Genomic DNA, 112,635 nt, shown 5'->3' on the forward strand with positions numbered 1-112,635 from the left:
CGGCAAGAACAAGTCCGTGGGGACGCTGACCTTCCGTCAGTGACCCCGGGGGCCGGTCCGGGCGACCAGTCGCCCTACGCTGGATTCATGGCGATTCTGGTGACTGGTGGGGCCGGCTACATCGGTGCGCACGTCGTTCGGGCGCTCGAACGGGCGGGCCTGGACTCGGTCGTCGTCGACGACCTGTCCAGCGGGCATCGCGACTTCGTCCGGCCCGAGGTGCCCTTCATCGACCTCTCGATCCTCGACACGAAGGGCCTCGTCGAGCAGCTCTCGCGGCACCGCATCGACGCCGTCATCCACCTGGCCGGCTTCAAGTACGCAGGGGTGTCGGTCGAGCGGCCGGTGCACACCTGGCAGCAGAACGTCGGGGGCACGCTGAGCCTCCTGGAGGCGATGGCCGAGCTGGGCATCGGGGCGATCGTGTTCTCCAGCTCCGCGGCGGTCTACGGCACGACCGACATCGATCTGGTCACCGAGGACACGCCGACCGGCCCGGAGTCGCCCTACGGCGAGTCGAAGCTGGTGGGGGAGTGGATGATCCGCGACCAGGCGGTGGCCACCGGTCTGCGCCACACGTCGCTGCGGTACTTCAACGTCGTCGGCTCCGGTGAGCCGGACCTGTACGACTCGAGCCCGCACAACCTGTTCCCGCTGGTCATCCGTGCGCTGAGTCGGGGCGAGCGACCGCGGATCAACGGCACCGACTACCCGACGCCCGACGGCACGTGCGTGCGTGACTACGTGCACGTCGCCGACCTGGCGGAGGCGCACGTCACCGCAGTGCGGCGGTTGCTGGACGGCGACGAGCTGGAGCCGGTCTACAACCTGGGCAGCGGCGACGGCGTCTCGGTCCGTCAGATCATGCAGGCCGTCGCGACCGCGACCGGTGTGGACTTCGAGCCCGAGGAGGCGGACCGCCGCCCCGGGGACCCGGCGCGCATCGTCGCGTCGGGGGAGCGCGCCACGCGCGACCTGGACTGGAAGATGCGGCACACGCTCGACGACATGGTGGCCAGCGCCTGGCGGGCGCGGCCCGGCGACGCGACGGCCTGACCCGCCCCGTCAGACCCGGCGCAGGACTGCGGTGACCTTGCCGATGATCTGGGCGTCGGTGCCGTCGATCGGGTCGTAGGCAGGGTTCTGCGGCAGCAGCCAGACCTGGCCGTCGCGACGGCTGAGCGTCTTGACCGTCGCCTCGCCGTCGATCATGGCGGCGACCATCTCGCCGTTCTCGGCGACCTGCTGCTGGCGGATCACGACGTAGTCGCCGTCGCAGATCGCGGCGTCGATCATCGAGTCGCCCTTGACCTCGAGCAGGAAGAGCGTGCCGTCGCCGACCAGCGAGCGCGGGAGCGGCATGACCTCCTCGACGCGCTGCTCGGCCAGGATCGGACCGCCGGCCGCGATCCGACCGACCATGGGCACGTAGGCCGGCTCGGGAGCCGCGTCGCCGCTGTCGGTCTCATCGTGGTCGGCCGGGCGGGCGCGCATCGCCGGCTTGGAGTCGGGCAGGTAGATCTCCAGGGCCCGCGGGCGGTGGGGATCGCGGCGGATGAACCCCTTGCGCTCGAGCATCCGCAACTGGTGCGAGACCGAGGACGTGCTGGCCAGGTCACAGGCGGCGCCGACCTCGCGCATGCTGGGCGGGTACCCCTGGGCCTCGATGTGCTCCTTGAGGAACACCAGGATGCGACGTTGGCGCTTGGTCAGTCCGGTCAGGTCGACCGGTTCGTCCAGGTTCTCGCTCATGGGACGACCGTAGCCGGGGCGGGCGGTGGGATCAAACAGGTGTTCGATACGGCGTGTCCCGGTGGTGGCCTAGGGTGAGGAACGTGAGCTACGTGGTGGTGGGGACCCGTTCCGGTCAGCAGTGGAACGTCGAGGTGTCGGGCGTCGGATCGGCCATGGCCGCCGAGCTCGGCCAGATCGAGGCGGTCGCGCGCGACGTCCTGCGCGAGCACGCGGTCGCCGACTTCGCGACGGTCGACCTGCAGCTGTTGCTGCCGGACTTCGAGGTCGACCTGCAGCAGCAGGGCGTACCGCGCCACAGTCTCGGCCCGGTCGAGCTGGTCAGCGGCCTCATCGCGCTGGTGGTCGTGGTCGGCGCGATCGCGTTCCTCGTGGGTCGCGCGCTGGGCTGAGCCGGGTTCAGCGGGGGTCCACGCGACCCCGCGGCTCGCCGGATTCCTCGGCCGCGACGGCCAGCCTGGCGCGAGTGGCACGCTCCCGGGCGAGCCTCGCCTCCTGTGCGATCGTCTCGTCGCTGACGATGTGCTGGCGGGTGGCCTCGACGCACGCACCGAACAAGATGGCCCACATCCCGATCCACAGCCACAGCAGCAGCACGACGACGCCGGCCAGCGCGCCGTACGTGCGGGCGTAGGTGCCGAAGGTCTCGACGTAGATCGAGAAGCCGACCGAGCTCAGGAGCCAGATCGCGGCGGCCAGGACCACACCCCGGCTGATGAGCGGGCCGGTCGGGGGTCGCTGGGGAGCCTGGCGGTAGAGCACGCCGATGGCCACGAGGACGGCGCCGGCCAGCACGAGCCAGCGGATGACGTGCGCGATCACACGCGTGACGGCGCCGGCGCCGGTCAGGTCCAGCACCACCGGGACCACCGCCACCACCGAGACGGAGAGGACGCCGAACGCCAGGGCCGCGACGGTCAGGGCCAGTCCGGACAGGCGGCGCACGACGTACCACCCGCGCGGAGGCAGACCGTACAGCTGGTTGATGGCCGTGACGAGGTGGAAGATCCCGCTCGACGCGGAGTACAGGGCCAGTGCGACGGCGACGACGGCGCTCACGCCCAGCGAGCCGGCGCCCGCCGCCGTGAGCTGGTCCATCTGGTCGGTGATGAAGGATGCGGCCTCGGGCGGCAAGGCGGCGGTCAGTCGGTCCGCCTGGTCCGCGATGGTGTCCGGATCGGCCACCAGCCCGTAGACGGACACCATGGCGATGAGGGCCGGGAACAGGGACGTGAACAGGAAGAACGCGACGCCGGCGGCCAGCAGCGACGCCTGCTTGGCCGATGCCTGCCGCCACGCGGTGACCAGCGTCTGCAGCGGGGACATGGCCCGACGGTAGCGGGCTCCGCCGGGGGAGCGCCCGTCGCTCCGGCCGGAACGACACGCCCGTTCGAACAAGATTTCGACAATGCTCGATTTTGTCGGAGGCCACCCGTACAGTCGTTCATGTGTTCGATAGAACACGTGATCGAATCGAACAGCCGCACTTCCCCGGAGGCCATCATGAGCATCACCCTCGACCACAGCTCCTTCCCGGTCATCGACCTGCCGCGTCGCCCGCTGGTGACCCGCACGACGTACCGGGCCGCCGGCGCCGCTCCCGCCGCGCCGCTGCGCCTGACCGGTCGTGGCCGGATCGCCCTGGTGGCCGTCGCCCTCGCCGTGATCAGCGCGCTGGTGATCGTCTTCGGGTCCGCCGTGGTCGCCTCGGACTCCGCCGCCGAGCCGGGGATCGTCACCACGGTGACGGTCCAGCCGGGTCAGACTCTCTGGAGCATCGCCGCCGAGGCACGTCCCGACGCCGACATCCGGTCCACCGTGGACGAGATCGTCAAGCTCAACGCCCTTGAGGACGGGGTCGCGCTCCCCATCGGCACCACGCTGGCCGTGCCGACCACCGACTGACCGTTCACTCCCGAGCCCGCGCGCGGCGCCCATCGATGCCCTGGGGAAGGGGCGGTGGGCGCCGCGTCGCGTTGTGTCAGGGTTCGACACGCGTTCATCGCCGACTCGTTCCCTTGTCGCTGTCCGCGGCGTAGCGTGCAGTGAGGACATCGACTTCAGGAGGTCCGCATGACGATCGCCGCTCCTGGCCATCACCACCACATCCACGTGATGACCCGGTACCGGGGGCAGGTGCTGTGTCGCGCCGCCGTCCTGCTGACGGCCAGTGCAGCGACCTGGGTGCTGCCGGGGCGCGAGGGCACGCACGGTGTCGATGCTCCGGCGCGCTGGCTCGGCAGTGCCGTGACCGAGGCACACCCGGCCGTCGGCGTCGTCGTCCTGCTGGCGCTCGTGGCCGCGGGCTACGCGTGGCAGCGGGTGCGTCCGGCCGACATGGGCGCGCTGGCCTGGGTCGTGGCCGGGGGAGCACTGGCCTTCGTGTCCGTCGCGCTGGTCGTGACGGCGGGCTCGGGTGAAGGGCCGGTCTATTGGTGGCTCGGCGTCGGCGTGGTCGTCACCTCGATGACGTTGCAGGTCCTGGCGGCGCTGGCCGGACACGGACTGGCCGTGCTCGCGGCGCGGCGGGGCGAGGTCCCGGCGGTCTGACCGGCACTCCGGCCCCGGCTGCCACCGAAGGACGGACGAACGCCCCGGTCGAAGGACCGGGGCGTTCTCGTGTTCAGGGTGCGGGCGTCAGCTCTTGAGCTGTCCGCCTGCGCTCTCGAGGTGGGCTCGCACGAACCAGTGGAACAGCTCGAGCGTCTTGATCTGCCCGATGATCATGTCCTCGGTCACCGGGTCGAGGTCCTCGACGGCAGCCTGCGCCTTGCGGTGGTCGTCGATGAGGCCGGTGTAGACGGCATCGAGCGCCTTGAGGTGCTCGGTGGTCGTCGCCCGGCCCAGCGGGTAGTCCTCCCACGAGCGTCCGTCGACGATCGCCTTCGGGGTGCCCAGGGGGACGGCGCCCAGGGTCGCGATGCGCTCCGCGGTCTCGTCGACCATGTCGCGAACCTCGACCACGTGAGGATCGATCATCTCGTGCACCGCGATGAAGTGGGGACCCACGACGTTCCAGTGCACGTGCTTGAGGGTGAGCATCAGGTCGTTGAGTGCGTTCAACCGATCCTGCAGCGTCTTCGCCAGGCTCTCGCCGTCGGCGATGCTGAGACCGGGAACCGTGTACTTGGGTTTGGTGGCCATGCCTCCACCGTAGAGCGATCAACCGATGTCGCAACCGCAGCGAGTGTGACGTCCTCAGCCCTCGAGAGCGCCCCGCAACCGGGCGTGCTCACGTGCACTGCGCACCCGGGCGACCGCAGCGGTCCAAGCGCGGTCGGCCTCCTCGTGGTGGCCCAGCCGGGCCAGCAGATCGGCCCGCGTGGCGTGGTAGAGGTGACTGTCGAGGTCGAAGCCCTCGACCAGCTCGAGCGCCACGTCGGCGCCGCGAACCTCCGCGAGCGAGGTGGCGCGGCTCAGGGCGACGAGATCGGACGGCGCCAGGATCATGAGCTGGTCGTGCAGGGCCAGGATCCGGTCCCAGTCGGTGTCCGCGGCACTCGCGGCGGTGACGTGCTCGGCCTGGATGGTGGCGCGGACCTGGTAGGGCCCCGTGGGGTTCTGACGCCGGCTGGCGCGCAGCAGGAACAGCCCTTCGTCGATCTCGTCGCGGTGCCAGCGGCTGCGGTCCTGCTCCCCGAACGGGATGAGCGAGCCGTCGGGGGCCACCCGGGCGTCGCGGCGCGCGCGGGTCAACAGCATGATGGCCAGCGCGGCCCGCGGCTCGGGCTCGGCCGGGAACTGCTCCACGAGGACCCGCATCGTCTCGACGGCCTCATAGGGCAGGTCCAGGTGGCAGTGGGGGTGGACGATGCCGTCGTCGAAGACCAGCATCAGCACGTCGAGCACACAGTTGAGGTGCTGGGCGGTGAGCTCCGGGGGGACGGGCTGCCCGAGCAGGCCGCGGGCGCGATCTTGCGACCAGGCGAGCCGGCGGGCCATGGTCGCGTCGGAAACGGCGAAGCTGCGCGCGATCTCGTCGGTGGGGAAGCCGCCGGCGACGGCGAGCATGAGGGCGATCCGGGCGGCCATCGGCAAGGAGGAGTGGGAGCAGGCCGAGAGCACGGTGAGCACGGCCGACGCGTCGTCCTCGGGGACGTGGGGCACCGGGTCCGTCCGGCCGGCGCTGGCCCAGGCCTGCTCCAGCAACGAGTCGGCCGAGGGCCGATCATGGCGCACTGCGGCGACCACGTCGTCCACGGCGTCCAGGGCCTCCCCGAGGTCGCCGACGTGGACGGCGAGCACCCCCAGTGCGCGCAGGCGTGCTGAGCGAAGTTCTCGGGGGAGGGAGACGGAGTGGGTCATGTCGGTGTCGCGGTGTCCAAGGTGCGCAAGGGACAAGGCGACTCCTCTCGTTCCGTGCTGCCGGTCGTGATGGACGGGGAAACTCGATGCGACCCCTCGATGGTCGCCGACACGCCCGTGATCCGCGAGTCGACCGGCCCCGACCCCGGGCTGACCTGCGCAAACGTCGTCCTTACGAACATCGCGTCCAATTCTGTCGGACTTCTTTGCGAAGTTGTTGCTTACCGGTGACACGCCACGTAGAGTAACCACTACATCTAGTAGTTACACAGATGTGATTCTCCACATATAGGTCCACAGGTTCAGCCCTGTTACCCACATCACATGTGAAGATGTCCACACTCCGTCCCCAGGTTCATCCACCGGGAGCGGAATTCGGTCCGATGCGAGGAGGAAACGATGCACTGCCCGTTCTGCAAGCACACCGACACGCGCGTGCTCGACTCGCGCGTGGCCGATGAGGGCGGCTCCATTCGCCGTCGCCGGGCCTGCTCGCGATGCGAGAAGCGCTTCACCACGATCGAGCAGATGCAGCTCATGGTCGTGAAGCGCTCGGGGGCCACCGAGCCGTTCGTCCGCGAGAAGGCCGTCGCCGGCGTCGCCAAGGCCTGCAAGGGCCGACCCGTGTCCACCGACGACCTGGCCTGCCTGGGCCAGCAGGTCGAGGACGCCCTGCGCGCCTCCGGCCAGGCCGAGATCAACACGCAGGACATCGGGATGGCCATCCTCGAACCCCTGCGCGCCCTCGACGAGGTGGCGTACCTGCGCTTCGCGTCGGTCTACAAGTCCTTCGACTCCGCCGACGACTTCGTCGCCGAGATCGCCGGGCTCATGGCCGACCAGGCCGACATCGCCCACGTGCTCGACCGCGCCGCCGAGGCCTCCTCGCCGAAGCACCCCGACTCCGGGTCCTGACCGACCCGCAGTCCCCAGACGACACACATCCACGCTGCACACCACGACAGGAGCACCACATGACCGAAACGGTCGGCGGGACCTCGGGATCCGCCCCTCGCACCAGCCGCAAGTCCGCGAAGAACGGCTTGAAGATCGAGCGAGTCCACACCACCGAGGGCGTGCACCCGTACGACGCGGTCACCTGGGAGCGGCGTGACGTCGTCCAGACCAACTGGAAGACCGGCGAGACCGTTTTCGAGCAGCGCGGCGTGGAGTTCCCCGACTTCTGGAGCCTCAACGCCTCGACCATCGTCACCACGAAGTACTTCCGTGGCGCCGTGGGCAGCCCCGAGCGTGAGTCGAGCCTGCGCCAGCTGCTCGACCGTGTCGTCCTGACCTACGTCAAGGCCGGCAAGGACTTCGGCTACTTCGCCACCGACGCCGACGCCGAGATCTTCGAGCACGAGCTGACGTACATGCTCCTGCACCAGATCTTCAGCTTCAACAGCCCCGTGTGGTTCAACGTGGGCACCTCCAGCCCTCAGCAGGTCAGCGCGTGCTTCATCCTGGCCGTCGACGACTCGATGGACTCGATCCTGAACTGGTACCGCGAGGAGGGCCTGATCTTCAAGGGCGGCTCCGGCGCCGGCCTGAACCTGTCGCGCATCCGCTCCAGCAAGGAGCTGCTGCGCTCGTCCGGTGGCACCGCCTCGGGCCCCGTCTCCTTCATGCGCGGCGCCGACGCGTCCGCCGGCACGATCAAGTCCGGTGGCGCCACCCGTCGCGCCGCCAAGATGGTCGTGCTCGACGTCGACCACCCCGACATCGTCGAGTTCGTCGAGACCAAGGAGCGCGAGGAGGAGAAGATCCGCGTGCTGCGTGACGCGGGCTTCGACATGGATCTGGGCGGCTCGGACATCACCAGCGTCCAGTACCAGAACGCCAACAACTCGGTGCGCGTCAACGACGAGTTCATGGAGGCCGTCGAGGAGGGCACCTCCTTCGGTCTGCGCGCCCGCACCAGCGGCGAGGTCATCGAGGAGATCGACGCCCGCGAGCTGTGGGGCAAGATGGCCCACGCCGCGTGGGCGTGCGCCGACCCGGGCATCCAGTACGACTCGACCATCAACGACTGGCACACCACGCCGGAGTCGGGCCGGATCACCGCCTCGAACCCGTGCAGCGAGTACATGCACCTGGACAACTCCAGCTGCAACCTGGCCAGCCTGAACCTGCTGAAGTTCCTCACCGCCGAGGGCACGTTCGACACCCAGAAGTTCGTCAAGAGCGTCGAGTTCATCATCACCGCGATGGACATCTCGATCTGCTTCGCCGACTTCCCGACCGAGGCCATCGGCGACACGACGCGCAAGTTCCGTCAGCTGGGCATCGGCTACGCCAACCTCGGCGCGCTGCTCATGGCCTCGGGTCTGGCGTACGACTCCGAGGGTGGCCGGGCGCTGGCCGCGGGTATCACCTCGCTGATGACCGGCACGTCCTACCGCCGCAGCGCCGAGCTCGCCGGCGTCGTGGGCCCCTACGAGGGCTACGCCGCCAACGTCGACGGCCACCAGCGCGTCATGCGCAAGCACCAGGCCGCCAACGACGAGATCCGCACCAAGCACGCGATCGACATCGCCGTGCAGAAGGAGGCCACCAAGCAGTGGGCGGCCAACCTGAAGATCGGTGAGAAGAACGGCTGGCGCAACTCCCAGGCCTCCGTCCTGGCGCCCACCGGCACGATCGGCTTCATGATGGACTGCGACACGACCGGCATCGAGCCGGACTTCTCGCTGGTCAAGTTCAAGAAGCTCGTCGGCGGCGGCTCGATGCAGGTCGTCAACCAGACGGTCCCCGCGGCGCTCGAGAAGCTGGGCTACACCGGCGAGACCATCGAGGCGATCGTCGAGTTCATCGCCGAGAACGGCCACGTCATCGATGCCCCGGGCCTGCGCCCGGAGCACTACGAGGTCTTCGACTGCGCCGTGGGCGAGCGGGCCATCAAGCCGATGGGCCACGTCCGGATGATGGCGGCCTGCCAGCCGTTCCTGTCCGGCGCCATCAGCAAGACGGTCAACATGCCCGAGACCGCGACGGTCGAGGAGATCGCCGACGTGTACTTCCAGGGCTGGAAGCTCGGCCTGAAGGCTCTGGCGGTCTACCGCGACAACTGCAAGGTCGGCCAGCCGCTGTCCAGCCAGAAGACGCAGGACAAGGCGACCAGCGGTCAGGCCGCGGCCGAGACCGAGGTCAAGATCGTCGAGAAGATCGTCGAGAAGCCGATCCGTCGCCGTCTGCCCAAGTCGCGCGCTGCGATCACGACCAGCTTCAGCGTCGGTGGCGCCGAGGGCTACATGACCTCCGGTGCCCACGACGACGGCACGCTGGGCGAGATCTTCCTCAAGCTCGGCAAGCAGGGCTCGACCCTGGCCGGCGTGATGGACGCGTTCAGCATCGCCGTCTCGATCGGCCTGCAGTACGGCGTGCCGCTGGAGACGTTCGTCAGCAAGTTCACGAACCTCAAGTTCGAGCCGGCCGGTCTGACCGACGACCCGGACGTGCGGATGGCGCAGTCGATCATGGACTACGTCTTCCGTCGCCTGGCGCTGGACTACATCGACTTCGACACCCGGTCGGCCATGTCGATCTTCTCGGTCGACGAGCGTCAGCGGTACCTGGACACGGGCTCCTACGAGCCGGTCAAGGGTGACGGCTCGACCGCGGCCGAGCTGGTCACCGACGAGGCGGCGGGTCCCTCGCCCGAGGCGGCTGCCGAGATCAGGGCCGAGGCGCAGATCGCCGACGCCGAAGCGGTGGCGATCCAGGTCGAGACCGCGCGTCCGGCCTCGGGTCGGGCCCACACCTCGGCCGAGCTCCTCGAGGAGATCACCGGGTCCGCGGTCGACAGCCCGCTGTGCATGACCTGCGGCACGAAGATGCGTCCCGCCGGCTCCTGCCACGTGTGCGAGGGCTGCGGCAGCACCAGCGGCTGCAGCTGATCACGAGGCGGCGGCAGGTGCAGCCGCCCCTCGTTCCGGCCCGGACTCTCCTCGCGGAGGGTCCGGGCCGGCCCGCGTCCGGAGGGGATCAGTCCCGAGTCCACTCCTGCGTCTGGGTCAGTCGGAACAGGTAGGCCAGTGGCGGCACGACCAGCACGGCGGCCAGTCCCACCACGACGAGCAGGCCGACGAGCGTGGCGTCCGCGCCGGCGCCGTCGGCGATGCGGACCTGGTCGACCAGCAGCCACGGGTACTGCCCGACGCCCCAGCCGGTGATGACCGACGCCACGGCGACGACCGCGGTCACCCGCGCCGGGCTGTAGAGCCGGCGGAACAGCAACGCCAGCGTCCCGGCACCGGCCAGCGCGGAGGCCACGATGAGCGGGGCGGCACGTCCCTCGAGGCCCGCGGCCAGGGTGGGGGAGTCCTCGGCGATGGGCACGAGCGCGGCGAACACCACGACTCCGGTGCCGACACCGACCACCATCGTGCGCCGGCGCAGGCTCTCGGCCAGAGCGGTGCGGCCGCCGCGGTCGGCATCGGCGGTGAGGAAGACCCCGCCGAGGAAGGCGCAGGTCCCGACGGCGATGATCCCGCCGAGGATCGACGTCGGGTTGAGCCACGAGGTCCACAGGTCGCCGCGGCCCTCGGCGGGAACCCGTCCGGAGGCGATCGCACCGGCGACCGTCCCGAGGAAGAAGGGCGTGATGAGCGAGGAGCCGGCGAACACCGCGCCGTAGAGACGAGCCTGGCTCATGGTCGGCGCGAACTTGCGGAACGCGAACGCCGAGCCGCGCAGGACGATGCCGAGCAACGCGAAGAGCATCGGCAGGATGAGGGTGTTCATCGCGGCCGCGAACGACTCGGGGAAGCCGGTCCACCACATCACCAGGACGTAGATCAGCCACACGTGGTTGGCCTCCCAGACCGGACCGATGCTGTGGTCCACCAGGGTGCGCAGCTCGGCGCCGCGCCGCGAGCCGCCCGCCGTCAGGTCGTAGAAGCCCGAGCCGAAGTCCGCTCCGCCGAACAGGGCGTACGCGACGACGCCGACGAACAGCGCAGCGGCGACCGCCGTCTGGAGGGTCACGAGCCCACCGGGCGCTCGTCGACGCCCGGCCTTCGAGCTGGGGTCCGTACGGACTGGGCAGGTCCTCCTCGCCCGCGCGCCACCGCCGAGACATTGATCTCAGCACGGTGATCGCCCCGACGGTGAGGGCGGTGTACAAGATGGTGGTCGCGACCAGCAGCATCCACAGGTCGGGGTTGTCCCCGGCCGCGTCCGGGGTCCTGAGCACGTTCTGCACCACCCACGGCTGGCGCCCGACCTCCGTCGCGATCCAGCCGGCCTCGAGGGCGATCACCGCCAGCGGTCCGGCCACCACCGCGGCCCGCAGCGTCCACCGGTTGGCCAGCAGGTCGCGCCCGCGCCACCGGACGAACCAGTACACGACGACGGCGACGAACAGCAGCGTCCCGATCCCGACCATGGTCTGGAAGGCGAGGTGCGTGATGTTGATCGGCGGCTGGTCCGCGACCGGGATCTCCTCGAGGCCCACGACCGGCTTGGTGAAGGAGTTCCTGGCGATGATCGAGCCCAGGTACGGGATGTCCAGGGCGTAACGGACCTCACCGTCGATCAGCAGCCCGCCGAGACGCAACGGCGACGGGCTCTCGGTCTCGGTGGCCAGCTCGAAGGCGGCCAGCTTCGCGGGCTGCCGGGTGGCGATGCGCAGACCCAGCAGGTGCCCGACGAAGGGTTGGATGATGGCGGCGACGCTCGCGAAGGCGAACGCCATCGTGAATCCCAGGCGGTGGTGCCGGTCGCGCCGTCCGCGCAGCATCCCCGCGGCGTAGACGCCGGCGACCAGGAACCCCACGACCATGTACGCCGCGACCCACATGTGCGCGAACTGCAGCACGGCGCCCGGGTTGAACAGCACCGCCCACGGCCGGATGTCGACGACGGCGCCGTCCTCGATGGCGAAGCCGACCGGCATGTTCATCCACGCGTTGACCGCGACGACGCAGTAGGTCCCCACGACCCCGGCGACGGCCATCGGCAGGATCATCAGCAGGTGCAGCCGCGGGGGCATGCGTCCCCACCCGTACAGGTAGATCCCCAGGAAGATCGCCTCGGTGAAGAACGAGAGCCCCTCGAACGCGAACGGCAGGCCCAGGACGTCGCCGAAGGGACCCATCAGCCCCGGCCACAGCAGGCCCATCTCGAAGCTCAGGACGGTCCCGGACACCGCACCGATCGCGAACAGGACCGCCGAGACCTTGGCCCACCGCTTGGCCAGGGTCAGGGCGTTGGCGTCGTCGCGGTACACGCCGCGCCAGTGCGCGACGAAGATCATCGCGGGGAAGGCGACCCCGAAGGAGGCGAGGATGATGTGCCACCCCAGGGACAGGGCCATCTGCTGGCGGGCGGGCAGCAATCCCGCCGGATCGTCTCCGGCGAGGACAACCTGGACCAGGTCGAGGACCGCCATGTGAGCCAACGTAACCCCGGCCTCGCGTGCCCACCTCCCGGCTGCGTGCGGGCCACGGGGTTGCGCGGTGCAGTGTGCGGCGCAGCATGGAGGAATGGAGAGTCTGGTGATCGTCGGGGCGGGCCTGGCCGCTGCGAAGGCGGTCGAGCGGCTCCGGGACGAGGGCTACGAGGGGTCGATCACCGTCGTGGGCGCCGAGCCTCACGCGCCCTACGAGCGCCCGCCGCTGTCGAAGGACCTGCTGCTCGGCCGGGAGACGGACCCGGTCGTGCTGGACCCGCGCTGGTGGGCGGAGCACGACGTCCGGCTGGTGACCGGGGACCGCGCGACCTCGTTGGACCGCGACGGGCGGCGGGTCACCCTGGACTCGGGGGAGCGGCTGTCGTACGACCTGCTGGTCCTGGCGACGGGCGCCCAGCCCCGCGTCCCCGACCTGCCGGGTGCGGACACCGCGCTGTACCTGCGGACCCGCGAGGACTCGGCGCAGGTGCTGGCGGCGCTGGAGGCCGGCGGCCGGTTGGTGATCATCGGCGCGGGCTGGATCGGTCTGGAGGTGGCGGCCGCCGCGCGTCAGCACGGGGTCGACGTCGTGGTCCTCGAGCAGGCGGACGTGCCGCTGGCCGGTGTCCTGGGGGTGGAGTTGGCCGAGCACCTGGCCGCGCTGCACCGGTCGCACGGCGTCGACCTGCGCACCGGCGTCACGGTGGAGGAGGTGACGGTCCGGTCGGGACGTCCGACGGGGGTGCGCACGTCGCAGGGCATCCTCGAGGCCGATCACGTCCTGGTCGCCGTCGGCGCCGTCCCCGATGTCGTCCTGGCGGAGGACTCCGGTCTCGAGGTCGACGGCGGCATCGTGGTCGACGAGTGGTTCCAGACCCACGACGAGCGGGTCATGGCGATCGGGGACGTCGCCAACGCTTGGAACGTGACGCTGGACGACCGGCTGCGGGTCGAGCACTGGGACAACGCGATCCGCCAGGGCAGGGCGGCCGCGGACGTGCTGCTGGGCCGGGACACGCCCTATGACTGGCTGCCGTACTTCTTCACCGATCAGTTCGAGTTCTCGATGGAGTACGTGGGCCGGTCGGCGCCCGATGACCGGCTCGAGATCCACGGCGACCTGGCGGCGAACCGTTGCATCGCGTGCTGGTTCGACCGGCAGGGGCTGTTGACCGCCGCGATGAACGTCGGCATCTGGGAGGTGAGCGACACCCTGCGCGCGATGGTGGGGCGTCGCGTCGACCCGGCGGAGGTGGCGGCGCTGGGTTGACCGGGAGGGTGGACCGGGCCCCGGGGGATGCACCGCCCCCGGGACCCGATCTCTCGTGTCCGCAGAACCCTGGAGGTCTACTGCGACCCTTCGACCGTAGGTGAGCAAGGACACGGCTGCAATCTGAGGAGACGAGCCATTGCAGCCGTGCAAACGTTGCACGAGTGCATAGACTGCATAGGTGCAAACAGACTCCGTCAACTCCCTGGTGGCCGAGCGTCAGCGGCAGACGTGGACGGCCATCCATCACGCCGCCGCGGGGGCCACGCTCGAGCAGGGTCCCGACGAGGTCACCGTCGCCCAGATCGCCGGCGCGGCCGGGATCTCGACGCGGACCTTCTTCAACTACTTCGACTCCAAGGAGGACGCGATCCTCGGCGTCCGCACCCCGCGCATCACCGAGGAGGCGATCGCGATGCTGCGTGACTCGTCCGACGAGCCGGCCCTGCTGCGGGTCAGCAAGCTCGTGACCGAGGTCGCGGCGAGCACCATCGGCCCCGGCGTCGATCTCGTGCAGCGCCGCTCGATCGCCGCTGCGCACCCACGACTGCGCGTCCGCCTCACGCAGGTGTTCACCGACAGTCGCAAGCTGGTCAACGCCCGCATGGTCGAGGACGCCGAGCCGCGATGGATGGGCGTCGAGGGCCTGCCCACCGATCCGCTCGAGGCTCGCGCGCTCGTCCTGCTGGCCGGAGCGGTCGTGACACTCGCCTGGACAGGCGACCCCGAGTTCTTCAACGACGACCGAGACCCCGCTCTCGCCGCCGCCATCGACACTTTCAGAAAGGTCACCTCCACCGCACTATGACCACGACGACTCCCTCCACCCACACGTCCGACAAGCGCACCGTCCTGCTCGTCTTCGCGGCCCTCATGCTCGTCATGCTGCTGGCCTCGCTGAGCCAGACGGTGCTGTCGACCGCGTTGCCGACGATCGTCGGCTCCCTCGACGGTGCCGACCACATCGCCTGGGTCATGACCGCGTACCTGCTGGGCATGACCGTCACGATGCCGATCTACGGCCGCCTCGGTGACCGGCTCGGCCGCAAGCCGCTGCTGTTGATCGCCATCGTCCTGTTCACCGTCGGCTCGCTGTTGGGCGCGATCGCGCAGGACATGAGCCTGCTGATCGCGGCCCGTGCCGTGCAGGGCCTGGGCGGCGGTGGCCTCATGGTGCTGTCGCAGGCTGCGATCGCCGACGTCGTGCCCGCGCGCGAGCGCGGCAAGTACATGGGCATCCTCGGTGCCGTCTTCGGCCTGTCCTCGGTCGCCGGCCCCCTGCTGGGCGGGTGGTTCACCGAGGGGCCCGGTTGGCGCTGGACCTTCTGGATCAACGTCCCGCTGGGCGTGCTGGCCTTCGTCGCGGTCGTCCTGCTGCTTCAGAAGCCGACCGTCGAGCGCGCCAGGACGCGCGTGGACCACCTCGGCATGGCACTGCTGGCCATCGCCACCAGCGCCCTGATCCTCGGCGCGACCTGGGGCGGCCACCAGTACGCCTGGACCAGCCCGCAGATCATCGCCCTGGGCGTCGTCACCGTCGCGGCCGCGTTCGCGTTCGTCGCGGTCGAGCGCCGGGCCGAGGAGCCCGTCATGCCGTTGGGTCTGTTCCGCGACCGCAACTTCAACCTGACCACGGTGGGCGTCATCATCCTGGGCGTGTGCATGTTCGGCTCGCTGTCGTACCTGCCCACCTACCTGCAGATGTCCGTCGGCGTCAACGCCACCAAGGCCGGCCTCATGATGATCCCGATGATGGGCGGCATGCTCGTCACGTCGATCGTCGTCGGTCAGGCCGTCAGCCGCACGGGCCGCTACCGCTGGTACCCGATCGCGGGCGCCGTGGTGACGGGCCTGGGTCTGTTCCTGCTGTCGACGATCGAGATCGGCGACGCCCGCTGGCACATCGAGGGCGCGTTGCTGGTCCTGGGCGTCGGCATCGGTCTGGGCATGCAGGTGCTCACGCTGATCGTGCAGAACTCGTTCTCGCACCGGATCGTCGGCACGGCGACCGCGGCGAACAACTTCTTCCGTCAGGTCGGTGGCACCCTGGGCGCCGCGGCGGTCGGCTCGATCTTCACGACCCGGCTGACCGACTCCCTCGCGAAGGAGCTGCCCGAGTCCGGCGCCGGCGGCGGATCCTCGTCGCTGACCCCCGACGCGGTCGCGGACCTGCCGCCCGCGCTCCACGACGTCGTGGTGGGCGCCTACAACGACGCGCTCATGCCGATCTTCCTGTGGCTGGTCCCGTTCGCGGCGGTGTCGGCGGCGGTCCTGTGGTTCGTCCACGAGAAGCCGCTGCACCACACCATCGAGGTGGCGAAGACGGACGAGTCGCTGGGCGAGCAGACGCTCGATGCGGCCGGGGCGGTGAGCGGCGCCGAGCGCTGATTCAGCGCGCTGCCGGCTGACGGGCGGCGAGTCGTTCCGCGATCCCACTGGATCGGGCGACTCGCCGCCCGATCGCCGTTCTGATGTCGTCGGTCGTGCCGATCACCGTCACGGCGTCGACGGCACGCGTGATCGCGGTGTAGAGCAGCTCGCGGGTCATCGCCCGTGAGTCGGCGTCGGGCAGCAGCACGGTGACCTGGGCGAACTCGCTGCCCTGGCTGCGATGGATCGTCATCGCGTAGCCGGTCTGGACGTCGGGCAGACGCGACGTGGCGAACTCGCGCACGGGCTCGCCGTCGACGGCCACCACCAGCTGGCCCTCGCGCTCGACGACCACCCCGGCGTCGCCGTTGAACACGCCCAGCTGGGCGTCGTTGCGGGTCACCAGGACGGGCCGTCCGGGGTACCAGTCGCCGTAGCCGACGTCGTGACGCAGGCCGGACGTGACGCGCTCGTTCCAGGTCGCGGCTCCGTACGGTCCGTCACGGTGAGCGCACAGCAGACGGTGCTCGCCGAGCCGTCGCAGCGCGGTGTCCGCGTCGTCGCGGCGTCCGGCGGCGACGAGGTCGCGGGCGATCGGCAGGAGGGTCGACTCCACGAGTGACACGCCCTGGTCGGGCTGCACGAGTCGGATCGCCGGGTCGCCGGCGGTGAGCAGCTCGACCGCGGTGTCGGCGTCACCGTCGCGGACCGCCGCTGCGAGGCGGCCGATCCCCGCCCCGAACCGATGACTGCGGGTGAGCCGGACGACGTGCTCGTCGGACCACCCGGCGACGACGTCGTGCAGGACAGCCCCGGCCTCGACCGAGGCCAGCTGGTCGGCGTCGCCGACCAGGATGAGCCGGGTGTCGGGCCGGAGCGCCTCGAGCAGCCGGGCGACGTGCTCGAGGGAGGCCATCGAGGTCTCGTCGACCACGACCACGTCGTGCGGCAGGCGGCGCAGGCGGTCGTGCCGGAAGCGCGTGTGGTTGTCGGGCCGCCAGCCGAGCAGCCGGTGCATGGTCGAGGACGGGAGGGCGGTCAGCCATGTCCGCTCGTCGTCGGTCAGGGCCAGCCGGCTCGCGGTGGCCGCGACGGCCTCGCGCATGCGGGCGGCGGCCTTGCCCGTCGGTGCCGTCAGGGCCACCCGCAGCGAGCGTCCGTGCATGGCCAGCGACTGCGCCTGCAGGATCGCCAGGACGCCGGCGACCGTCGTGGTCTTGCCCGTGCCGGGGCCGCCGGTCAGCACGATCGTGCCGACCCGGGCGGCGCGCTCGGCCGCGGCGCGCTGGTCGGCGTGCTCGGCGTCGGGGAAGAGCCGGTCCAGGTCCTCGGTGAGGCGATCCTCGTCGAGCGGGGGCGCCGAGAGAGTCGCCCGTGCAGTGAGGTCCTCGCAGAGCGCCACCTCCAGTCGCCGGTAGCGATCCAGATAGAGCAGCCCGTGCTCGACGACGAGCACCCGGCCCAGGGCGCTGCCCTCGACGGCGCGCAACCAGGCGTCCGGTTCGGGCCAGGTCAGGCCGGGGACCTCGGGATCGTGGCGCGGGTCGAAGCAGGTCGACCCGTGCCGGACGGCCCGGACCGCGAACGCCAGCGCGAGCAGGGGCAGGTCCGCCGACTCGCCGGTGATCCGGCCCAGTCGCGCCGTCACCAGTGCGTCACCGGGGGTGAGGACCTCGGCGGCGACGAAGTCGTCGATCCTGGCGTGCGTCGTCATCGGTTCGCTCCGGTTCCGTCGAGCAGCTCGGACAGGGCGACGACGAGGGCGGCCGGCGGGCGCCACGAGAAGACGCCGTACGGCACGTCCGCCTGGCGCGGCGCATCCGGCCCGGCCATGCCGCGCAGGTACAGGTACAGCACGCCTCCCAGATGCCGCTGCGGGTCGTAGTCGCGCACCCGCCACCGCAGGAAGCGGTGCAGGACCACGGAGTAGAGCAGGGCCTGCAGCGGGTAGGTGCCGGCGTTCATCGCCTCGGCCAGCGTGTCGGGGCGGTAGCCGGCGATCGTCAGTGGCACGTCGGTGGGACCCAGCCAGTTGGTCTTGTGGTCGACCACCAGGAACCCTCCGGTGGGCAGCCGCAGCACCAGGTCGATCGAGCCGGTCAGGTAGCCCCGCAGCGACTGGTCGGCCAACCCCGGGGACCTCAGGCGTGCTGCGAACGGGCGCAGGGGGTCGTCGATCGGCAGGTGGGACTCCAACACATCGGCGAGATCGCCCAACCGTGCCAGCCCGGCCACCGGGTGGTCGCCGCCGCCCATCGGGATCTCGAAATCGAGCTCCTTCAGCTGGCGCTCGCTCAGCAGGGAGAGCAGGTCGAGGTCTCCGGCGAGCGGACCCAGGGGCGTGGTGAGGATGGCCTCGAACGCGCGCACGGCGGTGGCGACGTCCATCTCGACCGGCCACAGGTCGAGCTGCTCGCGGACCCGCGCCTCGATCTCGGCGGGCAGGTCCTCGGCGGTGACGTCGACCTCCTCGAGGACGGCGTGGACGAGACTGCCGAAGGTGGCGCCCTTCGGCAGCTCGGCCATGGGGGAGGGACGGGTGTCCGCCGCGTCCGTCACGACCGCCGGGAGCGACTCGTCCTCGTCCGTCGTGCCCTCGGCCTCGGGCTCACTGCCGACGTGGGGCGCGTCCTGCTCGGCGCGGATGAGACCCGAGTACGACGTGCGGCGCCACGCGGTGTCGAGCTCGCGGTCGAACGGACGTACCGCGAGGTCGCCGGGGCTCTCGGTGAGCGGCACGTCGGCGACGGCGCGGGGGACCACGCGCTCGAGCGAGGGTCCGCCACGGTCCTGCCAGCCCCGCAGCACCGAGAGCGCCGTGGCGTCGTCGGGGACGGGAGCCACCTCGGGAACGTCCGGCCGAGCGGGGTCGGGGCGGAACAGCAACCGGTGCAGGCCGGAGTTGCGGGCGTCGCGGGTCGGGGCCCACCACGCGACGAGTTGGGACTTCGCCCGTGTCATCGCGACGTAGGCCAACCGCAGCACCTCACCGGCGTCCTCGGCCTGGGCGGCGCGCGAGTGCTCGCCGAAGGCAGGGTGCCCCGAGCCGCCGACGTCGAGGAACCGCTGCCCCGAGGCGTCGTGGAAGCGAGGTCGCTCCTCGCGGTCGGGACGCCAGCGGTTGAACAGGAAGGGCAGGTAGACGATCGGGAACTCCAGGCCCTTGCTGGCGTGGATGGTCAGCACCTGGACCGCCTTGGCGTCGCTGTCGAGCCGGCGGGTGAGCTCGGCGGAGTCGCCGCTCTCGCTGCGCTGGCGTCGCAGCCACTGCACGAGCCCGGACAGTCCGAGGTGCTCACGCAGGGCGACCTCGTGCAGCAGGTGCGCGACGTGACGCAGGTCGGTCATCCGCCGGTAGCCGTCGGGCCGGGCGAGGATGCGGGCGGCGAACGCCTCGTCGGTGAGGGACTCGACCACGGCGGCCACTCCGTGGGCGGCGAGCAGGTCGGCGAGGTCGCGGACGCGCGTGGCGATCCGGTCGGTGAGCTCGTCCCCGCCGACGACGAGGGTCGTGGGGTCCTGGCCGAGCAGGTCCGTGAGGCCGGCCGCCCGGACGAGGCCGGAGCGTTGTGGCGACTCCATGGCCTCGAGCAGGGTGAGCCAGTCGTCGGCGGCGCTGCTGCGCAGGACGTTGCTGCCACCGCCGAGGACGGCCGGGATGCCATGGCGCGCGAAGGTGCGCCGGACCAGGTCGGCCTCGACACCGGTGGCGACCAGCACGGCGATGTCGCCCGCCGCGACGGGACGGACTCCGTCGGCGCCACTGTCGAAGGTGGCGCCGGAGCCGATCACCTCGGCGACGTCGACCGCCAGGTCGTCGGCGATCGTGCTGCGTGCTGCCGCGACGGCGAGCTCGCGGTGAGGCTCGTCGGCCCCGTCGCGGTCCATCACCCGGAGCCGGAATGCCGCCGGTCGGGGCAGGTCGCGCAGTCGGCTCCGGGCGTGCTGGGCCCGGACGGGGCGCACGGCGATGTCGGGGTGGCCGAGCTGGGCGCCGGCGAACGTCGCGCCGAGCGCGTCGACCAAGGGGGCGTCGCTGCGCCAGTTGACCGGCAGGGTCCGTCGCTCGGTGGCGGTGGCCGCGGCCCGCAGGTAGGTGTGGACGTCGCCACCGCGGAAGGCGTAGATCGCCTGCTTCGGATCGCCGATCAGCACGAGCGTGGCGACGCCCCCGAAGGCGCGGTCGAGGACGTTCCACTGGACCGGGTCGGTGTCCTGGAACTCGTCGACCAGCACGACGCGCCAGCGATCGCGCATCAGCGCACGGGCGGGGGAGTCGGGTTCCTCGAGCACGGACTCGAGCCGGCGGAGGAGGTCGTCGTAGTCCAACAGCCCCAGTTCGCGCTTGCGCTGGTCGAGGCGGCGCCGCACGACCTCGGCGAACCGGACCCGCACGCCCGCGGAGGAGTCGGGGTCGGCGTCGACGGGCACGAGTGCGGCGTGGGGGTCGGCCACGACCGCGTGCGCCAGGGCCCGGGCCTGGCCGTGCGACAGGGCCGGGTCGTCCTCGCGGGCGTACTTGGCGACGTAGAGGTCGTCGACGATCTGGTCGACCAGCTCGGTCAGGTCGTCGGTGAGCTCAGCCGAGCCGTCGGAGTCGCCGGCGGTGCCCAGGCTGCGCAGGACCGTCTGGCAGAACTGGTGCGTGGTGGCGATGGTGGCGCCGTCGAAGTCGGCCAGCGCGGCGCGCACCCGCGCTCGGCGGGCGGCGACCTCGGCGTCGGGCACGGCGGTCAGCAGCCGCAGCAGCGGGTCGACGCCGTCACGGTGCGTGGCGGGCTCGGCCAGGGCCGCCTCGGCGGCGACGAGCTGGTCCCGGACACGCTCGCGCATCTCGCGACTGGCGGCGCGGCCGAACGTGATGACGAGCAGCTCGGGCAGGGTGACGACGCCCTCGGCGACGTAGCGGGTGACGAGCGCACCGATCGTCCAGGTCTTGCCGGTGCCGGCACTGGCCTCGAGCAGGGCCGTGCCCGACGGCAGCGGGTCGGTGATGTCGAACGACTGCAGGTCCAGGTCGGTCACAGGGCCGCCTCGCGTTGGTGATCGAGGGCGCCGTCCCACAGCCGCGGCGCCAGCGTCGTGAAGCCGTCGTCGACCAGTGCCGAGAACGGGGCCTGGGCGCCCCAGACCCGGACGATCTCGTCGGCGTCGCGGTCGGGCGGAGGGCCGAACGCCTTGGCGTCGCGCTGCCACTCGCGGGTTGCGATCCGCGCGGCGGCCTCGGGCCCCCGGGAGCGCAGTTGGGTCGTGTAGGTCAGGGCCAGCTCGACCGGCAACGGCAGGGGCCGCAGCAGGCCCGCGTCACGCAGGTCGACCAGGTCGGCCAGCAGCCCGAGGGCCGCATCGGGGTCGGACGGCAGACCCGTGACGATCTGGGCCGAGCCTCGCCCCACCTTGCCCGCGGTGTGGGCGACCCAGTGGACGTCGGGACGCTGAACGGCCAGGGCGAGCAGCCGGACCCAGTCACGCAGCCGGTGGCGGCCGTGGACGGTGGAGTAGGAGACGGTGACGAGCCGGTCGTCGTGAACCCCTTCGACGGTGCCCAGCAGGCGCCGGCCGTCGGGCAGGGCCACGTCGATGTCGACGGTGGTGGCGTCGCCGGACCTGAGCGCGGCGGTGCCGGCGACGAGGGTCGCGACCCGGGTGCCGACGGTCGCGCCGACGGCCGTGCCGAGGCGTCCGGGCGGAAGCATCCCGGCGCGCCACACCGCGGACCACGCGTCGTCCGCGCCGACTCCGCGCACGGCGTCGTCGAGCAGCCGCTGGCCGATGTGCCACTGCTGGAGCCCGTCGAGCGTGATCGGCAGGTCCTCGTCGAGCAGGTCGTCGTCACCGGTCAGGGAGACGTCGAGTCGCTGGCGCCAGAACGACCGGATCGGGTTCTGGACGAACGCCACCAGGTCGCTCAGCGCCAGGTCTTCGCGCGGGGGCGCCGGCAGGGGAGCGGGCAGGAACGGGCCGGGCTCCCGGCGCGGCCCGAGACTGGCGCGGGCGCCGGCGAGTGCCGCCGGGTCGAAGCTGAAGGGACGGTCGTCGGGGACGACGGCGCCGGGCAGCAGGTTGCGCGGGTCGAACGGCTGGAGCGGGTGGTGGGTGACGACGTCGACCCCGTCACCGGCGGTGCGCCGGACCTGGTCGAGCAACTCGCCCAAGGGGACGGCGGGAGGGCGCGGCTGGCCGCGGTGCTCGTCGGCGCCGGTGTACGTGACGACGAGTGTCTCGGTGGCCGACATGACGGCGTCGAGCAGCAGCTGCCGGTCCTCGGCCCGGGCGTCCCGCTCGCCGGTGAGGGGCCGGCGGGCGAGGACGTCGTCGCCGTCGGTGTGGGTCGCGCGCGGGAAGGTGCCGTCGTCGAGACCGACCAGGCACACCACCCGGTGCGGGACGGAGCGCATGGGGACCATCGTGCACACCGTGAGGCTGCCGGTCCGGAAGTTGGCCCGGGACGGACGTCCGGCCCAGCGGTCTCGGACCATCGAGAGGACCTCGCCGGGGCGCAGCACCGTGGCGTCGTCGTCGAGCCGCTCGAGCTCGCGGTCGACCTGCTGGCGCTGCCAGGCCAGCGAGTGCGGGACGTCGGCCACGTCGGTGAGCAGGGCGTCGATGCGACGCGCCCACTGCGCCATCGTGGCGTCGCGGCCGAAGGCGTCGACCGCCCGCTCGAGGGCGTCGACGAAGGTGACGAGGCGGCCGACCAGGTCGACGTCGCCGCTGGGCACGTCGTCGAGCGGCAGGACCTCGGCCACGGGCCGGGCGGGGTCCTCGGTGGCCGCCACGCCGCAGACGAGTCGATCCAGGCCCGCGCGCCAGGTGTTCTGCTCCAGCGGCAGTCCGAAGCGACGCCGGTGCTCGGCGTCGAAGCCCCACCGCACCCCGCTGGTCTCGACCCACTGGGTGATCCGCTCGATCGCGGCGTCGTCGAGATCGAACTTCTGCCGGACGGGGGCCGTGGCCAGCAGGTCGAGGACCTCGGCGTTCGTGGCACGCCCGCGCCGGGCGAGCTCGAGCACCGCGACCGTCAGCGCCAGCAGAGGATTGGTGCGCGACGCCGCACGGTCGGCGAGCATCACCTGCAGGCGGTGGCCGGGGTGGTGGCGCCCTCGGTCGATGCTCTCGGCCTGTCCGAAGGCGGCATGGAACAGCGGTGCGTACGCCTCGATGTCGGGCACCATCACGAGGATGTCGCGCGGCTCGAGGGTGGGGTCGTCCTGGAGCAGGCCGACGATCACGTCGCGCAGGACGTCGACCTGCCGGGCGCGGCCGTGGCAGGCGTGGACCTGGATCGTGCGGTCGGCTGCGGCCGGTGGCGTCGACCCGGCGCCGGCGCGGTCGGCGGCCACGTCGGACTGCACCCGCCCCAGCAGGGTGTCGGGCCGCGGGACGGCGATCGGGGGATGCACCTGCAGATCGGGGGCCACGGCGGCGATCGAGCGCTGCAGCTCTCGGACGTCACGGCCGAGGGCGGCCAGGAGGGGGTTGCCGAGCAGCTCGGCCGAGGTGTCCTGCTCGCGGGGGACGATCGCGTCGACCGCCGTGAGGCGGTCCCAGGCCGTGGGCGAGGGATGGGGGAGCCACAAGTGGACGTCGCGGTGCTCGGCCAGGGCCGCCAGCACCTGCAACTCGCCCAGCGGCAGCCGGTTGTGACCGAACAGGCTGACCCGCGGCGGCAGGTCGACGGCCTCGGGCGAACGCCGGAGCGCGGCGGCGGTCGAGGCGATGCGCTCGTCCGGGGACGGGGCATCGATCAGGGCACGGACGCGCCGCCAGACCTCGGCCTGCCAGCGGACGTCGGCCGGCAGGACCCCGCCGGTGCCGTCCTCGTCGCGACCGTCGGTCCAGGCGGCGGTCATGGCCGGACGCTGACGGGCGTACGCGTGGAGCCGCCCGGCCAGGTGACGGGCCACCCCGAGCCGGCGGTCGCGACGCAGCGCGCGCTCGGGACCCTCGTGGTGCTGACCCAGGTGGCGCGCGACCGTGTCGAGCCACGGCTCGGCCAGGCCGGTCTCGAGCACCTCGAGCACCCGCCAGGTGAGCGCGTCGGGGCGCCACGGGTCCTGGTCGTCCTCGCCCAGCAGCTCGGCCACGATCGACTGCGGGCGCGCGAACCGGATCCCGGCGGTCACGCCGTCGCCCCCGTGCGCCGAGGCGCCGAGGCGATGGCTGAGGCGCTGGGACAGCCAGCGCTCGGTGCCCAGGGCCGCGACCACCACCAGCTCGGTGGCGAACGGGTCGTCCGACGGCTCGGCCAGCAGGCCGGCCAGGGCGTCGGCGAGCACGTCGGTGCGCTCGGCGCGGTGCAGGTGGAAGGTCATGTCGGGCCCAAGTCTGCCGTGTGGGTCCGACATCGGGACCCGCGGCGGGAAACAACTGCACCGGACCCGCGTCATGGACGAGTGAGACCTACGTCTCATGAGCATGAGTCGACGGAACGTGCGCAGCGTGGACCCGCTGTCGCGCCCCCGGTTGAGGGTCGTGCGGGGTGAGGCCCCCGAGCCCACCGAGGCGCCGCCCGAGCGCTCCGACGCGACCGACGTCCTCGCCGGGACCCTCATCGACGCGTTCGGTGACCGGGTGCTGTTCCTGTTCCACCGACGTCTGGCCGGACAGACCGGCGACCTGCCGATCATCGCGGTGACCGCGGCCGGCGTCCACCTGGTCGAGCCCCGTTCGTACCCGGGCAAGAAGGTCCGGGCGTCCCGGGACGGCAGCACCTTCGTGATCGGCGGCGTCCGGCACACCCGGATCGCCGAGCAGATGCAGCAGCACGCCGAGGCGCTGCAGGCCACGGTCTCGACCGGTCCGATCGCGGACGCGACCGTCCACACGAGCTACTGCTTCGTCGACGGCGATCTTCCCCTGCGTCCGTTGGAGGTCGCCGGCGTGCGCGTCCTCTCGGTCCGCTCGACCCTGCGGCGGCTGCGCGCCGGGGGGTCCCTCGACGAGCGACAGGTCGAGGCGCTGCACCGCGACCTGTCGCGTCGGTTGGTGCGTTCCTGACGCACGACGAGAACGACGATGGGACGGCCTCTCGGGGCCGCCCCATCGTCGTCTCACCCACGCGTCAGGTCAGTGGCTGATCGCCCGGCCCTCGGCGCCGGCGCCGGTGAGCGAGCGAACCTCCATCTCCGCCGCCTTGTTCTCGAGGTGCTCCTTGCTGCTGAGTGTGCCCAGGATTCCCAGCAGGAACGACGCCGGGATCGAGACCAAGCCCGGGTTCGCCAGCGGGAACCAGGACCAGTCGTGGTCGGGGAACATCGCCGTCTCGGAACCGGACACCGCCGGGCTGAAGACGATCAGACCCACGGTGATGATCAGGCCGCCGTAGATGCTCCACAGGCAGCCGCGGGTGTTGAACCGCTTCCAGAACAGCGAGTACAGGATCGTCGGCAGGTTGGCCGAGGCCGCCACCGCGAACGCGAGCGCCACGAGGAACGCGATGTTCTGGCCGTTGGCGGCGATGCCGCCGACGATCGCGACGGCACCGATCACCAGGGCCGCGATGCGGGCCACCTTGACCTCACGGCCGTCGGGCGCCTTCCCGCGATGGATCACGTTCGTGTAGATGTCGTGCGCGAACGAGGCCGATGCGGTGATGGTGAGTCCGGCGACGACCGCCAGGATCGTCGCGAACGCCACCGCCGACACGACGCCCAACAGCAGGGTGCCGCCGAGCTCGTACGCCAGCAACGGCGCTGCCGAGTTGGCCGCACCCGGCGCCGCCGCGATCCGCTCCGGTCCGACCAGTGCCGCGGCACCGTAGCCCAGCGTCAGCGTGAACAGGTAGAACAGGCCGATCAGCCAGATCGCCCAGACCACGGACTTGCGGGCCTCCTTGGCCGTGGGCACCGTGTAGAACCGCATCAGGATGTGCGGCAGGCCGGCGGTGCCCAGCACCAGTGCCACCGACAGCGAGATGAAGTCGATCTTGGTCACGCCGTCGAGGCCGTACTTCTTGCCCGGCTCCAGGGCGGCCCCGGCTGCGGCACCGTCGCCGAGCAGGTCCGAGAAGTTCATCCCGTACTGCGCCAGGACCCACACGGTCATGAGCAGCGCGGCACCGATCAGCAGGATCGCCTTGATGATCTGGACGTACGTGGTGCCCTTCATGCCGCCCACGAGGACGTAGACGATCATGAGCGCGCCGACCCCCGCGATGACCAGGGCCTGACCGAACTCGTCGTTGATGTTGAGCAGCAGTGCCACGAGGCCACCGGCGCCGGCCATCTGGGCCAGCAGGTAGAAGAAGCTCACCACGAGCGTCGACACGGCGGCGGCCGTGCGCACCGGGCGCTCCTGCATCCGGAAGCTGAGCACGTCGGCCATCGTGAACCGGCCGGTGTTGCGCAGCAGCTCGGCGACCAGCAGCAGGGCGATGACCCAAGCCACGAGGAAGCCGATGCTGTAGAGGAATCCGTCGTAGCCGGTCAAGGCGATCGCGCCGGCGATGCCCAGGAAGGACGCCGCCGACAGGTAGTCGCCGGAGATGGCGATGCCGTTCTGGCGCCCGGTGAAGGACGATCCGGCGGTGTACATCTGGTCGGTGCTCTTGTTCGTCCGGCTGGCGCGGATCACGAAGACCAGCGTCAGGACGACGAACCCCGCGAAGATCGAGATGTTCAGCGCGGTGTTGCCGATCTGCTCGGACTCGGCGGCCAGCGGCAGTGCGGTCGCGATCATGCGAGGCCCTCGGCTTCCATCTCTTCACGGATCTTCGACGAGCGGGGGTCCAGCTCGCGATCGGCATACCGCACGTAGGCCATCGTCACCGCGAAGGTGGCGACGAACTGCAGCAGGCCGAAGATCAGCCCGACGTTGACGTTCCCGATGACAGGACGGCTCATGAAGTCCACCGCGTAGGTCGACATCAGGACATAGACGAAGTAGAAGGCCAGGCCGGCGAGCGTGGCCGGGATGACCCAGCTGCGGTACTTGTGGCGCAGCTCTTGGAACTCAGGTGACGCCAGGACGCGCAGGTACGCGGCCTCGCGCCCCGTCGGCGCCGGGGACGCCGGATCGGATTCGGTCGGATGGCTCACAGCAACACCTCCACGGTGGCGGGCGGATTCGTGACGGCCATCAAAGTGATGGGCGTCACATCGCACGGTAGAGCCAGCGATTCCGCGAGGTCAGGGGCCGCCGCGCGGGATGCGACGAACGACCGTTTTCTGCGACGAACGGTCGCCCGCGGGGGCGGCGGGCACGCCGGGTGGGCCCGGTGCGCGTGCTCAGGGGTGCGGGATCCGGGCCCGGAGCTCGGTTTCGAGGTCGTCGACGACACCGGGTCCGAGCCGGGCGACGTGGTGGCCGGCGTGCATCAGGTAGCGGGCGTGGACCCGAAGGGCCGCCGGCATCGGCGGGAGGTCGCGCTCGGCCTCGCCGAGGGCGCCGGCGGCGTCGGCGCCCATGCGATCGGCGGCGATGGCTCCGTCGCGAGCGTCGACGATCCCGATCCCGGCTCCGGCCTGCGCGGCGCTGCGGAGCAGTTGCACGACGTGCGGGAGGTCGGTGGGGGAGGAGTCGACCGCCAGCAGGGGCAGCAGTCGCGCCGTCAACAGGTCGGCGATCTCGTGGGCCCGGGGGGTGAACGCGGCGTCCGTCCCGAGTCGGTGGATCGTGCTGGCGCCGAAGCCGTGGCGGGCCGCGGGATCGGCCGGCGGCCAGGTGTCGCCGTCCGGCGTGGGCAGGGCGAGCGCGACGCTGCGCTCGCGCGCCCGGGGTCGTGTGAGCCAGTTCACACCTGCAGCGTACGCTGTGGCGCAAAAGTGACACATGAAAGAAATGTGACGCAGATAGCGTCATGTGGCGGTGTGGGGACCGTCTCACCCGCACAACAGCCCGGACTCGGACGGCGCACGAAGGGAGGACGGTGCAGTGAAGGTCGAACGCATCTGGTGGCGTGACATCGGTCCGGAGGACTTCTTCGCGATGGAGCGGTCTGGTCGGACCCTGCGTGGCCGCACGGCCGTCGAGATCGCCCAGGTCCCGGCCCTGCTGGAGTTCATCGGCGTCGACCGGAACCTGCCGCACGACAAGTGGCAGGACGCGCGCATCGTCCCGCGGGTCATCGGCGCCCCCGAGGTCGAGGCGGCCCTGGTCTTCCGGCCCGCCCGCCGCCACCACGTGTACGAGCTGCACTCCCAGAACCGCCACGACGAGCGCCACGAGCGTCACCCGGCCTGGCTGCCCGGTCACGGCTGGCCGGACCTGCGGACGCCGCAGTCCGTCGACGACGCCAAGACGATCCTGGCCGACATCGGTGGGCTCCACGTCTACGTCGCCCGCACCCAGTCCGGTGCGTACTTCGCCGGGTCCACGACCGGCACCGAGCTGCCGGAGGGATGGCCCTCCTCCTGCGAGCCGCTGTTCACCGGCGTCGACTCCGGCGTGATCACGGTCGGCAGCGGCTCCCTGCAGAACCTGACGCCGCTGGCCCGCAAGATCCTCGAGGCCTTCCGCGACCGCAAGAGCGTCCTGGTCTACGGCCCTCCGGCCACCGGCAAGACGCACGCGGTCGCCCAGGTCCGCCAGATCCTCGACGAGGCGTGGACCGCCGGCGAGGCCATCGACATCGACCCGCAGCGGGCCGACCATCCCTTCACCTCGGGCTTCGAGTCCTCGCCGATCGCGCCGCCGGTCATCACCGACTGGGTCACGTTCCACCAGGAGTACGGCTACGAGGACTTCATCGTCGGCCTGCGGCCCACGGGCGAGGGCATCCGGCTCGCGCCGTTCGCCGGCCGGCTGCTGGACCTGGCGATCCGGCTGGACCGTCAGGGCAAGGGCTCGTCGCTGCTCGTGATCGACGAGATCAACCGCGGCAACGTGCCCAAGATCCTGGGCGACTTCATGACCTACATGGACGACTCGTACCGGGTCGCCCCCGACGGCGACACCCGCTCGGCCATCCCGGTCAACCTGCCCAAGGTGCAGCGCAGTCCCACCGGTGACCCGGTCACCGAGCCGATCTGGTTGATCTCGGGCGACTCCTACATGCTGCCGCAGCCGTGGTTCTTCCCTCACGACCTGCACATCCTGGCCACGATGAACTCGGTCGACCGCGCCGTGGCGCCGCTCGACTCCGCCATCGGGCGACGCTTCGAGCGCATCGACGCGTACGCCGACCTGGACTTCCTGGCCCAGCACCTGGGGGTCAGCCTCGAGGTGGCGACGTCGCCCGACGTCGACGCCGAGCACTGGACGCCGCAGGCGGCGGCCGTGGCGTTGCTGGCGTACCTCAACGACGAGATCACCGAGCGACTCGGCCAGGACTACGAGCTGGGACACCTGTACTTCTGGAAGATCGCGACGTGGGCCGACCTCAAGCGCGTCTGGGACCACGACGTGTGGCCGCAGATCCGCGATCGTTTCGGCGCTCGTCCCGACCAGCTGGCCGACCTGCTGCGAGTGAACTCGCGCCATGCCCCGGCGGACTACCCGTTCCGCACGCGCACCCTCACCGGACGCGCGCTGGCCGTCGACCCGCTGATGGGCCGGTCCGACGAGGACGCCGCGATCACCTTCGACTTCCTGGTGCGCGGATGACGCCCGGGTACACCCTCATCGAGGGCGGCCCCGCCCAGCCGTTCACGGGCACCGCGTCCGACCTGGCCGAGCTGCGTCTGCGGTCGACCGAGCTGGCCACCCGGCTGGGACTGGCGGAGGAGCCGTTCGTCATCGATGAGGACGCCGGCACGATCCAGGTCCGCGGCCTGACCGGCTACCTGGCGCTGGGCGACTCGACGCTCGAGATCATGCCGCACTTTCTGCGCCACGATCCGGGCTGGCGGGTCTCGCTGCTGACGATGCTCACGACGATCCACCACCTCGAGTGGATCCCGCAGGTCGACCGCGGCACGCGCCACGCGGGCCTGGCCGACCTGCTGGGGATGATCGTCGCCGGCGCCATGTCCCGGGCCTCCTCGGAGGGCATGCCGCGCACCTACGTCGAGCGGCGTGCGGTCACCTCCTCGATCCGTGGACAGGTCGATGCCGCGAAGATGTGGCGCCGCGTCGTCGACCCCTACAGCGTCGACTGCCGGTTCTCGGAGTTCGTCGCCGACGGGCCGGTCACCTCGGCCCTGAAGTGGGCCTGCCGCGAGCTGGCCGGTGCGGTGCAGCAACCGTGGCTGGAGTCCGAGCTGATGAACTACGCCGAGCTCTTCCCGGAGGCCTCGCCGGAGCTGCCGCCGCCCGGGATCATGGACGGCCTGCAGCTGACGCCGCAGTTCGGTTTCCTCGCCGACGCGCTCGACATCGCCCGAGTGGTGGCGATGGGTCCGCACAACGGTGTCAGCGGCCGGCCCGACGGCCCGACCCGCGCCTTCGTGTGGAGCACGTCGAAGGTCTTCGGCGACTTCGTGCAGGTGCTGGCCGAGCGGGCCGCCCGCGAGGCCGGGTTCACGGCCTACCGCGGCACCCGCGCCCGGCGCCTCAACGACGTCGCCTCGGCCGCCGCCGCGGTGGACACGGTCGTGGAGTCCACCAGCGAGCTCGTGGCGATGTCGGTGTGCCCGCAGGACCACACCGAGGACCTGGTCGACGAGCTGGTCGGCCCGTTGATCGCCGCCGGCCGTGGCCTGAGCGCCTCGGACATCGCGATCGTCTTCCCGGCGACCATGGGACTGCGACCCGGCACGCAGATGAGGATCCGCGAGCCCGGTGGGCCCTCGCTGCTGCACCTGCTGACGGTCGATCCGTCGGGTCTGGGCGAGACCGGCGGGATGAACCGCGTCGTGCGCGAGTTCGAGCTCGACCTGACCCAGGTGCTGACGATCGCTCAGCGCCGCCCGGCAGGATCGCGGCGCATCGGCGGCACCGGGGCCTGAGCCCCGGCGCCGGTCAGTGGCGCAGCTGGACCAGGACCTCGAGCTCGGAGTCGGTCAGCTCGGTCAGCGCGGTCTCGCCGGCGTTGACGACCGCGTCGGCCAGGGCACGCTTGGAGCTGATCAGCTCGGCGATCGACTCCTCGATCGTGCCCTCGGCGACCAGGCGGTGGACCTGCACGTTGCGGGTCTGCCCGATGCGGTGGGCACGGTCGGTGGCCTGGTCCTCGACGGCCGGGTTCCACCAGCGGTCGTAGTGCACGACGTGGTCGGCCCGGGTCAGGTTGAGGCCGGTGCCGGCCGCCTTGAGGGACAGCACGAACACGTCCGTCTCGCCGTCCTGGAACGCGCGCACCATCTTCTCGCGCCGCGCGACGGGGGTGCCGCCGTGCAGGAAGTCGTGGCGGACCTTGCGCTCGCCGAGTCGCCGCGCCAGCAGCCGGCCCATCTGGGCGTACTGCGTGAAGACCAGGGCCGCCCCGTCCTCGTCGATGATCTCCTCGACCAGCGAGTCGAAGGTCTCGAGCTTGCCGGAGCGGCCGGCCAGGCGCGCCTCGGGCTCGTGCAGGAACTGCGCGGGGTGGTTGCAGATCTGCTTCAGCTGGGTGAGCAGCTTCACCACGAGACCGCGCCGGCGGATGCCGCTGGAGTCGGCGATCTCGGACATGGTGCGCTGCACGACCGCCTCGTAGAGCCCCACCTGCTCGCGGCTCAGCGGGACCCGGTGGTCGGTCTCGATCTTCGGCGGCAGCTCGGGTGCGATGCCCGGGTCGGACTTGCGCCGGCGCAGCACGAACGGGCGGATCAGCTGCGACAGCCCGGCGGCGCGCTCGGCGTCGTGGTCGCGTTCGATCTGGCGTGACCACTCGCGACGGAACTGCTCACGGGTGCCGAGCAGACCGGGGGTCGTCCAGTCCAACAGCGCCCACAGCTCGCCGAGGTGGTTCTCGACGGGGGTGCCGGTCAGCGCCATCCGTGCGTCGGAATCGATCCGGCGCAGAGCCTGGGCGGCGCCGCTCCCGGGGTTCTTCACGTGCTGCGCCTCGTCGGCCACCACGAGGTTCCAGCGGTGCGCGGCCAGCTCCTCGACGCTCGAGCGCATCGTCGCGTAGGTGGTGACGACGAAACCCGACTTCGCGTCGGACAGGCTGCGCCGAGGGCCGTGGTAGCGGGACACGGGCACGCCCGGTGCGAAGCGGGTGATCTCGCGCTCCCACGTGGCCAGCACCGACGCCGGGCACACGACGAGCGTCGGCTCGGGGGAGTCCAGGTGCAGGTGCAACGCGATCAGCATGAGGGTCTTGCCCAGGCCCATGTCGTCGGCCAGGATCCCGCCGAGGCCGAGGTCGACCAGCTGGCTCATCCAGCGCAGTCCCCGCAGCTGGTACTCGCGCAGCTGGCCGTCCAGGGCCCCGGGCTGCGCCGCGGGGGTGATGTCGGAGTCCTGCTCGGCCAGCCGTCGCCGAACGTCCTCGAGCCACCCCACGGTGTCGACCTCGGTCTCGTACCCGTCGATCTCGAGGCTGCCGGTGATCGCGGCACGCAGCGCCTCCGACGGGTCCAGGGTGCGGCCGTGGCCGGCCAGGACGCGCTCGACCTGCTGCTGGTCGACCATGACCCACCGGTCGCGCAGGTGGAGCATGCCCGACTGCGACGCGGCCAGCTGCTCGACCTCGGCCCGGCTCAGGTGCTCGCCGCCGACCGAGACGCTCCAGTCGAAGCGGAAGAGCTGGTCGGCCGTGAACGCCCGAGGGCGGTCGTGCTCGCGGTCCAGCGGCGACTCGTCGGTGTCGATGCGGCTGATCACGCCGGTGGCGCGGACGTCGTGCCGCAGGCCCTCGGGCCACTCGATCTCGATGCGGTTGGCGAGCGCCGACACGAGCGGGCGGCCCTGGCCCAGCAGGCCGAGCTCCTCGGGGGTCACCCGGGCGCGGCCCTCGTCCGCGAGCCGCTCGGCGGGCGGCCAGGCGGCGGCGAGCCGTTCGAGCATCGCGCGCAGCGCAGGCTTGGCGGCGGGGCCGAGGTGGTGGTCGTCGCGGGTCAGCACGGTCGGCGCCGGGACGGACGCGCGGTTCATCGCCTGGGGGCGGACGTGCACCTCGACGTCGGCCATCGCGTCAGCGTCGCCACTGAGGGTCACGACGAGCCGGTACGAGAAGCTCGTCGGGCGCTCGATGGTGGGCCGGGGCTGCTCGGTCTCGCGGCGTCGCTGCGGTGTCGTCGCGACCGCGGGAGCCGCGGCGACCAGGGCGGCGAGGAACGCGCGGATGGCGGTCTGGCCCTCGGCCTCGGTGGGCCCGACCGCACGGGCGGAGTTCAGCATCTGCTGCAGCTGCGACGGGTCCGGGGAGGCCAGCGTCCCGGTGGCCATGAGGCGCAGGGCGATGATCGCCGGCGTCGCCCAGGCGCGGGCACTGGCATCGGCCGAGAGGGCGCGGATGCCTCCGCTCAGCGGCCCGACCGCCTCGTTCGCGGTGGCCTCGAGGGGCCCACGGGGCGTGTCGAAGACGAACCGTGAACGGCTGGGGTCGTCCGGGTCGGACACGAATCGGACCGGGTGCCGCAGCGCGATCTGCAGCTCGGTCGGGGTCGGCATCCCTCCATTGTCACGCACGCCGGCAAATGCTCGTCGTCTGGTATAGTTGAATCGTCAACTACAAGGAGACGACATGAACCCCCGCCCGGAGACCGTACCCACCCATCGGCTGTCCGACTTGACCAACCGGCTGGTGCCGAGTCCGCGGATGCCGGTCCTGTTCGTCGGTCACGGCAACCCCATGAACGCCCTTGCGGACAACACGTTCACGCGCGAATGGCAGCGGGTCGGCGCCGGCCTGCCGGACGCCCAGGCGATCGTCGTCATCAGCGCCCACTGGCTCACGCCCGGGGGCACCCACATCACGGACGCGCCGCGCAACCCCGTCATCCACGACTTCGGCGGCTTCCCCGACGAGCTCTACCGGGTGCAGTACGAGTCCCACGGCGACGAGCGCGTCGCCCGGCTGCTGGCCCAGCACCTGGTCGAGTACGAGGCGCGCCTCGACAGCCAGTGGGGACTGGACCACGGCACCTGGAGCGTCCTGAAGTTCCTCGCCCCGGCCCCGCAGGTGCCCGTCCTGCAGATCAGCATCGACTACTCGATGCCCCTGCCGAAGCTGTACGAGTTGTTCTCGCGGTTGCGGGACCTGCGCCGGCGCGGTGTCGTCTTCATCGGCAGCGGCAACATCGTGCATGCCCTGAACCGCGTGCGGTGGGGCGGCGGTCCGGCCTGGGACTGGGCGATCGAGTTCGACTCCCAGACCGCCGACGCGATCTCCACCGGCGACGTCACCCGGCTGCTGGACCCGTACCGATCGTGGTCCGCCGCGCGCGTCGCCGTGCCGACGGACGACCACTACCGCCCGATGGTCGCCTCGCTCGGCCTGTTGGAGCCCGACGAGGAGGTCGGGTTCTTCAACACCGAGATCGACATGGGGTCGGTCGGCATGCGGTCGTTCATCACGGCTGCGTGATCCCGAGCCCCTCGAGCACCGCTGCCGTGAAGCCGTCGATCGTCAGGTCGTCGGGGCCGGAGGGCTTCGGGCCCAGCCGCACGGCGACGGTGTCCGCCGACGGCACGACGGCGACCAGCTGGTTTCCCCAACCGAGCGCCCAGAACGCGTCCGCGGGAGCGGCCGGAGCCAGGCGGCCGCGGTACGGCTCACGGTCCTGGTCGAACCCCGCGGCGCGCCGCACCTCCTGCACGCGACCCGACGCGTTGGTCCACCACAGCAGTCCGTAGGCGGCGTTGAGCTCCGAGCTCGGCGTGGTCAGCTCGGCCACCGCCGCCGCGGGCAGTACCTGCCGGCCCTCGAAGCGACCCTCGTCGCGCATCATGACGCCCAGGCGCGCCAGATCGGCGCACGACGAGACGATCCCGGCGTAGGTCGTGATGGTGCCGGCCCGGTCGCGCGACCACGACGTGTCGGTCAGCCCCAGCGGGGCGAACAGCCGGTCGTCGGCGTAGGCCTCGAGGTCACCGACGGCCGAGGTCAGGACGGCCGAGAGCACCTGGCTGGCCAGGTTGTCGTACTGCCATGCGGTGCCGGGCGCGTCCTGCTGTCCCGTCGCGAGCGCCGCCGCGGTCTGGTCGGCCGACCGGATCATGGCGGCGTCCAGCGCCTCGGTCCACGCTCGTCCCGACGTCATCGACATGAGGTGGCGGATCGTGACGTCCCCGGACTCCGCGGGCCACCGCGGCACGTGACGTGACACCGGGTCGTCGAGGCTCAACGCGTTCTCGGAGGCCGCGATGGCCAGCAGCACACCGACGACCGACTTGGTGATCGAGTAGACCCGGCGCGTGGCGTGACGCGACCCGGCCGGATGCTCGTGCACGACCTCGTCACCGCGCAGCACGACGGTGCACGTCGATCCGCTGGCGTCGACCAGGCGGTCGAGTGCCGTGAAGTCGGGCGGGGGAGTCGTCGTGGTCGCGGGCGACCGCGACGGGGTCGGCAGGCTGGCGTCGGACATGGCGGACCTTCCGGCGGGCGGGGTGGACGTGCAGGCGGCGAGCAACAGCCCGGCGACCAGGAGGCAGGCTGTCGCGCGTGCGCTCACATGCGCCCGGTGTCGAGGTACCGCTGGTGCCACGACAGGGCCTCGGAGAGCAGGTGCGGCGTGTGCCGGGCATCGGGGCGAGCGGCGACGGCTCGCTCGAGGTAGTCGCGCAACTGCGGCCGGAAGCGCGGGTGGGCGCAGTGCGCGATGATCCGCTCCGCCCGCTCGCGTGGCGAGAGGCCACGCAGGTCGGCCAGGCCGTGCTCGGTGACGATCACGTGCACGTCGTGCTCGGTGTGGTCGACGTGGCTGACCATCGGCACGATCGTCGAGATCGCACCGTCCTTGGCGGTCGACGGGGTCAGGAAGAAGTTCAGGTAGGCGTTGCGGGCGAAGTCACCGCTGCCGCCGATGCCGTTCATCACGGCACTGCCCATGACGTGCGTCGAGTTCACGTTGCCGTAGATGTCGGCCTCGATCATGCCGTTCATGGCGATGATGCCCAGGCGGCGGATGATCTCGGGGTGGTTCGAGATCTCCTCGCTGCGCATGAGGATCCGGCCCTTGTACCCGTCGATCCCCGCCCGGAAGTGCTCCATGCCCTCGCGCGAGAGACCGAACGAGGCCGTCGACGCGGCGCGGAGCGTGCCCGAGTCCAGCAGCGTCAGCATGCTGTCCTGGAGGACCTCGGTGTACGCCACCAGGCTCGTGAACTCGCTGCCGTCCAGGCCCTGCAGGACCGCGTTGGCCACGTTGCCGACGCCGGACTGCAGCGGCAGCAGCTCCGGGGGCATGCGGCCGGCACCGACCTCGCCGCGCAGGAAGTCCAGGGTGTGCCCGGCGATCGCGCGGGACACGTCGTCGGGTGCCGAGAACGCCGCACCGGCATCGGGCGCGGCGGTCTCGACCACGGCGATCACCTTCGCGGGGTCGACCTTCAGATAGGGCTCACCGATACGCTGCATGGGCTCGGTGAGCGCCAGCGGGCGCCGGTGCGGAGGCAGGGCCGTCCCGCCGTAGATGTCGTGGAAGCCCTCGAACTCGCGCGGCTGCCAGTGGTTGACCTCGAGGATCACCTTGTCGGCCTGGTCCAGCCAGGTCTTGTTGTTGCCGACCGAGCTGCTGGGGACCAGGAGCCCGTCGGGCAGGATCGCCGTCACCTCGATGACGGCGACGTCGAGCGGACCGTAGAAGCCGAACCACATCTGCTGGGCCGAGTGGCTCAGGTGGGCGTCGACGTAGTCGACCTCGCCGGCGTTGATCTGGCGGCGCAGGGTCGGGTCGGAGTTGTACGGCAGCCGCGTGGAGATGGCGTGCGCCTCGGCCAGGACACCGTCGGCCTGTGGAGCGGTGGAGGCACCGGTCCACAGGCCGATCCGGAAGTCTTCGCCGGCGTCGTGTGCGGCCCGGGCTCGTGCCGCGAGCGCCGCGGGCACGACCTTGGGATAGCCGGCCCCGGTGAAGCCACTCATCCCGACGTTGTCACCGGGACGGATGAATTCGACGGCGTCCTCGGCGCTCATGATGCGCGAAGAGGCCACAGGGCATGACACACGACTCATGTGTCGCAGTCTCTCAGTTCTGCGAGGCCTCTGGCACGTCGGGCACGCCCTCGGGGGACTGCGCCTCCTGCTCAGCGATCTCGCGGCGGATCTTGTCCATGTCGAGCTGGCGGACCTGGCCGATGATCTCGTCGAGTGCCTCCGCCGGCAGCGCGCCGGGCTGGGCGTACAGCAGGACGCCGTCACGGAACGCCATCAGCGTGGGGATGGACGTGATCTGGACCGCGGCGGAGAGCTCCTGCTCGGCCTCGGTGTCGATCTTGGCGAAGGTGATGTCGGGGTGCCGCTCGCTGGCGGCTTCGTAGACGGGCGCGAACTGCATGCACGGTCCGCACCAGCCGGCCCACCAGTCCACCAACGTGATGCCGTCTCCGGTCACGGTGTCCTGGAAGGTGTCGGCAGTCAGGTTGATCGTGGTCATGATGGCCTTTCCTCGGGTACCTCATGGTCAACGTTCACGTCCACTGTGACATTCCGGTGGTTGCGGCATGATCGGTCCATGGACCGCAGATCCGTCATCACCGCCGGGGCCGCCCTCGGGGCGATGTGGCTCGCGGGCTGTCGGGGCGGCGAGGAGTCGGCCCGCCCCCGTGGTTCCACCGGCGCCCCGCCCCCGTCGCCACCGTCGAGCGCCGCGACCCCCGAGCCGATCGATCCCCGGTTGGACGGCACCGTGGCCACGGGCCTGAACGTGCCCTGGGCGATCGTCTTCCTGGCCGACGGCACCGCCCTGGTCACCCAGCGCGACGACGCGTCGATCGTGCGGGTCGCGCCGGACGGCCGGGTGACACCGGTCGGTGACGTTCCCGGGGTCGCGCCCGGGGGAGAGGGCGGGCTGCAGGGACTCGCCGTCGCACCCGGCGACGAGTCCGCCCTGTTCGCCTACCTCACCGGGCCGGACGACAACCGCGTCGTTCGTCTGGACTTCGACGGTGAGCGCATCGGCCGGGCCGAGCCGATCCTGACCGGGATGGCGAAGGCGTTCAACCACCAGGGCGGTGCGTTGACCTTCGATCGTCAGGGGCACCTGTTCGTGGCGGTCGGTGACGCGGCCCGGGCCGAGACGGCCCAGGATCGTGACTCGCTCAACGGCAAGATCCTGCGGATCGACCAAGAGGGTCGGGCGGTCGACGGCAACCCCTTCGGCAACCGGGTCTGGTCCCTCGGGCACCGCAACGTCGAGGGTCTGGCCTGGGACGGCTCCGGGCGGCTGTGGGCCAGCGAGTTCGGCGACCAGCGCACCGACGAGCTCAATCGCATCGTCAAGGGCGGCAACTACGGCTGGCCGCAGGTGGAGGGCGACGGCGGTGACGACCGGTTCGTCCGTCCGGCCGCCACGTGGTCGACGCAGGAGGCGTCACCGGCCGGCCTGGCGATCAGCGGCGAGCGGGCGTTCCTCGCGGCCCTGCGCGGCGAGCGGTTGTGGCAGGTCCCGTTGGACGGCGCGCAGGCCGGCAGGCCGCGGGCGTTCCTGACCGGGGAGCTGGGCCGGCTGCGTTCGGTGGCGGTGGCTCCCGACGGCTCGCTGTGGGTGGGGACGTCGAACACCGACGGCCGCGGGCAGGTGCGCCGCGGCGACGACCGCATCGTCCGCGTCGCCATCTCGGCGTGAAAGATCTCTGGTCATTTCAGCGCTTTGTGGTTATCGTCGACAGCGGGGGATGACTCGGAGCACCGACGTCATGGGGAATGCAGCGCCTCTGGGTTTACGTGCCCACGTCACGCTCGGATCGTCTCCCGCCGCCCCTCGTGTCCGCTTCGGAACGCGAGGTGCACCGGCGGTTCGCCGCCCTGTGAGTCCGGCTCCCTCCCGGCACTGACAGCAAGAACCCCACCACCTCGCGGTGGTGGGGTTCTTGGCGTCCTGCGGGTCTCAGAGCGGCCGGATGTTGGCAGCCTGGAGGCCCTTCTGTCCCTGCTCGACGTCGAACTCGACCTTCTGGTCCTCGTTCAGCGAGCGGTAACCGTTGGTCTGGATCGCGCTGTAGTGCGCGAACACGTCCTCGCCGCCGTCATCGGGGGCGATGAAGCCGAAGCCCTTGTCGGCGTTGAACCACTTGACGGTACCGGTGGCCATGGTCGTTCTCCTCTTCGATCCTTCTGGCGATGGTCGAACGCGCTCTTCACGCTCGACGGTCGCGACGCACATCCAACTGCGAGAGGAACCACGCCCCGATAGGGAACTGCATCCCTTTGCTGTCCAACGTCGTGCAACTGCGACCACCCTACGACAACCGGACCGAGCCGGGGAGTCCCCAATTGCCACCTGTTCGAGTGAATCTCAGGTGAATCCGGCGCGTCCGTTGCGCGCCACAAGGGACTACGTCGGTATAGTCAGTTAGAACCACTCCCGAAAGAGAGTGGGGTCACCGGTTTTCCGGGGGCCGTGCGGGGGGCGTGCATCCGGGGGGACGGCACGTCCCCCGCTCCTTTTGCGCCGCGCGCCACGGCTCAGCCGAGGTCGTAGTCGATCGTCAGCGGCGCGTGGTCGGACCACCGCTCGCCCCAGCTCGGGGCGCGGTCCACGGTGGCGACCCGGGCCGCGGCCGCCAGTTCGGGCGTGGCGAGCTGGTAGTCGATCCGCCAGCCGGTGTCGTTGTCGAACGCCTGGCCGCGCATGGACCACCACGTGTACGGGCCCTCGACCGGGCCGGCCAGGTGGCGGTGCACGTCGTACCAGCCCAGGTCACCGAAGAACTGGTCGAAGTAGGCGCGCTCCTCGGGCAGGAACCCGGCCTTCTTGAGGTTGCCCTTCCAGTTGCGGATGTCCAGCTCGGTGTGGCCGACGTTGAGGTCGCCGGTGACGAGGGCGTGCCCGTCCATGGCGCCCAGCTCGGCCATGCGCTTGGTCATCTGGTCCAGGAAGCGGTACTTCTCCTCCTGGCGCGGCGTGCCGGCCTCGCCGGAGTGGACGTACACGCTGACCACCGTGAGGACCGAGCCGTCGGGCAGGGTCAGGTCGGCCTCGATCCAGCGGCCCGAGTCGTCGAAGAACGCGTCACCGTTGCCGACCCGGTGACTGGTCGGCTCGAGGCGGCTGAGCACGGCCACGCCGGAGCGGCCCTTCGCGGCGGCCTCGGTGTGGACCACGTGGTAGTCCGTGCCCTCGAGGATCTCGTGCACGATCGCGTCGGGAGCGCGGACCTCCTGCAACGTGATGATGTCGGCGTCGCGGCTCTCGAGCCACTCCTTCATCCCCTTGCGCCATGCGGCGCGGATGCCATTGACGTTGACGGTCGAGATCCTGAGCACCTGATCGAGGATAGTCGTCGGCCCCGACGCTCCCGGCCGCCGGTGAGGTCAGGGCGAGAAGGGCGGACGCTCGTCGAGGCGGATCGACTGGCGACCCGCCCACCGCCACGCCCGCGCGGTGAGGTCGCGGTCCTCGTCGGTGACGAGGTTGCCCATGACCCGCAGCGCGATCGTCATCAGCCGGTGCGAGCGCATCCCGACCGGGCCGGCCGTCGGCAACAGGTGCGGCACGGTGAGCAGGCCCGCCAGCCGCCGCGCGAGGGAGAACGCGGGGCCGTAGTGGGCGGTCAGCATCGCCGGCCAGGCCTCGGCGGGGGAGTCGCCGGTGGCCAGCAGCTCCGCGCCGATGCGCCCGGTCTCGAGGCCGTAGTCGATGCCCTCGCCGTTGAGCGGATTGACGCAACCGGCGGCGTCGCCGATGACGATCCAGTTCGGGCCCGAGACGCCCGACACCGCACCGCCCATCGGCAGCAGGGCCGAGGTCGGCATCCGCAGGTCGGCGCCGAGGTCCCAGTCCTCGCGCCGCAGCGTGGCGTAGTACTCCATGAGCGGACGGATCTGGACCTTCGCGGGTCGCTTCGCCGTGGCCAGCGCCCCGACGCCGAGGTTCACCCGCCCGTCGCCGAGCGGGAAGATCCAGCCGTAGCCCGGCAGCAGCTCGCCGTCCTCGCCGCGCAGCTCCAGGTGCGAGGAGATCCACGGGTCGTCGCTGCGGCCGGACTTGACGTAGCTGCGGCCGGCGACGCCGTAGGCGGTGTCGCGGTGCCACTCACGGCCGAGCACCCGGCCCAGCGGCGACCGCACGCCGTCGGCGACGACGAGGCGTCGGCACCCGATCGTGTGGCGTCCCTCGGCGGTCTCGACGACGACGCCCGTGACCGCGCCGCGGGCGTCGCGCTCGACGTCGACCGCCTTCGCCCCGTCGACGCCGATCGCGCCCGCGGCCAGGGCACGCTCGCGGATGCGGGCGTCCAGCTCGGTGCGGGGGACGGCGGAGCCGTGATCGGGCAGCGAGCCGCCGGGCCAGGGCAGCAGCAGCTCCTGGCCGAAGCCGGCCGCGCGCAGACCGCGGTTCAGCGTGTGCCCACGAACCCAGTCCCCGAGGTCGAGCCGGTCGAGTTCGGCGATGGCGCGCGGGGTCAGGCCGTCGCCGCAGGTCTTGTCACGAGGGAAGGTGGCCGCGTCCACCAGCACGGTGTCCATGCCGAGGTGGGCGGTCCAGGCGGCGGCGGACGAGCCGGCGGGCCCCGCGCCGACGACGAGGACGTCGGTGGTGGACGGCAGGATCATGAGTCGATTCTCGCACCGGGGGCACAACGCCCGGGACACGGGAGGTGGGAAGATGACCGACATGTCCACCGCGCCGTCACCGAACCACGATGCCGTGCGCTTCGCCGCCCGCGGGTCCAGCCATTTCGACCTGCTGCTGGCGATGTTCTGCGTCGTGATCGTGATCTCGAACGTCGTGGCCACCAAGGCCGTCGAGGTCGGCTCGGGACAGGTCCTGCTCGGTCCCGTCCAGCTGTGGCCGCTCGTGCTCGACGGGGGAGTCGTGCTCTTCCCGCTGGCGTACGTGCTCGGCGACGTGATCGCCGAGGTCTACGGCCTGCGTGCCGCCCGGCGGGCGATCCTGGCCGGGTTCGCCGCAGCCGTGCTGGCCGCCGGGACGTTCTTCGTCGTCGAGCTGCTGCCCGCGGCGTCCTGGTACGAGAACGAGGCCGCCTACTCGGCAGTGTTGGGCCCCGTCTCGCAGATCGTGCTGGCCAGCGTCGCCGGCTATCTCGCGGGCCAGTTCCTCAACTCGTGGGTCCTGGTGCGGATGAAGCAGCGGTCGGCCGAGCGCCGGCTGGTGGCGCGTTTGGTCGGCTCGACCGGCGTGGGCGAGGTGGCCGACACGTTGATCTTCTGTGCGATCGCGGCCTCGGCCATCGGCGTCACCACGTTCGGCGCGTTCCTGAACTACTTCGTGATGGGCGTGCTGCTCAAGGTCGGCGTCGAGCTGGCGCTCATGCCGCTGACCGTGCGCGTCATCGCATGGCTCAAGCGGCGCGAGCCCAGCTACTACGCCGGCTGAGGCGGCCCTTCAGGCCGACGTCGACAGGTACCGGCCGAGCCACTCCTGCTTGAGGGCCGCGAAGTCCCCGGCCTCGATCGCGTCGCGCATGCTGTCGACCAACCGGATGAAGAAGCGCTCGTTGTGGATCGAGCACAGCGTCGCCGCGTTGTACTCGTTCGCCTTGAACAGGTGGTGCAGGTACGCCTTCGTGTAGTGGGTGCACGTGTAGCAGTCGCAGCCCTCCTCGATCGGGCCGAAGTCGCGGCGTGAGGCGGCCACCATGAGGTTGTGGCGGCCGTCGGCGGTGTAGATCCTCGACGAGCGCGCGACCCGGGTGGGCGTGACGCAGTCGAAGGTGTCGCAGCCGGCCTCGACGCCCTCGAAGAGGTCCTCGGGCTCGCCGATGCCCAACAGGTGCCGGGGGCGGTCGTCGGGGAGCTCGTCGGTGACCCAGCGGACGATCGTGCCCAGGTTCTCCTTCTCGATCGCCCCGCCGACGCCGTAGCCGTCGAAGTCCAGGCCGGCCAGACCCCGGGCCGCCTGACGGCGCAGGTCCTCGTGCTGGGCGCCCTGGACGACGCCGTAGAGCGCCTGGCGCGGCTTGTCGGCGCGCTCGGCGGACAGCCGCTGGTGCTCGGCCAGGCACCGCTCGGCCCACGCCTGGGTGCGCCTGAGCGAGTCCTCCTGGTACTCCCGGCTGTTCATCAAGGTGGTCAGCTCGTCGAAGGCGAAGATGATGTCCGCACCGAGCTGGTGCTGGATCCGCATCGACACCTCGGGCGTGAACCGGTGCTTAGAGCCGTCGAGGTGGCTCTTGAAGGTCACCCCGTCGTCGTCGACGTGCGCCAGCCGGTCCTTGCCGGGAGCGATGACGTCGTCGGCCTGCGTGCCCACGGCGTCCATCGCGAGGGTCTTCTTGAAGCCGGCGCCCAGGCTCAGCACCTGGAAGCCGCCGGAGTCGGTGAAGGTCGGCCCGCGCCAGTTCATGAAGGCGCCGAGACCGCCCGCCTCCTCGACGATGTCGGCGCCGGGCTGCAGGTAGAGGTGGTAGGCGTTCGAGAGCACCGCCTGCCCGCCCAGCTGCACGATCGACTCCGGCAGGACCGCCTTGACGGTCGCCTTGGTGCCGACGGGGATGAACGCCGGGGTGCGGATCTGTCCATGGGGCGTGGTGATGGTGCCCGATCTTCCGGGGGCGTCCGGCAGGGTGCTTCCGACGGTGAACACGGCCCCATCCAAACAGACGGGGCCGTGCTCGTTGTCAGGTACCGGGGCGGTCGACCAGGGCGACCCGCGTGCCGTCGCGGTCGCTGGCGCCCATCGCCGCGGCGAGGCGGTGATGGACCGCACCCTCCCGGTGCCGGCTCTGCCGGTCGAGGGCCAGGCCCAACGCGGTATGCGCCCAGGCGCTGGTCGGCTCCAGCGAGGTCAGCGTCCGGAACGCGTCCTCGGCCGGGCCCAGATGGGCGGCGGCGAAGTGGGCGCGGCCGAGCAGCTCCCACACGGCGGCGTTGTTCGGCTCGAGCTCGGCGAGCGGGCTCAGGACGCGCACGGCCTCACGCGGGAAGCGCGAGTCGAGCAGTTCCTCGGCGTAACGGAAGGCGTCCAGCGGCTCCATCGCCGCGATCGACTCCTCGGTCAGCGTCGGCTTCATCCAGATGGTCATCGCAGTCCTTTCGTCACCGCTCTCAACGGCGGGAAGGGCCGGGATGTTCCCCGGTCACTCCGGGACGACCTGGGGCGCCTGTTCGGCCGGCGGGGGAGTCGCGTCGCGCTGCGGCTCGGGCGCGGTGTCCTCGGGAGCCTCGGTCGTGGGCGCCGGCGCGGTCGGCTCGGGGCGGGTGGTCGCGGGCGGGTCGTTCGTCGCGCCGTCGGTCGGCTCCTCGGTCGGCTTCGCCGACTCGGTGGGCCGCGTCGTCTCGCCGTCGCTCGGGGTCTCCGGGCTGGAGCCCTGGTCCTTCCAGGGCCGGCCGATCGTGGGGTTGTCGGCCTTGCCGAACGAGTCGCCGGTGACCAGCTCGAAGGCGCCGATCGCCAGCAGCGAGACGGCCAGCGCCAGCCCGGTCCACGTCAGCACGCGCTTCCACGGGAAGGCGCGCTCGGCCTCATCGACGGTCACGACGGTCTGCTCCTGCGTGATGACCACGTCGCCGTCCTCGGCGTCGCGGTCGCTCTCGGCTGCTGCCGGACGGGTCCGCGAGACCACCGAGCCGCTCTCGGTGATGAGCGTGGTGCCGCGATCGATCCCGCGCGCATAGAGGGCGCTGGCGATCGAGGCGACGAGACTGCCGAGCGCCGCGCCGATGATCGTGCCTGCCACACCGAGGAACGAGGCGACCCACGCCGACGTCATCGCCGCCAGCGCACCGGCCACCAGTTGGAGCCATGACAAACCGCCGAGAAAGCCTTTGGGAGACATGACTTCGAGGGTAACGAAGGCCCAATGAGCCCCCAGCGGATCGCCGGGGGCTCATCGGCGGTCGGTCAGGCCAGGGCCTGCTCGAGGTCGGCCAGCAGGTCCTCGATGTCCTCGATGCCGACGGACAGCCGGACGAGGTCCTCGGGCACCTCGAGCTGGGAACCGGCGGTCGACGCGTGCGTCATGGCGCCGGGGTGCTCGATGAGCGACTCGATGCCACCGAGGCTCTCGGCCAGGGTGAACACCTTCGTGCGCGCGCACAGGTCGAGGGCCGCCTCGCGGCCGCCGGCGAGGCGCAGCGAGATCATGCCGCCGAAGCGGCGCATCTGCCGGGCCGCGACCTCGTGACCCGGGTGGTCGGCCAGGCCGGGGTAGCGCACCTCACTGACGGCGGGGTGCGCCGTCAGCATCTCGACGACGGCCTCGGCGTTGTCGCAGTGACGCTCCATGCGCACGGCGAGCGTCTTGATGCCGCGCATGACGAGGTAGGCGTCGAAGGGACCGGGCACGCCGCCGGCGCCGTTCTGCAGGAACGCGAACGCGGCGTCGAGCTCGGGGTCGTTCGTGACGAGCGCACCGCCGACGACGTCGCTGTGACCGCCAAGGTACTTCGTCGACGAGTGCAGGACGATGTCGGCGCCCAGGGCCAGCGGCTGCTGCAGGTACGGCGAGGCGAACGTGCTGTCCACCAGGACCTTCGCGCCCGCGGCGTGCGCGATCTCGGCCGAGGCCGCGATGTCGGCGATGTTCAGCAGCGGGTTGGTGGGCGTCTCGATCCACACCAGCTTGGTGCGGTCGGTGATCGCGGCGCGCAGGGCCTCGGTGTCGTTGACGGCCACCGGCGTGTGGTCGATGCCCCACTGCGAGAACACCTTGTCGATCAACCGGAACGTGCCGCCGTAGGCGTCGTCGGGGATCACCAGGTGGTCGCCCGGGCGCAGGATCGCACGCAGCGCCGTGTCGGTCGCCGCCATGCCCGACGAGAACGCCCGGCCGTACGCACCGCCGTCGAGCGCGGCCAGGTTGGCCTCGAGTGCCCGGCGGGTGGGGTTGCCCGTACGGGCGTACTCGAACCCCTCGCGCATGCCGCCGACACCGTCCTGGGCGAACGTCGAGCTGGCGTAGATCGGGATGTTGACCGCACCGGTGCGCGGGTCGGGCTCCTGCCCGGCGTGGATCGCCCGGGTGGAGAAGCCCTGCTGCGTCTCGTCGGTCATACGTGCACTCCCAACAGGTCGTGGCGGGTTAGGACGCCGAGCGGCTTGCCCTCGTCGACGACCATGAGCGCGTCGTTGCCCTTGAACATGTCCAGGGCCGCGGCGAGATCCTCGCCCGAGCCGATGATCGGCAGCGGGCGCTCCATGTGCTCGGCGACGGCGTCGGTCAGCTGCGCGCGTCCCTCGAAGACGGCGCTGACGAGCTCACGCTCGCTGACGCTGCCCGCGACCTCGCCGATCACGACCGGCGGCTCGGGGCCCACGACGGGCATCTGCGAGACGTTGTACTCGCGCAGGATCTCGATCGCGTCGCGCACCGTCTCGGACGGGTGCGTGTGGACCAGCGCCGGCAGATCGCCGCTCTTGCGCCGCAGGATGTCGATGACGCGCAGGTCCATCGCGTCGCCCGACAGGGGCGTGCGCAAGAAGCCGTACGAGGCCATCCAGTCGTCGTTGAAGATCTTCGACAGGTAGCCGCGGCCACCGTCGGGCAGCAGGACGACGACCAGATCGTCGGGAGTCAGGCGCTCGGCCACGCGCGCGGCGGCGACGACGGCCATGCCGCACGAGCCGCCGACGAGCAGGCCCTCCTCACGCGCCAGGCGACGCGTCATGTCGAACGAGTCGGCATCCGAGACCGCGATGATCTCGTCGACGACGCTCGGGTCGTAGGCGCTGGGCCAGAAGTCCTCACCGACGCCCTCGACCAGGTACGGGCGACCGGTGCCGCCGGAGTAGACCGAGCCCTCGGGATCGGCGCCGATGATCTTGATGTCGGGGTTCTGCTCCTTGAGGAAGCGGCCGACGCCGGTGATCGTGCCACCGGTGCCGACACCGGCCACGAAGTGCGTGACCCTGCCCTCGGTGGCCTTCCAGATCTCGGGGCCCGAGGTCTCGTAGTGGCTGGCAGGGCCGGCCGGGTTCGAGTACTGGTCGGGCTTCCAGGCGCCCTCGATCTCGCGGACGAGGCGGTCGGAGACGTTGTAGTACGAGTCCGGGTGCTCCGGCGGGACGGCCGTGGGGCACACGACCACGCGGGCGCCGTAGGCCTTGAGCGTGTTGCGCTTGTCCTCGCTGACCTTGTCGGGGCAGACGAAGACGCAGGAGTATCCGCGCTGCTGCGCGACGAGCGCCAGGCCGACGCCGGTGTTGCCGGAGGTCGGCTCGACGATGGTGCCGCCGGGCTTGAGGGCGCCGGACGCCTCGGCCTCGTCGACCATCTTGACCGCGATGCGGTCCTTGGAGCTGCCTCCGGGGTTCAGGTACTCGAGCTTGGCGGCGACGGTCGCGCCACCCTCGGGTACGACGGAGTTCAGCCGGACTAGGGGAGTGTCGCCGATGAGGTCGACCACGTGGTTCGCGATGGTCATGGGTCCATCATGTCATCGCGGCCGTGAGCCGACGGATCAGGATCGCAGCGGTCGGCCGTTCGCGTCACGCGGGTCGGAGACGAGCAGGATGATGCCGTCGATGAACGGCCACACTGCGCCGATACCGCAGGTGAACAGCGTGACCAGCAACTGGGCGACGCCCATGCTGGTGTGGCCCGTGTACATCCTGCCGATTCCCAGGGGTATCAGCATTTGCAGCAGGCCGGCGACGATCTTGGACTTGTCCGAGTACGGCAGGCCGGTCTTGGGGTCGACGCCGTACGGCGCGCCCGGCACCGCCCACCCCGCCGCCGGGGGAGGCGGAGGCGGGGGAGGCGGTGTGGCACCGAAGCGCACGGTGGGGTCGTGGTCACCCGCGCCGGGGTCCGGGTCCGGTCGCGGGTCCTCGGGCGGAGTCGTGGTCATGGACGCACGGTACCGCTGATCAGACGACCGCACCGCCGTCCTCGGGCATGCCGCGCCCGTCGACGACGTGCGCGTACGGGTCGACCGTCTTGCGCGGGTCTTTGTCCGGGTTGTAGGGCCACTTCTCCTCGAGCAGCAGACCGAGGGTCGACGCCGTGAAGACCGTCGAGAAGTGACCGAACAGCAGACCCAGCAGCACCGCGATCGAGAAGTCACGCAGCGAGTCGCCACCGAGCACCATCAGCGCGGCGAGGATGAACGTCGCACCCATGGCGGTGTTGATGGTTCGCGGCAGGGTCGACAGGATCGCCTCGTTGACCATCTCGCGCAGCGGGATGTCGGCGGTGCGGGTGCGTTCTCGGATGCGGTCGAGGACGACGATCGAGTCGTTCACGGCCAGGCCGATGATCGACAGGATCGCGGCCAGGAACACGCCGTCGATCGGCTTGCCCCACCAGGCGAAGACGCCGACGACCGCGAGCACGACCGACGCCATCGAGACGATGGCGGCCGCGGCCCACGTCCACCGGAAGCGCCAGGCGAGGTAGGCCATCTGCGCCGCGACGGCGATCAGGAAGGCCAGCAGCGCCTTGTTGCGCAGCTCCTTGCCCAGGGTCGGGTCGATGGTGTTGGAGGCGACCTGGACGGTCTTGCCACCGACCTGCTCGATCGAGGAGCGGACCTTCTCCGCCTCGGTCTCGTCGATCTTGGGCAGACGCACCGAGATGTTCTCGCCACCGTCGGCGGACGAGGACTGCACGACGGCCTCGGGGAACCCGGCCTCGGTGACGGCCTCGCGGGCCTGGTCGGGGGTGACGGCCTTGGCGGTGGAGTACTCGAGCTGACGGCCGCCGGCGAACTCGACGCCGAGGTCCAGACCGCGGACCAGGATGCCGGCGATCATGACGCCGGCGACGCCGAGCGAGATGACGACCCACATGCCGGCCCGGCGGACCAGGTACGGACCGTGCTCGTTCAACCAGCGGCGCACGCTGGAGATGCCGCCGATGCCGCTGGCCTGCGGGTGGTTGCGGATCCACTTGCGCTTGACCAGCCACTCGGTCAGCCAGCGGGCGACGACCAGTGCCGAGAACATCGACGCGATGACGCCGATGGTCAAGGTGATGCCGAAGCCCTTGACGGGGCCGGCGGAGAGGAAGAACAGCAGCAGGGCGGCCAGGATCGTCGTGACGTTGGAGTCGATGATCGCGGACCAGGCCTTGGAGAAGCCCGTGGTCAGTGCCGACAGCAGGCCGGCCTTCGGATTCTCGTGGTACTCCTCGCGCGCTCGTTCATAGACCAGGACGTTGGCGTCGATGGCCAGGCCGATCGCCAGCACGAAGCCGGCCAGGCCCGGGAGGGTCAGGGTGGCACCCATCAGCACGAGGGCGCCGTAGGAGATGAGGGCGTACACGGTCAACGCGATCGTCGCCATGACGCCGGTGAGCCGGTAGATGAAGATGATGAACAGGCCGGTCAGCAGCAGACCGATGATGGAGGCGTTGATCGAGGCGTCGATGGCGGCGGCGCCGAGCGTCGGGCCGACGGTTCGCTGGTCGATGATCTCGACCGGGACCGGGAGGGCGCCGCCCTTGATCAGCACGGCGAGGTCCTGCGCCTCGGTCTGGGTGAAGTCGCCGGTGATGCTGGTGCTGGAGCCGCCGCCGCCGGCGCAGAGCTCGGGCACGATGCCCGGGGACGAGATGACCTCGTTGTCGAGGACGATCGCGATGCGGTTGCCCGCGGCGGGGTTCTGGCACGCGGAGGCGACCAGGTTGCTCCAGGGGGTGCGGCCGGTCTTGTTGAACTGCACGTTGACGACCCAGTCGCCGATGCTGTTCTGCGGCATCGCGGCCTCGGCGTCGCTGATGCCGTTGCCGTCGAACGCGACGGGGCCGAGCAGCAGCTCCTGACCCTGCTCGTCGGGCAGGACGACCTCGCCCTTGCCGGGCTTGGTCTCCGCGGTGGCGGGAGCCATCACCTCACGGAACTCGAGGCTGGCGGTCTGGCCGATGACCTCGGCGGCCTTCGAGGGATCCTGCACGTTCGGCAGCTCGATGATGATCCGGTTCTCGCCGGTGCGGGCCAGCGTCGGCTCGGAGACACCGAGGCCGTCGACGCGTCCGCGCAGGACCTCGAGGGCCCGATCGGTGGCCTCGGCATCGGCCTTGACGCGATCGGTGGACTTGGCCTCGAGGGTGATCTGCGTGCCGCCGCGCAGGTCGAGGCCGAGGTTGGGCTTCATGGTCAGGGCCACGGCCGCGGCGCCGATGATGACGGCCAGGCAGATCAGACCTCGCCAGAGATTGGTCTTGGAAGACATGAGAGAGCTTTCGGTGGAGCCGCGGGGCGGCAGGAGCATGTGGGGGCGGATTGGCCCGGTCGAGGAGTGACCGGTCAGCGTCGCGGCGGGGCGCGCCCCGCGGGGACCGGCGCGGCGGTGCCGACCTGGGCGGCGACGAGGGCCACCACGAGGGAGACGAGGACGACCGATCCGAGGGTCAGGGCAGCGTCCAGGGTGCCGGCCGGCAGGTCGACCGACAGCGAGTGATCGTCCGACGTGGCCTTGGCGATCGTGACCCGCGGATGTCCGGAGCTGTCCTGCCCGGCCGACGCGGTGGCGGCGCCGGCACGGCGGTCGGCCCCGGAGAAACCGGCCAGGGCACCCAGCCCGAGCATGCCGGCCAACAGGACGGCTGCCAGGGCCGCGACGAGGCGTCGCGCGGCGTGGGTGGTCCGGATCACCCCGCGAGTGTAACGGTCCTACGGTGGATCCCGTGACTACACGACATGTCCTGGGAACGAGTGGCATCGAGGTCGGCCCTGTGGGGATCGGCTGCAACGCATTCGGAGCGCGGATCGACGGCGATCAGGTGGTCGCGGTCGTGGACGCGGCCTTCGAGCAGGGGGTGACCTTCTTCGACACCGCCGACACCTACGCGCTCGGTGAGAGCGAGACCTTGCTCGGCGCCGCGCTGAAGGGTCGGCGTGACGAGGTCGTCATCGCGACGAAGTTCGGGATGGACATGCAGGGCCGCAACGGCGACGACGGCGGCCGCCGCGGCAGCGCCGACTACGTCCGCCGGGCCGCGGAGGCGAGCCTGCGCCGGCTCGGCACCGACGTGATCGACCTGTACCAACTGCACACGCCCGACCCGAACACTCCGGTCGAGGAGACGCTCGGGGCGATGACGCGACTGGTGGACGAGGGCAAGGTCCGCGCCATCGGCTGCTCGAACTTCACCGCGTGGCAGCTCGTCGACGCGGACTGGATCTCGCGCACGGCCGACCTCGCGCACTTCGCGACGGCTCAGAACGAGTACTCGCTCTACAACCCGGCCGCGGAGGTCGAGCTGGTCCCCGCCTGCGTCGAGCTCGGCGTGGGTCTGCTGCCGTACTTCCCGCTGGCCTACGGCCTGCTGACGGGGAAGTACTCGCGTGTCAGCGAGCCGCAGGAGGGCACTCGGCTCGCCGGCCAGCGGGCCCGCTGGGAGGGCGCGGACTGGGACCGGATCGAGGCGTTGCAGGCGTTCGCTCGTGAGCGCGACATCACCCTGCTCGAGCTCGCGATGGGCGGCCTCGCGTCGCGGCCGGCCGTGGCGTCGGTCATCGCCGGTGTCTCGCGTCCGGAGCAGGTGGCCTCGAACGTCGCGGCGGCCGCCTGGGTGCCGACGGCCGAGGACACGGCCGCACTCGACGAGCTGATGGCTCCGCAGCACTCGTACACGACGTTCGCGCCGCGCTGAGCGGGCAGGGGAGTCGGTGGGTGCGCCGGGTCGGGAGCGCCTCACGGCGTAAGGCCGCTCGAAGCGGCTGATGTTGGGACCCGGGGCTACCGCGACCCGGCGCGAGCACCACTCTAGACGACCCCGCCCAAGCCCACTGGGGCCTGTGGGACCTCTGCGCGAGGTCTCCGCCGGCCCGCTCGGAGGGGTCGGTCAGTGCAGCTCGTGGCGGCGCTCGGCGTCGGCGGCGGCACGCAGGTGGCGCGCGGTGTCGACGAGGCGGGCGGCGCTGGCCGGGTCGGTGTCCTCCAGCTGCCCGCGTCCCACGCCGACGATGTGGGCGAAGGCGGCGGCCCGGTCGAGCGCCACGTCGAAGTCGGTGGTGACGATCCCGCGCACGACGGTGTCGACCAGCTCGATCACCTCAGCCGGGCCAGGCGGGTCGACGACTCCGGCCAGGACCTCCTGGACCGGAGCGTAGGCGCGTCCGGCGCTGAACTCGCGCGAGGCCTGGACCGGGTTGTGGTGGACCCACGTCCGCAGCGCATACAGCCGCCACAGCGCTCCGGCCACGGTCTCGGGGTGGGCCTTGGACCACAGCTCCGCGATCGAGCCCAGCCCTTCCGAGTCGGCCAGGTGCAACACCCGGTCGATCAGGGCGCGGTCCTCACGGTCGTGGGCGCCGCGGACCAGCAGGTTGGCGATGCGGTGGCCGGCGGCCGAGCGCTCGGCAGGGTCGTTGTCGTCACGCAGCGTCTCGAAGAGGGCGGCCCCGGGCAACGACGGCTTGTGGAAGTCGGCCATGCGTTCGAGAGTAAACCCGCGCCGGTGACGACGGGAACAGTCGGCTCAGGGATCGACGAGCGCGGCGGCCATGGGGCCGGCCACCAACTGGATCTGCCAGTTGCGGCAGCCACGTTCACGCAGTTCTGCCGCGATGGTGTCCTCGTCCCGGTCCTGCGGTGGCTGCCAGGCCAGGGCCCGCACGACGCCGGGGGAGATGAGGTTCTCGGCCGGCAGGTTGTGCTGCTCGGCGATCTGCGTGACGACCTCGCGGACGCGCACGAGTCGGGCGGCGGCCACCGGGTCCTTGTCGGCCCAGGCGCGCGGAGGAGGGGGTCCGTCGGACCGCTGACCCGACGTGGGCAGCTCGTCCTCGGGAAGTCCCTCGGCCGTCTCGATGGCCGTGTACCAGTCGTCGAGGAAGCGTCGCGGGCCTCGACGGCGCATCGTGGGGTCGTTCTTGAGGGCGCCCAGCGAGGTGGGCGCATGCGTGGCGAGAGCCACGATCGCCGAGTCGGGCAGGATCCGCCCGGGAGTGACGTCACGGTCGGCCGCGATGGCGTCGCGGGCGTGCCACAGGGACCGGACGATGGCCAGCGCACGACGACTGCGGATCTTGTGGATGCTGGAGGTGCGGCGCCAGGGGTCCTTGCGCTCGGGCGGGCCCGTGAAGGACAGCAGGGCGTCGAACTCCTCGCGTGCCCAGCCGTCCTTGCCGGCGGCGACGAGATCGGCCAGGACCGCCTCGCGGAGCTCCAGCAGGACCTCGACGTCGAGCGCGGCGTACTCGAGCCACGGCTCGGGCAGGGGGCGGGTCGACCAGTCGGCCGCCGAGAACTCCTTGGCCAGGCTCATGCCCAGGTAGTGCTCGACGAGTGCGGCCAGGCCGACGCGCGGCAGGTTCAGCAGTCGGCCGGCCAGCTCGGTGTCGAACAGCGAGGCGGGACGGAGTCCGACCTCGGCCAGGCAGGGCAGGTCCTGGGTGGCCGCGTGCAGGATCCACTCGGAGTCGCCGAAGGCCAGGCCGAGCTCGGTCAGGTCGGGGAACGCGATCGGATCGATCAGCCAGGTGCCCGAGCCCTCGCGGCGCACCTGCACGAGGTACGCCCGCTGGGAGTAGCGGTAGCCCGAGGCTCGCTCGGCGTCCAGGGCGATCGGCCCCTCGCCCAGCGAGATCTCGGCGCAGGCGCGGGCCAGTGCGTCGTCGGTGTCCACGACGGGGGTCAGCGGCTCGCGGAGTCCGAGTCGGGGCAGTGCCGGCTCGGGGGACTCATCGGGGGCCTGGTCGGGCGCCTCGTCGTGTTCGGTCGTCAACGGCTCGTACGCCTCCGGTTCAGGGGAACGACGCCGGGCGCCAGGGGTGGGAGTCCGGCGAGCTTGCCGAGCAGCTCCATCCACGCCGAGGCGTGGGCGTCGAGTCCGCCGTGCGGGGTCCAGGAGGCACGGACCTCGATCTGGGCATCGGACTCGTCCTCGGCCATGGCCCCGAATCCCTCGGAGCGCACGACCGTGATGCTGCCGGCGGTGTTGGTGTGTTCGGCACCGGCGTCGCCCAGTGCGTCGGTGAGCCAGCTCCAGCCGACCTGGGTGATCAGCGGGTCGATGGCCATCTCGTGCTCGATGTCGGCGCGGGCGAAGGTGACGCACCGGAAGGTGCCGTTCCACGCGTCGTTGCCGGCCGGGTCGTGCAGGAGGATGAAGCGCCCTGTGCCCACCTCGGTGTCCGCGACGACCACGTCGGCGGTGATGGCATGGGCGAACGGGGCGATGCGCTGCGGTGCCGGCATCTGTCCGAGCTCGAGTTCGGGGCGCGCGACGGCGCGCTCGATCTCCTCGACAGCGCGGGTGAACGGTGCCGGGACGCCTTCGAGCTTCGTGCGGGCTCCCACACCGTGATCTTAGGCACGGGACGCGGGGTCGGGCGGTTCGACACGCAGGGCGTGACAGACTCGAAGGGTGACCCATGACGTCAGCGCCACCGCAGTCGACAGCGCCATCACGAGTCCCTTCCTCCGCGCCTGCCGCGGCCTCGAGCCGGCCCACACTCCGGTGTGGTTCATGCGCCAGGCCGGCCGCTCGCTGCCGGAGTACCTCGCGATCCGCGAGGGCGTGCCGATGCTGGAGTCCTGCTTCCGCACGGACATGGTCGTCGAGATCACGATGCAGCCGGTCCGCCGTCACGGCGTCGACGCGGCGATCTTCTTCTCCGACATCGTCGTGCCGCTCAAGGCGATCGGCGTCGACCTCGACATCGTGCCGGGCACGGGCCCGGTCGTGGCCGACCCGATCCGCTCGGCCGACCAGCTGGCGACGCTGCGCGACCTCGAGCCCGACGACGTCACCTCGATCACCGACGCCGTGAAGGGCCTCGTGCAGGAGTTGGGGGACACGCCGCTGATCGGGTTCGCCGGCGCGCCCTTCACCTTGGCGTCCTACCTCGTCGAGGGTGGGCCCTCGCGTGACCACCGCCGCACGAAGGAGCTGATGTACCGCGACCCCGAGCTGTGGCACGCGCTGCTGGGCCGGATCTCGGCGATCGCCTCGCAGTTCCTGCGGCTGCAGGTCGAGGCCGGGGCGTCGGCGATCCAGCTGTTCGACTCGTGGGCCGGTGCGTTGTCGCCGGTCGACTACGACACGTACGTGCGTCCGCACTCCGCCGCCGTCCTGGAGTCCGTCGCTGACCTCGACGTGCCGCGGATCCACTTCGGTGTCGGCACCGGTGAGCTGCTGTCACGGATGGGCGAGGCCGGGGCCGACGTCGTGGGCGTCGACTGGCGCGTCCCCCTGGACGAGGCGATCGGCCGGGTCGGGAGCCGTGCCGTGCAGGGCAACCTCGACCCCACCGTGTTGTTCGCGCCCACGGACGTCGTGCACGAGCGCGCCGCACGGATCATCGACGCGGGCCGGGCGGCCCACGGCCACGTGTTCAACCTCGGCCACGGTGTCCTGCCGGCGACCGACCCCGACGCGCTGACCCGTCTGGTCGACTTCGTCCACGGCTACCAGCCGGAGTCCTGATGCGCGTCGCGGTCATCGGTGGCGGGATCGCCGGGTTGTCTGCGGCGTTCCATCTCGCGACGGCCGGCGCCGAGCCGGTGCTGCTGGAGGGCTCGCCCGAGATCGGTGGCAAGGTCCGCCAGGCGCAGTTGGACGACCTGCTGGTCGACGTCGGCGCCGAGGCGATGCTGGCGCGTCGGCCCGAGGCGGTCGACCTGGTCAAGGCCGTCGGCCTCTCCGACGACCTCGTGGCGCCGGAGCCGGTGCCGTCGATGGTCTGGAGTCGCGGGGCGCTGCGTCCGCTGCCGCCCACGATCATGGGCGTGCCGTCCGACCTGGACGCGCTCGTGCAGTCGGGCATCCTCGAGTCCGCCGTGACGTCGACGGCGCTGCCGGTGCCGGACGAGGACGTGTCGGTGGCCTCGTTCGTGGCCGACCGCCTGGGACGCGACGTCGTCGACCGCCTGGTCGAGCCGCTTCTGGGCGGTGTCTACGCGGGCCACGCGGATCGGCTCTCCCTGCACGCGGCCGCACCCGTGATCCGTGAGCTCGGCCCCGATCTGTTGGCCGGTGCCATGGCTCGCGCCGCCGCCCCGAAGGCGACCGGTCCGGCTCTGGTGGGACTGCGTGGGGGAGTCGGACGGCTGCCTCGGGCGATCGTCGACGCGGGTGGCTTCGAGGTGCGGACCCGGGCCACCGTCCGTTCCGTTCGTCGTGACGGCGACGGCTGGGAGCTGGTCGTCGGACCCACCACCGCGCCCGTCCGGGAGCGCTTCGACGCCGTCGTCATGGCGGCGCCGGCTCCCGCCGCCTCACGGCTGCTGGCCGAGGCCGCTCCGCGCGCGGCGTTCGCGCTCGCCGGCGTCGACTACGCATCGATGGGTGTCGTGGCGCTGCTGCTCGACGGCGCCGACCTGCCTGCGGGGACCGGCTTCCTGGTGCCCCCGGTGGAGCCGATGGACATCAAGGCGGCGACGTTCTCGACCCGCAAGTGGGCGTGGCTCGCCGAGGCGGCCGGCGGCGCCACGGTGGTACGCGCGTCGATCGGTCGAGCCGGCGACACGGGCGTGCTGCAGCGCGACGATGCCGCACTGGTCGACCTCGCGGTGACGGACCTGCGCTCGATCGTCGAGCCCCAGGGCTCGCTCGGCACCGTCCGGGCGTCCGTCGTGCAGCGGTGGGGCGGTGGCTTGCCGCAGTACGAGGTGGGGCACCGCGACCTCGTCCGCACGGTCACCGAGGACATCGCGACCGTCCCCGGACTGGAGGTCTGTGGCGCCGCCTACGAGGGGGTCGGGATCGCCGCGGTCGTGGCCACCGGGAGGGCCGCGGCCGAGCGAACCCTCGCCGGGTGAGAATGGACGTATGAGTACGCACGAGGTCGACCCCGAGAAGATCAACGCCACCATCCGGTACGCCATGTACTCGGTGTTCCGCGTCGAGCGTCCGCTCGCGAACGGTGACCGTGCCGCGATGGCCGCCGAGGTCGAGGCGCTCTTCGCGAAGCTCGACGACGTCGTCGTGCGCGGCACCTACGACGTCAGCGGCATGCGGGCCGAGGCCGACCTGATGGTGTGGTGGCACGCCGAGACGGCCGACGCCCTGCAGGACGCCTACAACGCGTTCCGCCGGACCGAGCTGGGCTCGCACCTGGCGCCCGTCTGGTCGAACGCCGGCCTGCACCGCCCGGCGGAGTTCAACCGCTCGCACGTGCCGAACTTCCTCGCGGACGACACCACGAAGCACTACCTGTGCGTGTACCCGTTCGTGCGTTCGTACGAGTGGTACCTGCTGCCCGACGACGAGCGTCGCCGTCTGCTGCGCGAGCACGGCGAGGCCGCCCGCGACTACGCCGACGTCCGCGCGAACACGATCGCGTCCTTCGCGCTGGGCGACTACGAGTGGCTGCTGGCCTTCGAGGCCGACGAGCTGCACCGCATCGTCGACCTGATGCGCGACCTGCGCGCGACCGACGCCCGTCTCCACGTGCGCGAGGAACTGCCGTTCTACACGGGCCGCTCGATGCCGGTGGCCGAGCTGACCGAGCTCTGGCCCTGATCTGCCTCAGTCGGTGAGGACGGGCCGTGCTTCGCGGATGCGCAGGGTGGTGGCGGGTCCGGGTGCTGTGATGGTGGTGCCGAGGTTCTGCCAGGCGCCGCCGTCGACGCGGTAGGCGACCGCGTAGGTGACGTCGACGCGTGGTGCGACCTGTCCGGGTCGGCGGTAGCGGTGGATGACGTCGAGTGCGGGGTAGGGGCGGCCGGGCCTGGTGGTGGTCTGGGTGGTGTTGTCGCCGTGGTGCCAGGTGTAGGTGGCCGGGGTGGCGCGCAGGTCGACGGTGGATCCCAGGATCGGCACGCTGCGCTCGAACGGTGCAGCGGTGGTGTGGAAGATCGTCTCGAGGTTCACGAGGGTGGAGCCTGCGGGTTGCACCGCGACGTTCAACCTCGGTAGCCCGACGCGCCGGACTGCCTCGACCACGTCACCTGGTGTGACCTCGGGTTGGTCGGGGGCGGCCGTTTCTGCCGGCTCGCCCGGTTCCGGGGGTGGTAGGCAGTCGTCCTGCGGGAAGGGTGCCTCGGGCCGGCAGTAGAACGGGTCCGGCTCTGCGTCTGGGTTTGGGACCGGGCCGGTTACCTGGTCCTTGGCCCAATCCGGTGATGGTGACTTCGGTGAAGTCGTCGTTTCGTCCCAGATGATCACGTCACCTTGGTGGAAAGGGTCCTCACCCACGTCTGGGTCGCTGAGGGACAACGGTCCGAAGACCACCATGGCTAGAGTGAGAAACCCCCGGATCATGTGGGGTCACCCTGGAAGATGCGGCTTATTCTGCGATCACCGCCCGTGCCTTTTACCCCGAAGGTCAACCGCATCTCGGAAGCTGCGATGCGCACCTTTTCCGAGGCTGGTGTGGCTTGACGAGTTCCGGAGCCGATCTTCACGTTGATCGTGAGGAGGCTCTCGCCCCCTGAGCTCGAGTAGCGGACTTTGGCGCCGGAGAAAGTGCGTGTGCCCCCGGTGATCGTTCCGCCGTCCTTCGCGAGCTCGTCGATGGCAGATACATACGACTGGCATGCGCTGCAAGAGACATCGGATAGGCGGCCAAGTTCTTCTGTATTCCCCGTGAGGTGCGCGTAGGAGAGCACCTTCAGGTAGTACGAGACGAAATCGGTGACGCCCTGCGGGGAATCAGCCGTCATGCCGACAGGCCGCGCGGGCGGTGGCGAGCTGGGTGGTCTCACCGTCGCTTCCGACGAGGCATCAGGTCGGTCGCGAGGTTCGTCCTCGCTGCAGGCGCCGAGGCTCAGCGCGAGCGACGCGACGACGGCGGTGGCCAGAATCCGCATGTGTTCCCCCCAAGGCCCGGCGCTGGGACGCCGAGTTGCAGGAACCCTAGCGACCCGGGCGGATGACGGGGAGCCCTCGTCTCACAGCTGTGGACGAAGGCCGGTACAGATGCGTAGCGGTGAGCACCTTTCTCGCACGGAGAAGGTACTCACCGCTACACATCTCGCGCGCGGCGGCGCGAGACGGGGTCAGTCGGCCTGGAGGTCCAGGGCGATCCCGTTGATGCAGTAACGCAGGTCGGTGGGGGTGGCGAAGCCCTCGCCCTGGAACACGTGTCCCAGGTGCGAGCCGCAGTTCGCGCAGCGCACCTCGGTGCGCTTCATCCCCAGCGCCGTGTCCTCGATGTACTCGACACGGTCCTCCGCCAGCGGGGAGTAGAACGACGGCCAGCCGCACTGGGCGTCGAACTTGGTCTCGCTGCGGAACAGCTCGGCTCCGCAGCCACGGCAGCGGTAGACGCCGACCGTCGGGTCGTGCTCGTAGTCGCTGCTGAAGGGTCGCTCCGTGCCGGCCTGGCGCAGGACGTGGTACTCCGCGGCGCTCAGCTCCTCGCGCCACTCGTCGTCGGGACGATTGACCGCGTAGGTCTTGTCAGTCTTGTCGCTCACATCTCCGCCTGTTCGTCGAAGCTCAGGTGTTCCAACAGGTGCAACGTCGGGACGTCCAGTTTTCTTCTCGCCCGGGACGTCCAATCGAGGTGAAGGAACTCACGCACCACGTGCGACTCGGTCAAGATGATGACCTCGTCGCAGGACTGCTCCTTGACCAGGTCGGAGAGAGCGTCGATCGGGTCGTACTCCACGAGCTTGGTCGTGACCGTCTGGCCACGCTCGGTGAGCAGCGCCGCGGAGGCGTCCAGCTCCTCCTGGGCTTCCTGGCGCATCTCGTCCTCGATCCGGTCGTACGCGGCCGGCTCCTCCATCGGGACGAACTGCGCCCCGCCGAAGGCGGTCATCGAGATGCTGAGCGCCGCCGGCGAGCTGTCGACCGGCAAGATCATGTGATAGGTCACCTGGTCGTCCACCCCCTCGTGCAGGGCGAGGATCTGGTCGGCGTCGATGTCGATGAGCTTGCGTTCCACCAGCAGGGCCACGTTGTACATGAGCCCAGACTAGGCCGATCGGCGGTCGCGGACCCACCGCGTGAGCAGGACCCCGTCCTCGTCGATGGCGTGACCCAGCCGCATCTGGCGCTCGACGGCCTGTGCGCCCACCGTCATGCGCTTGGCCGGCCCGCCCACGAGGTGGGGCGAGATCGTCAGGCACGTCTCGTCCACGAGGTCGAGATCGACCAGGGTGCCGTTCAGGTCGGGGCCGCCCTCGCACAGGACGCGGTTGAGGCCGCGTGCGGCGAAGGCGTCGAGCACGGCGGCCCAGTCGATCTCGGTCTCGCCCGCGACGACGACCTCGACCGTGCGCGAGAGCTCCTGGCGCCTCTCGACCGAGGACGAAGCCGGCGTGATGACCACGAGACCGGGGGCGACGACCTGCTCGGGCAGTACCAGGCTGCGGCTGATGACCGCCAGGACGGGGACGCGCGAGCGGCCCTCACGCAGCGACTCGTGGATGGAGTCGGCCGAGATCGGGTGGTAACCCTCGGCCCGGACGGTGCCGGCGCCGACCACGACCACGTCGCTCAGACTGCGCAGCACCTTGAAGAGCCTGGCATCCGGCTCGCCGCCGAGGTTGCCGGACAAGCCCTCGGGATTCTGGACGGCGCCGTCGACCGATGCGACGAAGTTGGTCCGCAGCCACGGCTTGTGGGATTCGGGGTAGGCGTACAGGTCAGCGAGTTCCTTCAGATCCGGCATGGAGCCACGGTAGGGGAACCTGGGGCATACTGCCGATCATGACGGATCTGCGATCCACGCTGGCGACCAGCGGCCCCATCGACCTCTCCACGCGAGCCTCGGACGAGACCCCGGGGTTCGAGGGAAAGAAGAAGGACGCGAAGCGAAGGCTGCCGCAGATCGGCGAGGAGTTGATGGACGCCCAGGAGCTGCTGTTCGCCAACGGCATCGCCGGCACGACCGACCGCAAGGTGCTGATCCTGCTGCAGGGGATGGACACGTCGGGCAAGGGCGGCACGCTGCGTCACGCCGCCGGCCTGGTCGATCCCCAGGGCTTGGCCATCACCGCGTTCAAGGCGCCCACCGACGAGGAGCGCGAGCACGACTTCCTGTGGCGGATCGAGAAACACCTGCCGGCGCCGGGCATGATCGGCGTCTTCGACCGGTCGCACTATGAGGACGTCCTCGTCGGGCGCGTCCGCGCGTTGGCGTCGGCCGAGGAGATCGAGCGGCGCTACGGCGCCATCAACGACTTCGAGGAGCGGTTCGTCGACGGCGGGGGCGTCCTGCTGAAGTGCTTCCTGCACATCAGCCCCGACGACCAGGAGGAGCGGCTCGCGGCTCGGCTCGACGACCCGACCAAGTACTGGAAGTACAACCCCGGCGACCTCGACGACCGTCAGCTGTGGCCGGAGTACCAAGCGGCGTACGAGACGGTGCTCGAGCGATGCTCGACCGACCACGCCCCGTGGCACGTCGTCCCGTCCGGTCGCAAGTGGTACCGCAACTGGGCGGTCGCCACCATGCTGGGCGAGACACTGACCGATCTGGGACTCGACTGGCCCCGCGCCGACTTCGACGTCGCGGAACAGAGGAGGCGCCTGGCCACGATGTGACCAGGCGCCTCGTCCGGTGGTCGACTCAGACGTCCGCGAAGAGCGCGTCCATCGGAACGAGGTCCACCGCGCCCACCGCGTAGCGGGCGAGGATGACCTCGGCCACCTCGTCGGCGACGCCCAGCGGCTCGGCGACCGCCACGGCGCCGGCCTCGAGAGCGAGCTCAGTGACCCGATCGGGCAGGACGCCCGGGGCCAGGAACAGCATGCCCACGGCGATGTGCCGGCGGCCGTCGGCGCGGTGCGCGCGCACGGCCTCGCTGGCCGCCGGGGGAGCGGTGGACGCGAACGCGGCGATCGTCGGCAGCTTGTGATGGGCGCCCCAGGCGCGAGCGGCCCGGGCGATCATCGCGTTGGCCAGCGAGTCCGACGAGCCGGCGCCGGCCAGCACCAGGGCGTCGAGCTCGCGCACCCGGTTCTTGGCCAGCGCCTCGCGCAGCCGGCGGTCCAGGACGTTGAGGAACGTGCCCTCGATGCCCAGGACCTTCGTGACCTCGATGCGGACGTCGTGCGTCGCGGCGGCCGCCTGCGCGGCCTGCGGCACGTCGACCTTCGCGTGGTAGGCGTCGGTCAGCAGCAGCGGCACGACGACGATCTCGCCGAAGCCCTCGGCGGCGAGTCGCTCGACGACCTCGTCGAGGCTCGGGCCGCACAGGTCGAGGTAGGCGGTCTCGACACGCAGGTCGGGACGCATGCAGGCCACCACCTCCGTGAGGGCGTTGATGGTGTCGGCCGATCGCGGATCGCGGCTGCCATGAGCCAGGGCGATCAATGCGGGTGCGGTCATCGTGCGTTCCTCCCTTCCTGCGGTGCTGTGGTGGTGTCGGTGTGGCGGGCCAGATGGCCCAGGAACTTGAGGCGGAAGGCTCGCAGACAGCTGCGGCACTCCCACTCGCCGTGCGTCTCGCCGTGCGGACGGAGGTTCTCGTCGGCGCAGTACGGGCACGAGTAGGGGACCAGTCGCTCACTCATCGCAGCAGCTCCTCGTCGGCGCGGGCGACCCAGCGAGCGAAGGACTCGCCCTGGTCGCGGTTGGCCAGGTACGTGCGCGACAGCTTCTCGACGTAGTCGGGCAGCTGGTCGCCGGTGACCTTGTGGGCCCGGAGCTTGCGGCCGAAGCCGGCATCCATGCCCAGAGCGCCACCGAGGTGGACCTGGAACCCCTCGACCTGGCGGCCGTCGTCGTCCAGGACGAGCTGGCCCTTCAGTCCGATGTCGGCGGTCTGGATGCGCGCGCACGAGTTGGGGCAGCCGTTCACGTTCACCGTGATCGGCGTGTCCAGCTCGGGCACGCGCTGCTCGAGCTCGTCGATGAGCTGGGCCGCGCGGTCCTTGGTGTTGACGATCGCGAGCTTGCAGTACTCGATGCCGGTGCAGGCCATCGTGTGCTGGCGCCAGGCCGAGGGCCGCGCATGCAGGCCGAGGTCGGCCAGGGCGGCCACGAGCGACTCGACCTGGGCCTCCTCGACGTCGAGCACGATGATCTTCTGCATCGGTGTCAGCGCGATCCGAGCCGAGCCATGCGCCTCGACGACATCGGCGAGCTGCTGGAGCATCGGTCCGGAGATCCGGCCCACCGTGGTGGCCGCGCCGACGTAGTAACGGCCGTCGACCTGACGGTGCACACCCACGTGGTCGACGGGGGTGTCGGGAACCGGGGGAGCGTCGAGGTCGATGAGCGCGCGCTCGAGGTACTCGGTCTCGAGGACCTCGCGGAACTTCTCGATGCCCCAGTCCTGGACGAGGAACTTCAGGCGGGCACGCGACCGCAGGCGGCGGTAGCCGTAGTCGCGGAAGATGCTGATGATGCCCTCCCATACGGCGGGCACCTCGTCGAGGGGGACCCAGGCGCCCAGCCGCTTGGCCAGGTGGGGGTTCGTCGAGAGGCCGCCACCGACCCACACGTCGAAGCCGGCGCCGTGCTCGGGGTGGATCGCACCGATGAAGGCCACGTCGTTGATCTGCGGGACGACGTCATGCCCCGGGTGGCCGCTGATGGCCGACTTGAACTTGCGCGGCAGGTTCGAGAAGGCCTGGTCGCCGATGTAGCGGCTCTCGATCGCGTCGATCGCGGGGCGCCCGTCGATGATCTCGTCGGTGGAGACACCGGCGACGGGGCTGCCCAGGATGACGCGCGGGCAATCGCCGCAGGCCTCCTGCGTGGACAGCCCGACCGACTCGAGGCGCTGCCAGATCGTCGGCACGTCGCGGACGTCGATCCAGTGGAACTGGATGTTCTGCCGGTCGGTGACGTCGGCGGTGCCGCGGCCGAAGTCGACCGAGACGTCGGCGATCGCGCGCAGCTGCTCCAGCGAGAGCTGTCCGCCGTCGATGCGCACGCGCATCATGAAGCGGTCGGCATCCAACTCTTCGGGCTCGAGCGTGGCGGTCCTGCCGCCGTCGATGCCGGCCTTGCGCTGGGTGTAGAGGCCCCACCAGCGGAACCGGCCGCGCAGGTCGCCGCCGTCGATGCTCTCGAAGCCGCGGTGCGCGTAGATGTTCTCGATGCGGGCGCGCACGTTGAGCGGGTTGTCGTCCTTCTTGGACTGCTCGTTGGCGTTGAGCGGCTCGCGGTAGCCCAGGGCCCACTGGCCCTCGCCCTTACGGCGGCGGGGACGAGCAGGTGCGGCTGAAGTGGAGGTCATGGTGCTCTCTGTCGCGTGGCTGGTGCGCGGGCGTCGTCGCCTCGGCGCGGGGACTGCGGGCAGGCAGGATCAACGACACATCATCGAGCGCGCACGACCGAGGTCGACGTGGAGTCGTTCCACGAGCCATACGGTCTGTGCGGCGAGCATGCACACAGTCTGTCCACTGAGACGTCTGTCCACCAAGCGGACGTCTCGAATGGCGAGACGGTTGTCCGCACTGCAAGACGAACGGAGAGCTTCGCTTGGGATTCCAGCGAAAATTCACACGGCCGGTTGGGCCCTCTCGACGATCGCCTCCAGATCGAGTCCGCGGGGCAGGGTGCCGAAGGTGCCTGCCCACTGGCCGCCGAGCCGTGAGGCGCAGAACGCGTCGGCCGCCGCAGGGGTGGAGTACCGGATCATCAACGCCCCCTGCAAGATGGCCGCCATCCGCGACGCCAGCCAGCGCGCCGAGGCCGCGGCGTCGTGGGGGTCGGCCAGCCGCTGGAGGACCTCGGACACGGCGGCGTCGAGCCGGGCGTCCTCGCCGCGGACCGTGCCGACCTCGGTGCGCCAGGCCTCGAGGGCGCCGTCCTCGCGCGAGAGCGCCCGCAGGACGTCGAGGGCGTTCACGTTGCCGCTGCCCTCCCAGATCGAGTTCAGGGGCGACTCGCGGAACAGCAGTGGCATGCCCGACTCCTCGGCATAGCCGTTGCCGCCGAGGCACTCCAGCGCCTCGCCGACCATCATCGGCGTGCGCTTGCAGACCCAGTACTTCTCCAGGGCCAGTCCGATGCGCCGCAGGTTGCGCTCGTGCTCGTCGTCGGGGCGGTCCATGGCGGCGGCGAGTCGCAGTCCCGCGAGCATGCCGGCCTCGGACTCGAGCGCCAGGTCGGCCAGCACGCCGACCATGGCGGGCTGGTCGATCAGGCGGGCGCCGAAGGCCGACCGGTGTCGAGCGTGCCAGGCCGCCTCGGCGAACGCCTTGCGCATGATCGAGGCCGATCCGAGGATGCAGTCCATCCGCGTGGCCGAGACCATCTCGAGGATCGTGCGGATCCCACGACCCTCCTCGCCCAGGCGCACGGCCCACGTGTCCTCGAACTCCAGCTCGCTGGAGGCGTTCGACTTGTTGCCCAGCTTGTCCTTGAGGCGCACGATCGTCAGCGGATTGCGCGAGCCGTCGGGCAGCACGCGCGGGACGACGAAGCACGTGGAGCCGGCGTCGGTCTGGGCCAGGACGAGGAACACGTCGTTCATCGCCGCCGAGGTGAACCACTTGTGGCCCGTGAGTCGGTACTCGCCCCGGACGTCCGTGGCCTTGGCCAAGGTGCTGTTGATGCGCAGGTCCGAGCCGCCCTGCTTCTCGGTCATGCCCATGCCGGCGAGGAGGCCCGCCTTGTCCTGCGGAGCGCGCAGGCCGAAGTCGTAGGTGGTGGAGGCCAGGCCGGGGGTCCACTGCGCCGCGAGCTCGGGGTCGGTGCGCAGGGCCGGGACGACCGCGTACGTCATTGTGATCGGGCACATGTGTCCCTGTTCGACCTGGCCCCAGGTGTAGAAGCCCGCAGCGCGGCGCAGGTGAGCCGCCGGCCGGTCGGACGTCCACGGCTCGGCGGTGAGGCCGAAGCCGACGCCGCGCTCCATCAGCCAGTGCCACGAGGGGTGGAAGCGGATCTCGTCGATCCGCCGGCCGAACCGGTCGACCGGCTCGTGGACCGGCAGATAGGCATTGGCCAGGTGCCAGTGTTCCCGTGCCTCGGCGGTGCCGGCCAGTGCGCCGATGGGCTCGAGGTAGGTATGGATCTGGCCCGCCTGGTCCGCGCCGAGGGCGCGAACCGCATCCATCAGGGGGAGGTCCGCCGTCGCGATGTTGACGTCGTCGAAGGGCACGGCCTGGTTCTCGGGGATGCGCTGCACGGGATCCATGGGCCCACCGTAGAACGTGACGCGGACAACAGGTCGGCCATTGCACGCGTGCTATGGACACGCATAGCACGCATGCGATACCGTCCCGGCATGCGAGGACCGATCGAGCACGACCACTTCTACGAGGGCATCGCCCAGCAGGTGGTGGAGCAGCGCACGCTGCGTCGACTCTCGCAGCGTGAGCTGGCCGACCTGTGCGGCACGACCCAATCGGCCATCGCCCGATTCGAGTCCGGCTCACGCCCGCCGAAACTCGACACCCTGCTGCGCATCGCCGCTGCACTCGACTGCGAGCTGAACGTGACGTTCCGCCCTCGCACCCGACCCGTGAAGGAGTCCTGATGAGCACCCGAGTCGACACCGAGGAGATCGCGACCACACGCAGCGAACGCGTGCTGGCGGTCGTCCTCGCGCTGTTCCTGTTGGTGGGAACCGTCTGGTTCTACGTCCAGGTGCCCGAGTGGGTCGACGACGCGCTGTCACAGGGCGACACCTCCTCGCTGAACGCCGCGGAGTCGATCGAGAACGAGAAGGACGAGGCACGCTGGGCCGCCGAGTCGGCCCGGGACGACGCCCAGGCGGCGCTCAACCTGGAGCGTGAGGAGTACAAGGTGGCGCTGCAGGAGGGCAGCGGCGTCGCCGAGGCGCGAGCCGACTACGACGAGGCGAAGGTGGAGTACAACCGTCGTCAGGCCGAGCTGAAGCAGGCGAACGCCGAGTGGGACGCGGCGTCGCAGAAGGCGGATGAGGCGCGTGCGCACCAGGAGCGCGCGAGCCGCTCCGGGTCGAGCGCATGGCTGGTGGCCGGCATCCGGCTGGTCTTCATCGCCGGCTGGATGGTCGGTGCCTATCAGCTGCTCGCATGGTTGCGCCGGCGCGAATCGCGCTACGTCACGCTCGTGTACTCCGGTGCGATCGTCGGCGCGGTCATGGCGCTGGTCTTCGCCGTGGACTACATCACCGACTACATCGACCCGCTGGACCTCGGCCCGTTCGTGCTCTCGGCGATCGGCGTCGTCGCGACCGTCATCGCGTTCCGTGTCCTGCAGCGCTACCTGGCCGCGAGGCTGCCAGGCCGCCGGGTGCGCAAGGGGGAGTGCCCGTTCTGCGGCTTCCCGCTGCGCGAGGCGGGGCTGGCGGACGGTCCTCACTGCGGCGGGTGTGGGCGCGACGTCGTGGCGCCGTGCTCGACGTGTCATGCGCCGCGACGCGTGGGCTCGTCGTTCTGCGCCCGCTGCGGCACGGCGTGACGGCCGTCAGACGCGGGTGAAGCGCTCCGACAGGTCCGAGTTCTGCAGGACCTGGTCGCGCAGGAACCGGCTGCCCTCGTTGTTGGGGTGAATGCCGTCCGGGGCCTGCTCGAGGTTCAGCGGGCTGGTCTTCACCCACGTGAACCCGTACCGCTCGGCGGCGTCGCGCACGATCGGCCGGATGATGCGGCCCTTGCGTGCCTTGGACGTTCCCCAGGGGCTCATGACGTAGACGTCGGCGCGCGGGTGGTCCAGCTGGTCCCACACCTCGGCGAGATCGGCGAAGAATGCGTCGGCGGCCGACTCGATCTGCGTGCGGGTGGCCTCGACCAGGCGGCCGTCGGCGGTGCAGCGGCGCCAGTCGTTGCGACCACCTTCGACCACCATGATGCGCGGACGGGCCGTGGCCACGGTGTCGAGCCGGGCGCGGTAGCGGGTGCGATCACAGGCGACGCCGCGGGACAGGAACCCGGTGCCCCCTTCGGCCACCACCTGCGGCTCGAGCCCGAGATCCTGGGCCACCATCGCCCACCAGCCGGGATAACGGCTGCGCCGGTCGCCGTAGTACGAGGAGTAGGAGTCGCCGACCACCAGCATCGTGGCCCGCTCCGCCGCGGCGGTCGGGGTGATCGTGGCCGGTGCAGCCGCCGGGGACCCGGGGGCCGCGGCGCCGGCGCTGGTGACCAGGGCCGCCAGGGTGGAGGCGATGCTGAGGACGACGAATCCGGCACGACGGCGGGGCCAGTGGGCACGGGACGTCACGCCAGATCCTCCAATGGGTCGTACCGATGAGTGGGGCGACGACAACGACCCGAGTCGCGGTCACCGGCGAGTCATGATCATACGCCGTGCCGCGCCGAGGTCCATGCAGGTGCATCCGTGAGGAGTGAGGTGCCCGAGGCCGCGCCTCGGCAGTCGGGGAATCATGCAAGAAGGCGCCGGAATCTGTGGATTCCGACGCCTTCGTCTTGTGGGCGATACTGGGTTTGAACCAGTGACCTCTTCCGTGTCAGGGAAGCGCGCTACCGCTGCGCCAATCGCCCGTGGTTATTCATTTTTTTCCTGCGAGGTGGGTACGGGATTTGAACCCGTGTAAACGGATTTGCAGTCCGTTGCCTCGCCTCTCGGCCAACCCACCGATGGATCATGGGCCTGCCGAGACCCTCTCCGAGCGGATGACGGGATTCGAACCCGCGACCCTCACCTTGGCAAGGTGATGCTCTACCACTGAGCCACATCCGCGCTGGCCGTTTTACCGGCCGAGAGAAAACATTAACCGATGTCTTCCGAGCATCCAAAACCGGGTCGGCATATGGTCGATCCATGAAGGCTTGGGTGGATGGGCGCTTGCTGGAATCCCCGCGTGAACGAGCGATCAGCGTGCTCGATCACGGACTCGTCGTGGGCGACGGCGTGTTCGAGACGGCGGCGGTGATCGACGGCGAGCCGTTCGCCCTGACGCGTCATCTGGACCGGTTGGTGAGATCCGCCGAGGGCCTGGGGTTGGCCCGACCCGATGTCGACGCCGTGCGCGAGGGGGTCGCCGCGACGATGGCCGGTCAGGAGCTCCCGTTCGGCCGCATCCGCATCACGGTGACGTCCGGGTCCGGGCCCTTGGGGTCACCGCGGGGCGACGCAGGGCTGACGCACGTTGTGGTCACCGAGCCCGCCGAGCGGCCCGGACCGGTCAGCTCGATCGTCACGGTGCCGTGGACGCGCAACGAGCGTGGCGCACTGGCTGGTCTGAAGACGACCTCCTACGCCGAGAACGCCAAGATGGTCGAGTACGCCCACGCTCGAGGTGCCTCCGAGGCCGTCATGGCCAACACGCGCGGCCAGCTGTGCGAGGGGACCGGCTCGAACATCATGTACGTCCGCGACGGGCGACTCGTGACGCCGACGCTCGAGTCCGGCTGCCTGGCCGGCATCACGCGTGCACTGGCCATCGAGTGGCTGGCGGGCGAGATCGACGTCGTCGAGGAGGACGCCCCGTTGGAGGTGCTCTTCGAGGCCGAGGAGGTGATCCTCGTCGGGACCACGCGGACGGTCCAGGCGATCAGTCGTGTCGACGACCGCGAGCTGTCCGCGCCCGGCCCGATCACCCGGCGGGCCCAGGAGATCTGGCGGCTCAAGGAGGCCGAGTCGACCGACCCGTGACAGTGGCCCGGGGTCGGTGTCAGACGTCGTCCCTAGTGTCGTTTCCATGACCTCGACGACCGCCCCGGGCGACACGGTGATCGCGCTGATGCGCGACGCCGCGCACGCAGTGCGGTCGGTCACCGCCACCAAGGCGGACGAGCTCCGGGCCTTGGTGGCGGCACGCGATGCGATCAATGCGGCGATCAGCGAGGGCCTGCTCGAGATGGAGGAGACCGCGGCCCACCGCGACGAGGACGCCGCGACGATCCAGACCTGGGCACGGCGCGAACTGCGGTTCGACGGCGCCGAGACGCGCGCCCGGCTGCGCTCGGCCCGCACCATGCGCCGGCTCCCGGACGTGGCCGAGCACCACCGTCACGGCCGTGTCTCGGCCGCGCACGTCCGGGTGTTCGACTTCTCGGTTCGGCATGTGGGCGAGTCCGAGACGCGCGAGCTCGAAGGCGCGCTCCTCGAGGTCGCCCGCTCTGCTGAGCCTGCCGAGCTCAAGCAGGTGGTGCGCCGCTTCAAGGCCGTCGTCCATCCCGAGGCCTTGGACGACGCGTGGCTGCGCGGCATGGACCGGCGTGATCTGCAGGTGCACCAGGTCGAGGACGGGTGGCACGTCCACGGGTTCCTACCCATCCAGACCGGCGCGCGCCTCCACGCGGTCCTCGCCTCGGCGTCGGTGCCCACCGAGGCCTACGACGACCGCACGGCCGCCCAGCGCCGTGTGGACGCGCTCGACGACCTCCTGGCGCGCGTGCTGGCCGAGGGCCTGCCCACCGACGGCACCCTGACGCCGCAACTGCACGTCATCGTCGAGGCCGGCACGCTGCGCGAGGCGCTGGCGCCCGGTGCCCAGTCCTCGTTCGCGGAGGGGGAGCCGGCCACGCTCGTCGGCTTCGGCATGATCGGCGCGAACCTGCTGCGCCATCTGGCCTGCGGGGCGACCCTCACGCCGGTGCTCGTCGAGAAGATCGAACCGAACCTGCAGATCCTCGACATCGGCCGCGCCGAGCGGTTCGCGACCCGCCGCCAACGTCACGCGATCTGGCTCCGCCAGGGTGGCGAGTGCGCCACCGAGGGGTGCCGCAACTCGATCGACCACATCCACCACGAGATCCCCTGGTCCCTGGGAGGGCCGACCGATCTCGGCGCGATGACCGGCCGCTGCGCCGTGTGCCACACGCACGTCCACGCCCGCGACGGCACCATCCGACGCGTCGCCTGAGCGGCGGCCGGGATCGAAGTCATGCCCCCCATTCGTGTGGGGCGGGGGGAGTGCGTTAGGCTGGTCGTCGCACTCGGGCGATTGGCGCAGTGGTAGCGCGCTTCGTTCACACCGAAGAGGTCACTGGTTCGAACCCAGTATCGCCCACCCGAGAAAGCCCTGGAATCGCAACGGTTCCGGGGTTTTCGTCTTTGCGAGGGCTGTTCCGAAGCCGCCGGGACTCCGCGAGCCGCCCCGGGACGGTCGGAACCTATGATCATGGCGTGAGCGCGCATCTCGTGGCGAAGGACCTCGCGGGCGGGCACGCGCACCGTGTCCTGTTCGAATCCCTCGACCTGACCGTCGCCCCGGGCGACGTGGTGGGCGTGGTCGGTGTCAACGGTGCCGGCAAGACCACGCTGCTGCGGATCCTCGCCGGTGACCTGGATCCGATCGACGGCTCGGTGTCGACGGCACCCAGCGACGCCTTCGTCGGATGGCTGCCGCAGGAGCACGAGCGGATCGAGGGCGAGACCGTCGCCCAGTACGTGGCTCGCCGCACGGGTGCCGCCGCCGCCAGCGCCGCGATGGAGCGGGCGGCCGAGGCGTTCGGGGAGGACGACCCGGAGGGGCTCATCGGGGACGCCTACGCACGTAGCCTCGACCACTGGCTGGCCAGCGGCGCCCCGGACCTGGACGATCGACTGCCGCCGATGCTCGCCGATCTGGGTCTGGACGTGGGCCCTGACGCGCTGATGACCTCGCTGTCCGGTGGGCAGGCGGCCCGAGCCGCGCTGGCCGCGCTGCTGCTCAGCCGCTTCGACATCGTCCTGTTGGACGAGCCCACCAACGATCTCGACCTCGCAGGCCTGGAGCGACTCGAGGACTTCGTGCGAGGGGCCCGCGCCGGCATCGTGCTGGTCTCGCACGACCGCGAGTTCCTCTCCCGGGTGGTGACGCGCGTCGTCGAGCTCGACCTGGCCCAGCAGCAGGTGGCGGTCTACGACGGCGGCTACGACGCGTTCCTGGAGGAGAGGGCGATCGCACGTCGGCACGCCCGGGAGACGTACGAGGAGTTCGCCGACACGAAGGCCGACCTGGTCCGTCGCGCGCGCACCCAGCGCGAGTGGAGCTCGCAAGGGGTCCGCAACGCCATCAGGAAGGCGCCCGACAACGACAAGATCCGCCGCAAGGCCAGCGCCGAGTCCTCGGAGAAGCAGGCCCAGAAGGTCCGCCAGATGGAGTCGCGGATCGCGCGGTTGGACGAGGTGGCCGAGCCCCGGAAGGAGTGGCAGCTGCAGTTCTCGATCGGCAGCGCCCCACGTCCCAGCTCGGTGCTCGCGACCCTCGATGAGGCCAGCGCGACCCTCGGCCGGTTCACCTTCGGCCCGGCGTCACTCCAGGTCAATGCCGGGGACCGGATCGGTGTCACCGGTCCCAACGGCGCCGGCAAGACGACCCTGCTGCGGCTTCTCCTCGGCCGGATCGCGCCCACCAGCGGACGGGCGAGCCTGGGTGCCACGGTCGCCATCGGCGAGATCGATCAGGCCCGCACAGGACTGGCCGAGGACCTCCCGCTGGGCACCGCGTTCGAGACGGTCGTTCCACAGATGGCTCCCGCCGACGTCCGGACGCTGCTGGCGAAGTTCGGTCTGCGGGCCGAGCAGGTCACGAGCCTGATGGGCAGGCTCTCGCCGGGCGAGCGGACGCGGGCCGCGATGGCACTGCTCCAGGCGCGCGGCGTCAGCCTCCTCGTCCTCGACGAGCCCACCAACCACCTCGACCTCCCGGCGATCGAGCAGCTCGAGGAGGCCCTCGAGTCCTACGACGGCGCCCTGCTGCTCGTCTCGCACGACCGCCGGCTGCTGGACAACGTCCGGCTCGACCAGCGCTGGCACGTGGACCACGGCCGGGTCACCGTGGTCCACGCGGGCTGAGCCCTCGGGCCGCTCAGCCGAAGAGTGCCCGCTCGACGGTGCCGAGCCGCACACGCTGAGGGTGGTCGCCGACCGGCAGGTAGGCGATCTCCTTCTTCGTCTTCACGTCCAGGACGGCGACGGCGTCGGAGTCCGACAGCGAGATCCAGCACGTGTCGCCCAGGCCCTCGGTCGTCCAGTAGGGCTTCAGGTAGCTGTGCCCCGTGGTGGTGCTGTCGAAGAAGGTGGCCGCGCCGGTGGCCCGGTCGACGAGCGCGGCATAGTCGTCCATCGTGCCGGCGGCACACAGGGTCGTGCCGGAGTCGTCGATGGACAGGCCGTGGTGCGCGGAGTCGTTGACGTAGTCGGTGATGGGCATCTTGGGCACGCGGTTGGGCAGGGGGATCAGCCGCGTCACGGCGCCGGTGCGGGGCTCGGCGATCTTGCCGGTGGAGTAGTCGACCTTGCCGTTGACGTCCGCGGCCTGCGTGTCGAACTCGACGATCCCGTGGTACCAGGAGACCTGGAAGTAGATGAAGCGCTCACCAGGGGCGATCGCCATGGGGCGCACGGCCGAGCTCATCTTGGGGTGACCCGCCTCGGCGAGCTCCTTGCCCATGTCCCAGCGCTTGTCGATCCCGAAGTCGGCGTTGCGCACGATCTCGAACCAGCGGTCGCCCTTGGTCCAGTCGCCGCCGGGACCGTCGAAGGACGTGTAGGCCGAGCCGATCGACGCGTGGTAGATGCGCTGGCCGTCGTCGGAATAGTTGTTCTCGTGCGGGGTGTCGCCCGACTCGAAGGTGCGCAGGCGATCGCCCATCTTGACGGCCTTGCCGTCGGGCAGGGTCTGGTCGACCATGGCGAACTCGATGACCTGGCGCTCCACCGAGTCGCTCACCAGCAGTCGCTTGCCGTCGGGGGAGAGGCCCGCGTGATCGCTGCGATACCCGTCCATCGGCGTCTCGGCGACGATGGAGTTCGGGTCGCCGGCGACGGCCTTGGCGATGTCGATCCACACGACGTCGGCGAAGCTCGGGCGCGAGACGGCGAGGTACTTGCCGTCCTGGGTGCTGAACATGTCGTCGACGAACTGGTCGTGGCCCTGGCCCGGTCCCACCCGAACCGCGGTGAAGGTGATCAGGCGCAGCGGGTTCCGGGTGATGTCGCGCATCTCCTGGGCCTTGTCCGGGATCAGGTTGATGCCGGACTTGAGGATCTCGGGGTTGCGGGCGTCCACGATCGACGCGGTGCCGGCCCAGTTGTTGCCCACGAACATCACGTCGCGGAGCGAGTCGGGGGTCGCGGTGTCAGCGCTGTTGGCCGCCCCGGACGAGGTCAGAGCGGCGGCGGTGACGGCTGCGGTGAGCGTCGCGGCACCGCGAAGGATGCGTGATTTCAGGGGCATGGGTGGATCATGCACCCGATGTAACTCCCAGTGACACCCCCGATCTCACTCTGTGGTGATCTGGGTCACATGGGGCGCCAGGGGTCGACTCAGACGTCGGCGGTGAAGCGGTACCCGATGCCCGGCTCGGTGACGAACAGCCGCGGATGGGCCGGATCGGACTCCAGCTTGCGGCGGATGCTCGCCAGGTGGACGCGCAGGTAGTTGGTCTGACGCTCGTAGCCCGGTCCCCAGACGGCCCTGAGCAACTCGCTCTGGCGGACCAGCCGGCCGTGCTTGCGCGCCAGTGCCGCGACGATCTTCCACTCGATCGGCGTCAGGTGGATCTCCTCTCCGGCGCGGGTGGCCCGGGAGTCCGCGACGTCGAGGCTCAGGTCGCCGACGCGCAGGGACAGGCCCGGCTGCTCGGCCCCGGAGCGGCGTGTCATGACGCGGATCCGCGCGAAGAGCTCCTCCAGCGAGAACGGCTTCGTGACGAAGTCGTCGGCCCCGAGGTCGAGCGCCTCGACCTTGTCGTCCGGCTCACTGCGCGCCGACACCACGATCACCGGCACAGCCGAGAACGCGCGCAGTTGGGTGAGCACGCCGATCCCGTCGATGTCGGGCAGTCCGAGGTCGAGCAGCACGACGTCGGGCAGGCGCTCGTGGACGATCTGCAACGCCGAGCGCCCGTCCCCGGCCGTCTCGACCTCGTAGTCCCGCGCGCGCAGGTTGATCGCCAGGGTGCGGCAGATGGCGGGATCGTCGTCGACGACCAGCACGAAGGTCATGGCAGTTCCTGCGCTCGGGGGAGATCGATCACGAAGGTGAGCCCGCCTCCTGGGGTGTCCTCGGTCCTGATGCTGCCACCCATGGCCTCGGTGAGGCCGCGCGCCACCGCCAGCCCCAGCCCCACTCCGTCCTGACCGGGGACGTCGCCGAGGCGTTGGAAGGGCGCGAACAGGCGACCCTGGTCGTGATCGGCGATGCCCGGTCCGTGATCGGAGATCCGCACGAACACCCGGCCGTCCGCGGCCGTGCCGTCGACGCGAACTGCCGCCTCCGCAGGCGTGTACTTCAGAGCGTTCTCGCAGATGTTGGCCACGACGCGATCGAGCAGGCCCGGGTCGGCCAGCGCGAACAGGTCGGGGGCGAGGTCGACGGCGATGCGCTCGCTCCCGGGGAGGTGGACCAGGGCGTCGCGGACGGCGTGCTCGAGGTTGACCTCCGTCGGGCGGGCCGTCACGGCGCCGGTGTGAATGCGGCTCATGTCGAGCAGGTTGGTCACGAGGGCCGTCAACCGGTCCGTGGAGGTCTCGATGTTCTCGAGCAGCTCGGTCCGGTCCTCGGGCGAGAGGTCGAGGTCCGGGTTGCGCAACGTCGACACGGACGCCTTCGCGGCCGCCAGGGGCGAGCGCAGGTCGTGCGACACGGCGGCCAGCAGCGCCGTGCGGGTGCGGTCGGCCTCGCTCAGCCGCAATCGCTCGACGTCGGCCGCCCGGGCCCGGCGCCGCTCGGTCATGACCTTCGCGTAGGCGGCGTAGGCGTTGAGCAGGCTGCGCTCGGACGCCGTGTGGCGGCCGCCGCGCAGGACCAGCGTGGTCGCGTCGTCGATCGCGGTCGACATGTCCGCGGCGTCGACCGACCGGGGTGCGTCGCCGATGCTCGCGATCGTCTCGCACCGCCCGGCCTCGGTCCGCCGAACGATGGCCGCGCCGTCGGCCCCGAACAGCTCGCACGCCGAGCCCAGGAGCCCGGTGAGGTCGTCACTGGAGTTGAGCAGGCTGTGCGCCAGCACCGTCAGGGAGTCGGCCTCCGCACGTGCCCGGCGGGCCTCACTCGCGCGGCGTGCGGAGTGGTCGACGACGGTCGCCACGGCGATGCCGACGATCACGAACAGCACCAGGGCCAGGACATTCCCCGGCTCGGCGATGGTGAGCCGCAGCAACGGCGGCGTGAACAGCAGATTCAGCAGCAGGCCGGACAGCAGCGCCGCGAGGACGGCCGGGACGAGACCGCCGATCAGCGCCGTCGCCACCACGACCGCCAGCAACGCCATCGACTCGGAGGGCAGGCCGGACTCGTCGCCCATGAGCTTCAGCACCAGGCTCAGGAGCGTGGGGCCGACCAGCGCGAAGAGGTAGCCGGCGACACGACGGCGGGTGCTCAGCGTCGGCCCCGGTCCGGCCGGCCCGGCGCCGCGGCGTCGCGCGTAGTCGTGGGTCACGATGTGCACGTCGACGTCGCCCGACGTGGCGATGAGACGCTCGCCGAGACCGGGGCGCAGGAGGGTCGCGGTCCGGCTGCGACGGCTGGCGCCGATGAGGACCTGGTTCGCGTTCTCGGCCCGGGCGAACTCGAGGATGGCCTCGGCCGCATCGTCGCCGACGAGGGTGTGGAAGGTGCCGTCCAGCTCCTCGGCCTTCGTGCGCAGGGCTGCGAGCCGATCCGGTCCGACACCGCTGAGGCCGTCGTGGCGCGTGACGTACAGCGCGAGCCACTCTCCACCGGCCCTGCGGGACGCGATCCGGGCGGCGCGCCGCATGACGGTCAGCGACTCGGGCCCGCCGGAGACGGCCGCGACGATGCGCTCGCGCGTCGCCCACGTGCCGGTGATCTCGTGTTGGTCGCGGTAGCGCTCCATCCCGTCGTCCACCTGGTCGGCCAGCCACAGCAGGGCCAGCTCCCTCAGGGCCGTCAGGTTCCCCTCGCGGAAGTACTGCGACAGCGCCGCGTCGACCTTGTCGGCCGTGTAGACGTTGCCGTGCGCCATCCGCCGGCGGAGCGCCTGGGCGCTCATGTCGACGAGTTCGATCTGGTCGGCGCCCCGGACGACCTCGTCGGGGACGGTCTCGCGCTGGCGGACACCGGTGATCGACGCGGCGACGTCGTTCAGCGACTCCAGGTGCTGGACGTTGACCGTCGTGACGACCTCGATCCCCGCGTCCAGCAACGCCTCGACGTCCTGCCACCGCTTCGCGTGGCGGCTGCCCGGCACGTTCGTGTGCGCGAGCTCGTCGACGAGCACGACCCGCGGGGAGCGGGCCAGGATCGCGTCCAGGTCCATCTCCGTCTGCATCGTGCCGAGGTAGGGAACCTGCGCGCGCGGGACCATCTCCAGGTCTCCGACGAGCTCGGCCGTCCGGGGCCTGCCGTGAGTCTCGACGTAGCCGATGACCACGTCGGTCCCGCGGTCACGGCGGCGGTGCCCCTCGTCGAGCATCCGGAAGGTCTTGCCGACGCCGGGCGCCGCGCCGAGGTACACCCTCAGCCGCCCCCGGTCCGCTGAACCTGTCACGGCCCCCAGTCTCCACCCTGGGCGACCATCACGGACGTTCCTGTGCGATCGCCAGGTTGAGCTCGAGCACATTCACGCCGGGCGCACCGAGGAATCCCCAGGACCGGCCGCTCGTGGCCGACTCGATCAGCCGGGCGACCCGCTCGGGGGTCAGACCGTTGACGCGGGCGACGCGGTCGGCCTGCAGCCGTGCGTACTCCGGGCTGATGTGCGGATCGAGTCCCGAGCCGGAGGCGGTGAGCGCGTCCGCCGGCACCTGGTGCGGATCGACGCCCTCCGCCGCGGCGACGGTGTCGCGGCGCTCGGCGATGGTGGCCATCAGGTCCTCGTTCGAGGGGCCGAGGTTGCTCGGCGCGGAGGCCAGCGTGTCGTGGTCGTTGGGGGAGGGGCGCGAGTGGAACCATCGCTCGCCCTCGAACTGCTGTCCGAGCAGCGCCGATCCGACGACCTCCCCGTCCAGGCGGACCGGCTGTCCGGCGGCGTGGTCGCCCAGTGGTTGGGCCACGGCCCAGACGGCGGCGGGGTAGCCGACGCCCAGCAGGACGGTGAGGACGAGCAGCAGGCGCAGGCCGGCGGCGCTCTGGCGGACGAGGTCGGTCAGGAGGGAGTACATGAGCATGATCAGCCGATTCCGGGGATGGTCGAGACGAGCAGGTCGATGAGCTTGATGCCGATGAACGGGACGACAAGGCCGCCCAGCCCGAAGATGGTCAGATTGCGGCGCAGGACCGCCGTGGCCGACGCGGCGCGGAAGCGCACACCACGCAGGGCCAGGGGGATCAGCGCCACGATGATGAGCGCGTTGAAGATGACGGCCGAGAGGATCGCCGACTCCGCCGTCGCCAGCCCCATGACGTTGAGGGCCTCCAGTGACGGGTACGCGGCGACGAACATCGCGGGGATGATCGCGAAGTACTTGGCGACGTCGTTGGCGATCGAGAAGGTGGTCAGCGCACCACGCGTGATCAGCAGCTGCTTGCCGATCTCGACGACGTCGATCAGCTTCGTCGGGTCCGAGTCCAGGTCGACCATGTTGCCGGCCTCTTTGGCCGCGGCCGTCCCGCTGTTCATCGCCACGCCCACGTCCGCGGCCGCCAGGGCGGGCGCGTCGTTGGTGCCGTCGCCGGTCATCGCGACGAGGTGGCCCCCGCGTTGCTCTTTGCGGATGTAGGCGAGCTTGTCCTCGGGGGTCGCCTCGGCGAGGAAGTCGTCGACGCCGGCCTCCTTCGAGATCGCCCGGGCGGTCAGCTCGTTGTCGCCGGTGACCATCACGGTGCGGATGCCCATCGCCCGCAACTCGGCGAACCGGTCGGCCATGCCGGGCTTCACCACGTCCTTGAGCTGGACGACGCCCAGAACCGTTCCGTGACCGGCGGCGTCCTGCTCCGCGATCACCAGGGGCGTGCCGCCGCCGCGTGCGATGGCGTTGATCGTGTCCGTGACGTCGTCCGAGGGGGTCTGACCGAGCCACGCGGAGACGGCCGAGCCGGCGCCCTTGCGGATCCGGGTCCCGTCGGCGAGATCGACGCCCGACATGCGCGTCTGCGCGGTGAACTCGATGAAGTCCGCGCCCGTGGGCAGGTCCGCGTCGCTCGCGCCGCGCTCGAGGGCCAGCTCGACGATCGACCGTCCCTCGGGGGTCTGGTCGGCCAGGCTGGAGAGCCGGGCGGCGTCACGCATCCGCTCGTCGTCCACGCCCGGAGCGGCGATGAACGCGGTCGCCTGCCGGTTGCCGTAGGTGATGGTGCCGGTCTTGTCGAGCAGCAAGGTGCTGACGTCTCCGGCGGCCTCGACCGCCCGGCCCGACATCGCGAGCACGTTGACGCGCACCAACCGGTCCATCCCGGCGATGCCGATGGCGCTGAGCAGGGCACCGATCGTGGTGGGGATCAGGCAGACCAGCAGCGCGACGAGCACGACGAGCTCCTGCGGGGCACCGGCGTACGTCGCCATGGGCGCCAGGGTGGCCACGGCGATGAGGAAGACCAGCGTCAGGCTGACCAGCAGGATCGACAGGGCGATCTCGTTGGGAGTCTTGCGGCGCGACGTCCCCTCGACCAGCGCGATCATCTTGTCCAGGAAGGTCTCGCCCGAGGCCGCGGTGATCCGCACGACGATCCGGTCCGAGAGCACCTTGGTGCCGCCCGTGACCGAGCTGCGGTCGCCGCCGGCCTCGCGGATCACGGGCGCCGACTCGCCGGTGATCGCCGACTCGTCGACCGAGGCGATGCCCTCGACGACGTCGCCGTCGCCGGGGATGACTTCGCCGGCCTCGACGACCACGAGGTCGCCCACGGCCAGTTGCGTCCCCGGCACCAGCGTCTCGGCGCCGTGCTCGTCCAGGAGCCGGGCTCGGGTGTCGGTGCGGGTGGCCCGCAGGGAGGCCGCCTGGGCCTTGCCGCGGCCCTCGGCGACCGCCTCGGCGAGGTTGCCGAAGATCACGGTCAGCCACAGCCAGACAGCCAGGCTGATCGTGAAGACGTCCGGGTCGGCCAGGGCGGCGATCGTCGTGACGACCGAGCCGAGCCAGACCAGGAACATCACGGGCGAGCGCACGACGTGACGAGGATCGAGCTTGCGGAGCGCTTCGGGCAGTTGGCGTGCCGCCTGCTTCAGCAGGGACGGGCCGCCGCGTGCGGTCCCGGCGCCGGTCTCGGTGCCGGGGGTGGTTTCGGTCAGGGTCGTGGTGCTCATGCGAGTGCCTCCGCAATCGGTCCGAGGGCGAGCGCGGGGAAGTAGGTCAGGCCGGTCATGATGACGACGACGCCGACCAGCATCCCCACGAACAGCGGGGTGTGGGTGGGAAGGGTTCCGCTCGTGACGGGGACCTTGCCCTGCCGGGCGAGGGAGCCGGCCAACAGCAGGACCAGCACGATCGGGATCATGCGCCCCAGCAGCATTGCGAGGGCCAGGGTGATCTGGAAGAAGTCCGAGGTGACGGTGATGCCGCCGAACGCGCTGCCGTTGTTGTTGGCCGCGGAGGTGTAGGCGTAGAGGACCTCGCTGAACCCGTGGCCGCCCGGATTGCCCATCGCGTCGGCGGTGCTGCCGCGGCTGATGGCGATGCCCGAGCCGACCAGCACGAGCGCGGGCGTCGTCAGCGTGTACAGCGCCACGTAGGTCATCTGCCGTGCGCCGAGCTTCTTGCCGAGCAGCTCCGGCGTCCGGCCGACCATCAGGCCGGCGACGAACACCGCCAGGATCGCCATCACGAGGATCCCGTAGATGCCGGCGCCGACGCCGCCCGGGATCACCTCGCCGAGCATCATGTTGACCAGCACGGTTCCGCCGCCGGCAGGCGTGAGGGAGTCGTGGGAGGCGTTGACCGCGCCGGTCGACGTGCCCGTGGTGACCACGGCGAACAGCGCCGAGGCCCACTCGCCGAACCGGGTCTCCTTGCCCTCCATGGCCGCGCCGGCCGCCTGGCCGGTCGCCGAGTGCGCCCCCACCTCGGCCCACGTCGTCACGGCGAGCGAGACCGCCCACAGGGCGACCATCGCGGCCAGGACCGCCAGACCCTGGCGGCGGTTGCCGAGCATCGTGCCGAGCGTGCGGGTCAGGCTGACCGGCAACAGCAGCATCAGGAAGATCTCGAAGACGTTGGTGAAGGCGGTCGGGTTCTCGAACGGATGGGCCGAGTTCGCGTTGAAGAACCCGCCTCCGTTGTTGCCGAGCTCCTTGATGGCCTCCTGGCTCGCGACGGGCCCACCGGTCAGCACCTGGGAGTGGCCGGCCAGCGTGGTCATGGTGGAGTCGCTGAAGCTCTGGACCACGCCGCCGGCGACGAGGACGACCGCACCGACGAACGCGAGCGGCAACAAGATGCGCAGCGTCCCGCGGGTCAGGTCGACCCAGAAGTTGCCGACGGATCCGTCACGGACGCGGGCGAAGCCGCGGATCAACGCGATCGCGACCGCGATCCCGACGGCCGCCGACAGGAAGTTCTGGACGGCCAGACCGGCCATCTGGGCGGTGAAGCCCAGGGTGGACTCGCCCGCGTAGGACTGCCAGTTCGTGTTGGTGACGAAGGAGACCGCCGTGTTGAACGACATCCACAACGGCATCCCGGGCAGGTCCCGGCTCATCGGCAGGGCGGACTGCCCCATCAGGATCGCCATCAGGACGACGATGCTCACCAGCGAGAACGCGACCACGCTCACGGCGTACGACACCGGGCTCTGCTCGGTCTCGGGATCGACCCCGACGATCCGGTAGAGCCGCCGCTCGACGCGCGAGTGGCGGGTGCCGGTGAACACGCGCGCCATGTAGTCGCCCACGGGCACGTAGGCGACGGCGAGCAGGGCCAGCAGGAATGCGATCGACAGCAGACCGCCCACGGTGTCGGACACTAGAAACGCTCCGGGAAGATCAGGGCCACCAGCAGGTAGGCCGCCACGGCGACGACGACGGCGATCAACAGACCGCTCTCAGGACTCATGAGCCCAGCGAAGACCCGTTCGACGGTCCAGGCGCCCGTCTTGACGCGATCTTGACGTCGGTTCGCGCTGATTTGGCGCCAAGGTCGCTCGGCGTTTCACGGCGCTGAGAGGATGACTGGCGTGTACGTGAAGATCTGCGGCCTGCGCACGGCCGAGCACGCCCGGGTCGCCGTCGAGGCCGGGGCCGGTGCCGTCGGCGTGGTGATGAACCGGACCAGCTCGCGGCGCGCGACCGCGGACGAGGCGCGCGAGGTCGTCGCGGCGGCCCGGGGGAGTGCGGACACCGTCCTGGTCGTCAACGACATGCCCGCGGGGCAGGCGGCGCGAACGGCTCGCGACCTCGGGTTCGACGTCCTGCAGCTGCACGGTCCGGCCTACGACGAGGCCGGCTTCCGCGAGGCGGCGGCGATCGTGCCGCGGGTCTGGAGGGCCACGTCGCTGGACCTCGATCCGCCGCTCGAGGTGGGGGCGTGGGGCGAGGAGCGCCTGCTGCTGGACGCGCCGAAGCCCGGGTCGGGCCAGACGTGGGACCTGTCCGACCTCGCCGATCGGGCTCCGGACGGCGAGTGGCTCCTCGCCGGCGGGCTGTCCGCGGCGAACGTCGCGGAGGCCGCCGTCACCGTCCGCCCGTGGGGCGTCGACGTCTCGAGCGGGGTCGAGGTCGCACCGGGCGAGAAGTCGGCAGAGCTGATCCGATCGTTCGTCGCCGCGGCCCTGGCGCGCTGACGACTCGGCGCGGAGGCTGGGCGCTGCCGCCCGGATCGGCTACGGTGTTCATCGATGAACGTCGATGAATGGGAGGGCCCGTGAGCCCCCGACCCGCCGCCCCCACCGCGCAGCCGGACGTCCTGCGCCGGCTCTCGCGGCTCGACCGCTTCCTGCCCGTCTGGATCCTGCTCGCGATGGCCGCCGGACTCGTGCTCGGCCGCACCGTCGACGGACTGGCCGAGGCGCTCGACGCGGTGAAGATCGGCTCGGTGTCGTTGCCGATCGCCGTCGGACTGCTCGTGATGATGTACCCCGTGCTGGCCAAGGTCCGCTACGACGAGACGCGCCGGGTGACGGGCGACCGCAGGCTGATGGGCGCGTCCCTCGTCCTGAACTGGGTCGTCGGTCCGGCGCTGATGTTCGCGCTGGCGTGGCTGTTCCTGCCCGATCTGCCCGAGCTGCGCACCGGCCTGATCATCGTCGGCCTCGCGCGGTGCATCGCCATGGTCCTGATCTGGAACGACCTGGCCTGCGGCGACCGCGAGGCCGCCGCGGTCCTGGTGGCGATCAACTCCGTCTTCCAGGTGGTCGCGTTCGCGGGCCTGGGGTGGTTCTACCTGCAGGTCCTGCCCGGCTGGCTGGGCCTGGAGACGACCAGCGCCGAGTTCTCCGTCTGGACGATCACCGCCAGCGTGCTGGTGTTCCTCGGGATCCCGCTCGTGGCGGGCTTCCTGACCCGGACGCTGGGGGAGCGGGCCAAGGGCCGTGACTGGTACGAGGGGACGTTCCTGCCCAGGCTCGGGCCGTGGGCGCTCTACGGCCTGCTGTTCACGATCGTCGTGATGTTCGCGCTCCAGGGCGACGCGATCGTCAGCCGGCCCTGGGACGTCGTCCGCGTGTCCCTGCCGCTGCTGGCGTACTTCACGATCACCTTCGGGCTGGGCCTGTGGCTCGGCCGCCGGCTGCGCCTGGGCTACGCCCGGACCGCGACCCTCGCGTTCACCGCGGCGGGCAACAACTTCGAGCTCGCGATCGCCGTGTCCATCGCGACGTTCGGTGTCACGTCCGGTCAGGCTCTCGCCGGGGTGATCGGGCCGCTGATCGAGGTGCCCGTGCTGGTCGCCCTGGTCTACGTGTCCTTGTGGGCACGCCGCTACTTCGCCCCGACCGAGGAGACCCCATGAGCACGATCCCCACCGTCCTGTTCGTCTGCGTGCACAACGCCGGCCGCTCCCAGATGGCTGCGGGCTACCTGCGCCACCTCGCAGGCGACCGCGTCGAGGTGCTCTCGGCGGGATCCATGCCCGGCGACAGCATCAACCCGGTGGCTGTGGCGGCGATGGCCGAGGAGGGCATCGACATCGCGGGTCGGCAGCCCCGGAAGCTGACCGACGACACCGTCCGCGAGTCCGACGTCGTCATCACGATGGGCTGCGGCGACGCGTGCCCGTACTTCCCCGGCAAGCGGTACGAGGACTGGGTGCTCGACGATCCGGCCGGGCAGCCGATCGAGGCCGTCCGTCCGGTGCGTGACGAGATCCGTCGCAGGGTGGAGGACCTCCTCGTCTCGCTCGGCGTGCCGATCACCCGCGAGCTGACGCGTCCCGACGGGATGACGATCGCGTTCCACGAGTGGAACCGCGACGTCGAGACCCCTCCGGTCGTGCTGCAGCACGGCTACGTCGCCTCGACCGAGACCAACTGGGTCGGCCCCGGCGTGGTCGACGCGCTGGTGGCTGGCGGCCACCGCGTGATCGGGGTCGACGCCCGCGGCCACGGCCGGTCGGGCCAGTCGGCCGACCGTGCGCTGTTCGGCGAGCCGACCATGGCGCGCGACCTGTCCGCCGTCATGGACGAGCTGGACGTGCGCGAGTACCAGCTGGTCGGGTACTCGATGGGCGCCGTCGTCTCGCTGCTCGTGGCCGCCGCCGACCCGCGGGTCACACGCCTGGTCGTCGGGGGAGTGGGTTCGGCGGTCGTCGAGCTCGGCGGTGTCGACACGCGGATGGTGGACGGTGATCTCCTCGTCGGAGCGCTGCTCGCGGAGGGCGATCTCTCGGAGTACCCCGCCGGTGCCAGGTTGTTCCGTCAGCTGGCCGACGTCATGGGATCGCACCGGCCGTCGCTCGCCGCGCAGGCGCAGGCGCTGCACGCCGGCCCCACCGATCTGGCCAGCGTCACCGTGCCGACCCTGGTGCTGGCCGGGCGCGACGACGTCCTGGCCGCGAAGCCCGAGGTCCTCGCGGACGCGCTTCCGGACGGGCGCCTGCGCGTCGTCGACGGGGACCACCTCGGCGCCGTCTCCGATCCGGAGTTCATCGAGGCGCTCACCACGTTTCTGGCGGGCTGAGTCCGGGCGCGCTGAGTCCTCGACTCAGTGCGGGCGCCAGGCCTCGTCGTCCTCGGTGCGCTTGAGCACCGACGACGGCAGCTCGCCCGCGGCCAGCTGTGCGATGGTGACCGTCTCCAGGACCTCGCGCAGCGCGTCGCGGGCGGCGATCCACACGGGCTTGAGGACCTCGGCGCGGCCGTTGTAGGCGACCGACTCGGGCCGGACCCCGTAGACCGACACGAGCGGACCGTCGACGGCACGGATCACGTCGGCGATGGTCACGGCGTACGCCGGCCTCGCCATCCGCCAGCCGCCGGACTGACCGCGCTGGGACAGCAGGATGCCCGCCTTGCGCAGGTCGCCGAGGATCGACTGGAGGAAGCCGTGGGGGATGTCCTGACGCTTGCCCAGCTCGTCGGCGGTGATGGCTCGATCCCCCGGCTCGGCCGCCAGCTCGATCAGGGCACGCAGCGCATAGTCGGACTTCGTCGAGACTCTCACGGGGTCAGTCTCGCAAAGCCGAACCGTCAGGTCGCGACTATCCTCCCAGTGTGACGGTGCGCGACGCTTCCCCGACCGATGTCTCGACCGGGGCCTCGGCCCCGCTGGCGCACGTGGTGAGGGGTGACCTGGTCGAGTCGGTCCACCTGGGCCACCTCTCCGCGATCGATGCTGAGGGCGCGTCCGTGCTCGCGGTCGGGGACCCCGAGGTGACGATGTGGCCCCGCTCGAGTGTCAAGCCGCTCCAGGCCGTCGCCATGCTGCGCCACGGCCTGGACCTGCCGGATCGACTGCTCGCCCTGGCATCGGCCAGTCACAACGGCGAGCCGGACCACATCGCCGGGGCCCTGGAGATCCTCGCGCGCGCCGGCCAGACCGAGTCGGCGCTGCGGAACACTCCCGACCTGCCGTGGGGGAGCACCGCCATGCGCGACTGGCTGGCCGCCGGGCAGGGCGCCGAGCAGATCAGCCAGAACTGCTCGGGCAAGCACGCCGCCATGCTGCTGACGTGCGTCACGGCGGGATGGGACACGGCCACCTACCTGGCGCCGGACCACCCGCTGCAGGTGGCGATCCGCGAGACGATCGAGGAGTTCACGGGCGTCCCGATCGCCACGGAGACCGTCGACGGCTGCGGTGCGCCGCTGTTCGCGACCACGGTCACCGGACTGGCTCGTGCCTTCGCCCGGATCGCGTCCGCGCCGACCCGCGACCCCGAGTCCCCGGAGGCGCGCGTCGCGCGGGCGATGGCCGCCTTCCCGCAGATGGTGGCCGGCGGTCAGCGGCCCACGACGACGCTCATGCGGGCGGTGCCCGGCCTGGTCGCCAAGGACGGCGCGGACGGTGTCTTCGCGGCCGGCCTCCCCGACGGACGGGCCGCCGCGTTCAAGGTGCTCGACGGCGCGGAGCGGCCGCTGGCCCCGGTGCTGGTCGCGGCCCTGGACGCGCTCGGCGCCTTCACCGGCGACGACGTCGACCAGGCCGCGGTCGCTGCCCTGCGCGAGCGCGCCGTGCTGGGTGCCGGCGAGCCCGTCGGATCGGTCCGCCCCGCGTTCTGACTCAGGCCGAGTGGTCGCGCACCCACGCCATGACGGTGGGGTCGCAAGTCGTGAACCGCTCGACCTCCTCGCCGCCGTCGCAGCGGCACAGCACGACCTCGGCGCGGCCGGAGGACTGTTCGACCAGCCGGCACGTCCCGCCGTGCGCCGTCCAGCGGTCGAGCCGTTCGAGCGGGGTCATGCCCCCATCATGGCTGCCGGGCGCCCCCGTGGCCGGTCTCAGAGCGACCCGACGGCCTTGTCGACGACGTGACCGTCGATGTAGACGATGTCGACGGACTTCCTGGGCCGCTGGCACACGCGGTACACGCCGAGATCCATGAGCGCCTCGCCGCCGTACTCGGCGATCAGCACGTCGAATGCCGCGATGGTCTCCGCGTCGCCCTCCTCAACCGCGAACTCGCGCCACTGCGCCAGCGACGTGGGGCCGACGATGTCGCTGAGGAGGTCGCCGGAGTGGCGCAGCTTCTTCGCCACCGTCGCGAAGGCATCGCCGGCGCGGGGCGCGGGACTGACCTTGATGGAGCGGTAGTCGGCCAAGGTGGCGCACCGGCCCTGCTCGACCTTCAGCGTCTGACGGGCGACCGCCGCGCGCTTCTTGCCCTTGAACCGGTACGTGACCTTCGTCGTCACGCGGTACGTACCCGGCTTCAGCTTCGCCGACGAGCGGTTCTTCGTCACCACGCGCTTGCCCTGGCGGACCGTCATCGTCCGCTTGAGGATCGTGACCTTCTTCGCCTTCTTGACCGCCGGCTTCACGGCGGCGGTGCCCACCCAGTCGATCGACTGCGTGGCGATCCTCTTGATCGTCAGCGGCTTCGAGGCCGCCTGGGCCGGAGCGGCGACGAGCGTCGACCCGAGGGCGACGGCGAGGGCGGTCAGCAGACCGAGGAGCATGCGGCGCATGGGGTGCCTTCCAGGACACGGAGGAGTCTCATGATGCTACGTACGCGATCGGGTTCGTGGGACTGGAACGCCGGAATCGGCGTGGTGCGCCACGACCGAGCCGCCGGCCCGCCCCACGGCCTCGGTAGTGTGAGGCCAAGAGCGCTGCCCAGCCGTAGGGGCCGCCAGTCACCAAGGGGTTCGTATGAGTCTGTCCATCACCGTCGATGCAGCCGAGCAGCAGGTCGAACCCGGGACGCGGGCGTGGCAGCTGTTCGCCGACGATCCCCAGGTGATCGCGGCCCGCGTCAACGGCGCTCTCGTCGACCTGTCCCGCGAGCTGGCCGACGGTGACGCCGTCGAGCCCGTCGCGATGGAGTCGCCCGACGGCCTCGACATCCTGCGTCACTCGACGGCGCACGTCATGGCCCAGGCGGTCCAGGACCTGTTCCCCGACGCGAAGCTGGGCATCGGCCCGCCGATCGCCGACGGCTTCTACTACGACTTCGACGTCGAGGTGCCGTTCACTCCCGAGGACATCGAGAAGATCGAGTCCCGGATGAAGAAGATCGTCAAGGAGGGCCAGAAGTTCAGCCGCCGCGAGATCAGTGACGACGACGCACGGGAGGAGCTGGCGGACGAGCCGTACAAGCTCGAGCTGATCGGCCTGAAGTCGACCGCCGGTGACGCAGCCGAGGGCGCGAGCGTCGAGGTCGGCGAGGGCGGGCTCAGCATCTACGACAACCTCAAGCGCGACGGCTCGTTGGCGTGGAAGGACCTGTGCCGCGGCCCGCACCTGCCCACCACCAAGCGCATCCCGGCCTTCAAGCTCATGCGGTCGGCCGCGGCCTACTGGCGCGGCGACGAGAAGAACAAGCAGCTGCAGCGCATCTACGGCACCGCGTGGCCCACGAAGGAGGACCTCGAGGCGCACCTGCACCGCATCGAGGAGGCTCAGCGCCGCGACCACCGCCGCCTGGGCGCCGAGCTGGACCTGTACAGCTTCCCCGACGAGATCGGCTCCGGCCTGCCGGTGTTCCACCCGCGCGGCGGTGTCATCAAGCGCGAGATGGAGGACTACGTCCGACGCCGGCACATCGAGGAGGGCTTCGAGTACGTCGGCACGCCGCACATCGCCAAGGAGGGCCTGTTCCACACGTCGGGCCACCTGCCGTACTACGGCGAGGGGATGTTCCCGCCCATCGAGGTCGACGGCGGCGACTACCGCCTCAAGGCGATGAACTGCCCGATGCACAACCTCATCTACCGCTCACGCCAGCGCTCCTACCGTGAGCTGCCGTTGCGGCTGTTCGAGTTCGGCCACGTCTACCGCAACGAGAAGTCCGGCGTCATCCACGGCCTGACCCGCGTGCGCGGCTTCGCCCAGGACGACTCGCACTCCTACGTCACGCCCGAGCAGGCGCCGGCCGAGGTCGCCCACCTGCTCAACTTCATGCTGAGCCTGCTCGACGACTTCGGCATGGACGACTACTACCTCGAGCTCTCCACGCGCGACGCGTCGAAGGACAAGTTCATCGGCTCCGACGAGGACTGGGCGACCGCCACCAAGGTCCTCGAGGAGGTCGCCACCGCGACCGGCCTCGAGCTCGTGCCCGACCCCGGGGGAGCGGCCTACTACGGCCCCAAGATCTCGGTGCAGGCCCGCGACGCCATCGGCCGCACCTGGCAGATGGGCACGGTCCAGTACGACTTCAACCAGCCGTCGGCCGATCGGTTCAACCTGGAGTACGTGTCCGCCGACGGCACGCGCCAGCAGCCGGTGATGATCCACTCGGCGAAGTTCGGCTCGATCGAGCGCTTCATGGGCGTCCTGGTCGAGCACTACGCCGGCGCCTTCCCCCCGTGGCTCGCGCCCGTGCAGGCCGTCGGCATCCCGGTCGCCGAGCGTCACGTCGAGTACCTCGAGCGGCTCGCGGTCCGGTTGAAGGCCGAGGGCATCCGCTTCGAGGTCGACGACTCGGACGAGCGCATGCAGAAGAAGATCCGCAACGCCCAGACCCAGAAGGTGCCGTTCATGGTGCTGGTGGGCGACAAGGACGTCGAGGCCAACGCGGTGTCGTTCCGCTATCGCAACGGCGAGCAGGAGAACGGTGTCTCGCTCGACGACGCGATCGACAAGATCGTCGCGGCGGTGCGCGATCGGGTGCAGGTCTGATGGCCGACCCCGACGGACTCGAGCGACTCTGGGCGCCCTATCGGATGGAGTACGTCCGCGAGAGCGCGAACGATCCGGGGTGCCCGTTCTGCGCGATCGTCGCCGGTGAGCGGCAGACCGATCTGCTCGTCGTCCGCGGCGAGCACTGCTTCGTGACGATGAACCTGTTCCCGTACAACCCGGGGCACCTCATGGTGCTGCCGAACCGGCACGTGGCGGATCTGACGGCCCTGTCCCTGGAGGAGTCCAGCGAGCTGACGGCGCTGACCCAGCACGCGATCCGCGCGACCCGGGCGATCAGCACCCCGCACGGCTTCAACGTGGGCCTCAACCTCGGCTCTGCGGCGGGCGGCTCGATCTCGCAGCACCTGCACCAGCACGTCGTGCCGCGCTGGGGCGGCGACGCCAACTTCATGACCATCGTGGGACACACCAAGACGCTCCCGCAGACGGTCGCCCAGTCCGCGGATCTGCTGCGGTCGGTGTGGGGGGAGGTGGCCTGATGCTGGAGCGCTTCCGGGCCTTTTGGAACAAGGTCTTCTCGCCCGTCGCGGACGGGCTCATCAAGATCGGCGTGACGCCGAACATGGTCACGTGGGTCGGCACCATCGGCGTCTCGTTCGGCGCGCTGTACTTCTTCCCGCAGGGCAACTTCTTCTGGGGGACGCTGTTCATCACGGCGTTCGTGTTCAGCGACATCATCGACGGCACGATGGCGCGCAAGCTCGGCCGCAGCTCGAAGTACGGCGCGTTCCTCGACTCCACCCTCGACCGGATGGGCGACGCGGCCGTGTTCGGCGGCATCGCGCTCTGGTACGCCTGGGACGGCGACTCGGAGGTCTACCTGTGCCTCGCGCTGGCCTGCCTGGTGCTGGGCAGCCTCACGTCCTACGCCCGTGCTCGCGCGGAGTCGCTCGGCATGGAGGCCAAGGGTGGCATCGCCGAGCGTTCCGACCGGCTCGTCGCGATCTTGGTGATGACGGGCCTGTCCGGGTTGTTCGACCTGCCGATCCTGCAGCACATCGCCCTGTGGGTGCTGGCCGCAGCGAGCCTGGTGACGGTCGGCCAGCGCATGGCGATGGTCAAGCGCCAGGCCGACGCGGCCTGATCTCGCGACCTCGCGCGTCTCAGTGGTGGCGGACCGGCAGGGCGCGCGCCGGTTCTCCTCGTAGACTGACGTGGTGAGCACCGAGAACCTCCCCACCGACCCGTCGACCAACACCGGCAGCGCGCGGGTCAAGCGCGGCATGGCCGAGATGCTGAAGGGCGGCGTCATCATGGACGTCGTCAACGCCGAGCAGGCCAAGATCGCCGAGGATGCCGGCGCCGTCGCCGTCATGGCGCTCGAGCGCGTCCCCGCCGACATCCGCTCCCAGGGCGGGGTCGCCCGGATGAGCGACCCGGACCTGATCGACGGCATCATCGAGGCCGTCTCGATCCCGGTCATGGCCAAGGCCCGCATCGGCCACTTCGTCGAGGCGCAGGTGCTGCAGAGCCTGGGCGTGGACTACATCGACGAGTCCGAGGTGCTGACCCCGGCCGACTACGAGAACCACATCGACAAGTGGGCCTTCACCGTCCCGTTCGTCTGTGGCGCGACCAACCTGGGCGAGGCGCTGCGCCGCATCACCGAGGGCGCGGCCATGATCCGCTCCAAGGGCGAGGCCGGCACCGGTGACGTCTCCAACGCCACGGGCCACATGCGCAAGATCCGCGCGGAGCTGCGCCGCTTGCAGGGCATGTCGAAGGACGAGCTGTTCGTCGCGGCCAAGGAGCTCCAGGCGCCGTACGAGCTGGTGGCCGAGGTCGCCGCGGCCGGCAAGCTGCCCGTCGTGCTGTTCACCGCCGGTGGCATCGCCACTCCGGCCGACGCCGCGATGATGATGCAGCTGGGCGCCGAGGGCGTCTTCGTCGGCTCGGGCATCTTCAAGTCCGGCAACCCGGCCGAGCGCGCCGCGGCCATCGTCAAGGCCACGACCTTCTTCGACGACCCCGACGTGATCGCGAAGGTCTCGCGCGGCCTGGGCGAGGCGATGGTCGGCATCAACGTCGACGAGATCCCCGAGCCGCACCGCCTCGAGACCCGCGGTTGGTGACCTGTACCACCCGCTTCGACGCAATACCCCCGGTTCCGACCGGGGGTATTCGTTTGTGTGGGGCCTTTAGTCACAAGTGACCATGACCTCTGGCCCGGATCGTTCGTGACGTCCGTCCCATCTTCTGCATTTCTTCACATTTGGCACCATCATGCCGTCATTTCGTCGCTACATTGTTACTGAAGTTAACGATGTTGATCGATGGTCGATCAGCCATTCATGAGGGAGAAGAAAATGAACAAGTCCACCAAGGGTGCTGTCGCCGCCGGAGCCGCCGCCGTCCTGCTGCTCGGTGGTGCGGGCTCGCTCGCGTACTGGAACGCCGAAGGTGACATCACGGGCGGCACGATCACCGCCGGTGAGCTGAAGCTCACGGCGCCCACCACGAGCCAGTGGACCCTGAACGGCACCACGGTGGCGAACCCGGCCGCCGTGCTCATCGTTCCTGGCGACGAGCTCAAGTACACGGGCAGCTGGACCGTCAAGGCCACCGGACAGAACATCAAGGCTCTGGTCGACTTCGACGGACTCGCTGAAACCCCGAGCATCGCCGACAAGATCACGGTGACCGACACCTACACGTTGGGTACGACCGCGCTGGCCGAGGGCGACGAGCTCACGGTCGCGGACAACGGCAAGGTTCTCACCGCCACGGTCCTGGTCGACCTCCCGTTCGGCACGGTCGTCGACAACGCGTCGCAGGCCATGACCGTCAACCTGACCGCAGGCAAGGTCACGTTGACGCAGAAGGATGCCACGCCCGCCGTGGCGTGATCTCCGGCTGAGTTGAACCACCGACCATCGACTGAGGACCACGAGCATGACGACAACCACGACCGACCGCAGGCGCCCCACGGCGCTGTGGTGGGCAGGCCAGGCGCTCGCCTGGGTCGTCATCCTCGTGGCCGCCTCGGCCGTCACGGTCGGTGTGCTCATCCCCAGGATCGGGGGCGCGACGCCCTACACGATCCTGACCGGCTCCATGCAGCCGAAGTACCCGCCGGGCACGCTCGTCGTCGTCAAGCCGACGCCCGCCGAGGAGATCGGCATCGGCTCGGTGATCACCTACCAGTTGACGTCCGGTGAGCCGACCGTCGTGACGCACCGCGTGGTCGCGGTCGCCCTCGGCTCGGACGGGCAGCCGTCCTTCACCACGAGGGGCGATGCCAACAGCGCCGACGACCTCGCGCCGGTCCAACCGGTCCAGATCAGGGGAGTGGTCTGGTACTCGGTTCCCGGACTCGGATGGATGGGCAACGCGATCGGCCAGGAGCGGCGGAACACCGCGGTCTACGTGGTGGCCGGCGGCCTGGGTCTGTACGCCGCATGGATGTTCGGTGGCGCGCTGCGCGGCCGGGTCTCCCGGCGTCGCACGGAGTCGGACCGATGAGGCGCTTCGCGCCGGCCGCGGTCTCGGCCGCGCTGATCCTGTCCGCCGTCGCCCCGGCGGCGGCTGCAGACGAGATCGGTGTGAGTCGCGATGGGCGGCGTTGGTCCGCGACACTCACGGAGCCGCTCTTCGACCCCGGCACCCGCTGGGTGCCCGGAGACACGCGGACGGTCTCGTTCTACGTCCGTAACCAGGCTCTTACCCACGCCCGGCTCGTCGCCACGGTGCGCTCCGACGATGGTGACGACCTGTGGGCCGGTGGTGACGTGACGATGCGTGCGCGAGTCCAGGGGAAGTGGTTCACGCTGCGCAACGGTCGGCCGTCCGGCGAGATGACGCAGGAGAGTCTGCGGCCCGGCTCCGCCGTCCGCGTCGACGTCCGGGCCAAGCTCGAACCCGCGTCCACGAACGTCTCGCAGGCGAGTCGGCTGAACCTGACGCTCGGCCTGCGCCTGACCGATGCCGACGAAGGCGTCGCGGGCGCCAGTGCCGAGGCCGGTGACGGCGGCGAATCCGGTCGGTCCGACGGCTGGTTGTCCCGAACGGGTGCCTCGACACCCGCCATACTGATCTGGCTGGCCGCTGCGGCCACTGCCGTCGGCGCGGCCTTCATGGCCGCCGGACGGCGCGAGGGAGATGACGAACATGCATGAATCCATGACGAAGGGCCGTGCCCGCCTGCGCACCGCGTGGCGCCGGATCGCCTCGGTGCAGGTGCGGATGCTGCTGTCGCTCGGGCTGGTCCTGGGCTTCGCCGCCGTCGGCACCACGGCGTACTGGGCCGACACCGCCACCTTCACGACCGGCAAGATCGAGGCCGGCAGCCTCGATCTGCAGCTGGGCGGCCGGCACCCGGTCACCGACGAGATCCAGTGGCAGGCGATCGGTCTGGATCAGCCGTGGAACTACTCGGTGCTCCAGCTCGACAACGTCTCGCCCGGGGAGTCCGTCGCGATGGAGTTGCACCTGCGCAACGTCGGCACGACCCCGCTGACGTTCACCGGAGTGGGCACTTCCGCCTCGAACGACCTGGGCACGCACCTCAAGGCGTCCACCTGGCTCGGCGCCGCGGCCCGGAACGACGGCACCCGCGAGGCCGTGAACCGCAAGGGCCACTGCGACAACGGCACCGAGGCGTGGTGGGCCGGCCACGCGTTGTCCACGACGCCGGCGCACGTGACGCCCAACAACCGAGCCGTCAGCCTGGTCCCCGGCGCGTCCATCCAGGTCTGCATACTGGCCGGCCTGGCCGCCGAGGCGCCCAACAGCATCCAGGGCAAGTCCACGACGATCAAGGTCGTCCTCACCGGCAAGCAGGTCGGGACGACGTGATGGAGCCTCGTCTGCAAAGAGCCGCGGCTCGTGTCGGCAATGCCGTGCTCTGGGTGGCGGCGGTCCTCGGTGTGATCTCCCTGGTGCTCGGTCTCGCGACGGTGGTCGCCGGCGTCCAGCCGTTGATCTTCCGCTCCAGTTCGATGTCGCCGGCCATCGACGCCGGCGCGCTCGCACTGGCCAGGAGCGTCGAGGCGAAGGACCTCGCGACCGGTGACATCGTCTCGGTCATCGGCTCCGACGGCGTCCGCGTGACGCACCGCGTCGTGAAGGTCGATCGAGGAGCGGACGATCAGGTCAGCCTCGTCCTGCAGGGCGACGCCAACCAGAGCCCGGACGAGGAGCCGTACGTCGTCACCGAGGTCGACCGGGTGTTCTTCGACGTGCCCTACCTGGGCTACCTCGCGAACTGGTTGGCGAGCCCGTGGGCGATGTTCGTCGCGGGCATCCTGGTCGCGCTGCTCATCGGAAGCTTCTTCCGCCGCCCCGGAACGGGACAGCAGCGCCCGGGGGTCGGGGCCGGGATCGCCGTCGTCGTGGCGGCGGTGGGCCTGGGTGCCGGCACGCTCAGCCCGCCTCCGACAACGGAGGCGTACTTCGTCGACAACTCGACCTTCGAGGCGGGCACGATCCAGGCACACCAGGTGCGCATCTTCGACTGGGACACGTCCCCGTGCACGAACAACGCCGACGGATCGGTCACCCTGCGCTACAAGCTCACGTCGGCGCGGTACGACATGGTCTGGTACCGCGGACCGAAGGGAGGTGCGATCTCCACCCGTGCGTTCCTGACGGTCGCGCCGAGCAACCCCACGGTCGGCTCGGTGGTCACCACCAAGATCACGCGTGCGACGCTGGCGAACGGCGAATCGCTCGCCGCCGGAACGTACATGATCTCGGGACGGTCCAAGCTCAAGGGCTCGGCCACCAGTGCCTGGCTGTCGACCTCGGACCGCCAGACCGAGGTGACCGTCGACGCGACGACAGTGCGCTGCGGCGACATCAACCTGCCGCCGACGTTGACGATCGCGGCGCCGCTGGAGGGCATCACCTATCCGTCGACGAAGGCCGTCGACGTCGCGGTCGGTCTAGCGTGCCTCAGCCTCCCCGCGCCGTGCGGCACGGCTGTCGACCCCAACGGCATCTCCAGCGTGGAGTACCGCCTGCAGCGTGCGAACTGGCTCGGCACCCAGTGCTGGGACCCGAAGATCGGCACCGCTCTGCCGCCGGGCTTCTACCTCGCGGGCTGCGGCACGTGGCGCACGCCGACGACGAGTCCGGACGTGCCGAACACCTCCGGCTCGACGGTCACGTGGCGCGTGCCGCTCGGCTCGGGTGGCCCCCGGACGACGTTCAACCAGTCCGGTGACTACACCCTCTACCTGCGGATCACCGACAACGCCTCGCCCACCCGGGCGACAACCGAGCGCACGATCCGCTTCACGGTCGACTGACGGCCGGGTCGACGCGGTGACTACACTCGCCGCGTGAACGCTGCTCCCACCGTCGGTGTCTTCGCCCTGCAGGGTGACGTGCGCGAGCACCTCGCCGCGTTGGACCGTGCGGGCGTCGACGCGCTGCCCGTGCGTCGGCCCGAGGAGCTGGCCCGCTGTCACGCCCTCGTGCTGCCCGGGGGCGAGTCGACCACCATGGGCAAGCTGGCGCGCATCTTCGACCTCTTCGATCCGCTGGCTGAGCGCATCCGCGGCGGCATGCCCACCTTCGGCACCTGCGCCGGGATGATCATGCTCGCCGAGAAGATCGAGGACGGCACGGACGGGCAGGAGACCTTCGGCGGCCTCGACATCGTGGTCCGCCGCAACGCCTTCGGACGCCAGGTCGACTCCTTCGAGACCGAGCTGGAGTTCAGTGGCATGGACGAGCCCGTGCACGCGGTGTTCATCCGCGCGCCGTGGGTCGAGTCGGCCGGATCGGGCGTCGAGGTCCTCGCGCGCGTTCGCGGGGGCGAGGCCGACGGTAAGATCGTGGCCGTTCGACAGCGCAACATCATGGCAACGTCGTTCCACCCGGAGATGGCGGGCGACGATCGCGTCCACCGCAGCTTCGTCGAGTTCATCGCCCAGTCGTGACTCACCGGTCGTGACGGGGCGCCACCAGGAAGAAGGAGAACGCCATGTCCGGCCACTCCAAGTGGGCGACCACCAAGCACAAGAAGGCCGCGATCGACGCCAAGCGCGGCAAGCTCTTCGCCAAGCTCATCAAGAACATCGAGGTGGCGGCGCGTACTGGTGGACCTGACCCCGACGGCAATCCGACGCTGTACGACGCCATCCAGAAGGCGAAGAAGCAGTCGGTCCCCAACGACAACATCGACCGCGCGGTCAAGCGTGGCGGTGGCGCCGACGGCGGGGGAGTCGACTACACGACGATCATGTACGAGGGCTACGGCCCGAACGGCGTCGCGTTCTTGATCGAGTGCCTCACCGACAACAAGAACCGGGCCGCCATGGAGGTCCGCACCGCGATGACCCGCAACGGCGGCACGATGGCCGATCCCGGATCGGTCTCGTACATGTTCAACCGCAAGGGCATCATCATCGTCCCGGCCGAGCAGGAGGGCGGGCCGACCAACGAGGACGACGTCCTGATGGCCGTGCTCGATGCGGGGGCCGAGGAGGTCAACGACCACGACGGCAGCTTCGAGGTGCTGTGTGAGCCCGGTGACCTCGTCGCCGTCCGCACCGCGCTGCAGGACGCCGGACTGGACTACGACTCCGCGGATGCCTCGTTCGTGCCCAGCGTCACCGTCGAGGTCGACGCCGAGGGGGCCGGCAAGGTGGTCCGGCTGATCGACGCGCTCGAGGACAGCGACGACGTGCAGAACGTCTACGCCAACTTCGACGCGCCGGACGAGGTCATGGCCGACCTCTGATCCCGGCTCGGCCATGATGTGGCCATGGATCGTCACGTGCGCACCCCCGACGGCGTCGGGTGGACCGTGCGCGTGGCGCGTCCGGGCCTGCGGGGGCGCGACGGCGACCTCGTCGTCGGTGGCGGCACCGACGACGGGAGCGGGTTCGGACCGCTGCTGGTCGTCGTCGGCCTGTTGCTGCTCGGCATGCTCAGCCCGGTCCTGGTCAAGAGCGACCGGGCGTGGGTCCTGCTGCTCGTGCCGGCCCTGGTGTTCGCCGGTTGGGTCCTGTTTGCGCGGTACCCGGTCGAGCTGCTGCGCGACGGTTCGCCCGAGCCCCGGTATCGCACCCTCGTCGCCGGGCGGGCCGCCGCGCGCCGCGTCGCCGACGAGCTCGCCGAGGAGATCTCGCGCACACCCGACGCCCAGCTCACCGGCTGAACTCCCCGTCCGCCCCGAGATTTGCTCCCATTTCCACCTCTCAGAGGGTCTGAAAAGTCAGTTTGGGAGCAAATCTCGGGACCGGCGTGGCACCCGAACGGGACTGGGACGACCGCATAGGGTGTCGAACATGCGTTCCCTTCGTGTGCTCGGTGTCGACCCCGGCCTGACCCGGTGCGGCATCGGCGTCGTCGAGGGCAGCGTGGGCCGTCCGCTCGACCTCGTCGACGTCGGTGTCGTGCGCACGCCCGCCGATCTCGACCTCGCCAAGCGACTGCTGCGTCTCGAGCGCGCCCTGGACGAACTCGTCGTCCGGCTGCGGCCCGACGTCGTCGCCGTCGAGCGGGTCTTCAGCCAGCACAACGTCAGCACCGTCATGGGCACCGCCCAGGCCAGCGCCGTCGCGATGCTCGTCGCGGCGCGCCACGGTGTCCCCGTGCAGCTGCACACGCCGTCCGAGGTCAAGGCCGCCGTCACCGGCAGCGGTCGCGCCGACAAGGCCCAGGTGGCCGCCATGGTCGCGCGCCTGCTGCGTCTCGACGCTCCGCCCAAGCCGGCCGATGCGGCCGACGCGCTCGCGCTGGCGATCTGCCACCTGTGGCGCGGTGGGGCCCAGAGCCGTCTGGCCGCGGCCGTCGCGGCGGCGGGGACGGCACGATGATCGCGCACGTGCGGGGGACCGTCGCCACCGTCTCGCTCAACTCGGCCGTCCTCGATCTGGGCGGCGTCGGCTACCACGTCATGTGCACGCCCTCGACGATCGCCGACCTGAGGATCGGGCAGGAGGCCACGCTGTGGACCTCGATGGTCGTGCGCGAGGACTCGATGACCCTCTACGGCTTCGCCGACGCGCAGGAGCGCGACATGTTCGAGCTCGTCCAGACCGCCAGCGGCGTCGGGCCGAAGGTCGCCCAGGCCATGCTCGCCGTCCTGCCGCCGGAGCGGCTGCGCACCGCGATCGCGTCGTCGGACCACGCCACCTTGACCAAGGTGCCCGGCATCGGGCGCAAGGGCGCCGAGCGGATCGTCGTCGAGCTCAAGGACCGGGTCGCCGTCGCCTCCAGCACGTCCGCGCCCGCCGTCTCCGGCTGGCGCGACCAGGTCCACGAGGCGCTCGTCGGGCTCGGCTGGTCGGCCAAGGACGCCGACGCGGCCATCGACCGGGTGGCCGCCGGCGTCGGCGACGAGCCGGACGTCTCCACGATCCTGCGTGACGCCCTGCGATCGATGGACCGAGGCCGGTGAGCATGGACATGGAGGGATCGGACTTCGAGTCGATCGTCGCCGAGGCGGCCGGGCCGCAGGACAGCGCGTTCGAGCAGGCGCTGCGCCCTCGCACGCTCGACGAGCTGATCGGCCAGGAGCGCGTGCGCGAGCAGCTGGCCCTGGTGCTCGACGCGGCGGTCGCGCGCGACCGCACGCCCGATCACGTGCTGCTGTCCGGTCCGCCCGGCCTGGGCAAGACCACGATCGCGATGATCATCGCCAACCAGCTCTCCGCGCCCTTGCGGCTCACGAGCGGCCCGGCGATCCAGCACGCCGGCGACCTCGCCGCGATCCTCTCGGGGATCAACGAGGGCGACGTGCTCTTCATCGACGAGATCCACCGCATGTCCCGGCCCGCCGAGGAGCTGCTCTACATGGCGATGGAGGACTTCCGCGTCGACGTCATCGTCGGCAAGGGGCCTGGCGCCACCGCGATCCCGCTGCAGATCCCGCCCTTCACCGTCGTGGGTGCCACGACACGAGCCGGGCTGCTGCCGGGGCCGCTGCGCGACCGGTTCGGGTTCACGGCCCAGCTGGACTACTACGAGGCGGCCGACCTCGACCGCATCGTGCGCCGCTCGGCCGACCTTCTCGGCCTGCAGATCAGTGAGGACGCCTCGGCCGAGATCGGATCGCGGTCGCGGGGGACACCCCGGATCGCCAACCGGCTGCTGCGGCGCGTGCGCGACTACGCCGAGGTGCGCGCCGACGGCGTGGTCGACCACCGGGTCGCCCGGGCCGCGCTCGACCTGTACGAGGTCGACGAGCTGGGCCTGGACCGCCTCGACCGAGCGGTGCTCGACGCGCTGTGCCGCAACTTCGGCGGGGGACCGGTGGGCATCACCACGCTCGCCGTCGCGGTCGCAGAGGAGCGCGAGACCGTCGAGGAGCTGGCCGAGCCGTTCCTGGTCCGGCTGGGCTTCCTCGCGCGGACCCCGCGCGGCCGGGTCGCCACGGCGGCGGCATGGCGCCACCTCGGCCTCACGGCACCGCCTGAGGCGGGCGCCGGGCAACTGCCGTTCGACGCGGCCGACTAGAGTTCATGCGGTGACTGCCGCTGACTTCATCCCCTTGGCCCTACTGGCCCTCGTCTTCTTCCTGCTCATCATCCGCCCCATGCGTGAGCGTCAGAAGCAGTTCACCGCCCTGCGGCAGATGCAGGACGCCCTCCAGCCCGGCGTTCGGGTCATGATCAGCAGCGGCATCCACGGCACCGTCCGCAGCCTGGACGACGACACCATCGGCCTCGAGATCGCCCCGGGCGTCGTCGTCACCGTCGCGCGCGCCGCGGTCGCCGAGGTCGCGCAGCCGAACGAGCCGACGGAGCCGACGGAATGACCGACTTCCAGCAGGTGGCATCGCGTCTGATCCGCGCGATCGAGGACTGGCCCGAGGACGGTGTCACGTTCCGCGACATCACCCCGCTGCTGGCCGATCCCGCAGGACTCGCCGCGACGGTGGAGGCCCTCGTGGACGCCGCTCGCGCTCTCGGCCCGATCGACGTCGTCGCGGGCGTCGAGGCGCGCGGCTTCCTGCTCGCGCCGTTGATCGCCGAAGCGCTCGGCACCGGCCTCGTGCCGGTCCGCAAGGCCGGCAAGCTGCCGGCCGCGCGGCTCACCGAGGCCTATGCGCTCGAGTACGCCGAGGCCGTCATCGAGATCCACGCCGACGCCGTCACCGAGGGTGCCCGGGTGCTCATCGTCGACGACGTCTTGGCCACCGGCGGCACCCTGGCCGCCGCCGTCCGGCTGTTCGAGCGCGCGGGGGCCGAGGTCGCCGGCGCGCTCGTCCTGATCGAGTTGCCCGCCCTGGGAGGCCGCGACGTGCTCGCCGGCGTTCCCCTGACCGCCCTGTTGGAGTACTGATGAGTCAGCGCACCGTCCGGATCGTCGCCATCATCGCCATCGCCGCGCTCCTGCTGGGCGTGCTGGCGACGGTGATCACCGGCGCCATGTGACGCCGCCTCCGTAGAATGGACTGAAGGAGGCATGCGTGGCTGACCGCACCGAGGGCGCGCCGATCAAGGCGACCGAGTCCAAGAATCCGGACTCGGCGCGCACGTCCGCGCGCGTGCGCAGCCGGCTCGCCCGTATCGGCGGCAAGTCCACCGGCGGAGGAAACCCGGTCCTCGACCCGCTGATCAAGATCTACCGCGACACCCATCCCAAGGGTGACGTCACGTCGATCCAGAAGGCCTACGAGGTCGCCGCGGCGATGCACGAGGGCCAGAAGCGCAAGAGCGGCGACCCGTACATCACGCACCCGCTCGCCGTGGCCACCATCCTCGCCGAGCTCGGCATGACGGCGCCCACGCTGTGCGCCGCGCTGCTGCACGACACGGTCGAGGACACCCCCTACACGATCGAGCAGCTGCGCAAGGACTTCGGCGACGAGGTCGTCCACCTGGTCGACGGCGTCACCAAGCTGGACAAGGTCAAGTACGGCGACTCGGCCCAGTCCGAGACCATCCGCAAGATGGTCGTCGCCATGGCGCGCGACATCCGCGTCCTGGTCATCAAGCTGGCCGACCGGCTGCACAACATGCGCACGCTGCGCTACCTGCGTCAGGACAAGCAGGAGCGCATCGCGCGCGAGACGATCGAGATCTTCGCCCCGCTGGCGCACCGGCTGGGCATGAACATGATCAAGTGGGAGCTCGAGGACCTCGCGTTCGCGACGCTGTACCCCAAGGTCTACGACGAGATCGTGCGACTCGTCGCCGAGCGCGCGCCGTCGCGTGAGGCGTTCCTCGAGCGCGTCATCCGCGACGTCAACTCCGACCTGGGCCACGCCAAGATCAAGGCCCGCGTCACCGGCCGGCCCAAGCACTACTTCTCGATCTACCAGAAGATGTTGGTCCGCGGCCGCGAGTTCTCGGACATCTTCGACCTCGTCGGCGTGCGCATCCTCGTCGAGGACGTCGCCGACTGCTACGCCGTGCTGGGCGTCCTGCACGCCCGCTGGAACCCGATCCCGGGCCGCTTCAAGGACTACATCAGCGTCCCGAAGTTCAACATGTACCAGTCGCTGCACACGACGGTGATCGGCCCGCAGGGCAAGCCCGTCGAGCTGCAGATCCGCACCTACGCGATGCACCGCCGCGCCGAGTTCGGTGTCGCCGCGCACTGGAAGTACAAGGCCGAGTCGCTGGCCGCCGTCGGCGGCAAGGCCGGCAAGGACGGCCCCAGCGGCAACGAGATGGTGTGGCTGCGCGAGCTCGTCGACTGGCAGTCCGAGACCGAGGACTCCACCGACTTCCTGGACTCCCTGCGCTTCGAGATGCAGAACGCGGGCGTCTACGCCTACACGCCGCGCGGCGACCTGATCCAGCTTCCGGCCGGGGCCACTCCGGTCGACTTCGCGTACGCCGTGCACACCGAGGTGGGGCACACGTGCGTCGGAGCCCGCGTCAACGGCCGGCTCGTCTCGCTGGAGTCCGAGCTGCAGAGCGGCGACGTCGTCGAGATCTTCACGTCCAAGTCGCCCACCGCCGGGCCGAGCCGTGACTGGCTCGACTTCGTCAAGAGCCCGCGGGCGCGCAACAAGATCCGCCAGTGGTTCACGAAGGAGCGCCGCGAGGAGGCCATCGACCACGGCAAGGACCTCATCGCCAAGCAGATGCGCAAGGAGGGTCTGCCGATGCATCGCCTGTTCCGGCAGGCGAACCTCGACACGGTGGCCAAGGAGATGGGCTACGCCGACGTCTCCACCCTGTTCGCGGCGGTCGGCGAGAGCAACGTCGGTGCCCAGAACGTCGTCGACCGGGTCATCGACCTGGCCGGCGGACGCGAGGGAGCCGAGGAGGAGGCCGCCGAGGCCACCGCGATGCCCGTGCGCTCCAGCCGCCCGTCCTCGAGGATGCGCGGCGACGCCGGCGTCGAGGTCGTGGGCGTCTCGGGCGACATGCTGGTCAAGCTGGCGCGCTGCTGCACGCCGGTCCCGGGCGACGACATCCGCGGATTCGTCACGCGCGGCTCCGGCATCTCGGTGCACCGCACCGACTGCGCCAACTTCAAGGGCCTGGCGGCGCAGACCGAGCGCGTCGTGGACGTGCGGTGGGTCGCGAACACCAAGACGACGTTCCTCGTCGCGATGCAGGTCGAGGCCCTCGACCGGCCGCACCTGCTGTCCGACATCACCAAAGTGATCTCGGACCAGCACGTCAACATCTTGTCGGCGACGCTCAGCACCGGCCGCGACCGCGTGGCCAAGAGCCGCTTCACGTTCGAGATGGGCGACGCCAAGCACCTGGGATCGGTGCTCAAGGCCGTCAACAACGTGCCGGGCGTCTTCGACGCCTACCGCGTCACCCAGTAGCTCGCCGGACCAATCTCGATACACGGTCTCGCTGCGCTCGCCCGCACTCGATCAGCGGAGCAGCGGCACAGGTGATCGAGTAGCAGGGCGAGGAACGAGCCCGCGTATCGAGATCAGCGGGGCGGGGGAGCGACGTCAGCTGAAGTCGGACGCGGTGCGCTTGGCGATGTCGAGGAAGGCCTGACGCGACTCGAGGTTCTCGCGCAGGTCCTTGATCTTCTTCTGGTCGCCGGCCGCTTCGGCCTTCGCCAGGTCGGCCTCGATCGCGGCGATGGCGTCCTCGAGCTTGGTGATCATGTCGTCCGCGCGGGCCGACTTCTCGGGGTCGGTGCGCTTCCACTCCTGGTCGCCGGCGTCGCGGATCGCCTTCTCGACGACGCGGATGCGGCCCTCGAGCTCCTTGATCTGGTCGCGCGGGACCTTGCCGGCGGCCTCCCAGCGGTCGGCGATGTCGTGCCAGGCGCGACGAGCCGAGTCCAGATCCTTGATCGGCAGCAGTGCCTCGGCCTCGACGAGGATCTCGCGCTTGGCGACCGCGTTCTCGGCGAACTCGGCCTCTTCGGCGGCGTTGGCGGCCTCGCGGGCCGAGAAGAAGACGTCCTGGGCGCTGCGGAAGCGCTTCCAGAGCTTGTCCTCGACGTTGCGGGGAGCCGAGCCGGCGGCCTTCCAGCGCTGCATGAGGTCGCGGTAGGCGCTCGAGGTCGCGCCCCACTCGGTGGAGTTCGAGAGGGCCTCGGCCTCCTCGATCAGCTTCTCCTTGATCTTCTGGGCCTTCTCGCGGCGCTCGCTCTGCTCGCCGAAGTGGGCCTTGCGCTTCTTCGTGTACGCGGTGCGCGCGGTCGAGAAGCGGTGCCACAGCTCGTCGTCGGCGGACTTGCTGAGCCGGGGGAGCGCCTTCCACTCGTCGAGGAGCGCACGCAGCCGGTCGGCGCCGTTGCGCCAGTCCTGGCCGGCGCCGATCTTCTCGGCCTCGTCGACGATGCGGGTCTTGGCCTCGGTGGCCTCGGCGGTGCGCTGCTCGCGCTCGGCCTTGCGCTTGGCACGCAGCTCACCGAGGGAGGGCTCGAGGGCGTCGAGGCGCGTCGACAGCGAGGCGAGGTCGCCGACCGCCTGGGCGTCGACGAGCTGCTCGCGGATCGTCGCGATCGCCTTCGTGGCGTCGTCGGGCGACACCGTGCCGGCCTCGATGCGCTTCTCCAGCAGGTTCACCTCGGTCTCGAGGTTCTCGAACCGTCGCGTGTAGAACGCGAGCGCCTCGTCGGCGTCTCCGCCGGTCACCCATTGTCCGATCAGCCGCTCGCCGTCACCCTCCTTGACGTAGACGTTTCCATCTGCGTCCACACGGCCCCAGTCGCTCATGGCGGTCAGTCTAGGAGGTTCGCGGCACGGTGGCGTCCTCGCGTACCCTGACAGGCGTGCTTCTCACCGCCTTCCCCGCCGGACCACTGCAGGCGAACTGCTATTTCGTCGCCTCGGGACCGGGCCAACCGTGCGCCATCGTCGACCCGGGCCAGCAGTCCGCCGAGGGGGTGCGCGCGGTCGTCGCCGAGCATGAACTGCGACCCGCCGCCGTCCTTGTGACGCACGGACACTTCGACCACATGTGGGACGCCAAGCAGGTCGCCGACGAGTTCGGCTGCCCGCTGTGGATCCACCCGGCCGACCGCCACCTGCTCGCCGACCCGATGGCCGCGATCTCGAACGAGTCCGCCGCGATGCTGCGCGAGCAGATCGGCGACATCGATCCGTCGCAGTTCGGCGAGCCGGCCGACGTCCGCGACGCCGTCGACGGCGCCACGATCGAGGTGGGCGACCTGACGATCACCGTCGACCACTGCCCGGGACACACGCCGGGCACCGTCGCGTACCGCGTCGACTACATCGGCCCCGAGCCCGTCTCGCAGATCATGTTCTCGGGCGACTTCCTGTTCTTCGGCTCCATCGGCCGCACCGACCTGGTCGGTGGCGACCACGCCGAGATGCTGCGCAGCCTGCAGAGCAAGATCCTCACGCTGCCCGACGACGTCGTGGTGCTGCCCGGCCACGGCCAGCAGTCGTCGATCGGTCGCGAGAAGCAGACCAACCCCTTCCTGCTGGAGCTGATGGCATGAGCAAGCTGTCCGGCTTCCCCGAGTTCCTCCCCGCCGAGCGCAACGTCGAGCGCGCCGTGCTCGACCACCTGAGCCGCGTCTTCGAGCTGCACGGCTTCGCCAACATCGAGACCCGCGCGGTCGAGCCTCTCGAGACGCTGCTGCGCAAGGGCGAGATCGACAAGGAGGTCTACGCCGTCCGGCGCCTGCACGCCGACGAGTCCGAGGCCTCCGAGCTGGCGCTGCACTTCGACCTCACGGTGCCGTTCGCGCGCTACGTCGTCGAGAACGCCGGTCACCTGCAGTTCCCGTTCCGCCGCTACCAGATCCAGAAGGTCTGGCGGGGCGAGCGCCCGCAGGCCGGCCGCTTCCGCGAGTTCACCCAGGCCGACATCGACATCGTCGGCGACGGCACGCTGCCGTTCCACTTCGACGTCGAGGTGGCCCGCGTCATGGCCGAGGCGCTGGCGGGTCTGCCGATCCCCGGCCTGTCGATGACGCTGCAGGTCAGCAACCGCAAGGTGCTCGAGGGCTTCTACCTCGGCCTGGGCATCGAGCAGCCGACCGCCGTCATGCAGGTCATCGACAAGCTCGACAAGCTGACGGGCGACAAGATCGCCGACCTGCTGGGCGAGCTGGGACTGTCCGAGGACCAGGCGAACCGCTGCCTGGGACTGGCCGAGATCATCACGACCGACACGTCGTTCGTCCAGCGCGTCCGCGACCTGGGTGTCGAGCACCCGATGCTGGACGAGGGACTGGCCGAGCTGGAGGCCGTCATCGCGGGGTGTGCCACTGTCGAGGGTGTGACCGTCACCGCCGACCTGCGCATCGCGCGCGGACTGGACTACTACACCGGCACGGTCTTCGAGACCCGGGTGGCGGAGTTCCCGGCCCTGGGCTCGATCTGCTCCGGCGGCCGCTACGACCAGCTCGCCAGCGACGGCAAGCGCACCTACCCCGGTGTCGGCCTGTCGATCGGCGTCTCCCGCCTGCTGTCGACCCTCACGACCAGCGGCATCACCGCCAGCCGGTCGGTGCCGTCGGTGGTCCTGGTAGCCGTCAACGACGAGGCGTCCCGCCCCGAGAGCGACGCGATCGCCCAGCAGCTGCGGGCCCGCGGCATCGCCTGCGAGGTCGCCCCCAACGCCCAGAAGTTCGGCAAGCAGATCCGCTTCGCCGAGCGCCGCGGCATCCCCTTCGTCTGGTTCGTCAACGATGACGGACACCAGGCCAAGGACATCCGCACCGGTGAGCAGGTGTCGGCCGATCCCGACGCCTGGACACCCCCCGAGACCGACCTGCGACCGCAGGTGACCCACAAGGAGACGACAGCGTGATCCGCACCCATGACGCCGGGACCCTGACCGCCGCGAACATCGGCGAGAGCGTCACGCTCGCCGGCTGGGTCGCGCGCCGCCGCGACCACGGTGGAGTCGCCTTCATCGACCTCCGCGAGGCCAGCGGCGTCGCCCAGGTCGTCGTCCGCGAGGACGTCGCCCACCAGCTGCGCAACGAGTTCTGCATCAAGGTCACCGGCACGGTCCAGCGCCGTCCCGAGGGCAACGAGAACCCCGCGATCCCCACGGGCGAGATCGAGGTCATCGCCGACGACGTCGAGATCCTCTCGAGGTCCGAGCCGCTGCCGTTCCCGATCGACGAGCACGTGGAGGTGGGGGAGGAGGCGCGTCTCAAGCACCGCTACCTCGACCTGCGCCGCCCCGCCCCGGCCCACGCGATGCGGCTGCGCTCGAAGGTCAACGCCACGGCGCGCCGGGTGCTGGAGGGTCACGACTTCGTCGAGGTCGAGACACCCACGCTGACCCGCTCCACGCCCGAGGGCGCCCGCGACTTCCTCGTGCCGGCGCGTCTGCGTCCCGGCTCCTGGTACGCGCTGCCGCAGAGCCCGCAGCTGTTCAAGCAGCTGCTCATGGTCGGCGGCCTCGAGCGGTACTACCAGATCGCGCGCTGCTACCGCGACGAGGACTTCCGCGCCGATCGCCAGCCCGAGTTCACCCAGCTCGACATCGAGATGAGCTTCGTCGATCCCGACGACGTCATGGCGCTGGCCGAGGAGATCTACGTCGCGCTGTGGAAGCTGATCGACGTCGATCTGCCCACGCCGTTCCCGCGCATCACCTACGCGGACGCGATGAGCAAGTACGGCTCGGACAAGCCCGACCTGCGCTTCGACCTCGAGCTGGTCGAGCTGACCGACTACTTCAAGGACACGCCGTTCCGCGTGTTCCAGGCGCCCTACGTCGGCGCGGTCGTGCACCCCGGCGGCGCCTCGCAGGCCCGCCGCACGCTCGACGGCTGGCAGGAGTGGGCCAAGCAGCGCGGTGCCCGTGGCCTGGCCTACGTGCTGGTCCAGGAGGACGGCACCCTGACCGGTCCGGTCGCCAAGAACCTGTCCGACGCCGAGCGCGAGGGTCTGGTCGAGGCCGTCGGTGCCAAGCCCGGCGACGCCGTGTACTTCTCGGCCGGCCCGGTCAAGAGCTCGCGCCAGCTGCTCGGTGCCGCGCGCATCGAGATCGCCAAGCGCGAGAACCTCATCCCCGAGGACGCCTGGGCCTTCTGCTTCGTCGTCGACTGGCCCATGTTCGAGTCCGTCAGCGAGCTCGACTCCGGTGACGTGGCCGTCGGCGGGGGCGAGTGGACCGCCGTGCACCACGCGTTCACGGCGCCCCAGGATCCCGCGACCCTCGCGACGCCGGGCGAGTCCCTGGCCCAGGCCTACGACATCGTCTGCAACGGCAACGAGGTCGGCGGCGGCTCGATCCGTATCCATCGCGAGGACGTCCAGAAGCGCGTCTTCGAGATCATGGGCATCGGCAATGAGGAGGCCCAGGAGAAGTTCGGCTTCCTGCTCGAGGCGTTCAAGTACGGCGCCCCGCCGCACGGCGGCATCGCCTTCGGCTGGGACCGCACGGTCGCGCTGCTGGCCGGCGCCGACTCGATCCGCGAGGTCATCGCGTTCCCGAAGTCCGGCGGCGGCTACGACCCGCTGACCGCGGCCCCCGCGCCCATCACGCCCGAGCAGCGTGCCGAGGCCGGCGTCGACGCCACCCCGGACGAGGACGAGGACGAGAAGCAGGCATGAGCACCTGGCTGCCTCCGGAGGAGGACCCGCGCCCTCAGGGCAAGCCGGTCGGTGAGCTGGCCACGTACGCCGAGTACCTGGCCTACCACCGGCTGACCTTGCAGCTGAAGTGCGACGGGCTCTCCCCGGAGCAGCTGGCGCAGCGCAGCGTGCCGCCCAGCACGCTGTCGCTGCTCGGTCTCGTGCGCCACCTCGCGTACGTCGAGCACCACTGGTTCGTCCGGGTCGCCCAGCAGTCCGACGAGGAGCCGCTGTTCCTCGAGGCCGACGACCGGGATGCCGACTTCACCGGCGCCGTCGGGACGCAGGAGTGCGTCGATGAGGCGTTCGGGGCGTTGCGCCTGCAGATCGCCCGAGCCGAGGAGTGGCTCGAGGTCCTCGACGACACGGACCTCGGTCGCGAGCTGCCCCACGGCAGTGGCACGATCTCGATCCGCGAGCTGCTGGTCCACATGATCGAGGAGTACGCGCGCCACAACGGGCACGCCGACCTGCTGCGCGAGTCCATCGACGGTCGCACCGGGGACTAGGCGACCTCCTCGATCGCAGCACCCACCGCGGCCGGATCGATCAACTGGTGCAGGTGACCGCCGTCCAGGGTCATCGTGGGCCAGCCCGCCTCCCGGGCGAACCGGCGTTCCGCGGCGTAGGTGTCGCCGAAGGCGAGGTAGGCGGCTGGGCGCTCGGACCACCCGGCAGGGACCGGCACCGTGCTCGTGAAGTACGACAGGGGCAGCCGCTGCTGCTCGGCCGCCACGGTCTCGAACGTGCGCCGGTCGGGGAACAGATCGGCGATGTTCGGCCACCAGTCCGTCCACGGGGGCAGGTGCCCGTCCGGCCCGACGAGACCGCGCAGGAGGTCCAGGATGGGCTCCGGGGCCAGCGACGTCCTGGGCCCGACGCCGAGAGGCAGGGCAGCATCGACGTAGATGGTGCGCTCCACGTCGAGCACGGTGCTGAGCCGCGGTGCATGCAGGCCCGCGTTGCTGTGGGGGACGAGGGTGACCGGGCCGCCCGCGGCCGACCTGACGATCGCGTCGCGCACCCGTTCGGGCGTCCTCGACTGCGTGCCGAAGTCCACCACCGCGGCCGCGTGACCCCGGTCGTGCAGCCAGGACTGCACGGGCCGCCAGGTGGCCGGGCCGAGCAGGGGACTGGGCACGAGGAGGAACATGCTCATCGCGGCCCATTCTCCCTGACAGACGCCAGTAGGCTCGTACAGTGACCGACGGACTCTTTGACCTACCGGAGACGACCGGAGGTCCCCGGCGCGACTCGAGCGGATCCCTCGCAGGGAACGTCCACTCCAGCGCACCCCTCGCGGTGCGGATGCGGCCGCAGTCGCTCGACGAGCTGGTGGGGCAGCAGCACCTGCTGGCACCGGGCTCGCCGCTGCGCCGGATGATCGAGGGCAACGCGCCGCTGACCGTCCTGCTGTGGGGGCCGCCCGGCACCGGCAAGACGACGCTCGCGAGCCTGATCAGCCACCAGACCGACCGGCGCTTCGTCGAGGTCTCGGCGGTCAGCGCGGGCGTCAAGGAGGTCCGCGAGGTCATCGCCGGCGCGCGCCAGGCGCTGTCGCGGGGCAAGGAGACCGTCCTCTTCGTCGATGAGGTCCACCGCTTCAGCAAGGCCCAGCAGGACGCGCTGCTGCCCGGTGTCGAGAACCGGTGGGTCAGCCTCGTGGCGGCCACGACTGAGAACCCGCACTTCAGCGTCATCTCGCCGCTGCTGAGCCGCTCGCTGCTGCTCACGCTCCAGCCCCTGACCGACGACGACATCGCCGTCCTGCTCGACCGGGCCATGACCGACGAGCGGGGGTTCGGCGGCAAACTCACGATCGCCGACGACGCGCGCGACCACCTGGTGCGGCTCGCCGGTGGCGACGGCCGCCGCGGCCTGACCTACCTCGAGGCGGCCGCCGGAGCCGCCATCGATCAGGGCCACGCCGAGATCACCCTCGACGACGCGGCACTGGCGGTCGACAAGGCCGCCGTGCGGTACGACCGCCAGGGCGACCAGCACTACGACGTCACCAGTGCCTTCATCAAGTCGATCCGCGGCTCCGACGTTGACGCGGCGCTGCACTACTTGGCGCGGATGATCGAGGCGGGGGAGGACCCGCGCTTCATCGCCCGCCGGCTGATGATCCACGCCAGCGAGGACATCGGCATGGCCGACCCGACGGCGCTGCCGATGGCCACGGCCACGGCGCAGGCGGTCGCGATGATCGGCTTCCCCGAGGCGCGCATCCCCCTCGCGCAGGCGGTCATCCACCTCGCGACGGCGCCGAAGTCGAACGCCGTCATCCGCGCGATCGACGCCGCGATGGCCGACGTCCGGGCCGGCAAGGTCGGCGCGGTGCCACCGGCGCTGCGCGACGCCCACTACGCCGGGGCCAAGAAGCTGGGCCACGGTCACGACTACGTGTACCCCCACGACGACACCCGGGGCGTGGTGCCGCAGCAGTACGCGCCCGACGACGTCGACGGCTCGGACTACTACGAGCCGGGACCGCACGGGGCCGAAGGGGCGATCGCCGAGCGACTCGCCCGAATCCGCGCGATCGTCCGGGACCGGTAACCTCGTTCCCATGTCCGTGCAGTGGGTGATCCTCGTCGTCACGGCCGTGCTGGCCGTCGTCGCGGTCGTCGCTGCCGTCGTCACCGTGCGCGCCCTGCGCCAGATCAAGGCCGTGAATCGCGAGGCCCGCGAGGACCGAGCCGCCCTGGTCGTGACCGAGCCGGCTCCCGTGCCGGAGCCGGTGGCGCAGGTCGAGGAGGCGCCGTCGGCCGAGGTCGTCCGGGTCGTCGAGGGCCGCGTGATCGTCCAGCCGACCCAGGACCAGGTCGTCGCGGCCACCATGACCCGGCCCGCCGTGCGGCTCAACATCGTGGCCGCCGGGCTGGCGCACGCGCTGCGCCCCGAGAGCCGTGACCGGATCCTGGGGCTCATGCGTCGTGAGTACCGGGCCCGCAAGCGAGCGCGTCAACGTGCCGCGCGCGCGGCCGCCCGCGCCACCAACGGTCCGCCGCCCGCCGGCGGACGAGACTGGGTGGGCTCATGAGCGCCCGCGTCGTCTGGTTCGTCGCCGGTGCCGCCGCCGGCGTCTACTCCAGCGTCAAGGCCAAGCGTGCGGCCTACCGGCTGTCGATGCCGGGCCTGATCGACCAGGCCGCGGCCCTCGGCTCCGGGGTGCGAGCCTTCCGGGCCGAGATGCACGAGGGCATGAACGCCAAGGAGCACCAGCTGCGCACCCACGTGCTGGCCTCCGATCCCGAACTCCGGCTCGCCCTGCCCGAGCCCACCGAACCCTCTGAACCGAAGGAACTTCCCTGATGGAGACCGCTGAGATCCGGCGCCGATTCCTGTCCCACTTCGAGAACGCCGGCCACACGGTCGTGCCCTCGGCCCCGCTGCTGTTCGATGACCCGAACCTGCTGTTCGTCAACGCCGGCATGGTCCCGTTCAAGCCGTACTTCCTCGGCCAGGAGACGCCCCCGTTCGACCGTGCCACGAGCGTGCAGAAGTGCGTGCGCACCCTCGACATCGAGGAGGTCGGCAAGACCACCCGCCACGGCACGTTCTTCCAGATGAACGGCAACTTCAGCTTCGGTGACTACTTCAAGGAAGGTGCGATCCGGCACGCCTGGGAGCTCATCACCAACTCGGTCGACGACGGCGGCCTGGGCTTCGATCCCGACAAGATCTGGGTCACGGTCCTGCACACCGACACCGAGTCGCGCGAGCTGTGGAAGAAGGTCGCCGGGCTGCCCGACGAGCGCATCCAGAACCGCGGCCTGCTGGACAACTACTGGCACATGGGCGTCGAGGGTCCGGGCGGCCCCTGCTCGGAGATCTACGTCGACCGCGGCCCGCAGTACGGCCCCGACGGCGGTCCCGAAGCCGACGAGGACCGGTTCCTGGAGATCTGGAACCTGGTCTTCATGCAGGAGGAGATCACCAACGTCACCGCGAAGGACAAGTTCGACGTGGTGGGACCCCTGCCGCAGCAGAACATCGACACGGGCATGGGCCTCGAGCGCGTCGCGTACCTCCTGCAGGGCAAGGAGAACATGTACGAGATCGACGAGGTCTACCCCGTGATCGCCAAGGCCGCCGAGCTCAGCGGCCGGGCCTACGGGGCCGACCACGACGACGACGTGCGCTTCCGCGTCATCGCCGACCACGTCCGCAGCAGCCTGATGCTGATCGGCGACGGCGTCACGCCGGGCAACGAGTCGCGCGGCTACGTGCTGCGCCGCCTGCTGCGCCGCGCGGTCCGCTCGATGCGCCTGCTGGGCTACGACGACCCCGCGTTGCCCGAGCTGCTGCCGGTCAGCCTCGATCGCATGAAGGCGTCGTACCCCGAGCTGGAGACCGACTTCGCCCGGATCAGCCAGATCGCCTACGCCGAGGAGGAGGCGTTCCGCCAGACCCTGGGCAAGGGCACGCAGATCTTCGACGTCGCTGCGGGCGAGACCAAGAAGTCCGGCGGCACGGTGCTCAGCGGCGACCAGGCGTTCGCGCTGCACGACACCTACGGCTTCCCGATCGACCTGACGCTGGAGATGGCGCAGGAGC

The 112,635-nt window shown here is 70.7% G+C and carries 107 protein-coding genes, 4 tRNA genes and 2 pseudogenes (2 of these 113 cut by a window edge); 58 read left to right on the forward strand and 55 right to left on the reverse strand.

What is annotated here, in order from left to right:
* Both H9L21_RS06255 and galE read left to right on the forward strand, forming a co-directional pair.
* Positions 1-43, forward strand: partial view of an MSCRAMM family protein gene (locus tag H9L21_RS06255; RefSeq protein WP_154595239.1) — the 3' portion only. Its footprint begins 1,700 nt before the window's first position; only the last 43 of its 1,743 coding nucleotides appear in the window; the start codon falls outside the window, past its left edge; it ends in the stop codon at positions 41-43.
* 44 nt (positions 44-87) lie between these two features.
* Positions 88-1,056 (forward strand): UDP-glucose 4-epimerase GalE, encoded by a 969-nt coding sequence (gene galE / locus H9L21_RS06260; RefSeq protein ID WP_154595238.1) that lies wholly within the window; start codon positions 88-90, stop codon positions 1,054-1,056.
* 9 nt (positions 1,057-1,065) lie between these two features.
* On the opposite strand, the gene lexA is transcribed toward galE, so the two are convergent.
* On the reverse strand, positions 1,066-1,752 hold the full coding sequence (gene lexA / locus H9L21_RS06265) for a transcriptional repressor LexA (RefSeq protein WP_154595237.1): 687 nt from the start codon (positions 1,750-1,752) through the stop codon (positions 1,066-1,068).
* An 83-nt stretch (positions 1,753-1,835) separates the two neighbouring features.
* Between lexA and H9L21_RS06270 the strand changes: the two genes are divergently transcribed.
* A complete protein-coding gene (locus H9L21_RS06270; RefSeq protein WP_154595236.1) occupies positions 1,836-2,144 on the forward strand; it encodes a hypothetical protein in 309 nt (102 codons plus the stop codon).
* A 7-nt stretch (positions 2,145-2,151) separates the two neighbouring features.
* On the opposite strand, the gene H9L21_RS06275 is transcribed toward H9L21_RS06270, so the two are convergent.
* Positions 2,152-3,078 (reverse strand): YihY/virulence factor BrkB family protein, encoded by a 927-nt coding sequence (locus tag H9L21_RS06275; RefSeq protein ID WP_154595235.1) that lies wholly within the window; start codon positions 3,076-3,078, stop codon positions 2,152-2,154.
* Between the two features lie 177 nt (positions 3,079-3,255).
* On the opposite strand from H9L21_RS06275, the gene H9L21_RS06280 reads away from it, so the two are divergent.
* Together H9L21_RS06280 and H9L21_RS06285 are read left to right on the forward strand one after the other, a co-directional pair.
* A complete protein-coding gene (locus tag H9L21_RS06280; RefSeq protein ID WP_154595234.1) occupies positions 3,256-3,657 on the forward strand; it encodes a LysM peptidoglycan-binding domain-containing protein in 402 nt (133 codons plus the stop codon).
* A gap of 168 nt (positions 3,658-3,825) precedes the next feature.
* A complete protein-coding gene (locus H9L21_RS06285; protein ID WP_154595233.1) occupies positions 3,826-4,302 on the forward strand; it encodes a hypothetical protein in 477 nt (158 codons plus the stop codon).
* A gap of 87 nt (positions 4,303-4,389) precedes the next feature.
* On the opposite strand, the gene H9L21_RS06290 is transcribed toward H9L21_RS06285, so the two are convergent.
* Together H9L21_RS06290 and H9L21_RS06295 are read right to left on the reverse strand one after the other, a co-directional pair.
* On the reverse strand, positions 4,390-4,896 hold the full coding sequence (locus H9L21_RS06290; protein ID WP_154595232.1) for a Dps family protein: 507 nt from the start codon (positions 4,894-4,896) through the stop codon (positions 4,390-4,392).
* 54 nt (positions 4,897-4,950) lie between these two features.
* Complete coding sequence (locus tag H9L21_RS06295) at positions 4,951-6,057, reverse strand: RNA polymerase sigma factor (protein WP_154595231.1); 1,107 nt, start codon at positions 6,055-6,057, stop codon at positions 4,951-4,953.
* Between the two features lie 399 nt (positions 6,058-6,456).
* Here H9L21_RS06295 and nrdR point away from each other — a divergent pair, with 399 nt between their 5' ends.
* Both nrdR and H9L21_RS06305 read left to right on the forward strand, forming a co-directional pair.
* Positions 6,457-6,972: a transcriptional regulator NrdR gene (nrdR, locus tag H9L21_RS06300; RefSeq protein WP_154595230.1), complete on the forward strand. Its 516-nt coding sequence runs from the start codon at positions 6,457-6,459 to the stop codon at positions 6,970-6,972.
* A 59-nt stretch (positions 6,973-7,031) separates the two neighbouring features.
* Positions 7,032-9,953 carry a vitamin B12-dependent ribonucleotide reductase gene (locus tag H9L21_RS06305; protein ID WP_154595229.1) on the forward strand — a complete coding sequence of 974 codons (2,922 nt, stop codon included), beginning with the start codon at positions 7,032-7,034 and terminating at the stop codon, positions 9,951-9,953.
* Between the two features lie 88 nt (positions 9,954-10,041).
* Here the strand turns inward: H9L21_RS06305 and H9L21_RS06310 are convergent, their stop codons facing one another.
* Positions 10,042-11,043 (reverse strand): cytochrome d ubiquinol oxidase subunit II, encoded by a 1,002-nt coding sequence (locus H9L21_RS06310; RefSeq protein ID WP_187411862.1) that lies wholly within the window; start codon positions 11,041-11,043, stop codon positions 10,042-10,044.
* A 145-nt stretch (positions 11,044-11,188) separates the two neighbouring features.
* Positions 11,189-12,448: pseudogene (locus H9L21_RS06315) on the reverse strand (cytochrome ubiquinol oxidase subunit I); the annotation flags it as partial.
* Positions 12,449-12,542: 94 nt separating this feature from the next.
* Between H9L21_RS06315 and H9L21_RS06320 the strand changes: the two are divergent.
* From H9L21_RS06320 to H9L21_RS06330, 3 genes are all read left to right on the forward strand, one after another.
* A complete protein-coding gene (locus H9L21_RS06320; protein WP_154595228.1) occupies positions 12,543-13,718 on the forward strand; it encodes an NAD(P)/FAD-dependent oxidoreductase in 1,176 nt (391 codons plus the stop codon).
* Positions 13,719-13,899: 181 nt separating this feature from the next.
* The gene (locus H9L21_RS06325; protein ID WP_154595227.1) at positions 13,900-14,526 is read left to right on the forward strand and encodes a TetR/AcrR family transcriptional regulator; all 627 of its coding nucleotides are present in this window, start codon (positions 13,900-13,902) and stop codon (positions 14,524-14,526) included.
* Positions 14,523-16,106, forward strand: coding sequence for an MDR family MFS transporter (locus tag H9L21_RS06330; protein ID WP_154595226.1), 1,584 nt, complete (start codon positions 14,523-14,525; stop codon positions 16,104-16,106). Before H9L21_RS06325 ends, H9L21_RS06330 begins: the two co-directional genes overlap by 4 nt.
* 1 nt (position 16,107) lies before the next feature.
* Here H9L21_RS06330 and recD read toward each other — a convergent pair whose 3' ends face one another.
* From recD to recC, 3 genes are read right to left on the reverse strand one after another with little or no spacing between them, the layout of a single operon-like run.
* On the reverse strand, positions 16,108-17,802 hold the full coding sequence (gene recD, locus H9L21_RS06335) for an exodeoxyribonuclease V subunit alpha (RefSeq protein ID WP_154595225.1): 1,695 nt from the start codon (positions 17,800-17,802) through the stop codon (positions 16,108-16,110).
* The gene (locus H9L21_RS06340) at positions 17,799-21,113 is read right to left on the reverse strand and encodes a UvrD-helicase domain-containing protein (RefSeq protein WP_255467378.1); all 3,315 of its coding nucleotides are present in this window, start codon (positions 21,111-21,113) and stop codon (positions 17,799-17,801) included. Before H9L21_RS06340 ends, recD begins: the two co-directional genes overlap by 4 nt.
* Positions 21,110-24,403, reverse strand: coding sequence for an exodeoxyribonuclease V subunit gamma (recC, locus tag H9L21_RS06345; RefSeq protein WP_154595224.1), 3,294 nt, complete (start codon positions 24,401-24,403; stop codon positions 21,110-21,112). The genes H9L21_RS06340 and recC overlap by 4 nt, the downstream gene beginning before the upstream one ends.
* Before the next feature lie 103 nt (positions 24,404-24,506).
* Here recC and H9L21_RS06350 point away from each other — a divergent pair, with 103 nt between their 5' ends.
* On the forward strand, positions 24,507-25,088 hold the full coding sequence (locus H9L21_RS06350; protein WP_154595223.1) for a hypothetical protein: 582 nt from the start codon (positions 24,507-24,509) through the stop codon (positions 25,086-25,088).
* Positions 25,089-25,157: 69 nt separating this feature from the next.
* On the opposite strand, the gene H9L21_RS06355 is transcribed toward H9L21_RS06350, so the two are convergent.
* The 3 genes from H9L21_RS06355 to H9L21_RS06365 all read right to left on the reverse strand — a co-directional run bounded on the left by H9L21_RS06355 (position 25,158) and on the right by H9L21_RS06365 (position 27,826).
* The gene (locus H9L21_RS06355) at positions 25,158-26,768 is read right to left on the reverse strand and encodes a monocarboxylic acid transporter (RefSeq protein WP_154595222.1); all 1,611 of its coding nucleotides are present in this window, start codon (positions 26,766-26,768) and stop codon (positions 25,158-25,160) included.
* Positions 26,765-27,127, reverse strand: a complete 363-nt coding sequence (locus H9L21_RS06360; protein ID WP_187411863.1) for a DUF485 domain-containing protein — start codon at positions 27,125-27,127, stop codon at positions 26,765-26,767. The genes H9L21_RS06355 and H9L21_RS06360 overlap by 4 nt, the downstream gene beginning before the upstream one ends.
* Positions 27,128-27,316: 189 nt before the next feature.
* Positions 27,317-27,826: a hypothetical protein gene (locus tag H9L21_RS06365; protein ID WP_154595221.1), complete on the reverse strand. Its 510-nt coding sequence runs from the start codon at positions 27,824-27,826 to the stop codon at positions 27,317-27,319.
* Positions 27,827-27,962: 136 nt separating this feature from the next.
* Between H9L21_RS06365 and H9L21_RS06370 the strand changes: the two genes are divergently transcribed.
* Positions 27,963-29,633: an AAA family ATPase gene (locus H9L21_RS06370; RefSeq protein WP_154595220.1), complete on the forward strand. Its 1,671-nt coding sequence runs from the start codon at positions 27,963-27,965 to the stop codon at positions 29,631-29,633.
* Complete coding sequence (locus tag H9L21_RS06375; RefSeq protein ID WP_154595219.1) at positions 29,630-30,916, forward strand: 5-methylcytosine restriction system specificity protein McrC; 1,287 nt, start codon at positions 29,630-29,632, stop codon at positions 30,914-30,916. The genes H9L21_RS06370 and H9L21_RS06375 overlap by 4 nt, the downstream gene beginning before the upstream one ends.
* 13 nt (positions 30,917-30,929) lie before the next feature.
* Here H9L21_RS06375 and H9L21_RS06380 read toward each other — a convergent pair whose 3' ends face one another.
* On the reverse strand, positions 30,930-33,509 hold the full coding sequence (locus H9L21_RS06380; RefSeq protein WP_154595218.1) for a DEAD/DEAH box helicase: 2,580 nt from the start codon (positions 33,507-33,509) through the stop codon (positions 30,930-30,932).
* A 73-nt stretch (positions 33,510-33,582) separates the two neighbouring features.
* Here H9L21_RS06380 and H9L21_RS06385 point away from each other — a divergent pair, with 73 nt between their 5' ends.
* Entirely contained in the window at positions 33,583-34,425 is an 843-nt protein-coding gene (locus H9L21_RS06385) for a dioxygenase family protein (protein WP_154595217.1), read from the forward strand.
* On the opposite strand, the gene H9L21_RS06390 is transcribed toward H9L21_RS06385, so the two are convergent.
* The 3 genes from H9L21_RS06390 to H9L21_RS06400 form a co-directional block, all read right to left on the reverse strand.
* Positions 34,412-35,428, reverse strand: a complete 1,017-nt coding sequence (locus tag H9L21_RS06390) for a serine hydrolase domain-containing protein (RefSeq protein WP_154595216.1) — start codon at positions 35,426-35,428, stop codon at positions 34,412-34,414. The two genes, H9L21_RS06385 and H9L21_RS06390, sit on opposite strands and share 14 nt — an antisense overlap.
* Before the next feature lie 83 nt (positions 35,429-35,511).
* Complete coding sequence (gene scpC / locus H9L21_RS06395; RefSeq protein WP_154595215.1) at positions 35,512-37,017, reverse strand: succinyl-CoA:acetate CoA-transferase ScpC; 1,506 nt, start codon at positions 37,015-37,017, stop codon at positions 35,512-35,514.
* Positions 37,018-37,030: 13 nt separating this feature from the next.
* Entirely contained in the window at positions 37,031-37,438 is a 408-nt protein-coding gene (locus tag H9L21_RS06400) for a thioredoxin family protein (RefSeq protein WP_154595214.1), read from the reverse strand.
* A 78-nt stretch (positions 37,439-37,516) separates the two neighbouring features.
* On the opposite strand from H9L21_RS06400, the gene H9L21_RS06405 reads away from it, so the two are divergent.
* Positions 37,517-38,629, forward strand: a complete 1,113-nt coding sequence (locus H9L21_RS06405) for a PQQ-dependent sugar dehydrogenase (protein WP_222865864.1) — start codon at positions 37,517-37,519, stop codon at positions 38,627-38,629.
* A gap of 261 nt (positions 38,630-38,890) precedes the next feature.
* Here H9L21_RS06405 and cspE read toward each other — a convergent pair whose 3' ends face one another.
* From cspE to H9L21_RS06420, 3 genes are all read right to left on the reverse strand, one after another.
* Positions 38,891-39,094, reverse strand: coding sequence for a transcription antiterminator/RNA stability regulator CspE (cspE, locus tag H9L21_RS06410; protein WP_154595213.1), 204 nt, complete (start codon positions 39,092-39,094; stop codon positions 38,891-38,893).
* Between the two features lie 374 nt (positions 39,095-39,468).
* Complete coding sequence (locus H9L21_RS06415; protein ID WP_187411864.1) at positions 39,469-40,269, reverse strand: exodeoxyribonuclease III; 801 nt, start codon at positions 40,267-40,269, stop codon at positions 39,469-39,471.
* Positions 40,270-40,317: 48 nt separating this feature from the next.
* Positions 40,318-41,559, reverse strand: a complete 1,242-nt coding sequence (locus H9L21_RS06420; protein ID WP_154595212.1) for a geranylgeranyl reductase family protein — start codon at positions 41,557-41,559, stop codon at positions 40,318-40,320.
* A gap of 52 nt (positions 41,560-41,611) precedes the next feature.
* Here H9L21_RS06420 and H9L21_RS06425 point away from each other — a divergent pair, with 52 nt between their 5' ends.
* Positions 41,612-42,343, forward strand: a complete 732-nt coding sequence (locus H9L21_RS06425) for a queuosine precursor transporter (protein WP_154595211.1) — start codon at positions 41,612-41,614, stop codon at positions 42,341-42,343.
* 9 nt (positions 42,344-42,352) lie between these two features.
* Here H9L21_RS06425 and tgt read toward each other — a convergent pair whose 3' ends face one another.
* The 8 genes from tgt to H9L21_RS06465 all read right to left on the reverse strand — a co-directional run bounded on the left by tgt (position 42,353) and on the right by H9L21_RS06465 (position 50,502).
* On the reverse strand, positions 42,353-43,552 hold the full coding sequence (gene tgt, locus H9L21_RS06430; RefSeq protein ID WP_222865865.1) for a tRNA guanosine(34) transglycosylase Tgt: 1,200 nt from the start codon (positions 43,550-43,552) through the stop codon (positions 42,353-42,355).
* A 34-nt stretch (positions 43,553-43,586) separates the two neighbouring features.
* Entirely contained in the window at positions 43,587-43,991 is a 405-nt protein-coding gene (locus tag H9L21_RS06435) for a tetratricopeptide repeat protein (protein ID WP_154595209.1), read from the reverse strand.
* A 54-nt stretch (positions 43,992-44,045) separates the two neighbouring features.
* Positions 44,046-44,744 (reverse strand): DUF92 domain-containing protein, encoded by a 699-nt coding sequence (locus tag H9L21_RS06440; protein ID WP_154595208.1) that lies wholly within the window; start codon positions 44,742-44,744, stop codon positions 44,046-44,048.
* A gap of 65 nt (positions 44,745-44,809) precedes the next feature.
* Entirely contained in the window at positions 44,810-45,961 is a 1,152-nt protein-coding gene (locus H9L21_RS06445; RefSeq protein ID WP_154595207.1) for a cystathionine gamma-synthase, read from the reverse strand.
* Positions 45,958-47,331 (reverse strand): cystathionine beta-synthase, encoded by a 1,374-nt coding sequence (locus H9L21_RS06450; protein ID WP_154595206.1) that lies wholly within the window; start codon positions 47,329-47,331, stop codon positions 45,958-45,960. The genes H9L21_RS06445 and H9L21_RS06450 overlap by 4 nt, the downstream gene beginning before the upstream one ends.
* A gap of 36 nt (positions 47,332-47,367) precedes the next feature.
* A complete protein-coding gene (locus H9L21_RS06455) occupies positions 47,368-47,757 on the reverse strand; it encodes a TM2 domain-containing protein (RefSeq protein WP_154595205.1) in 390 nt (129 codons plus the stop codon).
* A gap of 19 nt (positions 47,758-47,776) precedes the next feature.
* A complete protein-coding gene (secD, locus tag H9L21_RS06460) occupies positions 47,777-50,080 on the reverse strand; it encodes a protein translocase subunit SecD (RefSeq protein WP_154595204.1) in 2,304 nt (767 codons plus the stop codon).
* A 74-nt stretch (positions 50,081-50,154) separates the two neighbouring features.
* Positions 50,155-50,502, reverse strand: a complete 348-nt coding sequence (locus tag H9L21_RS06465; RefSeq protein ID WP_154595203.1) for a hypothetical protein — start codon at positions 50,500-50,502, stop codon at positions 50,155-50,157.
* 32 nt (positions 50,503-50,534) lie between these two features.
* Here H9L21_RS06465 and H9L21_RS06470 point away from each other — a divergent pair, with 32 nt between their 5' ends.
* Entirely contained in the window at positions 50,535-51,503 is a 969-nt protein-coding gene (locus tag H9L21_RS06470; RefSeq protein WP_222865866.1) for an aldo/keto reductase, read from the forward strand.
* A 192-nt stretch (positions 51,504-51,695) separates the two neighbouring features.
* On the opposite strand, the gene H9L21_RS06475 is transcribed toward H9L21_RS06470, so the two are convergent.
* Genes H9L21_RS06475 through H9L21_RS06485 form a run of 3 tightly spaced genes read right to left on the reverse strand, consistent with a single transcriptional unit; the run spans position 51,696 to position 54,154 of the window.
* A complete protein-coding gene (locus H9L21_RS06475) occupies positions 51,696-52,286 on the reverse strand; it encodes a hypothetical protein (protein ID WP_154595202.1) in 591 nt (196 codons plus the stop codon).
* Between the two features lie 45 nt (positions 52,287-52,331).
* Positions 52,332-53,579, reverse strand: a complete 1,248-nt coding sequence (locus tag H9L21_RS06480) for a ribonuclease D (protein ID WP_154595201.1) — start codon at positions 53,577-53,579, stop codon at positions 52,332-52,334.
* A complete protein-coding gene (locus H9L21_RS06485; protein ID WP_187411866.1) occupies positions 53,576-54,154 on the reverse strand; it encodes a DUF3000 domain-containing protein in 579 nt (192 codons plus the stop codon). Before H9L21_RS06485 ends, H9L21_RS06480 begins: the two co-directional genes overlap by 4 nt.
* Before the next feature lie 67 nt (positions 54,155-54,221).
* On the opposite strand from H9L21_RS06485, the gene hemE reads away from it, so the two are divergent.
* From hemE to hemQ, 3 genes are read left to right on the forward strand one after another with little or no spacing between them, the layout of a single operon-like run.
* On the forward strand, positions 54,222-55,283 hold the full coding sequence (hemE, locus tag H9L21_RS06490; RefSeq protein ID WP_187411867.1) for a uroporphyrinogen decarboxylase: 1,062 nt from the start codon (positions 54,222-54,224) through the stop codon (positions 55,281-55,283).
* Positions 55,283-56,617, forward strand: a complete 1,335-nt coding sequence (hemG, locus tag H9L21_RS06495) for a protoporphyrinogen oxidase (protein ID WP_154595200.1) — start codon at positions 55,283-55,285, stop codon at positions 56,615-56,617. Before hemE ends, hemG begins: the two co-directional genes overlap by 1 nt.
* 10 nt (positions 56,618-56,627) lie before the next feature.
* The gene (hemQ, locus tag H9L21_RS06500; protein ID WP_154595199.1) at positions 56,628-57,320 is read left to right on the forward strand and encodes a hydrogen peroxide-dependent heme synthase; all 693 of its coding nucleotides are present in this window, start codon (positions 56,628-56,630) and stop codon (positions 57,318-57,320) included.
* A 6-nt stretch (positions 57,321-57,326) separates the two neighbouring features.
* On the opposite strand, the gene H9L21_RS06505 is transcribed toward hemQ, so the two are convergent.
* The 5 genes from H9L21_RS06505 to H9L21_RS06525 all read right to left on the reverse strand — a co-directional run bounded on the left by H9L21_RS06505 (position 57,327) and on the right by H9L21_RS06525 (position 60,420).
* The gene (locus tag H9L21_RS06505; RefSeq protein WP_154595198.1) at positions 57,327-57,671 is read right to left on the reverse strand and encodes a hypothetical protein; all 345 of its coding nucleotides are present in this window, start codon (positions 57,669-57,671) and stop codon (positions 57,327-57,329) included.
* A gap of 386 nt (positions 57,672-58,057) precedes the next feature.
* Positions 58,058-58,609 (reverse strand): DUF6318 family protein, encoded by a 552-nt coding sequence (locus H9L21_RS06510; RefSeq protein ID WP_154595197.1) that lies wholly within the window; start codon positions 58,607-58,609, stop codon positions 58,058-58,060.
* Positions 58,610-58,798: 189 nt separating this feature from the next.
* Positions 58,799-59,218, reverse strand: a complete 420-nt coding sequence (msrB, locus tag H9L21_RS06515) for a peptide-methionine (R)-S-oxide reductase MsrB (protein ID WP_187411868.1) — start codon at positions 59,216-59,218, stop codon at positions 58,799-58,801.
* Positions 59,215-59,712: a universal stress protein gene (locus H9L21_RS06520; RefSeq protein ID WP_154595195.1), complete on the reverse strand. Its 498-nt coding sequence runs from the start codon at positions 59,710-59,712 to the stop codon at positions 59,215-59,217. Before H9L21_RS06520 ends, msrB begins: the two co-directional genes overlap by 4 nt.
* Positions 59,713-59,721: 9 nt before the next feature.
* On the reverse strand, positions 59,722-60,420 hold the full coding sequence (locus H9L21_RS06525; protein ID WP_154595194.1) for a pyrimidine reductase family protein: 699 nt from the start codon (positions 60,418-60,420) through the stop codon (positions 59,722-59,724).
* Between the two features lie 38 nt (positions 60,421-60,458).
* Between H9L21_RS06525 and H9L21_RS06530 the strand changes: the two genes are divergently transcribed.
* Positions 60,459-61,295 carry a PPK2 family polyphosphate kinase gene (locus H9L21_RS06530; protein ID WP_154595193.1) on the forward strand — a complete coding sequence of 279 codons (837 nt, stop codon included), beginning with the start codon at positions 60,459-60,461 and terminating at the stop codon, positions 61,293-61,295.
* 25 nt (positions 61,296-61,320) lie between these two features.
* On the opposite strand, the gene H9L21_RS06535 is transcribed toward H9L21_RS06530, so the two are convergent.
* The 4 genes from H9L21_RS06535 to H9L21_RS06550 form a co-directional block, all read right to left on the reverse strand.
* Positions 61,321-62,082 carry a sirohydrochlorin chelatase gene (locus tag H9L21_RS06535; RefSeq protein ID WP_154595192.1) on the reverse strand — a complete coding sequence of 254 codons (762 nt, stop codon included), beginning with the start codon at positions 62,080-62,082 and terminating at the stop codon, positions 61,321-61,323.
* The gene (locus H9L21_RS06540) at positions 62,079-62,267 is read right to left on the reverse strand and encodes a hypothetical protein (protein WP_154595191.1); all 189 of its coding nucleotides are present in this window, start codon (positions 62,265-62,267) and stop codon (positions 62,079-62,081) included. Before H9L21_RS06540 ends, H9L21_RS06535 begins: the two co-directional genes overlap by 4 nt.
* Complete coding sequence (locus H9L21_RS06545) at positions 62,264-63,940, reverse strand: nitrite/sulfite reductase (protein WP_154595190.1); 1,677 nt, start codon at positions 63,938-63,940, stop codon at positions 62,264-62,266. Before H9L21_RS06545 ends, H9L21_RS06540 begins: the two co-directional genes overlap by 4 nt.
* Positions 63,941-64,204: 264 nt before the next feature.
* Entirely contained in the window at positions 64,205-65,848 is a 1,644-nt protein-coding gene (locus tag H9L21_RS06550; protein WP_187411869.1) for an acyl-CoA dehydrogenase family protein, read from the reverse strand.
* Positions 65,849-65,938: 90 nt separating this feature from the next.
* On the opposite strand from H9L21_RS06550, the gene H9L21_RS06555 reads away from it, so the two are divergent.
* Positions 65,939-66,190: a helix-turn-helix domain-containing protein gene (locus H9L21_RS06555; protein ID WP_154595189.1), complete on the forward strand. Its 252-nt coding sequence runs from the start codon at positions 65,939-65,941 to the stop codon at positions 66,188-66,190.
* On the forward strand, positions 66,190-67,098 hold the full coding sequence (locus H9L21_RS06560; RefSeq protein WP_154595188.1) for a zinc ribbon domain-containing protein: 909 nt from the start codon (positions 66,190-66,192) through the stop codon (positions 67,096-67,098). Before H9L21_RS06555 ends, H9L21_RS06560 begins: the two co-directional genes overlap by 1 nt.
* Positions 67,099-67,104: 6 nt before the next feature.
* On the opposite strand, the gene H9L21_RS06565 is transcribed toward H9L21_RS06560, so the two are convergent.
* The 4 genes from H9L21_RS06565 to H9L21_RS06580 form a co-directional block, all read right to left on the reverse strand.
* Entirely contained in the window at positions 67,105-67,860 is a 756-nt protein-coding gene (locus H9L21_RS06565) for an SGNH/GDSL hydrolase family protein (RefSeq protein ID WP_154595187.1), read from the reverse strand.
* Between the two features lie 209 nt (positions 67,861-68,069).
* Positions 68,070-68,141 (reverse strand) — tRNA-Val (locus H9L21_RS06570).
* Positions 68,142-68,165: 24 nt separating this feature from the next.
* Positions 68,166-68,236, reverse strand: a tRNA-Cys gene (locus H9L21_RS06575).
* A 32-nt stretch (positions 68,237-68,268) separates the two neighbouring features.
* Positions 68,269-68,340: transfer RNA gene (locus H9L21_RS06580), tRNA-Gly, on the reverse strand.
* A gap of 81 nt (positions 68,341-68,421) precedes the next feature.
* Here H9L21_RS06580 and H9L21_RS06585 point away from each other — a divergent pair.
* The 4 genes from H9L21_RS06585 (at position 68,422) to H9L21_RS06600 (ending at position 72,384) form a co-directional block, all read left to right on the forward strand.
* Positions 68,422-69,255, forward strand: coding sequence for an aminotransferase class IV (locus tag H9L21_RS06585; protein WP_154595186.1), 834 nt, complete (start codon positions 68,422-68,424; stop codon positions 69,253-69,255).
* Between the two features lie 46 nt (positions 69,256-69,301).
* Complete coding sequence (locus tag H9L21_RS06590) at positions 69,302-70,468, forward strand: HNH endonuclease (RefSeq protein ID WP_154595185.1); 1,167 nt, start codon at positions 69,302-69,304, stop codon at positions 70,466-70,468.
* Positions 70,469-70,543: 75 nt separating this feature from the next.
* Positions 70,544-70,615, forward strand: a tRNA-Val gene (locus tag H9L21_RS06595).
* Between the two features lie 116 nt (positions 70,616-70,731).
* Positions 70,732-72,384 carry an ATP-binding cassette domain-containing protein gene (locus H9L21_RS06600; RefSeq protein ID WP_187411870.1) on the forward strand — a complete coding sequence of 551 codons (1,653 nt, stop codon included), beginning with the start codon at positions 70,732-70,734 and terminating at the stop codon, positions 72,382-72,384.
* Positions 72,385-72,397: 13 nt separating this feature from the next.
* Here the strand turns inward: H9L21_RS06600 and H9L21_RS06605 are convergent, their stop codons facing one another.
* The 7 genes from H9L21_RS06605 to kdpF form a co-directional block, all read right to left on the reverse strand.
* Complete coding sequence (locus H9L21_RS06605; RefSeq protein ID WP_230081287.1) at positions 72,398-73,768, reverse strand: YncE family protein; 1,371 nt, start codon at positions 73,766-73,768, stop codon at positions 72,398-72,400.
* Positions 73,769-73,857: 89 nt separating this feature from the next.
* A complete protein-coding gene (locus H9L21_RS06610) occupies positions 73,858-74,538 on the reverse strand; it encodes a response regulator (protein ID WP_154595184.1) in 681 nt (226 codons plus the stop codon).
* The gene (locus H9L21_RS06615; RefSeq protein ID WP_255467384.1) at positions 74,535-77,045 is read right to left on the reverse strand and encodes an ATP-binding protein; all 2,511 of its coding nucleotides are present in this window, start codon (positions 77,043-77,045) and stop codon (positions 74,535-74,537) included. Before H9L21_RS06615 ends, H9L21_RS06610 begins: the two co-directional genes overlap by 4 nt.
* 28 nt (positions 77,046-77,073) lie before the next feature.
* Complete coding sequence (gene kdpC / locus H9L21_RS06620; protein ID WP_154595182.1) at positions 77,074-77,658, reverse strand: potassium-transporting ATPase subunit KdpC; 585 nt, start codon at positions 77,656-77,658, stop codon at positions 77,074-77,076.
* An 8-nt stretch (positions 77,659-77,666) separates the two neighbouring features.
* Positions 77,667-79,586: a potassium-transporting ATPase subunit KdpB gene (gene kdpB / locus H9L21_RS06625; RefSeq protein WP_230081388.1), complete on the reverse strand. Its 1,920-nt coding sequence runs from the start codon at positions 79,584-79,586 to the stop codon at positions 77,667-77,669.
* A 149-nt stretch (positions 79,587-79,735) separates the two neighbouring features.
* A complete protein-coding gene (gene kdpA / locus H9L21_RS06630; protein ID WP_187411871.1) occupies positions 79,736-81,394 on the reverse strand; it encodes a potassium-transporting ATPase subunit KdpA in 1,659 nt (552 codons plus the stop codon).
* Positions 81,394-81,483: a K(+)-transporting ATPase subunit F gene (gene kdpF / locus H9L21_RS06635; protein WP_154595180.1), complete on the reverse strand. Its 90-nt coding sequence runs from the start codon at positions 81,481-81,483 to the stop codon at positions 81,394-81,396. The genes kdpA and kdpF overlap by 1 nt, the downstream gene beginning before the upstream one ends.
* Before the next feature lie 121 nt (positions 81,484-81,604).
* On the opposite strand from kdpF, the gene H9L21_RS06640 reads away from it, so the two are divergent.
* The 4 genes and pseudogenes from H9L21_RS06640 to H9L21_RS15470 all read left to right on the forward strand — a co-directional run bounded on the left by H9L21_RS06640 (position 81,605) and on the right by H9L21_RS15470 (position 84,542).
* On the forward strand, positions 81,605-82,210 hold the full coding sequence (locus tag H9L21_RS06640; RefSeq protein WP_187411872.1) for a phosphoribosylanthranilate isomerase: 606 nt from the start codon (positions 81,605-81,607) through the stop codon (positions 82,208-82,210).
* Between the two features lie 80 nt (positions 82,211-82,290).
* A complete protein-coding gene (gene arsB, locus H9L21_RS06645) occupies positions 82,291-83,376 on the forward strand; it encodes an ACR3 family arsenite efflux transporter (protein ID WP_255467386.1) in 1,086 nt (361 codons plus the stop codon).
* Positions 83,373-83,765 (forward strand): annotated as a pseudogene (locus H9L21_RS15465) (arsenate reductase ArsC); the annotation flags it as partial. The gene arsB and the pseudogene H9L21_RS15465, both read left to right, overlap by 4 nt.
* A 3-nt stretch (positions 83,766-83,768) precedes the next feature.
* On the forward strand, positions 83,769-84,542 hold the full coding sequence (locus tag H9L21_RS15470) for an alpha/beta fold hydrolase (RefSeq protein WP_369412455.1): 774 nt from the start codon (positions 83,769-83,771) through the stop codon (positions 84,540-84,542).
* 24 nt (positions 84,543-84,566) lie between these two features.
* Here the strand turns inward: H9L21_RS15470 and H9L21_RS06660 are convergent, their stop codons facing one another.
* Positions 84,567-85,025 carry an RrF2 family transcriptional regulator gene (locus H9L21_RS06660; RefSeq protein WP_187411873.1) on the reverse strand — a complete coding sequence of 153 codons (459 nt, stop codon included), beginning with the start codon at positions 85,023-85,025 and terminating at the stop codon, positions 84,567-84,569.
* 50 nt (positions 85,026-85,075) lie between these two features.
* Between H9L21_RS06660 and H9L21_RS06665 the strand changes: the two genes are divergently transcribed.
* Entirely contained in the window at positions 85,076-86,083 is a 1,008-nt protein-coding gene (locus tag H9L21_RS06665; RefSeq protein ID WP_222865868.1) for an asparaginase, read from the forward strand.
* Position 86,084: 1 nt separating this feature from the next.
* Here H9L21_RS06665 and H9L21_RS06670 read toward each other — a convergent pair whose 3' ends face one another.
* Both H9L21_RS06670 and H9L21_RS06675 read right to left on the reverse strand, forming a co-directional pair.
* On the reverse strand, positions 86,085-86,264 hold the full coding sequence (locus H9L21_RS06670; protein ID WP_154595176.1) for a hypothetical protein: 180 nt from the start codon (positions 86,262-86,264) through the stop codon (positions 86,085-86,087).
* A 38-nt stretch (positions 86,265-86,302) separates the two neighbouring features.
* The gene (locus H9L21_RS06675; RefSeq protein WP_154595175.1) at positions 86,303-86,989 is read right to left on the reverse strand and encodes a hypothetical protein; all 687 of its coding nucleotides are present in this window, start codon (positions 86,987-86,989) and stop codon (positions 86,303-86,305) included.
* Between the two features lie 184 nt (positions 86,990-87,173).
* Between H9L21_RS06675 and thrS the strand changes: the two genes are divergently transcribed.
* The 18 genes from thrS to H9L21_RS06765 all read left to right on the forward strand — a co-directional run bounded on the left by thrS (position 87,174) and on the right by H9L21_RS06765 (position 102,858).
* Positions 87,174-89,144, forward strand: a complete 1,971-nt coding sequence (gene thrS, locus H9L21_RS06680) for a threonine--tRNA ligase (RefSeq protein ID WP_154595174.1) — start codon at positions 87,174-87,176, stop codon at positions 89,142-89,144.
* Positions 89,144-89,647 carry an HIT family protein gene (locus H9L21_RS06685; protein ID WP_154595173.1) on the forward strand — a complete coding sequence of 168 codons (504 nt, stop codon included), beginning with the start codon at positions 89,144-89,146 and terminating at the stop codon, positions 89,645-89,647. The genes thrS and H9L21_RS06685 overlap by 1 nt, the downstream gene beginning before the upstream one ends.
* A complete protein-coding gene (gene pgsA, locus H9L21_RS06690; RefSeq protein WP_154595172.1) occupies positions 89,647-90,252 on the forward strand; it encodes a phosphatidylinositol phosphate synthase in 606 nt (201 codons plus the stop codon). Before H9L21_RS06685 ends, pgsA begins: the two co-directional genes overlap by 1 nt.
* Positions 90,253-90,325: 73 nt before the next feature.
* Positions 90,326-91,240 carry a pyridoxal 5'-phosphate synthase lyase subunit PdxS gene (gene pdxS, locus H9L21_RS06695; protein ID WP_187411874.1) on the forward strand — a complete coding sequence of 305 codons (915 nt, stop codon included), beginning with the start codon at positions 90,326-90,328 and terminating at the stop codon, positions 91,238-91,240.
* Between the two features lie 234 nt (positions 91,241-91,474).
* Positions 91,475-92,014, forward strand: coding sequence for an alternate-type signal peptide domain-containing protein (locus H9L21_RS06700; protein ID WP_187411875.1), 540 nt, complete (start codon positions 91,475-91,477; stop codon positions 92,012-92,014).
* 46 nt (positions 92,015-92,060) lie between these two features.
* Positions 92,061-92,630 carry a signal peptidase I gene (locus H9L21_RS06705; protein ID WP_154595170.1) on the forward strand — a complete coding sequence of 190 codons (570 nt, stop codon included), beginning with the start codon at positions 92,061-92,063 and terminating at the stop codon, positions 92,628-92,630.
* Positions 92,627-93,283, forward strand: coding sequence for a hypothetical protein (locus H9L21_RS06710; protein WP_154595169.1), 657 nt, complete (start codon positions 92,627-92,629; stop codon positions 93,281-93,283). The genes H9L21_RS06705 and H9L21_RS06710 overlap by 4 nt, the downstream gene beginning before the upstream one ends.
* A complete protein-coding gene (locus H9L21_RS06715; protein WP_187411876.1) occupies positions 93,276-93,962 on the forward strand; it encodes a SipW-dependent-type signal peptide-containing protein in 687 nt (228 codons plus the stop codon). Before H9L21_RS06710 ends, H9L21_RS06715 begins: the two co-directional genes overlap by 8 nt.
* Complete coding sequence (locus H9L21_RS06720; RefSeq protein WP_154595167.1) at positions 93,962-95,416, forward strand: signal peptidase I; 1,455 nt, start codon at positions 93,962-93,964, stop codon at positions 95,414-95,416. The genes H9L21_RS06715 and H9L21_RS06720 overlap by 1 nt, the downstream gene beginning before the upstream one ends.
* Positions 95,417-95,449: 33 nt before the next feature.
* Positions 95,450-96,052: a pyridoxal 5'-phosphate synthase glutaminase subunit PdxT gene (pdxT, locus tag H9L21_RS06725; RefSeq protein WP_187411878.1), complete on the forward strand. Its 603-nt coding sequence runs from the start codon at positions 95,450-95,452 to the stop codon at positions 96,050-96,052.
* A gap of 44 nt (positions 96,053-96,096) precedes the next feature.
* Positions 96,097-96,855, forward strand: coding sequence for a YebC/PmpR family DNA-binding transcriptional regulator (locus H9L21_RS06730; protein ID WP_154595166.1), 759 nt, complete (start codon positions 96,097-96,099; stop codon positions 96,853-96,855).
* A gap of 24 nt (positions 96,856-96,879) precedes the next feature.
* Positions 96,880-97,275 carry a hypothetical protein gene (locus H9L21_RS06735; protein WP_154595165.1) on the forward strand — a complete coding sequence of 132 codons (396 nt, stop codon included), beginning with the start codon at positions 96,880-96,882 and terminating at the stop codon, positions 97,273-97,275.
* A 130-nt stretch (positions 97,276-97,405) separates the two neighbouring features.
* On the forward strand, positions 97,406-97,936 hold the full coding sequence (ruvC, locus tag H9L21_RS06740) for a crossover junction endodeoxyribonuclease RuvC (RefSeq protein WP_154595164.1): 531 nt from the start codon (positions 97,406-97,408) through the stop codon (positions 97,934-97,936).
* Positions 97,933-98,520 carry a Holliday junction branch migration protein RuvA gene (ruvA, locus tag H9L21_RS06745; protein WP_154595163.1) on the forward strand — a complete coding sequence of 196 codons (588 nt, stop codon included), beginning with the start codon at positions 97,933-97,935 and terminating at the stop codon, positions 98,518-98,520. The genes ruvC and ruvA overlap by 4 nt, the downstream gene beginning before the upstream one ends.
* An 8-nt stretch (positions 98,521-98,528) precedes the next feature.
* A complete protein-coding gene (gene ruvB, locus H9L21_RS06750) occupies positions 98,529-99,578 on the forward strand; it encodes a Holliday junction branch migration DNA helicase RuvB (RefSeq protein WP_154596207.1) in 1,050 nt (349 codons plus the stop codon).
* 10 nt (positions 99,579-99,588) lie between these two features.
* A complete protein-coding gene (yajC, locus tag H9L21_RS06755) occupies positions 99,589-99,879 on the forward strand; it encodes a preprotein translocase subunit YajC (protein WP_187411879.1) in 291 nt (96 codons plus the stop codon).
* Complete coding sequence (locus tag H9L21_RS06760; protein WP_154595162.1) at positions 99,876-100,406, forward strand: adenine phosphoribosyltransferase; 531 nt, start codon at positions 99,876-99,878, stop codon at positions 100,404-100,406. The genes yajC and H9L21_RS06760 overlap by 4 nt, the downstream gene beginning before the upstream one ends.
* 127 nt (positions 100,407-100,533) lie before the next feature.
* A complete protein-coding gene (locus H9L21_RS06765; protein WP_255467387.1) occupies positions 100,534-102,858 on the forward strand; it encodes a RelA/SpoT family protein in 2,325 nt (774 codons plus the stop codon).
* A gap of 135 nt (positions 102,859-102,993) precedes the next feature.
* On the opposite strand, the gene H9L21_RS06770 is transcribed toward H9L21_RS06765, so the two are convergent.
* Positions 102,994-104,217, reverse strand: a complete 1,224-nt coding sequence (locus H9L21_RS06770; protein WP_154595160.1) for a DUF349 domain-containing protein — start codon at positions 104,215-104,217, stop codon at positions 102,994-102,996.
* A gap of 56 nt (positions 104,218-104,273) precedes the next feature.
* Between H9L21_RS06770 and H9L21_RS06775 the strand changes: the two genes are divergently transcribed.
* The 4 genes from H9L21_RS06775 to H9L21_RS06790 are packed head-to-tail and all read left to right on the forward strand — an operon-like array spanning position 104,274 to position 108,581.
* Entirely contained in the window at positions 104,274-104,969 is a 696-nt protein-coding gene (locus H9L21_RS06775; RefSeq protein WP_187411880.1) for an MBL fold metallo-hydrolase, read from the forward strand.
* The gene (gene hisS, locus H9L21_RS06780; RefSeq protein ID WP_154595159.1) at positions 104,966-106,288 is read left to right on the forward strand and encodes a histidine--tRNA ligase; all 1,323 of its coding nucleotides are present in this window, start codon (positions 104,966-104,968) and stop codon (positions 106,286-106,288) included. The genes H9L21_RS06775 and hisS overlap by 4 nt, the downstream gene beginning before the upstream one ends.
* Positions 106,285-108,051, forward strand: coding sequence for an aspartate--tRNA ligase (aspS, locus tag H9L21_RS06785; RefSeq protein ID WP_187411881.1), 1,767 nt, complete (start codon positions 106,285-106,287; stop codon positions 108,049-108,051). Before hisS ends, aspS begins: the two co-directional genes overlap by 4 nt.
* Positions 108,048-108,581: a DinB family protein gene (locus tag H9L21_RS06790; protein ID WP_154595157.1), complete on the forward strand. Its 534-nt coding sequence runs from the start codon at positions 108,048-108,050 to the stop codon at positions 108,579-108,581. The genes aspS and H9L21_RS06790 overlap by 4 nt, the downstream gene beginning before the upstream one ends.
* Here the strand turns inward: H9L21_RS06790 and H9L21_RS06795 are convergent.
* Entirely contained in the window at positions 108,578-109,231 is a 654-nt protein-coding gene (locus H9L21_RS06795; protein WP_154595156.1) for a hypothetical protein, read from the reverse strand. The two genes, H9L21_RS06790 and H9L21_RS06795, sit on opposite strands and share 4 nt — an antisense overlap.
* Positions 109,232-109,272: 41 nt before the next feature.
* Here H9L21_RS06795 and H9L21_RS06800 point away from each other — a divergent pair, with 41 nt between their 5' ends.
* The 4 genes in view from H9L21_RS06800 to alaS are tightly spaced (at most 10 nt apart) and all read left to right on the forward strand, a layout consistent with a single transcriptional unit that may run on beyond the window.
* On the forward strand, positions 109,273-110,634 hold the full coding sequence (locus tag H9L21_RS06800) for a replication-associated recombination protein A (RefSeq protein ID WP_222865871.1): 1,362 nt from the start codon (positions 109,273-109,275) through the stop codon (positions 110,632-110,634).
* A 10-nt stretch (positions 110,635-110,644) separates the two neighbouring features.
* Positions 110,645-111,118 (forward strand): hypothetical protein, encoded by a 474-nt coding sequence (locus H9L21_RS06805; RefSeq protein ID WP_154595155.1) that lies wholly within the window; start codon positions 110,645-110,647, stop codon positions 111,116-111,118.
* A complete protein-coding gene (locus H9L21_RS06810; protein ID WP_154595154.1) occupies positions 111,115-111,390 on the forward strand; it encodes a DUF6167 family protein in 276 nt (91 codons plus the stop codon). The genes H9L21_RS06805 and H9L21_RS06810 overlap by 4 nt, the downstream gene beginning before the upstream one ends.
* On the forward strand, positions 111,390-112,635 hold the 5' portion of the coding sequence (gene alaS / locus H9L21_RS06815; protein ID WP_154595153.1) for an alanine--tRNA ligase. 1,412 nt of this gene lie beyond the right edge of the window; the window shows 1,246 of its 2,658 coding nt (coding positions 1-1,246); the start codon lies at positions 111,390-111,392; its stop codon lies off the right edge, out of view. Before H9L21_RS06810 ends, alaS begins: the two co-directional genes overlap by 1 nt.

The organism is Aeromicrobium senzhongii (genome assembly GCF_014334735.1).
In the GTDB taxonomy this organism is placed as follows: domain Bacteria; phylum Actinomycetota; class Actinomycetes; order Propionibacteriales; family Nocardioidaceae; genus Aeromicrobium; species Aeromicrobium senzhongii.

Bases quoted from the DNA above. Each gene is read 5' to 3' on its own strand.
- galE (WP_154595238.1), top strand. From the start codon at position 88: ATGGCGATTCTGGTGACTGGTGGGGCCGGCTACATCGGTGCGCACGTC.
- lexA (WP_154595237.1), bottom strand. From the start codon at position 1,752: ATGAGCGAGAACCTGGACGAACCGGTCGACCTGACCGGACTGACCAAG.
- H9L21_RS06275 (WP_154595235.1), bottom strand. From the start codon at position 3,078: ATGTCCCCGCTGCAGACGCTGGTCACCGCGTGGCGGCAGGCATCGGCC.
- H9L21_RS06280 (WP_154595234.1), top strand. From the start codon at position 3,256: ATGAGCATCACCCTCGACCACAGCTCCTTCCCGGTCATCGACCTGCCG.
- H9L21_RS06285 (WP_154595233.1), top strand. From the start codon at position 3,826: ATGACGATCGCCGCTCCTGGCCATCACCACCACATCCACGTGATGACC.
- H9L21_RS06290 (WP_154595232.1), bottom strand. From the start codon at position 4,896: ATGGCCACCAAACCCAAGTACACGGTTCCCGGTCTCAGCATCGCCGAC.
- H9L21_RS06295 (WP_154595231.1), bottom strand. From the start codon at position 6,057: ATGACCCACTCCGTCTCCCTCCCCCGAGAACTTCGCTCAGCACGCCTG.
- nrdR (WP_154595230.1), top strand. From the start codon at position 6,457: ATGCACTGCCCGTTCTGCAAGCACACCGACACGCGCGTGCTCGACTCG.
- H9L21_RS06305 (WP_154595229.1), top strand. From the start codon at position 7,032: ATGACCGAAACGGTCGGCGGGACCTCGGGATCCGCCCCTCGCACCAGC.
- H9L21_RS06320 (WP_154595228.1), top strand. From the start codon at position 12,543: ATGGAGAGTCTGGTGATCGTCGGGGCGGGCCTGGCCGCTGCGAAGGCG.
- H9L21_RS06330 (WP_154595226.1), top strand. From the start codon at position 14,523: ATGACCACGACGACTCCCTCCACCCACACGTCCGACAAGCGCACCGTC.
- recD (WP_154595225.1), bottom strand. From the start codon at position 17,802: ATGACGACGCACGCCAGGATCGACGACTTCGTCGCCGCCGAGGTCCTC.
- recC (WP_154595224.1), bottom strand. From the start codon at position 24,403: ATGACCTTCCACCTGCACCGCGCCGAGCGCACCGACGTGCTCGCCGAC.
- H9L21_RS06350 (WP_154595223.1), top strand. From the start codon at position 24,507: ATGAGTCGACGGAACGTGCGCAGCGTGGACCCGCTGTCGCGCCCCCGG.
- H9L21_RS06355 (WP_154595222.1), bottom strand. From the start codon at position 26,768: ATGATCGCGACCGCACTGCCGCTGGCCGCCGAGTCCGAGCAGATCGGC.
- H9L21_RS06375 (WP_154595219.1), top strand. From the start codon at position 29,630: ATGACGCCCGGGTACACCCTCATCGAGGGCGGCCCCGCCCAGCCGTTC.
- H9L21_RS06380 (WP_154595218.1), bottom strand. From the start codon at position 33,509: ATGCCGACCCCGACCGAGCTGCAGATCGCGCTGCGGCACCCGGTCCGA.
- H9L21_RS06385 (WP_154595217.1), top strand. From the start codon at position 33,583: ATGAACCCCCGCCCGGAGACCGTACCCACCCATCGGCTGTCCGACTTG.
- H9L21_RS06390 (WP_154595216.1), bottom strand. From the start codon at position 35,428: ATGTCCGACGCCAGCCTGCCGACCCCGTCGCGGTCGCCCGCGACCACG.
- scpC (WP_154595215.1), bottom strand. From the start codon at position 37,017: ATGAGTCGTGTGTCATGCCCTGTGGCCTCTTCGCGCATCATGAGCGCC.
- H9L21_RS06400 (WP_154595214.1), bottom strand. From the start codon at position 37,438: ATGACCACGATCAACCTGACTGCCGACACCTTCCAGGACACCGTGACC.
- H9L21_RS06405 (WP_222865864.1), top strand. From the start codon at position 37,517: ATGGACCGCAGATCCGTCATCACCGCCGGGGCCGCCCTCGGGGCGATG.
- cspE (WP_154595213.1), bottom strand. From the start codon at position 39,094: ATGGCCACCGGTACCGTCAAGTGGTTCAACGCCGACAAGGGCTTCGGC.
- H9L21_RS06420 (WP_154595212.1), bottom strand. From the start codon at position 41,559: ATGATCCTGCCGTCCACCACCGACGTCCTCGTCGTCGGCGCGGGGCCC.
- H9L21_RS06425 (WP_154595211.1), top strand. From the start codon at position 41,612: ATGACCGACATGTCCACCGCGCCGTCACCGAACCACGATGCCGTGCGC.
- H9L21_RS06435 (WP_154595209.1), bottom strand. From the start codon at position 43,991: ATGACCATCTGGATGAAGCCGACGCTGACCGAGGAGTCGATCGCGGCG.
- H9L21_RS06440 (WP_154595208.1), bottom strand. From the start codon at position 44,744: ATGTCTCCCAAAGGCTTTCTCGGCGGTTTGTCATGGCTCCAACTGGTG.
- H9L21_RS06445 (WP_154595207.1), bottom strand. From the start codon at position 45,961: ATGACCGACGAGACGCAGCAGGGCTTCTCCACCCGGGCGATCCACGCC.
- H9L21_RS06450 (WP_154595206.1), bottom strand. From the start codon at position 47,331: ATGACCATCGCGAACCACGTGGTCGACCTCATCGGCGACACTCCCCTA.
- H9L21_RS06455 (WP_154595205.1), bottom strand. From the start codon at position 47,757: ATGACCACGACTCCGCCCGAGGACCCGCGACCGGACCCGGACCCCGGC.
- secD (WP_154595204.1), bottom strand. From the start codon at position 50,080: ATGTCTTCCAAGACCAATCTCTGGCGAGGTCTGATCTGCCTGGCCGTC.
- H9L21_RS06475 (WP_154595202.1), bottom strand. From the start codon at position 52,286: ATGGCCGACTTCCACAAGCCGTCGTTGCCCGGGGCCGCCCTCTTCGAG.
- hemG (WP_154595200.1), top strand. From the start codon at position 55,283: ATGCGCGTCGCGGTCATCGGTGGCGGGATCGCCGGGTTGTCTGCGGCG.
- hemQ (WP_154595199.1), top strand. From the start codon at position 56,628: ATGAGTACGCACGAGGTCGACCCCGAGAAGATCAACGCCACCATCCGG.
- H9L21_RS06510 (WP_154595197.1), bottom strand. From the start codon at position 58,609: ATGCGGATTCTGGCCACCGCCGTCGTCGCGTCGCTCGCGCTGAGCCTC.
- H9L21_RS06520 (WP_154595195.1), bottom strand. From the start codon at position 59,712: ATGTACAACGTGGCCCTGCTGGTGGAACGCAAGCTCATCGACATCGAC.
- H9L21_RS06525 (WP_154595194.1), bottom strand. From the start codon at position 60,420: ATGCCGGATCTGAAGGAACTCGCTGACCTGTACGCCTACCCCGAATCC.
- H9L21_RS06530 (WP_154595193.1), top strand. From the start codon at position 60,459: ATGACGGATCTGCGATCCACGCTGGCGACCAGCGGCCCCATCGACCTC.
- H9L21_RS06535 (WP_154595192.1), bottom strand. From the start codon at position 62,082: ATGACCGCACCCGCATTGATCGCCCTGGCTCATGGCAGCCGCGATCCG.
- H9L21_RS06540 (WP_154595191.1), bottom strand. From the start codon at position 62,267: ATGAGTGAGCGACTGGTCCCCTACTCGTGCCCGTACTGCGCCGACGAG.
- H9L21_RS06545 (WP_154595190.1), bottom strand. From the start codon at position 63,940: ATGACCTCCACTTCAGCCGCACCTGCTCGTCCCCGCCGCCGTAAGGGC.
- H9L21_RS06550 (WP_187411869.1), bottom strand. From the start codon at position 65,848: ATGGATCCCGTGCAGCGCATCCCCGAGAACCAGGCCGTGCCCTTCGAC.
- H9L21_RS06555 (WP_154595189.1), top strand. From the start codon at position 65,939: ATGCGAGGACCGATCGAGCACGACCACTTCTACGAGGGCATCGCCCAG.
- H9L21_RS06560 (WP_154595188.1), top strand. From the start codon at position 66,190: ATGAGCACCCGAGTCGACACCGAGGAGATCGCGACCACACGCAGCGAA.
- H9L21_RS06585 (WP_154595186.1), top strand. From the start codon at position 68,422: ATGAAGGCTTGGGTGGATGGGCGCTTGCTGGAATCCCCGCGTGAACGA.
- H9L21_RS06590 (WP_154595185.1), top strand. From the start codon at position 69,302: ATGACCTCGACGACCGCCCCGGGCGACACGGTGATCGCGCTGATGCGC.
- H9L21_RS06605 (WP_230081287.1), bottom strand. From the start codon at position 73,768: ATGCCCCTGAAATCACGCATCCTTCGCGGTGCCGCGACGCTCACCGCA.
- H9L21_RS06610 (WP_154595184.1), bottom strand. From the start codon at position 74,538: ATGACCTTCGTGCTGGTCGTCGACGACGATCCCGCCATCTGCCGCACC.
- kdpC (WP_154595182.1), bottom strand. From the start codon at position 77,658: ATGTACTCCCTCCTGACCGACCTCGTCCGCCAGAGCGCCGCCGGCCTG.
- kdpB (WP_230081388.1), bottom strand. From the start codon at position 79,586: ATGTTCCTGGTCTGGCTCGGCTCGGTCGTCACGACGATCGCCGCCCTG.
- kdpF (WP_154595180.1), bottom strand. From the start codon at position 81,483: ATGAGTCCTGAGAGCGGTCTGTTGATCGCCGTCGTCGTCGCCGTGGCG.
- H9L21_RS06670 (WP_154595176.1), bottom strand. From the start codon at position 86,264: ATGACCCCGCTCGAACGGCTCGACCGCTGGACGGCGCACGGCGGGACG.
- H9L21_RS06675 (WP_154595175.1), bottom strand. From the start codon at position 86,989: ATGCGCCGCATGCTCCTCGGTCTGCTGACCGCCCTCGCCGTCGCCCTC.
- thrS (WP_154595174.1), top strand. From the start codon at position 87,174: ATGAGTCTGTCCATCACCGTCGATGCAGCCGAGCAGCAGGTCGAACCC.
- H9L21_RS06685 (WP_154595173.1), top strand. From the start codon at position 89,144: ATGGCCGACCCCGACGGACTCGAGCGACTCTGGGCGCCCTATCGGATG.
- pgsA (WP_154595172.1), top strand. From the start codon at position 89,647: ATGCTGGAGCGCTTCCGGGCCTTTTGGAACAAGGTCTTCTCGCCCGTC.
- H9L21_RS06700 (WP_187411875.1), top strand. From the start codon at position 91,475: ATGAACAAGTCCACCAAGGGTGCTGTCGCCGCCGGAGCCGCCGCCGTC.
- H9L21_RS06705 (WP_154595170.1), top strand. From the start codon at position 92,061: ATGACGACAACCACGACCGACCGCAGGCGCCCCACGGCGCTGTGGTGG.
- H9L21_RS06710 (WP_154595169.1), top strand. From the start codon at position 92,627: ATGAGGCGCTTCGCGCCGGCCGCGGTCTCGGCCGCGCTGATCCTGTCC.
- H9L21_RS06715 (WP_187411876.1), top strand. From the start codon at position 93,276: ATGCATGAATCCATGACGAAGGGCCGTGCCCGCCTGCGCACCGCGTGG.
- H9L21_RS06720 (WP_154595167.1), top strand. From the start codon at position 93,962: ATGGAGCCTCGTCTGCAAAGAGCCGCGGCTCGTGTCGGCAATGCCGTG.
- H9L21_RS06730 (WP_154595166.1), top strand. From the start codon at position 96,097: ATGTCCGGCCACTCCAAGTGGGCGACCACCAAGCACAAGAAGGCCGCG.
- H9L21_RS06735 (WP_154595165.1), top strand. From the start codon at position 96,880: ATGGATCGTCACGTGCGCACCCCCGACGGCGTCGGGTGGACCGTGCGC.
- ruvC (WP_154595164.1), top strand. From the start codon at position 97,406: ATGCGTTCCCTTCGTGTGCTCGGTGTCGACCCCGGCCTGACCCGGTGC.
- ruvA (WP_154595163.1), top strand. From the start codon at position 97,933: ATGATCGCGCACGTGCGGGGGACCGTCGCCACCGTCTCGCTCAACTCG.
- ruvB (WP_154596207.1), top strand. From the start codon at position 98,529: ATGGAGGGATCGGACTTCGAGTCGATCGTCGCCGAGGCGGCCGGGCCG.
- H9L21_RS06760 (WP_154595162.1), top strand. From the start codon at position 99,876: ATGACCGACTTCCAGCAGGTGGCATCGCGTCTGATCCGCGCGATCGAG.
- H9L21_RS06770 (WP_154595160.1), bottom strand. From the start codon at position 104,217: ATGAGCGACTGGGGCCGTGTGGACGCAGATGGAAACGTCTACGTCAAG.
- hisS (WP_154595159.1), top strand. From the start codon at position 104,966: ATGAGCAAGCTGTCCGGCTTCCCCGAGTTCCTCCCCGCCGAGCGCAAC.
- H9L21_RS06790 (WP_154595157.1), top strand. From the start codon at position 108,048: ATGAGCACCTGGCTGCCTCCGGAGGAGGACCCGCGCCCTCAGGGCAAG.
- H9L21_RS06795 (WP_154595156.1), bottom strand. From the start codon at position 109,231: ATGAGCATGTTCCTCCTCGTGCCCAGTCCCCTGCTCGGCCCGGCCACC.
- H9L21_RS06805 (WP_154595155.1), top strand. From the start codon at position 110,645: ATGTCCGTGCAGTGGGTGATCCTCGTCGTCACGGCCGTGCTGGCCGTC.
- H9L21_RS06810 (WP_154595154.1), top strand. From the start codon at position 111,115: ATGAGCGCCCGCGTCGTCTGGTTCGTCGCCGGTGCCGCCGCCGGCGTC.